Below are 111155 nucleotides of genomic sequence, written 5' to 3' on the forward strand. Positions count from 1 at the left end.
GTTACTTGTCCAAGGTCACCGTTACTTGTTCAAGGTCACCGGTGCCTGGTCGCGGTCACCAGATGCGGACGCGGTCCTCGGGGGACAGCCACATGCCGTCGGACGGCTTGATGGCGAAGGCTTCGTGGAAGGCGTCGATGTTGCGGACGACCGCGTTGCAGCGGAACTCCGGCGGGGAGTGCGGGTCGATCGCCAGGCGGCGGATGGCCTCCGCCTCACGCGCCTTGCTGGACCAGCCAAGCGCCCAGGCGAGGAAGAAGCGTTGCGAGCCGGTGAGGCCGTCGATCGGAGCAGGCTCCTCGCCACCACCCAGCGACAGCGTGTACGCGACGTAGGCGATCGACAGGCCGCCCAGGTCGCCGATGTTCTCACCCAGGGTGAGCTCGCCGTTGACCTTGTGGCCGGGCGCGTCCGTCGGCTCGAGCGCGTTGTACTGCGCGACCAGCTTCGCCGTGCGCTGCTCGAAGGCGGCCCGGTCGGCGTCGGTCCACCAGTCGACCAGGTTGCCGGCGCCGTCGTACTTCGAGCCCTGGTCGTCGAACCCGTGACCGATCTCGTGCCCGATCACCGCGCCGATCGAGCCGTAGTTCACCGCGTCGTCGGCGTCGATGTCGAAGAACGGCGGGTGCAGGATCGCGGCCGGGAAGACGATCTCGTTCATCCGCGGGTTGTAATACGCGTTCACCGTCTGCGGCGTCATCAGCCACTCGGTCCGGTCGATCGGCTGGCCGAGCTTGGCCAGGTCCCTTGCGGTCTCCACCGCGACCGAGCGGCGGACGTTGCCGACCAGGTCGTCGGCCTTGATCTCCAGGCCGCTGTAGTCCTTCCACTTGTCCGGGTAGCCGATCTTCGGCGTGAAGGACCCCAGCTTGTCCAGCGCCCGCTGCCGCGTCTCGGGGCTCATCCAGTCGAGCGCCTCGATCCGCTGCCGGTAGGCCTCGACCAGGTGACCGACCAGCTCGACCATCCGCGCCTTCGCGGCCGGCGGGAAGTGCTCGGCGACATACAGCTGGCCGACGGCCTCACCCAGTGCGGAGTCGACCACGCCTAGTCCGCGCTTCCACCGCTCGCGCAGCTCCGGCGCACCGGTCAGCGTCTTGCCATAGAACTCGAAGTTCTCGTCCACGAAGGCCTTGCTCAGCAGCGGCGCAGCCGCGTGCACGATGCGCCAGCTCAGCCACTCCTTCCACTGCTCGAGGTCGATCTCCTGCAGTGCCGCGGCGGCGGCCGTCAGATAGTCCGGCTGGCGCACAACCAGCTGCGCGAACGCCGACTCGGGCACACCGGCGTTGGACAGCCAGCCTGCCCAGTCGAACCCAGGGGTGAGCTCCTCGAGCCCGGCCCGGTCGACCTTGTTGTACGTCGCGGTGACGTCGCGGTTGCGCACGTTGTCCCAGTGCCCAGCGGCCAGCCGAGTCTCGAGCGCCATGATCCGCTCAGCTGCCCCCGCGGGATCGGGCAGTCCGGCCAGCTCCAGCATCCGGCCGAGGTGTGCGACGTACGCCGTCCTGATGTCGGCGAAGTTGTCCTCGCGGTAGTACGACTCGTCCGGCAGGCTGATGCCGCCCTGGCTGGTGTAGATGATGTACTCGTCGGACTTCTTCGCGTTGATGTCCGCGCCGTAGTAGAAGACACCGGGCACACCCTGCAGCTCGACCTTGCCGAGCGCGGCGACCAGGCCGTCGACGTCCTTGACCGAGGCCACCAGGTCGAGCTGGTCGGCGATCGGCTCGGCGCCGAGCCGCTCGATCGTCTCGGTGTCCATGAAGCTGTTGAACAGGTCGCCGATCTTGCGCGCCTCACTGCCGGCCGGTTGCGCCGCGGCCGCGGTCTTCTCGACGATCGCCCGGACGTCCCGCTCGGCGTCGTCCAGCAGCGCGTGGAAAGCGCCGTAGATCGCCTTGTCCGCGGGGATCTCGGTGCGGTCCAGCCATGGTCCGTTCGCATACCGGTACAGGTCGTCCTGCGGCCGGACCGTCGTGGACAGATCCGAGCTGTCGATCCCTGCTGTCATTCTTGCCCCGCTCCTTCGCTGCCGGCTCCGGCCTGAGCCACTCACAGTGACATTACCTGTTGCCCCGCAAGCGCTGGGAAAGTTATCAACAGCCTTGAACTGTTCAGCGCCGCCGCCCGTGTCCCTAGTGTTGAAGGAACGGTCTATCGACCAGGAGGACACTCCGCCATGTCACGTCCCCACCCCAGACACCTCGGCCGCGCGCTCGCCACCACTCTCGGCCTCCCACTTCTGATCCTCGGCAGCCTCACCGCCTCCGCGGTCACCGGCACGCCCGCTGCCACCACGGCCGTCAAACAGCAGACCTCCAGCACCTTCCTGGACGACGGCCTCTGCGACCACATCCACTTCGGCGTCAACCCCGCCAACGCGGTGGCCGAGGCAGCCGCGTCGCGAGCCGCTGCCACCTACCCCAAGCGCATCGACCTGCCCGCCGGCTTCCAGCCCGAGGGCATCGCGATCGACCACACCGGTACCGCGTACTTCGGCTCGCGCCTCGACGGCGACATCTACGCCGCCGGCCTGCGTACCGGCGAGGGCACCGTGATCGTCCAGGGCCCGGGAACCCCCTCCCTGGGCATGAAGCTCGACCAGCGCGGCCGTCTCTTCGTGGCCGGCGGGACCGGTGGCAACGGCCGGGTGATCGACACCCAGTCCGGCACCGTGCTGGCCGGCTACGCCTTCACCACCTCGGCGAACACCTTCGTCAACGACGTCATCCTGGGCAAGGACGCCGCCTGGTTCACCGACTCGCGTCAGCAGGCCATCTACAAGGTCCCGCTCGGCCGCAACGGCAAGCTGCCCAGCCAGGCGGCCGTGCAGACGATCCCGCTCAGCGGCGACTACGTGCACGATCCGGTCAACCTCAACGCCAACGGCATCTCGCTCACGCCGGACGGGCGCAACCTGATCATCGTGCAGTCCGCGACCGGCTTCCTGTTCCGGGTGGACCCGCGCACCGGCGTCACCCGGCGTATCGACCTCGGCACCACGGTTCTGACGGCCGGCGACGGACTACTGCGGTCGAACCACACCCTGTACGTCGCACAGAACCGGCTCAACAAGATCGCGGTGCTGGACCTCGACAGCTCCGGCAGCAAGGGCCGGCTGGTCGGGGAGATCACCAGCGCCGACTTCGACGTACCGACCACGATGGCCTTCTACGGCTCGCGGATCTACCTGCCGAACGCCCGGTTCAGTACTCCGCCGACCCCCACAACGGAGTACTGGGCGACAGCCGTCCAGCGCTGATCAGGAGACGGTGCGGAGGTCGCCCCGGGCAGCAGCCTTGAGGCGGCTTCCGCAGGACAGCCGGACGGAGTACGCGGCCGGGATAGAGAGCGGCTCGCCGGTCTGCGGATTGCGGCCGGTGCGGGGCGCGCGCATCACCCGCTCGATGCTCAGCAGGCCGGTCAGCGAGACCTTGTCCCCCTTGTGCACGGCCTCGGTGACGACGTCGCCCAGCGCGTCGAGCACCTTCTCGGCCTGGTTGCGCGGGATGCCCGCCTTCGTCGCCACGCCGGCGACCAGCTCGTTGCGGTTCACGGTTCTCCTCAGACTCGCGCCGCCGGATCGGCACACCGTACGCCGCTCCGGTCGGTCCTGAAAACCTTAACCGAAATGAATGTCGTTAGCGAGAGTGATCTCAGATTCTGGGGAAATCCCGCGCAAACCAGGTCCTAGAGACCGTCGCGATCGTGCCAATCGGACTGCCAGCGGGCGTCGATGGGAGCGTCCGCCAGTTGGTAGCGGATGTCGGTCGAGAGCCGCATCGTCGACGACACGTTGTCCAGCGCGGCGTGGACAGTGTGGGCCGTATGGATGACCACATCGCCGGCCTCGTAGTCGGCGACCAGCCAGCGAGAGTCGTACGACTCGGCCAGGCCAGGCAGGTCGGCAGTGATCGATGCCGCGGGCCGCTTGAGCGTTCCGGCCGCCTCCTCCCGTAGTACCCGGTGGTGGCTGCCCTCCAGGTAGGTGAGGCCGCCCAGAGAGACAGGGCAGTCGCCTAGCGGGATCCATGCGGACAGCACCTGGTCGGTGCCCTCGCGGAGGTAGACGAGGTCGTAGTGCGCCTGCGTCGCCGTACCGATGCCCGCCTCGCCAGGTGCGATGTGCCGGATGATCTTGCGCCGGTGCAGGAACGTCTCCCCACCCAGGAACCACTCGTACCACCCCCGCAACGCCGGCTGCGCGCAGAAAGCCCCGTACGCCGCCCCCGGCACCACCTCGCTGAACAGCACCCGCCGAAGCTCACCCCGCTCCACCTCAGCCGGTACGCCGCGACTGTCAGCCACCCCCGTCGCCTCGAAGTAGTAGCGCCGGAAGTCCAGCACCACAGCCGGATCGAGCAACCCACGCAGGAACAGATACCCATCCCGCGCCAGCCGCTTCCGCAACGCCTCCCGGTCTCCGCGCTCCCGCCGCGGCACCTCCGCCAGCACCCCAAGCCGCTCAGGCGGCAACACATACCCATTAGAAGTCAGCACCGCACCATTGCACCCGCGAGCGACCGCCCGCCGGAATGGACTGCAACGAGTACTTCTTGGACTCTTGTAGCCATGGACGATTGGTCGATCTACTTGACCCCAGGACAGATCGAGAGACAACTTGGACTCTTCTGTCTGGGCGTCGGCACCCAGCGCAACCCGCCGGGCCAACCTCCGGAGCGCGCCCTCGGCTGCCACGCCGCCGTCTTCCTCCACCAGGGCAGAGGCCACCTACTGCACGGCCCTGAACGCACACTCCACGCAGTAGAGGCCCCTGCGCTCCTCTGGCTCTTCCCCGGCGTACTGCACGGCTACCGCCCTGCCACCCAGTGGCGCCAGTCCTGGGTCCTCTTCAGCGGTACTGCGACCAACGCCCTCACCCACCTAGGTCACCTGACCCCAGACCGTCCCGTACGCCGGTACGCCGACCCCCGCCCAATCCAACGGTCCTTCGCCAAGCTGCTCCGAGTAGCCCAGACCAGCGAAGTACAAGCGACTGCAGCCCTCTACGACCTCATAGCAACCGCTGCCCAAGACGAACCAGGCAACGAGCTGGTGGCCCAACTCAGAGCCATCGCCTGCCGCCCACTGTCGATCCCGCAATACGCCGAAGCTCTAGGAGTGACCGTCGATGATCTGAGAGCCGCAACCCGGAGCGCGTCCGGTACTACGCCACAGGAGGTGATCTTGACCACCCGGATGAACCAGGCGAAGGCCCTGCTGGCCGAATCCGACCTCCCCGTCGCAGTGATCGCCCGTGAGGTCGGCTACGACGACCCCGCGTACTTCAGCCGGCTGTTCAGCGCCCGCGTCGGCCAAGCGCCGCGCACGTTCCGGCGGATTGGTTCGATCTCCGGCCCAAGATCATCCTTTTGATCGACGCTACGGCCCGGTCCGGTCTGAAAGTATTCGTCAAGACCGTTCTACCGGCTGACGCATGACAGCCCCGGATCCCGATAGCGTCGTGCCATGAGCCATTCCGAGTCCATCGACCCGCGCTATGTCAGCCGGCCGCCCGTGCGACCCAAGAAGCGGCGCAACTGGTTCGCCCGGATCATCGGACTGATCGTCCTGCTGTTCGTGCTGAGCCTGATCTGCATCCCGCTGCTCGCCTGGGGCAAGATCAACAAGGTCGATGTGATGCCGTCCGGTGAACGCCCGGCAGACACCTCCGGTACGACGTACCTGCTGGTCGGGTCGGACGGCCGCGAGGGATTGTCCCGGGCCGAGCGCGCCAAACTGCACACCGGCAACGCGGCCGGGCAGCGGACCGACTCGATCATGTTGCTGCACGTGCCGGAGTCCGGCCCGACCGCGCTGGTCAGCCTGCCGCGGGACAGCTACGTCCCGATCCCAGGCCACGGCAAGAACAAAATCAACGCCGCGTTCGCGTTCGGTGGCCCGAAGTTGCTGATCCAGACCGTCGAGGGTGTCACCGGCCTGCGCGTCGACCACTACGTCGAGATCGGTTTCGGCGGCTTCGCCTCGATCGTCGACGCGGTCGGCGGGATCAACATGTGCTTGCCCAAGGCAATCAAAGACGACAAGGCACACATCGACCTGCCGGCCGGCTGCCAGGACCTGAACGGCCCGAACGCGCTCGGCTACGTCCGGGCCCGGCACTTCGATCCGCTCGGCGACCTCGGCCGGGTCCAGCGGCAGCGCGAGATGATCGGCGCGATCGCCGGCAAGGCCGTCGGCCCGGGCACCTTCCTGAACCCGTTCCGCTTCTACAAGCTGAGCACCGCGGGCGCCGAGGCGCTCACCATCGACAGCGACATGGGCCCGCTCACCCTGCTCAAGTTCGCCCGCGGGATGAAGGCGGTCTCGGCCGGCGGTAGCGGCGTCACCCTCACCGTGCCGGTCTCGGACACCAACCTCAGCACCCCGAACGGCTCGGCCGTGAAGTGGGACAACAAGAAGGCGACCGCCCTCTTCAACGCCCTGAAGGAAGACAAGACCACTGGTCTCAAGAGCACCTAGTGCTCACACTGGTCCACTTGGTGGTGAGCCTGGGCATGCTCGTGATCGTGCCGCTCGGGCTCAGCCTCGTGAAGATCGATGGCGGTACTACCGTCCGTCGCTGGTGGCCGGTCGCGGCCGTGCCAGGGGTCATCTCCCTCTGGCTCGGCCGCGGTCCGCTGTCCATCACCCTGGCGAGCATCTACCTGGTCGGCACGCTAGTGCTCGCCTTACTGGCTGCCAACGACCTAATCAGCCGGAAACGCCTGCGGGCCAGGGAGATCGCCCTCTACACCGCACTGGCGACACCGGCGATCGCTGCACTCGCACTGGTCGCCGAGCGCTCGTCGTACGAGCTGTTCGGCTTCAGTCTCACAGTGCTCTCGCTGACGGTCGCCCACTTCCACTTCGCCGGCTTTGCCGCGGCTCTGGTCGCCTGTCTGGTCGTGGAGTCGACTAGTGCCAAGACGGCGACGGCTGCGGCGATCAGTGTCCCGCTGGGTACCGGGATTGTGTTGCTGGGGTTCTTCCTTGGCGACCCGGTCGAGCTGGCCGGGGCCGTAGTACTGACCGCAGGGATGTGGCTGGTCGGGTGGACGATGTGGCGAAGGTCGCGGGCGGCGGAGCGTAGTACCAAGGTGCTGCTGATCCTGTCGGCTGGGACTCTGATGGTGACGATGCTGCTGGCGCTCAGCTGGGCACTGGGGCATGTGGTGGCGACGCCGTACCTGCCATTGCGCTGGATGGTTGCTACACATGGGGTGGCGAACGCGCTCGGCTTCGCCTTGTGCGGACTGCTGGCCTGGCGCCGGCTGAAGGAGTGGGATGAAGCTCGACGACCTGCGTGACAAGCGGTTCAGCTACGACGTGGTCGGGTCGACAGCGCAGCCCGAGACCCCACCCGGCTACCACCGGCTCGAGTACCGCCACCGCATCGGCACCGGCGACGAGGTGTTCCGCCGGGCAGGCGAGGCGGTGATGACCTGGAAGGCCCACGCCGCGGCCGGCATCCACGTCATCGCCACGGACACTCCCCTGGTGATCGGTACGAACTCACTCGGCCGGCTGGGAGTCGGCTCTGTCGGCCTGCCCGTCCCTTGCCGAGTGGTGTGGGTCGTAGACGAGCCCGACCGCACCGGCTTCGCCTACGGCACTCTGCAAGGGCATCCGCAAGCAGGCGAGGAGTCCCTGGTCGTCACCCGCGAACCAGACGGCATCTACTACACAATCCTCGCCTACAGCCGCCCCGCCACCTGGTACAGCCGCCTGGGCGGCCCCATCACCCGAGCCGCCCAACTCCAAGTAGCCAAGCAGTACGCCAAGGCCGTGGAGCGCCTCGCCAACAAGCACTGAGTGGACTGGTGGACCGGTGGCGGATTGGATCTGCCGCCGGAGGCGACCAGTTCCCTAGGGTCGACTGCATGAGCAACGTGCGCGCAGCTACCGACGCCGACATCCCGGAACTGGTCGATGCCTATGCCTGGCTCTTCGCACCACCCGGTACGAAGCCGGCCGACTGGCATCCCGTCGTGGCGGCCGAGCGGCTGGAGCGGGCCATCGCCGGGCCGCGCAGCGGAGTACTGGTCGCGGTGGACGGTGAAACGATCGTCGGATTCGCGACGACGTACCTCGACCTGGAGTCGGTCCGATTCGGTCAGCGTTGCTGGGTCGAGGACCTGGCCGTCGACCCCGGCCATCGGTCCCAAGGCACCGGCGCGGCCCTGCTGACAGCTGCCCGCAGGTGGGCCAAAGACCACGGCGCTACGCACCTGGAGCTCGACTCGGGGACCGCCCGGACCGACGCGCACCGCTTCTACGACCGCCAGCACCCGACCAGCCACTCCCTCAACTTCGGCTGGCAGACCGCCTGACGGCAACGCAAAGGCCCCGCAAGAGCTCATACCTTTTGCGGGGCCGGGGATATTTTTACCGGGACAGATCGGCCAACGACCTGACCGACACGCGAACAATGGGTGACATCATGTCCGGGTGAGTCCCAAGGCATTGAATGATCTGGTGGCGGCCGACTGGGCCGAGGCGTTGGCTCCGGTCGAGGAGACCGTGTCGCGGATGGGTGAGTTCCTGCGCGGGGAGATCGCGGCCGGGCGGCCGTATCTGCCGGCCGGCGAGAACGTACTGCGCGCCTTCAACCAGCCACTGAACGATGTGAAGGTGCTGATCGTCGGCCAGGACCCCTACCCGACGCCCGGGCACCCGGTCGGGCTGAGCTTCTCGGTGGCACCGGATGTGCGCCCGATCCCGCGCAGCCTGCAGAACATCTACCGCGAACTGATGGCCGACGTCGGCGTACCGGCTCCCAGCAACGGGGATCTGACGCCGTGGGCCGAGCAGGGCGTGCTGATGCTCAACAGGGTGCTCACCGTGCAGCCGGGCAAGTCCGCCTCGCACAAGGGCAAGGGCTGGGAGGCCGTGACCGAGCAGGCCATCCACGCGCTCGTGAAGCGTGGCGGCCCGCTCGTGGCGATCCTGTGGGGCCGGGACGCGCAGACGCTCAAGCCGATGCTGGGCAGTACGCCGTACATCGAGAGCGCCCACCCGAGCCCGATGTCCGCCGACCGCGGCTTCTTCGGCTCCAAGCCGTTCAGCCGGGTCAACCAGCTGCTCGTCGAGCAGGGCGGCACCCCTATCGACTGGCGCCTTCCCTAGAGGTACCTGTCCAGCTGTGCCAGAGCTGGCTGTAGCGACCACCTACAGCCAGCAGTTCGTCATGCGCGCCTGACTCCGCTGACTTCCCGCAAAGCCAGCAGGGGCGCACCAGGGTCTAAAGCGGTAGAGGTACCAGTAGCGATCTCGAACGGCGACCTGAGCACCGAGACCAGCCGCTCGGCCGACGCACACGCCATGGCAAACACCTGCCCGCTGTACCCGAGCGCTCAGCAGCGTTGTGCTGCGCCCCGATCCCACGCAACGTCCGCAGTCCACCAACCAGGTCGGTCGCAAGCGCCGTGGTGTCGGCGACCGCTAGCGCAGTAGTACCGGCAAACCCGAGCGACACGGCACGTAGTACCAGGGAAGCCTTCTCTGCATCGGATGTGGCGATCAGCAGCGGCTCCAGCCGGCCGATCGCCCGGCGCATCAGCCGGCCTGCTGTGAACTCCACGGAAAGCCCTTCCCCCGCCTACTCCGCTGACAAGTAAGCCAACCCTGACTTGAGCCAGAAGCAACCCGTGACCGTCGATCGATTGACACCTGCCACAGCGCACCCGTACGGTCTGGCGGTAATAGGAAACTTTCCTAACAGTTGATCTCGACGAGCATCCAGCAGCGTGGTTCGGCGACGCGAGAGCGAAGGAAGGGCAGGGTTAGCACATGGCCAGCACACCCGGTACTCCCCGCCTGCTCCGCGCGATGAACGACCGCGCCGCCCTCGACCTGCTGCTCGCGCAGGGCCCGCTGTCGCGAACGACCCTCGGCAACCTCACCGGCCTGTCCAAGCCGACCGCCTCCCAGCTGCTCGCGCGGCTGGAGAGCGCCGGCCTGGTCCGGGCCAGTGGCACGAGCGCCGGCCGCCCGGGCCCCAACGCCCAGCTGTACGAGATCAACGGCGGCATCGCCTACGTCGCCGGCCTGGACGTCACCCCGACCCGGATTCGCTCCGCCGTCGCCGACCTGACCGGCAAGGTGGTCGGCCGCTACGAGCTGCCCACCCCTGGCCGCAGCGCCAAGGGCACGGTCGAGCGGGTGGTCAAGACCATCGACGGCGCGCTCGGCGAGGCCGGGCTGACCCGCGACCGCCTGCACCGCGTCTCGATCGGCACCCCCGGTGGTTTCGACCCGACGACCGGCCGCCTGCGGTACGCGACGCACCTCCCCGGCTGGCACGCGCCGCACCTGCTCGACGAGCTCGCCGCGGCGATCGCAGTACCGCTGGAGGTCGAGAACGACGTCAACCTGGCCGCGGTCGCCGAGCAGCAGGTCGGGCACGCGAACAGCAGCGACAACTTCGTCATGCTCTGGGGCGACGAGGGCATCGGTGCCGCGATAGTGATCGGGGGCCACCTCGTCCGCGGCGCGACCGGCGGTGCCGGTGAGGTCGCCTTCATGCCCCTGCCCGGCACACCGCTGGTCCGCAACGTCGGCCGCAACAACGCCGGTGGCTTCCAGGAACTCGCCGGTGGCGAACCCGTCCTCGAGCTGGCCCGCGCCAACGGCCTCAAGGCCCGTACGCCGGAAGCCGCCATCACCGTCGCCCTGCAGACACCCGGCGCCGGCGACACGGTCCTCAACGAGTTCGCGCATCGGCTGGCGGTCGGCCTGGCCGCGATCGTCTCAGTCGTCGACCCCGAACTGATCGTGCTCGCCGGTGGCGTCATCACCGCCGGCGGCGAGCGGCTGCGCGGCCTGATCCAGGATGAGCTGGCCGAGCTCGCCGTACCGCGGCCGCGGCTGCTGATGACCGCCATCAACACCGACCCGGTGCTGTCCGGCGCCCTCCAGTCCGCCCTGAGCTACACCCGCGACGCTGTCTTCGACACTGCCGGCACGACGACCGGAGGCAGTGCCGACTAGCGCCGAGACCACCGCCACACACATCCCCGGACCGGGAACACCCACCTGGCCCGGTGGATCCGTACACCCAAAATGCAGTTCGGCTCCACCCAGGATCAGGAGAAACGGAAAATGCGTCGAGTCCACAAAGCAGTGATCGCCGCGGCGGCGATCGCGCTGCTCGGTACCGCGTGCACCGGTACGTCGAGCGCCCCCAAGGCGAGCGACGACGCCACCAAGGACACCACGATCACCTTCTGGCACGGCTGGAGCGCGCCCAGCGAGGTGGCCGCGATCGCCGCGAACGTGAAGGCGTTCGAGACCGCCCACCCGAACATCCACGTGAAGGTCGTCGGCAACATCAACGACGACAAGATCAAGCAGGCGCTGCGCGCGGGCGGCCCGAACTCGCCGGACGTGGTCTCCTCGTTCACCACCGACAACGTCGGTACCTTCTGCGCCTCGAACGTGTTCGCGGACCTGAAGCCGTTCCTGGACAAGTCCGGCGTCGACCTGGACAAGACCTTCCCGAAGCCGCTGCAGGACTACACCCAGTTCGAGGGCAAGCGCTGCACGCTGCCGCTGCTGAACGACGCGTACGGCCTGTACTACAACAAGGACGCGTTCAAGGCGGCCGGGATCGCCGGCCCGCCGAAGACGCTGTCGGAGTTCGACGCGGACGCGAAGAAGCTGACCAAGGCGAAGGGTGACTCCTTCTCCCAGCTCGGCTTCATGCCGAACTTCCACGGCTTCGAGTCGACCACCACGCACTTCGCCGCGCAGTGGAACCCGACGTACTTCACCGCCGACGGCAAGTCGAACCTGGCGGCCGACCCGGCGTTCGGCAAGATGCTCACCTGGCAGTCCAACCTGGTCAAGGAGCTCGGCGGCTTCGCCAAGCTGGAGAAGTACCGGGCGACCTTCGGCGACGAGTTCGGCGCCAAGAACCCCTTCCACACCGGCCAGGTCGCGATGTCGATCGACGGTGAGTGGCGGCTCGGGATGGCCAAGGAAGCCGGCGTGAAGTTCGACATCGGCGTCGCGCCGTTCCCCGTCCCCGACGACCAGGCCGACACCTATGGCAAGGGCTACCTGTCCGGCACCATCATCGGGATCGCGAACACCAGCGAGAAGCAGAACGCAGCCTGGGAGCTGGTCAAGTACATGACCACCGACACCGACGCCGTGGTCAACTTCGCCAACGCCATCCACAACGTGCCGTCCACGCTGGACGCGCTCAAGTCGCCCAAGCTGGTGGCCGACGACAACTTCAAGGTCTTCCTCGAGATCGCCCAGCACGCGAAGAGCAGCACCACGCCGGCCAGCCCGAACGGTGGCGCCTACCAGCTCACCCTGCAGGACTTCGGCTACGCCTTCGAGGCCGGCAAGCAAACCGATCTGGCCGCTGGTCTGGCGAAGACCGACGCCCAGATCGACAAGGACATCGCGCAGGCGAAGTGATGGCGACCATCTCGGTAGGGCTCAGGGACAAGCGCCGTCGCGAGCGGCTGCGCAACCTCGCCTTCCTCTCCCCGTGGCTGATCGGGGTCAGCGTCTTCTTCCTGTACCCGCTGATCTCGACCGTCTACTTCAGCTTCATGAAGTACGACGGCTTCACCCCGCCGGTCTGGACCGGCCTGAAGAACTGGAAGTACGTCTTCACCGACTACCCGTTCTTCTGGCCGGCCCTGCGCAACACGCTCTGGCTGGTGATCGTGATGGTCACCCTGCGGGTCGTCTTCGGGCTCGGTATCGGCCTGCTGATCACCAAGGTCAAGACCGGCGCCGGGATCTTCCGGACTCTGTTCTACCTGCCGTACCTGGCGCCGCCGGTGGCCGCGACGATGGCGTTCGCGTTCCTGCTCAACCCGGGCACCGGACCGATCAACAACATCCTGGGCAAGATCGGGTTGCCGCAACCAGGGTGGTTCAACGATCCGGCCTGGTCGAAGCCGGCCCTGACCCTGCTGGCGATCTGGGGCATCGGCGACCTGATGGTCATCTTCATGGCCTCGCTGCTCGACGTGCCGATGGAGCAGTACGAGGCGGCCTCGCTGGACGGCGCCGGGGCGTGGAAGCGGTTCCGCCACGTCACGCTGCCGAACATCCAGCCGATCGTGCTGTTCGCGGTGATCACCGGCGTGATCCAGACCATGCAGTACTACACCCAGCCACTGATCGCCGGGAAAGTCGCGAGCGGGGTGATCGGTGGCTCGGGGCAACAGTTCGAACCGGGCTATCCGGAGAAGTCGACGCTGACGTTGCCGCAGCTGGTCTACAACCTGGGCTTCCAGCGGTTCGACACCGGTGGCGCCTCGGTGATCGCGCTGGTGCTGTTCGTGCTGGCGATGGTGTTCACGGCGTTCCTGATGCGCCGCGGCAGTGGCTTCCTGGCCACGGACGACTAGGAGGCCTGCATGAGTACATTGACGACATCCCGGGTTGACTCCCCGGCTTCCACTCCTGGGCTGACCACGGCGGGCCGCGAGGCCCGGCGTACCAGGTTCCTGAACTGGGTCGCGGTGCACACGCTGGCGATCGCGGCGGCGCTGTTCTTCGTGCTGCCGTTCGTGTTCGTCTTCCTGACCGCGCTGATGAGCGACCAGCAGGCGCTGACCCGCGACCTGTGGCCGGACTCGTGGCACTGGGAGAACCTGCGCACGGTGTGGGAGACCCCGGGCTTCCTGACCTGGTGGAAGAACACCCTCGTGTACGCCGTACTCGGCACAGTGCTCACCTTGGTGTCGAGCATCCCGGTCGCGTACGCCCTGGCCCGCTTCAAGTTCCGCGGCCGCAACCTGGCGATGATGCTGGTCATCTCGACGATGATGCTGCCGCCGCAGGTCGTGATCGTGCCGATGTACCTGTTCTGGGCCAAGCAACTGCACCTGTCCGGGACGCTGTGGCCGCTGATCATCCCGCTGGCCTTCACCGACGCGTTCTCGATCTTCTTGCTGCGGCAGTTCCTGCTGACGATTCCCAAGGAGTACGTGGACGCGGCCAAGGTGGACGGCTGCGGTGACTTCCGGGCGCTGGTCCGGGTCATCCTGCCGATGGCCAAGCCGGCCATCGCGGCGGTCGCGCTGTTCCAGTTCTTCTACTGCTGGAACGACTACTTCGGACCGCAGATCTACGCCTCCGAGAACCCGGCCGCCTGGACGCTGAGCTACGGCCTGGAATCCTTCAAGGGCGCCCACCACACCAACTGGAACCTCACCATGGCAGCGACCCTGCTGGTGATGGCGCCGGTGATCATCTTGTTCTTCTTCGCCCAAAAGGCCTTCATCGAAGGCGTCACACTCACAGGGGTCAAAGGTTGAAACTCACAGTCGTCGGTGGCGGATCCACCTACACGCCTGAACTCATCGACGGATTCGCCCGGCTGCGCGACTCGCTGCCGGTGTCGGAACTGGTCCTCGTCGACCCGGCGGCCGACCGGCTCGCGCTGGTCGGCGGGCTGGCCGAGCGGATCTTCGCGAAACAAGGGCATCCGGGCAAGATCGTCACCACGTCGAACCTGGACGAAGGGATCGAGGGGGCGGACGCCGTCCTGCTGCAGTTGCGCGTCGGCGGGCAGGCAGCGCGTGGTCAGGACGAGTCCTGGCCGCTCGAATGCGGTTGCGTCGGGCAGGAGACGACCGGCGCGGGCGGCCTCGCGAAGGCGCTGCGGACGGTTCCAGTCGTACTGGACATCGCCGAGCGGGTCCGGCGTACCAACCCGGACGCGTGGATCATCGACTTCACCAACCCGGTCGGGATCGTCACCCGGGCCCTGCTGTCCGAGGGCCACAAGGCCGTCGGGCTGTGCAACGTGGCGATCGGGTTCCAGCGGAAGTTCGCCGGGATGCTCGGGGTGAAGCCCGAAGAGGTCGCACTGGACCACGTCGGGCTGAATCACCTGACCTGGGAGCGCGGTGTCCGGGTCAATGGGGAGAACGTCCTGCCCAAGCTGCTCGCGGCCCACTCGGCCGAGCTGGCCGCGGAGATCAAGCTGCCGGCCGAGTTGCTGCTGTCGCTGGGAGTCGTACCGTCGTACTACCTGCGCTACTTCTACGCGCACGACGAGGTCGTCCGCGAGATGCTGGACAAGCCGTCGCGGGCGTCCGAGGTCGCGGCGATCGAGAAGGAACTGCTCGACCTGTATGCCGATCCCACGCTGGACGAGAAGCCTGCGCTGCTCGAGCAACGTGGTGGTGCCTACTACTCGGAAGCCGCTGTCGCCTTGGCGTCCTCGCTGCTGAACGACACTGGTGACATGCAGGTGGTCAACACGTTGAACAACGGCGCATTGCCGTTCCTCCCCGATGACGCGGTGATCGAGGTGCCTGCGACGGTAGGGGCATCCGGTACGACGCCGTTGCCGATCTCGCCCCTCGAGCCGTTGTACGCGGGGCTGGTCGCCAACGTCACGGCGTACGAGAATCTTGCTCTCGAAGCGGCTCTGAAGGGCGGTGCGGAGCGGGTGTTCAACGCACTGCTGGCGCATCCGCTGATCGGGCAGATCGAGTACGCAAACCAGCTCACCGACAAGCTGCTCGCGCACAACCGCGAGTACCTGCCGTGGGCGTGACCATGACTGACGGGGTTCGCCTGATGAGACCGCTGGTGCCTGGCGGCGTACTGGCCTTCGACGCGGGCAATAGCAAGACCGATGTGGCGCTGGTATCGGCGGACGGCACAGTCCTCGGTACTGCGCGCGGCGGCGGCTTCGAGCCGCACATCGTCGGGGCCTACGCCGCCGTGGAGGGCCTGGCCCCGCTGGTCGCCTCCGCGGCCGCGGAGGCCGGGCTGGCGGTCGGTGAGGTGCCGCTGGTCCAGCAGATCTCCGCGTGCCTGGCGAACGCGGACCTGCCGATCGAGGAGGAGCGCCTGGCCGAGGCGTTCGAGTCGTTCGGCTGGGCGACGTCGGTGCACGTCGCCAACGACACCTTCGCCTTGTTGCGGGCAGGCGTGGACGAGCCGCGCGGCGTCGCGGTCGTCTGCGGCGCCGGCATCAACTGCGCAGGACTGCTGCCTGACGGCCGTACCGCCCGCTTCGCCGCCGTAGGCAAGATCTCCGGCGACTGGGGCGGCGGCCAGCAACTGGCCGACGAGGCCTTCTGGGCGGCAGCCCGGGCGGACGACGGCCGAGGCCCTGCAACCTCCCTCACCACCGCTCTCCCCGCCCACTACGGCGTGGAGTCGATGCCGGCCCTGATCGAGGCCCTCCACCTCGGCGACATCCCGGTCTCCCGCCGCCTGGAAGCGACTCCTCTCCTCTTCCAGGTGGCGGCGTCCGGCGACGCCATAGCCCGCTCCATCGTCCAGCACCAGGCCGAAGAGGTCGTCTCCATGGCAGTGGTAGCCATGCGCCGCCTAGACCTCCTGGACGAGCCCACCGACGTAGTACTGGGCGGCGGCGTCCTGACAGCCGGCCACCCGTTGTTGATGGAGACAGTCGTCCGCCTACTAGCTGCGGCCGCTCCGAAGGCGGTCGCCCGAGTAGTAGACGTCCCACCCGTGGTCGGTGCCGCCCTACTGGGCTTGGACCACACAGGCGCGGCCCCCTCAGCCCACCTGACCCTCAGATCCGCCTACGCAACATCCCCTGCTGCGTAGGCGACCACAAGCGGCCCGGCCCCGACCCCGTTACGGGGCGGGGCCGCTTGTTTCACCTGACGTCCGCGGCATCTTCGAGAACCACCTCAAGATGCTCTTCATGGATCGGCAGCTTGGGGAGTCCCGCCGGCAGCACCGGCGCCAACGCAACCCACACTCTGCGAAGCGCCGCCCGATCGAACTCCTGCGGCGTCGACGTCGCCAGTAGCAGCACATCACCGCTGCCGAGCAGCCTCACCTCCGCGAAGGCTCCCGATGCCCGCAACCCCTTGACACCGCCGACTCGCTCGACCAGAACGGCCGGGCACAGCGTGATCCAGCTGTAGCCACGGATGTACTCCGAGCTCTGCGCGAGCGAGTCGAGATGGTTCCGCCCGATCGCCGAGTCGAAGGCCGTGGTGTGGTGGACATTGCCGTTCACCGCGACCTCGCCGTAGACGACCGTGACCGAACCGACGACCTCGGCCAGGAACGACATCCAGCGGTCACCGGCGTCCGTCCCCCAGGACGCTGCCGTACCCGCGGCGATCGTCAGCCTGAGCATTCCAGCCGTTCCGCCGTGCTCGTCAACCATCGAGATCGACGCCCACTCGTACTTCTCGAACGGTTCCCCAGGCTGTGGCAGCGGGTCCGGAGCCCCCGTCATCGTCAGCGTCAGCCCCACCGGCCGCTCCGCCAGCCCCGCCAGCCTCTTCTTCCACCCGGCCACCGAGAACTTCGACCTGGACATCCGCGCGGTAACCGGAGCCTGATCCACGAACCCACCGTGCACCACACCCTTCCCCAACTCCCCGAACAACTCAGGAAACAACTCCGCCCCACCCTCGAGCCACCCGCGCGCCACCGCCGCGAAATCCGCGTCGCCAGGCAGCGAACAGTTCACCTCGGCACGTACGGACGAGATTTCTCGTTCTCTCACCAACGCTCACCCCCAAAGATGCGTCACCGTACTGGATCTGGGCTTGTGTTGGATGTAATCATGATTACATGAATACACAGTCAGAGGGTGAGCGCGTTCGGGGCTGGCTTACGGGTCGGCTTCCGGCGGGGTGGTTCGAGGGTGAGCCTGAGGTGAGTATCGATCGCGACGAGATTCTCGTGGTCGGGAGGATCGCGGCGCCCGAGCAGGGTGACGGGGTCAGTGCGGCCGAGCGGTCGGCGGCTGAAGAGGGACGGATCAAGCAGTTCCGGGAGGACACCCGGGAGAAGCGGATCGAGATCGCCCGGGAGCTGGAGCACGCGACTCGGCGGAAGGTCGCCTGGGGCGTGCGGGCCGGGGAGACCCGGACCGTGTTCACGTCACTGTCGGCGCCGGTGATGACACGGCTGCGGCAGCCGGAGCGGCAGGTGCTCGACACGCTCGTCGACGCCGGTGTCGCCCGGTCGCGCAGTGACGCGCTCGGCTGGTGCGTGAAGCTCGTCGCGCAGCACAGCGAGAGCTGGCTCGGCGACCTGCGCGAGGCCATGGCCAAGGTGGAAGACGTCCGCCGGGCCGGACCGGACGCAACGTCGCCGGACAGCTCCGAGGACTAGAACCAACAGGCGGGTGTGATCGGATCACACCCGCCTGTTCTGGTACTGCGGTCAGCTGTGGCGCGGGGGTTCCGTGCTCCAGCCGTTGTCGCTGCCCGGCCAGTTGCCGTTGGACTGGGGAGCGCCGTGGTGAGCGGGCTCCTGGGTCGGGTACGTGGCAGTGCCGTTGCCACCGGCCGTTCCGTTGCCGGTCGTACCGTTCGAACCAGTCATACCGTTCGAACCGGCCGTGCCGTCGGCGGCGGGGCGGTTCATCGTGGTGCGGTCGAACAGGGTGTGGAGTGCCTGGCCGGCCATCTCGCGGCCGCCGAGGCCGAACGCGAGGCCGAGGGCCAGGGCGGCACCACCCAGCACGATGAGCAGCGTGTTGCCGGTCAGCTGGACGGCGATGCCCAGCTGGGTCAGGGCAGCGAAGGCGGCGTAGACCAGTACGGCGTACCGGCCGACCTTGGCCAGCGTCTCATTGCCGGTCGCACCGCGGATCACGGCCGCCAGGAAGTTCGCGAACAGCGCCGCCAGGCAGACGATCACGATCGCCGCGAAGATCCGCGGGATGTAGCCGAGCATGTCGGACATGAAGTTCGAGATCTCCGGTACGCCGAGCGCGGAGGCGAACATCGTGAAGCTGATCAGGAAGACGAACCAGAACACGACCTTGCCGAGCATCGTCGACGCGGTCAGCCCCGTGCCCGACCGCTGCAGGACGCCGGACACCCCGGCTCGTTCCATCCATTGGTCGAAGCCGACCTTGCCGAGCAGGGTCCCGACCAGCTTGCCGAGCACCTTGGCGACGAAGTAGCCGATCACCAGGATGACGATGCCGCCCAGCAGGTTCGGGATGAACCCGAGAAGCTTGCTGAAGGCATCTTCAAAAGGTTGGGTGAAGTCGATGGCCAGTGCTGACATCGGCGTTCCTTCCGGACTGGCCCGTACCGCCGCCACGCACCCGACCCGCGCGACTCCGGCTACGGGCGGGTTGCAGTTGGTGTCCAACCACCCGTGCCCGGCGCGACAGGGAGTAAACGGTCCTCACCTAAAGTAATGTGATTGCATAAGGCAAATGACCGATGTCGTGATCCGCCGCGCCACCGCCACCGACGTCCCCGGCATCGTCGCGATGCTCGCCGACGACGAGATCGGCGCCGGCCGGGAGACCCCCGCCGACCTGACGCCGTACCGGGCCGCCTTCACCGCGATCGACGCCGACCCGAACCAGTTCCTGGTCGTTGCCGAGCGCAACGGTGAGCTGATCGGCACGCTCCAGCTGACCGTCATCCCCGGCCTCTCCCGCCAGGGCGCCACCCGGGCGCTCGTCGAGGCCGTCCGGGTAGCCTCCTCGGCCCGCGGCCTAGGCCTCGGCACCACCCTGATGCAGTGGTCCATCGAAGAGGCCCGCGCCCGGGGCTGCGCCATCCTCCAGCTGACGTCCGACAAAGCCCGCGTCGACGCCCACCGCTTCTACCAGAACCTGGGCTTCGCCCAAACCCACGAAGGCTTCAAACTCCAGCTCAGCTGACCTTCGCGGACGGCGCGACGTAGGTGTTGCAGGTAGCCGGGTTGGCTGACTTGAAGCCGGGGCCGGACCACAGCCACTGGTTCTTCTTCGAGCCGTGGTCGCGGATCTTCTTGGGGTCGAACTCGTCGCCGCTGTTCTTCGTCTCGTACTCCCAGTACTTCAGGTCCTGACCGGTCAGGCCCAGGGTGACCTTGTTCGCGCCGAGGAAGTTCGCGCCGAGGCAGTTGGCCTGAAGCTCCTGACGGCGGCTCCACTCCAGCTTCTCCGCCTTGGTCTTGGCAAAGCCTTCGCGTGAGCTGGAGGCCGTCGACATCTCGGTCAGGTTCTGGACGTGATGACCGTACTCATGGGCCAGGGCGTCCATCATGTGCACGATGACCTGGTTGCCGTACGTCTTGTAGTCCTTGAGATCCTTCTCCCACTCCATCGTGATCAGCTCGTCGGTCGGGCAGTAGTTCGACGTGGTGGACTCGCCGGTGCAATTGGTCGTGTTGGTCTTCCCGGCGAGTACGAGCTTCGGTTGCCGGAACGGGTAGTTCGCCTTCAGGACCAGTGGCTCCCAGGTCTCGTGCAAGCAGGGAACCAGCCCCTGGTAGAAGCGCAGCACGTTGGCCTTGCTGGTCGGCTTGATCTTGGGCCGGGCGCACTTGACGGTGGGTAGCTTGCCGACCTTGTAGAGCAGGTTCTTCTGCAACCGGACCAGGTCCGGCACGGGTGGGATAGTCACCGTGACGGTTGGGTTGGGGGCTACTGACTGGGGGCCTTCGGAGGGCTTGATGGAGGGGTCGGCGAGGGGGTTGGTGACCTCGTTGCCGAAGCTGTCGATCTTGGCGTACGCCGCGATGGTGCCGCCGGCCACGATGACCAGGGCGAGGGCGGAGACCAGGCCGACGAAGCGCTGGGAGAACTGCCGGGCCGGCTTCCGGTACGGCGAATGGGTCGAGAACTCCTGCACGGCCGCCCGGGGCGACGTCGTCTTCCATCCGGCGTACCGCACCCGCCCGAGCTGCCGGGTCCCGCGCAACGCCCCCGTCGGCGCACCGAGCAGCGGCGCGGCCGGCGGACCGCTGTAGAAGCCCTGGTACTCCGGGTCGTCCGGCAGCGGAGCCGCCTTCTTCCGGGCAGGCTCCTGCGAAACGCTGATCGGCCGGGCCTCCCCCAGACCGAGACCGGTACCGGACCCGAGCTCCAGCTTGGACGTCGGAGCAACCGGGGAAACCTCACCCGTAGGCACGTCACTTCCGGGCAGGAAGTGACCCGGCTCCGGCACCCGCTCGTCGTCCGCCATCCATCTACCTCAGTCCGTCGGTGAACAGCTGACTTCGGCTGTCGCTGCAGCGAAAGTGTTGCAGGGCCCACAACCGGCCGCGCAAAGCCCCTCCGCGAGCAGACCCATCAGGACAGCACCAGGGTCGCCGCGAAGGCGCCACCGGCGACCAGGATCGTCGCACCGGCGACGACGGCGGCGACGATCGCCTTGGACCGCTTCCGCGGCGCGAACGCGACCGGATCCGGGTTGTACCGCGCCTTGAACGCGGCCGCCGCGCGATCACCGGGCGGCGGTGGGCCGAGCCTCGAGCCGGTCAACAACGGCCGGGCCGGCGGCGCCAGCGGCTCAGAGGGATCGCCGTACGCCGGTACAGGCGGTCGCCGGTACGTCGAAGTACTCGCCGGCTGGTCGCCCTGTGGAAGGAAATGTCCAGGCCTGGGGCCTGACTCCTCAGCCATGCTTACCCATTTCTCCCCGGTCCTGGACGCATGCCGGACCCATCGTCGCGGTGGCCGAACGAGACCCACCCCTGGCTCGAATCGCGGCACGATGCTACGTGCCGGGCGGTCCTTCGCTGTACTGGATTGCAGCTATTGACATCGCTTCGGGACCTGGGATGACTCTGCGTACTGGTAGGAGTACTGAATGAGCGTGCTGGAGAGTTTCGCGTTGGACGGCAAGCGGGCGCTGGTGACCGGCGGCAATCGCGGGCTCGGGCGGGCCTTCGCGCTGGCGCTGGCCGAGGCGGGCGCCGACGTGGCGATCGCCGCGCGCGACGCCGAGCGGAACGCGGCGGTGGTGGCGGAGCTCGAGGCGATCGGGCGGCGCGGGTTCGCAGTACAGGCCGATATCACCGTACGGGCCGACGTGACGCGGATGGTCGAGGAGGTGACGGCGGCGCTCGGCGGGATCGACGTACTGGTGAACAACGCCGGCATCGCGATCCACCGGCCGGCCCTGGAGGTCCCCGACGACGAGTGGCAGCAGGTGCTCGACCTCAACGTGACTGCGTTGTGGAACACCAGCACTGCCGTCGCACGCGGCATGATCGCCGCCGGCGGCGGGGTGATCGTCAACGTGGGCAGCATGTCCGCGCAGATCGTCAACCGGCCGCAGCACCAGGCGTCGTACAACGCCTCCAAAGCCGCCGTCCACCACCTCACCCGCAGCCTCGCCGCCGAGTGGGCTCCGCACAACATCCGCGTCAACGCCATCGCCCCCGGCTACGTCAAAACCGACATGGCCCCCGTCGACCGCCCCGAATTCCAGCAGAACTGGATCCTCGACGCCCCCCTCCAGCGCTACGCCACCCCCGCCGAGATCGCGCCCTCAGTCGTCTATCTGGCCTCCCCCGCCTCATCCTTCATGACCGGCTCAGTACTCCTGATAGACGGCGGCTACTCGGTCTACTAGGCGCGTCCGAAGGCGAGGAAGTGGAAGCTGGTGGACATCACGTTCGGGTCGTTCTCGACGAGGCGGGCCAGCAGGATTGCTGAGGGGAGAAGGGTCGGTACGTCGGCAGGCGCGGCGTGCTCGAGGGTCGCGGCGGCGGGTCCTTCTACGCCCAGTACCTCGGTCGCGTCGAAGCCAGCCTGGTCGAATTCGGCGCGGAGTTCGTCGGCGTGGTGGAAGTAGGCGTTGGTGAAGCCTGTCGGGTCGTCGTAGTTGCGCCCGGTGGTGAGCGCGACCTCGAACTCGGGGAGGGTGTCCTCGCTGAGCATCCCCTTGTTGCCGTACTCGAGCAGCCCGGCGTACCGACTGATGCCCGCGGCAACCACCAGCCCGCCCGGCCTGGTCACCCGTCGCGCCTCGGCCAGCGCTTGCGCCCGATCGGCCGCGTCGACCAGGTGATACAGCGGCCCGAACAGCAACGTCACGTCGACGCTGTCATCCGCCTGCTCCAACTTGCGCGCGTCACCGACCATCGCCGCAAACGTCCCGACCTCCGACGCCGTCGCAACATGCTCCGCCACCGGATCCACCAGCTTCACCACATACCCATCGGCCGCCAGCCACCGCGCATGCACACCGGTCGCGCCACCCACATCAAGAACCGTTGCCCCCGGCCCCGGCAGGTACCGGCGTATCAACTCCTGCGTCCGCAAGAACTCCAGCCGCCCGTGCCCCGACCGCACCAGCCTGTCATCCTCCACGTACCGCTCCGCATAGAACGCCCTGATCAACGGATCCAGTTCAACCATCGCCCCATCATCAACCCCACAAATCCCAAGCACACCCCATTTCCCCGGCCGTATCCTGCACCTCGGAAAAACTCTTGGGTGGTGATGTCGGATCGGTGAGCCGGGGTTCGTAGTACGAATGAGGGGCCGCCCGGAGGGGGCGCCCACCGGATTCGAGGAGCGCATCATGACCGCGATCTACACCTTCGACGTCTTCTCCACTCTCGATGGTTACGGCAACCACACCGGCGACTGGGGCGGCTACTGGGGCAAGCAGGGGCCGGAGTTCCTCGAGCACCGCTTCGGCCAGTACTCCGAGCAGCAGCGGCTGGTGTTCGGCGCCGCCACCTTCCGCGACAACATGGAGATGGCCGCGGCGTTCCCCGGAGCGTTCGAGGAACCCGGCTCCTGGATCACCCAGCTGAGGAACCTGCCGGCCACCGTGGTGTCGAACACGCTCGAAGGCCCCGTCGACTGGCCGGACGCGACCATCGCCAGTGGCGACGCCGTCGAGGTCATCACCCGCCTCAAGCAGGAATCCGACGTTCCCCTGCGGTCCCACGGCAGTCTGGCCCTGAACCGCGCCCTGCTCGCCGCCGGCCTGGTGAACCGCATCCAGGTGACCGTCATCCCGGTGATCACGGGCAAGACCGGAGCGACCCGGATCTTCGACGGCCTACCCGACTTCGACCTCACCCTGCTCGAAACCCGCACCCTGGACGGCAACCTCCAGGAACTCATCTACCAGCCCACCCTGCACTAGAGCGCTGACCTGGTGACCTCGTACACGCGATCGAGGAAGGCAACGGCCGGGTCGTAGGTGAAGGACCAGCGAGTCGGACCGGACCCGCCGAGGAAGGCCGCGACCGGTTGGCTGAGCGGTGGATAGGGAACGGCGCTGACCAACGGAACCGCCTCGGCCGGCAGGAACCAGCGAGCTTCCTGCACTGACCCGTCCGGATCATCGATGGCGAAGTCGCCATCCGGGACCTCAGCGCAGTAGTTGTACGCCGTACTACGAGACGCCCCGTCCCTGCTCTCCACCACCACCTCGGCCACCAGCCTCAACTGGTCGACCCGAACCCGCAACCCGGTCTCCTCGAGCAACTCCCGCACCGCCGCCTCAGCCGGCGTCTCACCCGGCTCGACAGCCCCGCTCGGCAACGACCACTGCTCGTCCACCCAGTCCTCGTACCGCTCGCGAACCAACACCACCCGCCCTTCCCAAAACGCCAGCACCCCCGCGTAATCAGTCACCCGCCACTTCCCCCTCAGCCGCCGCAGAATCGGTGGGCCGAGCCGTCCCGGCAGGATCGACAGGCGAAGCCGGGCCAGTGGGATCGATCGGCTCAGCCGGGCCGACCGGATCGACGGGTGGAGCCGGCGCTGCGGGGTCGGGGAGGGTGAGGGCGAACTCGGCTTCGTCGAACTCGTTGGTGCCGAGGTCGGTGAAGGCGGCTGAGCGGAGGGTGGCGAGGCCGGGCTCGTTGGCCGGGTCGACGGACGCGTGGATCTGGCGAGCACCCACGTCCGCGGCCAGCTGGACGACTTGGTCCAGCGTCTGGCGGCCGAGCCCTCGACCACGGTGCGCAGGACTCACGTAGTACGTGATCTCTGCTTCGTCATCGAGGACCTCCAGGTCGATGAACCCGATCGGGCCGCTCTCGTCGAACGTGATCCAGCCGTGCCGGCTCGGTGCCTGCAGCAACGGCGTCCAGCGCTCGACTGCATGACCGTAGAACCCGCCGAAGATCGCGCCGCCGACAGGATCCGCCGCCAGCCAGCGCTCGACCTGCCGCAGCCCGTCCTCGTCGATCGCCCGCACCCGCATCCAGCCACCTCCTCCGCGTGCCAGCACTCTGCCTGGGCCCACCGACAATTCGCAATCCCGTTCCGCCGACGGACCCGGGTTTCGTGTTCGAGCGGTACTGAGCAATGCTGTCGGTATGAGCTGGGCTATCTACGCGATGCGAGGACCAGGCGGCGTCCGCCGTCTCGACGACATTCCGGACGGCTACGCACCACCATCGGTCGGTACCACGGAGTCGGTACTCGACCAGGTCCGCGAACTCGCGCCCGGCGTCGACGCGAGTAACCGCTCCTGGCTGGTGCTGAAGAGCGACGACTACGACGTCGAGATGTCGATCGGCAAGAGCGTCGAGGTCCGCGACATCACCTTCTACCTCAACGACGGCCCCCGCTCGATCCCGCTGGTGATGGAGATCGCCGCCAAGCTCGGCGTCACCGCCTACGACACCGAATCCGGCGACTTCCTCACCGAAGAGTCCCGCCCACCCGTCCCACCGCCGCTGACCGAAGAAGAAATCAAAGCCAACAAGCCCAAATGGTGGAAATTCGGCCGCAGCTGACCGCACATCTGGCGTCTTTGAACACCAAACGGTGACCTCGGACATGAAATAACGTGTTCAAGGTCGCCGGGTGGTGTTCAAGGTCGCCGGGTGGTGGTGAGGGTGGCGATTTTGTTTATTCGGTGTTCTGGGTTGTTGAGGGCGTCGTGCCAGTAGTTGCCGGCGGCGTGGTCTTCGGGGGTGGCGCAGGTGGAAAGGGTGAGCATGGGGTGGGTGGGAGTGGCGCCGGGGTGGCCTGGGACTGGGGCGTTTTGCTGGGCTTTTTCGGCTGGTTTGCGGAAAGAGATGGTCATCGTCCGGGTGACTACGTAGTCGTAGGTGGTGCCGTCGGCGGTAACCAGGATGTGGGCGCCGGTTTTTAGTTCTGGTAGGCGCGCTAGAGGTTTGCCGTGGGCGGTTCGGTGGCCGGTGATGATGAAGTTGCCGATTTCGCCGGGGCCTACGCCGCCGGCCGGGCCGCGGGGCGAGGCGAAGAGGCCTCGGTCTTGGATGACGGTCCCGGGCTTGTCGTCGGCGGTACCGGTGTAGGGGATCACTCGCAAGGCCCGTACCCCGATGGATGGGATCGCGAGGGTCACGTTCGCGGCCGGCTTCACAGGAGGCGCCACGGGGGTAGTAGCAGTGGGCGAGGGCGTCGACGGCTTGGCTGAGGGCGTGGTCGGGCCCTCAGGGATCGAGCTTGATGGAGTGATGGTCGGCGGCGAGTTCGTAGTACGGGGTGGTGTGTCGGCGCAGCTGACGAGGGCGGCCGCGAGCAGTGCTGCAGCCGCCCATCGCCCGATCATCGTCGGAACGTAACCCGCCGTACCGAAAGTCAGCCGAAAAGCCGGACGGCCTAGACCGGCGCCTTCTCCTTCAGCACCGCCATGAACGCGCGCATCCAACCAGGATGATCCGGCCACGCGCGACCGCTCACCACAGTGCCGTCGACGACCGCGTCACCATCGACCCACTCGCCACCACCAGCCAATATGTCCGGTGCCAGCGCCGGGTACGCCGACGTCTTGCGTCCCTTCAACACCCCAGCCGCCGCGGCCACAAGCGGTCCGTGACACAGCTGCGCGACCGGCTTCGCCTCGCCGTAGAAGTGCTGCACGATCCGCAGGCAGTCCTCGTTGTTGCGGATGTACTCCGGCGCCCGCCCGCCCGGAATCACCAACGCCACATAGTCCGACGGATCGACATCCGCGAACGCCACGTCTGCCTGCCACGTATGCCCCAACTTCTCGGTATACGTATCGAAGCCATCCACGAAGTCGTGCACCACGAACTGCAGCTTCTTCGCCTCCGGCGCCGCCAGATGGACCTCGTAGCCCTCCTCCTGCAACCGCTGATAAGGGTAGAAGACCTCCAGCGTCTCCGCCGCGTCTCCAGTGATGATCAGTACCTTGGCCATCGCCACACCACCTCCCCAGCCAGCCTCCGCCGGGCACCCGCGCTGGTCAAGACCCGACGATCAGGACCCGACGGTCAACGTCGCCGGCCCGAGCCGGAGCGTCCCCGACCCCAGCGGCTCGCACCGCACCCCGCCATGCCCGCGCAATCCCTTGAAGGCCCCCGGCGCGACCATCACATCCATCCACGCGCACGGATTGGCCGGCCGATGCGCCTGAAACTCCACCGCCCCCAGCCCACTGTCCAAGCTGAACGCCCGCCCAGGCACCCGCTCCCCGGCCTCCGTACGCCGAACCGCCAGCTGATCGATCGGGTACCCCCGAATCACGATGTTCCGCCGAGTCAGCACCGGATCCGGCACCTCATCCAGCCCCAACTCGACCGCCAACGCGTCCAGCGCGGACGCATCGAAGACCGTCACCGCCGCGCGCCGATGCGCCGACTGGTTGAAGTACCGGTCTCCCACGATCCCCAGCCCGGCCCGCACCTCGATCTCACCCCGCGAAACCGGCTCCGGATCCACCCGCGCCCCATCCTCCGGCCGCCCCACATAGGCATGCACCGAAGACACCACCAGCCCGACAATCTCCACCGCGAAGGCATCAGCCACGCACCCAAGCTACTCAAAGGACGTACCGACCGACAGGACATAGTCCCCCGCGAGCCCGCTCGCCACGCTCAGAGAGGCGGCGGGCAGGCACTCCGAGGCGACTACGTCCTGTCGCTCCGTACACCGACTCAGCCGAACTTGCAGCCGCTCTGCCACTGGTGCGAGTCGTGGTCGTTGTCGTCGAGCTGGGCGTCGTACCACTCGCCGGGCTCGACGCACATGTTGTAGCGCCCGTAGTTGACGTCGTAGTACAGCCAGACGTGATCGAACCCGCCCGGAGTCCCGTTGTTGTACACGGTCTCGTCGTTGTCATGCATCCCGTCGTCGCCCCAGTTGCTGTCATTGCCGAACCACTGCGCGCGATACCCCTGCGCGTTGTCGTCAGCCCAGGCGCAGAAATACCCCGACGGGCAATCCCCCAGCGCCGCGGACGCCGGCACGACAGGCGCCGCGGTAGCAACCAGCGCCACCCCAACGAACGCAGCGGTCTTCCAGGTGAAGCGCATATGCCATTCCATTCTCTCAAAGGACAAATCAACGGTTGCCAAGAGCAACGTTCGCCCGCGGCACAGCATCCTGCTCGAGGCCGTTAAGCCCCACCAACTCACTCCAACGCTCAGCAGTCACCGCAGCCCGATACTCCGGCTCGACCTCCCGCAGCGTCCGCACCAGCGACGTCGACTGAGCACACATCGCCTCGGCGACTGTCGCCGAGACCTCAGCAGCCCGTACTACGGGAGCCGCCAACCCTTCATTGCGCGCAGCAACGACTTCCCGCAACTCACCCGGATCGTCGGCGTCATACCCACGCCCCTTGACGCATCCCGCCCACTCAGCCATCGCGGCCAGGTACCGAGGATCCCGGCGAACCCTGTCCTGCACCAGCAACCCAAGATTGTCGGTCAGCCGCCGAGCCTTGAACCACCGCGCCAAGTCCCCATAAAGCGTCCGCCGCGCCGAAGCGATACACCCCGTGGAGCTGGCCGACAGCCGCCGCCCCGGCCCCAACTCAACCGACAACTGACGCCCCGAACCGACCAGCGCCAACCGCCAAGCGTCCTGCTGTTCCCGAGACAGCCCGGCGAAGTACCGCCCGGCCGGATCCACCGCAGGCGCAACCGGCCCAGCGCCATAACCGTTGGCCCGCGCCCAGGCAACGTCATCCACAACGTACGGAAAGTCAGGTTGCCCGGATTCCGCAACCACCGGCTTCTCGAAGTACTTGAACCCCGCCGCAGCCATACAGTCGTGGATCAACCGCTCTTCAGCACTACGCAGCAAGACCCTCTCGGCAGCACTCACCGGCGGAGCAGCCGAGACGGTAGAGGCCGAACCCGACGACCCGACCACCATCGACAACCCACACGCCACCAACACCGCACCCCGCAGCATGACCTTCATCCCGCAGAACGTAGGCCACCCTCAACCCCACAAACGAACGCTTAGATGAGAACCGCCAATGACACCGCACAACAGATCCGCCCCAGGAGGCGTTTCACAGGTATGACCTTCGATCTCTGGGTGCGGGACGAGCGCGGGCGGCTGCTCGCCTTCGCCACCGTGCTCTGCGGCGGCCGGCACCTGGCCGAAGACGTCGTCCAGGAGGTGCTGGTCCGCGTACACCGCAAGTGGGAATCGATCAGCGCCCTGGACCACCCGGACAGCTACATCCGCAAGATGGTCGTCAACGAGTTCCTGTCCTGGCGCCGCAAATGGGCCCGGATCGAGCCGAGCGGACTGATCGACGTGGTCGGTTCGGTCCCCGATCCGGCCGGTCTGATCGCCGAGCGGATGGAGCTGCTGACCGAGCTGTGCGCCCTGCCCAAGCGGCAGCGCGCGGTCGTTGTACTGCGTTATCTGGTGGGCCAGAGCGACGCCCAGATCGCCGAAACCCTCGGCTGCACCGAAGGCACCGTGCGCGGCTACTCGTCCCGCGCGCTGGCCACCCTCAAGATCCAGCTCACCGCGGAGGTGGCCGACCATGCGCACTGAAGATTCCCTTCGCGAAGCCCTCGAGTTCTTCGAAGCCCAGGCCGCCCAACTAGAACCAGAACCACCCCGTACGCCGGTACGCCGGGTCCGCCGCGCAGTCGTCCTGGCCGCCGTCGCAGCAACAGCCGCCGCCGCGGTCCTCGTCCCAGCCGCACTCCACCGCGACGCCCCACACCCACCGGTGACGGAGACCCCCAAGCCGCCAGTCACATGGACTCACCAGCAGACGAACGTGGAGCCGGCGAGCGGGATTACCCGGGTCTACTTCGGATCGGATCGGTCGACCTGCTGGGTGTCCGAGCGCCCCGGCAACTACGACCCGGTCGCGATCGGCGCGCTCCGGAAGAAGACCATGATCGACGGCCACCCGGCCGACCTGATCCAGGTCACCACCACCACCGGTTCAGGACAGAAGCCGCACCTCATGATGGTGTTGAGCTATCGACCCGGCAGGTGGACGCGGCTGGATTGTTCGCAGCCTCCCGATGACCTTGACCAGGCCGAACGGCAGATCCTGAGCTTCGCCGACAGCGTCGATACCGGGCCGCAGCAACTCCGGGCGCCGATCGACTTCGTGGAGCTGCCACCCGGTACCCGAGTCCGTTCGATCAGCGCCGGCGCCGGCTACATCCAGCTCGAAATCGCCAGAAACCCGAACGATATGATCACCGCCACGCTCAACTGGCCGCCGCAGGCACGTGTCTACCCCGGCGACCAGCCGGTCCAGGTCAACGGACGTACCGGCTGGGTACGCGCTAGTGGAGTGTTGCGGATCCCGTTCGGAACCTACGATCTCGAAGTGCACGCCTCGATCCCCAGAGCCGACCAGACCGCCATCGCGCTGGCGATCGCCAAGGAGATCCGCACTGCCGACCCGAATGATCGATCGAGTTGGTTCCCGGCGGAGGTTGGGCTCAGCCCCAGGTGAGGGGGTCGAGTAGGAGGTAGAAGGCGAGGCGCTGGGCGTCGGGCTCGGGCAGGCCGTACGCCGCGAAGAATGCCGAAGCGTCGACCGACCACTCGTCGTGGAGCTGGGCGGGGATCAGGGACAGGTCGGTGTAGCGGTCGGCGACTCCGAGGCGGCCGACGTCGATCACCCCGGTCAGTTCCAGGGTCGAAGGGTCGAAGAGGAAGTTCGGGAGGCAGGCGTCGCCGTGGCAGACGACGAGGTCGCAGGCTGCCTTCGCGGCGATCTCGGGGGCTTCGGCATGGATGCGGGCCAGCAACTCGGCGGGTGGGACCGCCTGGACGTCCTCCCGCAAGAAGTCCGGGTTCACCGCGCCGCGGCGTACGACGTCCTCCGCCTGCGCGATCACGTCCGGAAGCGGCCGCAGAAATGGACAGGACTCCACCGGCAGCGAGTGCACAGCCCGCAGAGCATCCGCGAAGCCAGCCACCAACTTCTCCGACCACGGCAGTTCAACCGCAGCAACCCCTGGCACAGCCGAGGTCAGCAACGCAGCACCCCGAGAACCGTCAGCACCCCGAGCGCCCCCGGAGCCGTCGGCACCGCCAGCGCCTTCGGACCACTCGATCCAGTCGAGCACTCGAGCGCCGCGCACCGACGTACCGGCGAGCCATTCCACTCGATCTCGCTCGGCGATCAGCTCATCGACCCCGGCAACTCCGCAGCACTTGGCGAAGACGTCGCCTCGGCGGAACACCTCGGTCGCCGACTCCCCACCGCCGACCGGCTCCCATCCGTCCCCGGGCAACAAGGATGCGAACAGGCTCATCCCGCCATCCTCACACGCTCCGCAACCGGTTTCTGGTACTCCTGAACCCATGAGCTTCGAGCAGCTGTTCGCCGACGTCGCCCGGGTGATCGAGGGCGTCGGGGTGGTGATCATGACCGTCGGTCTGGTCTCCGTCCTGCTGCGCTACGCCTACGCGGCCGCCTCCGACCGCACCCGCACCGGCAGCTACGAACGCCTTCGGGTCAACATCGGCCGGGTGATTCTGCTCGGCCTGGAGATCCTGATCGTCGGCGACATCGTCCGGACGATCATCGTCGAGGCCTCGGTCCAGAGCGTGCTCGTGCTCGGCCTGATCGTGGTGATCCGTACCGTCCTCAGCTTCGCCCTGGAGGTCGAGATCAGCGGCCGCTGGCCCTGGCAACAGACCCCTCACACAACTCCTCCCCAGGCCGTTCAATCACCGGAGACCTTGGAGGAGAAATGAACAACCGGCACGCCATCGTCAGCACCCAGCTCGGCGACCTGACCCTCGCAGCCTCGGACGACGCAGTCACCGGCGTCTACTTCCCGCACCACTGGGTGAAGCCCGAGCGCGCCACCCTCGGCGACGAGGTCGACGCGACGACGGATCCCGTGCTCAACGAAGCAGCAACCCAACTGACCCAGTACCTGGCCGGCGACCGCGACGACTTCGACCTCAAGACAGAGCTCCGGGGCGGCGACGCCTTCCAGCAGAAGGTCTGGGCCCTGCTCGACGAGATCCCGCGCGGCACGACCACGACGTACGGCGAACTGGCCGGGCGACTCGGCGACAAACAACTCGCCCAACTCGTCGGCAAGGCCGTCGGCAGCAACCCGCTCTCGATCATCGTTCCGTGCCACCGCGTCGTCGGGAAGGACGGCAAGCTGACCGGGTACGCCGGCGGCCTCAAGCGCAAGCAGTTCCTGCTCGACCTCGAAGAGCCCGCCCTCGTCAAGGAGACGAGGCTGTTCTAGGCGGTCGATTCCCGCGGGATCAACTGCCACGGGAAGTCGTACACCTTGCCGTCCGCGCCCTCGCGGTCGGTGAGGCGGGCGACCATGATCCGGCACAGCGCGGCGTTGAACCCGACCGGCCCGACCGTCGACAGCGACGGATCGAGATGCTCGCCCTCCGGCGTGTTCCCGACCCCGATCACGGCCAGGTCCCCCGGTACGTCGATGCGCAACCGGTGCGCCGCCCGGATCGCCGCGATCGCCGCGAAGTCCGTCGTACAGTAGAGCGCCGTCGGCCGGTCGGGCCGGTTCAGCACCGACATCGCCGCCCGATAAGCCCCCTCCGGATGCGGCTCGTACGTCGCGACCAACTCGTCCAGCACCGGTACGCCGGCCGCCGCCATCGTCCGCAGATACGCGTCGTACCGAGGCCACCCGGCCAGCTTCGACGTCAGCGCCCCGATCCGCGTATGCCGCTCCAGCAGGTGCTCGACAGCCAGATGACACCGCGGCTCCGCCCCCGACCGGATGACGTCGAACCCCTGCGGCTCGAGCACCTCGCTGAAGACGACCATCTGCACGCCCTGCGCCGCGAACGCCTCGAGATCGGCCACCAGCGACGGGTCGTCCCGGACGTGATCGATGAAGATGACATCCGGCGTCCGATTCGCCAGTACCGTCCGCCAGTCGCCGTCCGCCACGATCAGCGCGGTCTTCCCGAGCGGCTGCACGGCGGCGCTGACATCCGCCGCCACCGCCTGCGCCCACGGATCGGCCAGCACGCTCAGCGAGAGCAGCACCAGATCCGACTTCCCGGTCCGGATCGCCCGGGCAGCGTCGTTGCGCCGGTACCCGAGCCGCGCGGCCGCCTCGCGCACCCGGTCCGCGGTGTTCTCCGAGATCGTCTGGCTGCGCGGGTGTCCCGAAAGCACGTACGACACCGTGGCGATCGAGACTCCCGCCGCGGCGGCAACGGTGCGCAGCGTCGGTTTGTCGGTCATCCCCGTGGCCATGAGAGCGATTCTCTCAGCCTTTGACCGCTCCGGTGATGACGCCCTTGTTGAAATGCCGCTGCAGGAACGGGTAGACCATCGCGATCGGCACCAGCGCGACCACGACGACCGCCATCTGCAAGGACTGCGGCTGCGGCAACGGCGTCACCCCGAGCTGGTCGGCCGACAGCGACTTGCCCTGCAGAACGTAGGTCCGCAGGATCACCTGGACCGGCCATTTGGAGGTGTCGTTGATGTAGAGCAGCGCGTTGAAGAAGGCGTTCCAGAAGCCGACCGCGTAGAACAGCCCGACCACCGCGATCACCGCCTTCGACAGCGGCATCACGATCCGGCGCAGGATGGTGAAGTCGCTCGCGCCGTCGATCCGCGCGCTCTCCAGGATCTCGGCCGGCACGTTCATGAAGAACGTCCGCATCACCACGAAGTTGAACGCGCCCAGCGCGCCCGGCAGGATCAGCGACCAGAGGCTGTCGATCAGCCCGAGTTGCTTGACGATCAGGAACATCGGGATGATGCCCGGCGCGAACAGCAGCGTGAACAGCACCAGCAGCAACACCGGGCGGCCGAACAGTACCGGCCGCGACGTCGCGTAGGCGAGCGCGATCGTGGTGAACAGCGCGATCGCCGTACCGATCACCGTGACGAACACGCTGACCCCGATCGCCCGCGCCATCAGCCCGCCGCTGAACAGCGTGTCGTACGCCTTGAAGGTCGGATGCGACGGCCACAGCACGTAGCCGCCGGCCTCGATGATGTCCTGGTCGCTGGCCAGCGAGGTCGAGATCACCACCATGATCGGCACGATGATCGCCAGCGCGAAGCCGCCGAGCACGACCGCCTTGATGGTCTGGTACGCCGGACTCGGGCGCTCCTTCCAGATCGGCCGTCTCATCCGTCACTCCGCTTCTGGAAGATGCCCGGCTCGCCGAGCCGGTGCGCGATCGTGTTCGCACCCCACAGCAGCAGCGCGCCGATCACGCCCTTGGCCAGTCCGGCTGCTGCCCCGCTACTCCAGTCGCCGCCGACCACGCCGGCGTAGTACGTGAAGGTGTCCAGTACTTCGGCCGCGCCCGGCCCGACCGAGTCGCGTTGCAGGATGAACTGCTCGAACCCGACGCTGAGGATGTCGCCGATGCGCAGGATCAGCAGCAGGACGATGACGGTACGCATCGACGGCAGGGTGATGTGCCAGAGCCGGCGCCAGCGCCCGGCTCCGTCCGCTGCGGCAGCCTCGTACAGGGAAACGTCCACCGCTGACAGTGCCGCGAGGAAGATGATCATCGCCCATCCGGCGTCCTTCCAGATCAGCTGGCCGACGACGAGCAGCGGGAAGGTGTCCGGGTTCGTCATGAACGGGATCGGGTCGAACCCGGCCTGCCGGAGCAGGTTGTTGACGAACCCGGCGCCGCCGAGCGACTGCTGGAAGAGCGTGATGACGAGGACCCAGGACAGGAAGTGCGGGAGGTACGCGATCGTCTGGAACGCGCGCCGGATCCTGTTGCTGACCAGGGAATCCACGATCAGCGCCATCGCCAGCGGGACGGGGAAGAACAGCACCAGCTGTACGGCCGCCAGGATGAGCGTGTTGCGCAGCGCGTCCCAGAAGTCGGGGTTGTCGTACAGGTTGAGGAAGTTCTGGATGCCGTTCCACTCGCTGTGCATGATGCCGAGGTAGGGCTGGAAGTCCTGGAACGCGACCACGTTGCCGAGCACCGGCACGTAGAAGAACACCAGGAGGAACAGCACGCCCGGCACCATCAGCACCAGCATCTGCCAGTCCCGCCTCAGCCGGACCGCGAACGGTAGCTCCGGCTCTTTGCGCCGGAGCTGTCTGGACCGGCTCAAGACTGTGTCACCGGTACGCCGGCGGGCAGCACGGCTTCGAACTCACCACGCATCTTGTCGCCGCCGCCGCTCTTCCAGCGCTTCAGCGCCCCGTCGTACGCGTCCATCTTCTGCCGGCCGGTGACGATGTCGACGATGGTGTCGCGGAACGCCGCCGTCAGCTTGGTGCCGACCTTGCTGCTGGTGTCGGAGTAGGTGCCGGCGGTCGGGTTGCGCATCGCGTACTTGAGCAGCTCCTGCTCGGTGGCGTGGATCTTCTTGGTGTCCTCGGGGAACGCCGGGTTGAAGATGACCGACTCCGGCGCGGTCATGATCTGCAGCGCGCTGACCAGGCCGGGGGCCTGCTGGTTGCCCGCCGCGTTCAGGACCGGGTTCTTCTTGGCGTCGAGGGTGTACTGCTGGCCCGCGGTACCGAAGTTCTTCTGCAGGTACTCCTTGGTGCCGAACGGCGCCGAGAGATAGTTGACCAGGGCAAGGAGTTCGCGGATGCGGCCCTCGTCGGCCTTCTTGAACGGGGTGAAGCCGACCGTGCCGTAGCCCATGTCGTAGATCGGCTTGGCCTTGCCGTCATGGCCGAACGGGATCATCGTGTCGACGAACAGCGTCGGGTCGGCCGCGCGGAAGTCGGCGGTCGCGCGCGGGCCGACGACGACCTGGGCGGCGATCTGGCCGTTGACCGTCTTCGGGGTCGCGTCGGCGAGGTTGAGGTCGGGGTAGAAGACCTTGGCTGCCCAGAGCTTCGCGGCGTACTCGACGGCGGCTTTGTAGTTGTCCGTCTCGTAGAGGTGGGTCAGCGAGCGGTCCTGGTTGACCCGCCAGCCGTTCGGGGCGCCGAACCATTCGCCGAACATGTGCAGCATGTTGACGATCGCCGGCTCCAGCGCGTAGTTCGTCCCCTTGGTGAGCTCCTTGCACTTGGCGAAGAACTCGTCCGCGGTCTTGCACTGCAGGCCGCCGACCTTCGCCCAGGTCTTCGGGTTGCCCATCATCACCTGGCCGAACGGGGTGGACGGGATCGGGGCGCCCCAGATCTTGCCGTTCACGACCGCGGTCCGCCAGGAGGCGGGCTTGAGCGCGGCGAGGTTCGGATACTCCAGTACGGCGTCGCCGGCGAGGTACTTCGTGAGGTCCTGGAACTTCGCCTCGAGCATCGGGCCGACGTTGGGGATGCCCTGGTTCGGTGGCAGCCACATGAGGTCGGGCAGGTCGTCGCCGGCCAGCAAGGTGGCGAACTTCTCCGGGTAGCCCGGGTCGGTACCGATGGTCAGCTTGAGATCGCCGCCGAGCGCCTGGTTGAGCGCCTGCCACATGGGGTTGCTCCCCATCGGAGGCGGCGGCGTCGCGAACGTCTCGGTCAGCGCGGTCACCGCCGACTTGAGCGGCTTCTGCTGGACGCTCGCGATCGCATTCTCGGGGAACTGCAGGAACCCCGGCTCAAGCCCCGACTCCGCCCCCGGCAACTCCGGCCGCAGCCCATCGAACGCCTTGTACGTCGGCAGCGTCAGCTCACCGGACGCCTTCGCTCCGCCACCCGTCGACCCACCATCACCACACCCGGCAAGCGTCGGCCCGAGCACCACGACACCGACCGCCGCACTACCCAGCCCGAGAAACCGCCGCCGCCCGAAGTTGCTCTCCATGTCGCCGCCTCACCTTTGCCCGTTTATGATCTGTCTCTGCACAAACCACTCACTAACGCTCACTTAAACGTTAACCGGGACCGTAAACCCGAGGCGCACCTCCCCGCAACCCCCAACTCACCAACAGCGCCAGTCACCGGCACTTTGTGCTCCGCCTGAGCAGCTCCTCAGCAGTAGAACGCTCGAGCGGAGCACAAAGTGGGCGGTTTACGGGGTGGCAATCGGACGGCAACGCGGGAGGTGGGTGGGGGCGGGAGAGTGAGGGTATGGAGCAGCTTCGGGCGAGAGTGAGTGCTGGGACTGCGTGTGAAGTTTGCGGGCGGATGCCTCATCCGGCCCGGTTGCGGCTGACCTTGGCCAAGTTGGCGGCGATCTTTCCGCTCGAGTTGGCCCTTCACGCGGTGATCGTGGCGGTTCATCCGCCGTACCTGGTGGCGGTCAGCTTGTTGGCGATCACGACGACGGCGTTGGCTATCTGGGTGATCGAGCCGTCGACCATGCGGTTGTTGCGGACGTGGTTGCATGCGCCTGGGCATCGGGTGCGGAGGCGGACCGAGGCTGGGTTGGAGCAGGCGCCGTCGCTGTGGCGGATCAGGGTGACGGTTGCTGATCGGGCTGGGGCGTTGGAGCAGCTGACCTTTGGGCTGGCTGAGTTGGGGGCCAACATTCTTGGGCTGCATGTGCACCCGGTGCTGGACGGCGTACGGGATGAGTTGGTGGTGTCCACACCCGATGGGGTCGGGCCGGATGAGCTGCTGGAGATCGTCCGGGCGGCGGGTGGGCGCGAGGTGCATGTGTGGCCGACGACGACGCTCGCGCTGGTCGACGGGCAGACGACGGCGTTGAGTTTGTCGGCGCAGGTTGTGGCGGATCCGGCTGAGCTGCCGCACGCGGTCGCCGAGCTGCTCGGCGCCCAGCTGGTCACCGACCCGAAGGCGTTTCAGGGCAAGCCGCTGCCGGCCGACGGCACGATCCTCAAGATCCCGTCGCCCTGGAGCGGCCTGTACGTGTTCACGCGCCCGGGTGAGCCGTTCACCCCAGCGGAGTCCGCCCGAGCGCATCGGCTTGCCGAGGTTGCCGAGACGGCCAGGACGCTCAGTCGCGGTTGGTGACCTCGAAGGCGACCACCGCGGCGGCGACGGCGACGTTCAGGGACTCGACGCCTGCATGCAGGGGGATCTGGAGGTCCTCGTCGGTCGCGACCGTGATGCCGTTGGTTTCGCCGCCGAGGACGAAGACGGCTCGGTCAGCCAGCTCTGCCTTGAAGAGCGACTGCTTCGAGCGGGCCGACAGGCCGTAGATCCGGTAGCCGGCCTCAACAAGCAGGTTGACGGCGGCCTTGGCGGTGGCGACGTTGACGATCGGCGCCTGGAAGGCGATCCCGGCCGAGGCTTTGATGACGAGCGGCCCGACATGCGGCGTACCAGCCCGCGGCAGAATCACGCCATCGAACCCCGCGCCGGTCGCAGTCCGCAGGATCATCCCGACATTGCCAGGGTTGGTGACCCCGTCCAGCAAGAACACCTTCGTCGGCCGCTTGCCCCGAGCGCGCACGAAGTCGGCCAGCGGCGTCATCCGGGGCGCGTCGACATCCGCCACCACGCCCTGATCGTGCTTGCCGTTCCCCGCCAGCCACTTCACCCGGGACGCGGTCGCCCGCTCCACCGGCGTACCGGTCCGGGACGCGGCGCGCAGGATCTCGTCCAGCGATCCGCCACCGGCGTTGTCCGCGACCACCACCTTCGCCACCGACAACGCGGGATCGTTCAGCGCCTCGAGCACCGGCTTACGCCCGAAGATGGTGATCCACTTGTCCCGGGGAGAGAGCTTCTCCCGCGCCTCCTGATCCACCGTCGTACCGTACCGCCGCCTCACTACCCGTGCGGCGGCCGGTCGCCGCGGAGCAGCGCCAGGCCGGTCACGCTGACGATCAGGAACCATCCGCCGACCACCCAGGTGAGCCCGGTCAGCCAGGCTGGGATGTCCTCGCCACCACCGGCGATGAAGCCCAGCAGCACGATCGAGGTCAGTAGGCCGAGCGCGGGTCCGGCATCTCGCCGCGCTCGGCTGAACCCGTACGCCGCGAGGCTCAGGCCGGTCAGCACGACGCCGACCCCGATGTAGAAGATCGTCGCGTACCCGTTCGGATCGCAGACCCCCGCACCGCAGTACGCCGCTCCCGAACGGTCAGCGACGATCGGCATCAGCACGGAGAACACCGCGACCACCACCGAGCTGATCCAGCTCAACCGCCAGACGAAGGTCCGCACGGCCGTCAGCCGAGGACCGGGCGCATGAAGCTGCGGTCGTACCGGATCACGCAGCCGGTCTCGTCGCGGAACTTGTCGGCCGCGACGAAGTCCGGATGGACGCCGAACAGGGTCCGGTACTGCTCGTAGGCGGCCAGGCTCGGAAAGCTGAACAACGCCATCGCCTTGTCACTCGCCCCCTCCGACGGCAGGAAGTACCCGTGATGCGTGCCGCCGTGCTCGTTCACCAGCGCGATCCATCGCCGGCCGAACTCCTCGAACGCCTCGAGCTTGGCCGGGTCGACGACATACTCCACGACACAGGTGATCATGGTGAGAAGCCTGCCACGGGTGGGGTCAGGCGTGTTTTGGCGCGCGCCAGATCAGCGTGTTGCGCAGGTCGGTGGACGGGCGTTCGACGCTGTTGTTGTGCTTCGGCCGGTCGGACCGGCCCCACGCGTCGTCACCGAGCCACGGCGGTACGCCGAACGGCAGATCGCGCGCCGGGATGCTCGCGTAGTCGGTCTCCAGGAACTTCGGCCCGTAGTTCGGTACGCCGGGATCGCCGTCCGGGTCAGGCGTGACGATCCCACGCAACTCGGTGACGGCCGCCCGCCAGCTGTCCAGCAGCACCTTCGGGCTCCGGCTGGACGGATGCGGCACCTCGAACACCGGCACGTCGGGCCTGTTCTCCCACAGCCGCACCGCCGTCTTCGCCTGTACTCCGAACGCCACGATCGCCTGGAGCTTCGGCCCGGTGATCAGCTCGAGCAGCTTGTTGCGCCACTGCAACTGATCGGGCTCGGACAGCAACGGGATCGCGCCCTGCGCGTGCGACGGCAGCAGCGCGAACGCATACGCGTTGACGAGCGTGTAGCTCGACGTCAGCCCGACCTTGCTCAGGAAGCCCTGCACCCGCTGGCCCGCGTCGCCGACCAGCGTGCGACCCGCGATCCGCTCGGTCGGCCCGGGATCGGACGCAATACCGAGCAGCCGCCCCGTACGATTCAGCCGGCCGCGATAGAAAACCGGCCCCCAGTCGTACCAGAACAACTTCCGGTACTCCGCGTAGCTCGGTAACTGCGCGAAATGCCGGGCCACCGCCATCGGCGGACCACCATCGAATTCGACCATCATCGCCACCCCCATGGACGCCCAATAGCCTACGCTCATGAAGAGCATCTGAACGGGTGCGGACCGGGGGAGGTCGAGCCGATGTTTGTCCTCAAAGGCAAGGTCGCGACATTGCGGCCGGATGGTGCAGTGTTCAACCGTGGCGCTGTGTATGTCGGCGACGACGGACTGATTGCGGCGGTGACGCCTGGGGACGCGATTCCGGCGGGGTTCGAGAATGCGCCGCGGATTACGTCGGGCGGGGTGATCTATCCCGGGCTGATCGATCTCCACAATCACCTGATGTACAACAGCCTGCCGCTGTGGACCGAGCCGAAGCGCAAAATCCCGTGGACCTCGCACAACCAGTGGGGCGGCGCGGCGTCGTACAGCGGGACCATCAGCCAGCCGGCGCGGTTGCTCGGAGCGGCGGCCGGCCGGGCGCTTCTCCGGTACGCCGAAACGCGGGCGATCGTCGGTGGTACGACGTCCATCCAGGGCAACCCGCGCGGCGCCGTACCGCCGGACAACGACCTGATCCGCAACATCGACTCCGAGAAGCTCGGGACGCACGAGGACTTCATCCGGGTCAGCACACTCGTTGCCGACAGCCCCGAAGCGCTCGAGTCCTATGTGGCGGCGGTCAAACTGGGCCGTGGCTTCATCGCGCATACTGCCGAGGGGACGGACCCCAAGCTCCGCAAGGAATTCCAGCTGCTCGACCAGGTCGGCGTCGTCAAACCGCAATTGGTCGCGATCCACGGCGCCGCGCTGACAGCCGACGATCTCGCGCAACTCCACGCCGGCAACTCGAGCCTGGTCTGGTCCCCGTTCTCCAACTACTGGCTGTACGGCGCAACCGCCGACGTCAAAACCGCCAAAGCCAAGGGTGTACGTCTCTGCCTAGGCTCCGACTGGGGCCCGTCCGGCACTCGCAACATCCTCTGGGAACTCAAGGTCGCCGACCTCTGGAACAAATCCCAGCCCACCCCCGTCTTCACCGACGAGGACCTGGTCCGCCTGGCGACTTCCAACCCCGGCCAGGCCCTCTCCGGTATCTGGCCGCACCCCCTGGGCCGCCTCGAGAAAGGCGCGCTGGCCGACCTGATCGTCACCACCCCCGGCACCGACGTCTACCGCAACCTGATCAACGCCACCGAAGCCAACCTCCGCCTGGTGGTAGTCGGCGGCCGCCCCCGCTACGGCGTACGCCCGCTGATGTCGGCCCTCACTTCTACTGCAACTCCTATAACCGTCGGCCGGCTAGCCCGCGCGATCGACTACGGCGACCAAGCAATCACTTGGAAGGGTGTCCTGGCCGACCTCGAGAAGGTCCGTAAGAACCCTGCTGTCGCAGCCCAACGCGCAGCCGACGCCTTCCACGCCCTAGCCACCGCAGGCATCTTCACCGCAGGCGAAACTGGGGCGTACACCCCAGGCGCGGGAGCGGGCGCGCTGGCAGGCGGCGTTGATGCGTTCGGGGTGGATGCATTTGGGGGCGTGGGTGGTGCTGGTGGCGCATTCGTGTTGTTGCCGGACATGCCGGCGCCTGAGCTTGACGTGGCGGACCGCATGCGGCGCGGCCCCGCCGCCGAGGCGCCGCAGGCGGTCGTCGTACCGCCGCCGGAGCCGTTGACCACCGGCCCCAGCTGGTTCGACGCCGTCGACGCCAACCCGTTCCACGGAGGCCTGCTCTCCGGCCTCCGCGACTACGCCTGACACCCGGCCCTCAGCCAGTGGGCTTGCTCGCCTTCCCATCCAGCCACAAGGTGTTCGACTCATCGCGGTGCACCCCGGTCGAGCCGACATGTTTGTCGCCGATCGTCGCGCCGTTCTTGATCACGTACACCAGCGCCATCGCATGCCCCCGCCCCAACCCGTAGTCGTCCTTCAGCCAGTCGCACACAGCCCCCGCCTTGGTCGACGGCCCCTCGAACCCCCGCCCCCGAGCCAACTCCACCAACTCCCGCGGAGTGAGCCCGGTCTTCTCCTCGATCTTGTCCAAGTACGCCTGAAACGACATCCCATTCACCTCTCACCAGGGCAACCCCACCGGCCACCACACCCCAGCGTCGAACTCCCTCCCCACAAATCGACACCGCTCCACAAACATTTCGCGGTGGAGGAAGATCAGCTCCTGCGAGCCAACCGGATCACCTGGCTTGCGTAGTCGCCGGTGAGGGTGAGTAGTAGGCCGTGCGACATCAGCGCCGCGCCCGACAGTTCGACGCCGCCGTCGACCCGGTAGACGGCGTCAGGCTCCAGGCCGCGCAGAGACAACGGTCGCGGGAGGCTGTCGAACTGTTGGGCTTCTTGGTAGGCCAGTACGACGGCCTCACCGCGATCCGCCGACACGTACTGCACAGCCGACAACGAACGACCCGGCACCCCCAACCGGTACTGCGTCCCATGCTGTACCAGCGGCCGGATGGCCTTGTACTGCGCGACAAGCTCCCGCGCCAGCTCCAACTCATCCGAACGCCAGGCAGCCAGGTCGCCACCGATCCCCAGCACGCCGGCCATCGCCACATGAAACCGATACTCCAGCGGCACCGAAACGCGCTTGTTGATGAAGGACGGCTGATCGGTCACCCAGCAAGCCATCGTCCGCGCCGGATACACCTGGCTGAACCCGTGCTGAATAGACCGCCGGTCCAAAGCATCCGTGTTGTCCGACACCCAGAACTGATCCGACCGCGCCATCATCCCGAAGTCGACCCGCCCACCCCCACCCGAGCAAGCCTCGAAAGCGACCTCCGGATGCTTCTCCCGCAACACATCGAGAATCGCATAAACAGCGGTCACATGATCGAACCAAAGCCGCCCCACCGACTCAGGCGACGACGGCCAGCCGGCATCGGCGAACGGCCGATTCATATCCCACTTCACGAACTGCAGATCATGCGCCGACAGCAACGAATCCAGCTCCTGCAGCACCCATTGCGCCACCTCCGGCCGCGCCAGGTTCAGCACCAACTGATTCCGCATCAACGCCGGCTCTCGCCCGTCGAACCGATACACCCACTCGGGATGCGCCCGATAAAGCTCCGAGTCCGGATTCACCATCTCCGGCTCCACCCACAACCCGAATCCCATTCCCAGCTCGTGCACCTCAGCAATCAACGGCTCCAGCCCCCGGGGAAACCGCTCCCGCGAAACCCACCAATCCCCCAGCCCAGCCGCATCCGAGGACCGCCCCCCGAACCATCCGTCATCCAGCACGAACAACTCGCACCCCAGCGAGGCCGCCTGCCGAGCCAACCGAAGCTGCCCAGCCTCCTCCACCGCAAACCCGGTCGCTTCCCAAGAGTTGAACAACACCGGCCGATCCTCACCAGCCCGCGGCAACACCTGCCCCAACGCATACGCATGCCACATCCGACTCACCCCGCCAAAGCCCGCCAAGCTGAACAACCCCGAACTAACCGGCGTCTCCAGTACCTCCCCCGCCGCCAACCGCCGCGGCCCAAACCCCTCATGCCCCCACCCGAACAAGACCTGCGCCGGCTCATCCAACTCACGCTGCGCCAGCAACCGCCAAGACCCACTCCAATGCAGCGCAGCGCTGTAAACCCCACCAAAGTCCTCGTTCGCCGACCCGTCATCAACAGCGAACCAAGGATTCGCGTGATGCGAAGTAGTCCCCCGCCGGCTCTCCAGCACGAACCGCCCATCGGCCAACTCGACCCGCCGGAGCAAGGTCTCCGCAGCCCACCGCCCGGTCAAATGCGAGAGCCGATGCCGCTCCCATTCCGGCATCACCCAAGCCGCCGAGTCGAACCGATGGACGTCCACCACCCCAGGCCCGTTACGCAACGAGGCCCACCGATCGATCACGTCCGTGTCCTCGTACACCCGGTAGTGCAAGCTCACGCTCACCTCGTACCGCCGTACGTCGAACAACAACTCCAGGTGGTGCTCGTCATGCACCACGTGCCCCGCCAACCTCCACTCCGTGCTCCGGACAGCCCCCGCAAACTCCAACGACAAGGCAGCCCGCCCAAACTGCAGCCGCCCCTCCAGCGGGTACTCCTCATGCCCGTTGGCCGCCGACCGAAAGCTCGGCCACTCACCGGCCAGCCGCGATGCCATCCCGCGAGCCAGCACGTCGACATCAGCCGACGAGATCCGTGGACCCCAATAGCAGTGCAGCGGAATGTCGTCGGCCCCGCAGTACGCCGCGTACGTAGTACCCGGCGTCTGCAGCACCAGCACCCCGTCGGTGAAGCTGACGCTCACTTGACCGCCCCCGCCGTGAGCCCTGCGACGAACTGCTTCTGCAGCGCGACGAAGAACAGCAACACCGGCAACGAGGCCAGGAAGGAGAACGCGTAGAGCGTGCCGAAGTTCGTCGAGTACTCCCCGACGGACCGGTAGACGCCGACTGTCACGGTGGTACCTGCTTCCGGGCCGAGGATGATCAGTGGACTGAGGAAGTCGTTCCAGACCCAGACGCCGAGGAAGATCAACACGCTGGCCGCGGCCGGCCGCAGCGTCGGGAAGACGACCTGCCAGAACAGCCGGAACCGGCTCGCGCCATCGATGCTCGCCGCCTCCTCCATCTCCACCGGTACGGTCCGGATGAAGCCGGCGAAGACGAACACCCCGAACGGCAGGTAGTACCCGACGTTGCTGCACACCACGCCCGCGACCGAATTCATCAACCCGGCAAAACCGAGCACCTGCGTGATCGGCTGCAGGATCACAGCCGGCGGAATCATCAACCCTGACAGCAACATCAGCATCGCCGGCTTCGTCCACCGCGCCTTCGACCGGACGAGATAGTGCGCCAGCATCGCCGAGAGCAGCGTCAGCAACAGCACCGAGAACACGGTGATCTGGATGCTGTTGAGCAGCGCAGACCAGTACAGCCCGTCCTCACGCCCGAGTACCGCGCCCAGGTTCGCGCCCGTCGGCGGCAAGGGCAGGCCGAGCGGCGACGACTGGATCTCGCCGGCGGGCTTGAGCATCCCGGTGATGAGCCGGTAGACCGGGAAGAAGAACACGGCGGCCAGGACGATCGCGCCGACTGGCCGCAACACCTCGAGGCGATCCCTCACAGCTGCACCTCACGACGCTGCAGCAACCGCAGCACGATCCCGCTCAACAGCACGATGATCGCCAGCATCACCGTCGCCTCGGCCGCGGCGAACCCGATCCGGTCGCCGCGGACGCCCTTCTCGATCACGTCGAAGGCGATCGACGCCGTCGTGTTGCGACCCGGGCCGCCGTTGGTCAGTACCAGGATGTGCTCGTAGACCTTGAAGCCGCTGATCAGCAGCATCACCGTGTTGATCGTCACCGCCGGCGCGATCATCGGCCATGTCACCGACCGGAACCGCCGCCACCAGCCGGCGCCGTCCACGGTCGCTGCTTCGTACAACTCCTTCGGTACTGCGTTCAGCCCGGCGAGGTAGACGACGACACAGAAGCCGAGCAACTGCCAGCACAGGATCCCGCCGATCGAGAACAGCGCCATCCCCGGATCCGCCAGCCACGGCCGGAGCAGGTTCTGCCACATGACGCTGACCACGATGCCGCTGAGGATGACCGGGGTGAAGAACACCGAGCGCAGCAACCGGTAGAGCAGCGTGTCGCGGTTGAGCAGCAGCGCGAGCGCCAGACCGAGTACGTTCGGCACGATCACGACGATCGCGGTGACGACGAAGGTGTTCTTCAGCACCAGCCAGAACTGGTCGTCCTGCGCCAGCCGGTGGAACTGGTCGAGCCCGACGAAGTGAGTCGCCGGAGCGAACCGGTTCCGGTCGGTGAAGCCGAGGACGACGGTCCAGACGATCGGTACCAGCACCAGGCCGGCGTACAGGAGCAGCCCGGGCAGGGCGAAGCCGGAGAACTCGCGAGCACGCCGCAGCATGGTCAGCCTCTCACTTGAGTGCGGCGTATTCCTTGTCGAGCTTGGTGATCACCGTGTGCGCGTCCGACTTGCCGGTCAGCAGCTCGACGGCGAGTTGCTGGACCGGCACGGTCAGATCGGCCGGCAACCCGTTGTCTCCCTGCTCGATCGAGAGTGCCGGGGTCACCGTCTTGTCCTTGACCGCCTGGTTGTAGATCGCCAGCGTCTGCTGGAACAGCGGTCCCATGTCGGCCGGCGGCTGGTAGCCGGCGACCGTGTGGAAGGTGCCGTCGGCCTTGGTGAAGGCGTCCGACGTCTCCTTGTCCTTGGTCCACTCGAGCGCGAACTTCTTCGCCAGCTCGACGTCGTCCGCCTTCGCGCTGACACTCAGCCCGCCACCGGTCAGCGTCGGTACCACCGCCTTGCCGTCGTCGGACGGCCAGGCGAACACCCCGACGGCGAACTTCGGCTTGTCGTTGTCGGCCGACGTCGCGAACCACGACCCCATCGGGTACATCGCCGCCGACCCGGTCCGGAAGGCCTTCTCGTGATCGGCGTACGACCGGCTGGTGCCCTTCGGATCCAGGTAGCCGAGCTCGGCCAGCTGCGCGACCTTGCCGGTCGCCTTCACGAACAGCGGATCGTCGAACGTCTTCGACCCGTCGGTGATCTCCTTCGAGAACCCCGGATCGCTCAGGTAGACATCGGTACCGACCGTGCCGACCCAGGTGTACATGCTGGCGAAGGTGTCCTGCCCGCCACCGCCGACGGCGATCGGGGTGATACCGGCCGCCTTCAGCTTGGCGCAGGCCGTGAGGAGTTCGGTCCACGTCTTCGGCGGTGCGGTGATACCGGCCTTCGTGAAGTCGGCCTTGTTGTAGTAGAGCAGCGACTGCGGCTGCGCGTTCGTCGGCAGCTGGTAGACCTTGCCCTTGATCGCTCCCGACTCGGGGCTGGCGAAGTCCTTCAGCTCATCCTTGCTGAAGTCCGCCAGCTGGCCGCCCTCGGCGAAGCCCTGCGGGTTGACCGCGAGCATGATGTCCGGCAGCTGGCCCGAGCTGGCGAGCTGTTTCGCGTACGTCGTCCGGTCGATGTTCGGCGTGACGAGCTTCTTGATCTTGACGCCCGGCACCTTCTGCGAGACCCGGGCGATCGCGGAGTCCCACAGCGCGGCCGGCAGGTTCGGCGTCTCGAAGGTGAGCATGGTCAGCTCGACGTCGCCGCCCGCCGCGCTCTCCTTCGCCTTGCCGCCACTCGTACAACCGGCGAGCGCTACTGTCAGAAGGGTCGCCACGGCGACCGCCTTGTTCCACCGTGCTGCCATGAGCGGACCTCCGGGCCAGCAGATACAATAAGCAAGTCAGTTAGCAATATCGACGCCGTGAGCATAAGGACGAGATCTCGGATGAGTCAAGACACCAGAGCGGGCGGACGGCTGGGCGACTCGTCGTTGCTGCGCAGACTCAACCTCTCCGCGGCCCTGAGCGCCTTCGTGAACGCGCCCAGCCTGACCCTGCGCGAGCTCCGGGTGGTGGTCGGCGTCTCCCGCCCGACCGCCGAGGACCTGCTCGCCGAGTTGCTCACCGAGGGACGCGTCGAGGAGACGGCACCACCTCGGACGGCGACCGGCCGCAGCGCCGGCCGTCCTGCTCGGCACTTCAGGTTCCGGGCGGAGTCCGGCTATGTCAGCGGCATCGACATCGGGGCCCACAAGGCGATGGCCGTCGTCACCGATCTACGCGGCAACACCCTGGCCAGCCGGCGAGTCGAGCTGGATCCGGATCTGGCCGCGACCGAGCGGCTGCAGGCGGCGATCGACACGACGAGGGCTTGCTGGACCGACGCCGAGCTGGAGCCCACCGCGATCACCGGCATCGGCTGCGGCATCACCGGAACGCTTCGGGCGGCCGAGGGCGTCTCCGACGTACGGGTCGGCCCGGTCGGATCGGGGCTGGCGCCGTACTCACTGCCTGGATTCACCGAGGTCGATGTCGCGAAGGCCTTGTCCGATGGGCTCGGCAAGCCCGTCGCGGTGGCCAACGACGTGAAGCTCGCCGCGCTGGCCGAGCACTGGAAGGGTGCGGCGCAGGAGCACCGGGACATCGTCTACATGTTCGCCGGACATCGCGCGGGCGCCGGCGTACTGATCGATGGGCAGGTCCACCAGGGCCGGCACGGCGCCGCCGGTGAAATAGGGGCCCTGCCGATGCTCGGCTGGGAGGCTGCGGTCGACCGGCTGCATGCCCGCGGAGCCGCGCTCGCTGCCGAAGCCGGAGCTTCCGCGGGCCGCGAAGGTGAGTTCGTGATCGCGTCAGCCGCCCTGCAGGATCCCGAGAGTCTGGCCGTGCTGATCGAGTTCGCCGAGGTACTGGCGCGCGGCGCGGCCGTCCTCGCACTGGCCGTCGACCCCGAGGTCGTCGTCCTGGGCGGCGGTATGTCCCGCGGCGGCGCGATCATCGCCGAGCCGTTCCGGCGCGAACTGGCCAAGCTGACCCTGGTCCCGCTCGAGGTGGTCACCTCGACGATGGGCGCCGACTCGGTCGCCCTCGGCGCGGCCCGGATGGCCCTCGACTCGGTCTTCACCGACCTGCTCACCGTCCCCGGCAGCTGACCGCAGAAATAGGCAGTCTATTTGTCATTATCAAGCCGACGGCGGCTGTGCAAGGCTTGGTCCTGCGAGTCACCGACGGAAGGATATTCAGGATGACGAACGACGCCGGGATCCGGCCCGAGGTCGCGCCTTCGGGGCCGGGCTGTGTCGAGTGCACCGACGGCGGCGGCTGGTGGTTCCACCTGCGCCGCTGCGCCGAGTGCGGGCACATCGGCTGCTGCGACAGCTCGCCCGAACAGCACGCCAGCGCGCATGCCGCCGAGACGGGCCACCCGATCATCCAGTCCTTCGAGCCGGGCGAGGACTGGTTCTGGAACTACACCACCGAGGAGATCGTCGAGGGCCCCGAGCTCGCGCCCCCGGTGAACCACCCGGTCGACCAGCCGGCGCCCGGCCCGCAGGGCGCAGTACCGGCCGACTGGGTGCAGCACATCCACCAGTAGGGAATGTCCACCCCCTGATCCCTGTTGCGAAGATCATGAAGGTTCGAAGGTCTCTACGTTCGCTCAAGTCGAAACCCGGCGCCCAGGTGGTCAAGCGCGGTAAGAGGGTCTACGTCATCAACCGCAAGAGCCCCCACCTCAAGGCTCGCCAAGGCTGATCCACTCTTTGATCCCCGGCATCTGCCGGGGATCAATGGTGTGCCCACCCGCGAACCCCCGCACCTCGACGTCAGCGTCTTTCAGCCTGAGATTGCCGGCGAGAGTCTGGGTCTGTCCGGCCGTCGCCATCGGGTCGCGGTCGCCGTTGACGATCAGCACCCGCTTGCCCTTCAGACTGTGGTCCGACGGCCCGGTATCCGCGAAGGGCACCATCGCGCCCATCAGTACCGCGCCAGCGAGCGACTCCGGATGGCGAAGGAGCAGGGCAGAGGCCATGTTGGCGCCGTTGGAGAAGCCGACAGCAAGCCAGGACCCCGCCGGTACGCCGTACGTCCCCTCCGACTCGGTCAGAAACTCGGCCAGCTCATCGGCCCGCGCCCGCAGGTCGTCCTCGTCGAAGACGCCCTCCTCGAAGCGCCGGAAGAAGCGCGGCATCCCGTGCTCCAGCACGGTCCCTCGCGGCGACAGCACCGGCGACGACGGCGACAGCTGAGCCCGCAACGGCAACAGTTGCTCCTCGTTGCCCCCGGTGGAGTGCAGGAGCAGTAACGGCGGCGTACCGGCCCCCGGCAGCCAGACGTGCGGCCGGTCACTCATCGATCGGAGCGGCCGGCAGCCGGAGCGCCGGCAGCGAGTTCTGGATCTGCTCGCGATTCGGCTCGAGCCACGGCGGCAGCTTGAGGTGCTGCCCCAGCTCCAGCAGCGGCTCGTCCACGGTGAAGCCGGGCTGATCGGTGGCGATCTCCAGCAACACCCCGCCCGGCTCGCGGAAGTAGATCGACGTGAAGTACTGCCGATCGAGGATCTCCGTCACGTGGATCCCGGCCTCCAGCAACTGCAGCCGCCACTGCGCCTGCGTCTCCTGATCCGGCGCCCGGAACGCGATGTGATGCACAGTCCCAGCCGCCTGGAACCCGCGAGACTCCTTGCTGGGCAGGACATCCACGGCAGTCCCCTGCTGGCCGCCACCCATCACCAGCCGCGTGCGGTCCGACGTGTTGTGCCCGTACTCCATCCCGAGCATCCCGGCCAGCATCTGCTCGGTCGGCTCCAGCTCGGCCTCGGTCATCGTCACCGAGTACAACCCTCGAACAGCACTGTCAGCCGGTACGGCGGCAGCCCCGTCCCACCCCGACCGCGTATCGCCGTCCGACGCGACCAGCTCGATCACCAACCCATCGGGGTCGCGGAACCGGAGTACCTCCTCGTCGGACCGCGCGACCGGGTCGTCCGCATCGACGCCGAGTTCCTTGAGCCGCTTCTGCCACCAGCCGAGCGCCTCCGGCGGAATGCTGAACGCCGTCGCCGTCGTCATCCCCGTGCCCTGCTGACCGGATTCGGCGCCGGGCCAGGCGAAGAACGTGAGCAGCGTGGAGGGGTTGCCGGACTCGTCCCCGTAGTACAGGTGGTACCGGTCGGGGGCGTCGAAGTTGACGGTCTGCTTCACCAGCCGCAGGCCGAGCACCGACGTGTAGAAATCGACGTTGCGTTGCGGATCCTCCGCGATGGCGGTTACGTGGTGCAAACCATGCGGTGCGAGTGCGGCAGACATCAGCTCATTCCTCTCCGTCCCGGGTTAGCTTGACCATATGCCTGACTATCCCGCGTCGATCGCCGAAACGGACCACATCGAGCCGGTACCACGCCGGATCCGGGCAATGCTCGGCTCCCAGGTCGTACTGGACACCACCCGAGCCGTTTACCTCTGGGAATGGCCCAACTACCCGCAGTACTACATCCCGCTCGCCGACGTCGCTCCCGGTGTCCTCGTCGACGAGGACCACCCACAGAAACTGAAGCGCGGTACTGCGAGACGCCACGCCCTCCAGGTCGGCGACATCCACCGCCCCGCCGCCGCCCGCGTCTACGGCGACGACGCGATGAGCGGGCTGACCGGCATGGTCCGCTTCGAGTGGGCATCCCTGGACGCGTGGTTCGAGGAGGACGAGCAGGTCTTCGTCCACCCCCGCAACCCGTACACCCGGGTCGACTCCCTGCGCTCGACCCGCCACGTACAGGTCTCGCTCGACGGCCTGGTGCTGGCCGACTCGTCGTCGACCGTGATGGTCTTCGAGACCGGCCTTCCGACCCGGTACTACTTCAATCGCACCGAGGTCGACTTCACCCACCTGGAATGGTCCGACACCGAAACCGCCTGCCCGTACAAAGGCAGGACCACCGGCTACTGGTCCGTCCGCTCCGGCGAGACCCTCCACCAGGACCTCGCCTGGACCTACGACTTCCCCACCCTCGCCCTGCAACCCATCGCCGGCCTGATCGCCTTCTACAACGAGAAGGTCGACCTCGCGATCGACGGCGTCCCGATCGAGCGCGTCGTCACGCACTTCTCCTAGTTCACGGCGGCGAAGAAGTCCGCAGCGGGGATGGTGAAGTTGAGCAAAGCGCCCTCCCGGTGGGTGGCCGCGGTCGGCCAGCGGCGGCGGACCATCCTCAGGACCCTGTCGTTCATGGCGCTGACCATGACGACGAACTGAGCCGCGCCTGAGGTGATGGCGTCGTGGGCGGCTTCGGTCAGCATCCGTACGCCGAGGCCGCGCCGCTGCTCCGGTTCCGCGACGATCAAGGCCAGCTCGGCCGTCGGGACGGTGGTGCCGTTGACCCACGCCCACATCGCGTGGCCGACCACCTCGCGGTCGCGCTCAGCGACCCAGGCCGCGCCGTTCGGGCAGACCAGTTGCTGCACCAGCGCCGGCCGCGGCGGCTTGCCGATCGCCGTCTGGAATCGCATGTACAGGCTGAAATCGGGCATGCCGTCGAGCATCCCCGACAGCGACTCCACGTCGGCGTCGCCGGCTCGCCGGAGTACGAGCTGATCCGCCTCGACCACCTGAGTCTGATTCACGGATTCAGCTTCCATCGGGTTGGCTGAGTCTGTCAAGTAGACGTAGCCTGGGTTTCATGAGCACTCAGGCGGCGGTACCGGAGGCCATGCACTGGTCGACCGAGAACTGCACGATCTCCCGCACGATGGAGATCCTCGGCGAGAAGTGGACGTTCCACGTCCTGCGGGAGGTGTTCGTCGGGGTCCGCCGGTTCGAGGACATCCGCGCCCGCGCCAACATCCCCCGCCAGGTCCTCACCGACCGGCTGACCGCCCTGATCGACCGCGGCCTGCTCCGCCGCGAGGCCTACCGCATCCCCGGCCAGCGCGAACGCTACGAATACCGCCTCACCCAGGCAGGCCTCGACCTCTACCCGGTGATGGTCGCCCTGGTCCAGTGGGGCGACCAGTACCTCCCCATGGAGGCCGGCCCACCCCTGCTCCCCGAACACCGCGGCTGCGGCGAAAAGGTGGAGGTAGTCCTCCGCTGCGAGGGCGGCCACACGCCAACTCCTCGCGAGGTCGCCTTCCGCCCAGGACCGGGCGCGACCCCACGAGAGGTCAGCTAACAGGAACGCGAGCCAACTCAGCAGTTGAGTCTCGGACGATCAAACGGGTCGCCAGCTCCACGTGGTGGGAATCCACCTTCTCGCCGGCGGCCAACTGCAGCGCAGTACGAAGCGCGACCGCGCCCATCTCGCGCAGCGGCTGCCGGATGGTCGTCAACTGCGGGGACGCGAGCCGCGCCACCTGTGTGTCATCGAACCCGATCACACTGAGGTCTTCAGGTACCCGCAGCCCACGAGCCCGAGCCGCCTCCATCACACCCAGCGCGGTCTCGTCGCTCCCGGCGAAGATCGCCGTCGGCGGCTCCGGCAGATCGAGCAGATCGGCCCCACCCGCCAGCCCGTCCTCGTACAGGAACTCGCGAAGCCACACATAGTCCTTCGGCACCGGGACCCCCGCCGCCTCCATCGCGCCCCGGAACCCGTTCAGCCGCGCCTGGTTGCAGCCCGAACTGGGCGGCCCACCCAGATAGGCGATCCGCCGATGCCCCAGCGACAACAGATGCTGCGTCGCCGCCATCCCACCCGCGAAGTTCGTCGAGCCCACACTCGTCACATCAGGCTGCGCGATGCTGATCGGATCGACGACCACCAACGGCAGCCGAGCCCGCGACAACGCCGCCAGGTCCGCGTCGGTCAGCTCGCAGGTGATCCCGATCGCCGCCCGCCGCCCGGTCGCCGTCAACTCCCGGATCCAGGGAGCCGCCCGCCCGCTACTCCGGTTCGCGTGCGGATGCGACCCCACGACGACGTCCACATCGGCCGCCTGGCCGGCCTCGACGACCCCCTGGATCACCTCGACCGAGTAGCTGTTGAGAAACCCCTGGTAGAACAACTCGACGGTGATCCGCTCGACCTGCTCCGGCCGGCGCCCGATGTACTCGTGCTCGCGGAGCAGCTCCTGCACCCGGGCACGCGTCGACTCGGACACATCGCTGCGCCCGTTGAGCACCTTGGAGACCGTCGCGACCGACACTCCAGCAGTGGCGGCGACGGTGGCCAGCGTGACCCGACCGCTCAAGCGTTCCTCCTCACCACAACAGGGGTGACCATCGTACGATCGTGGCCCACCACGCGCGTCTCACCAACGACCCGCACGGCAGCGCGGCACGGCAGATCGGCCGACGAGGTCCCCACCAGTACTTCGAGCTCGCCCGCCTCGACGATGCGGCGCAGATCTGCCCCACTGTAAGCCGTCCGGTCCGCGTCCACCTCGAACGCCACCTCCACCACCTCGCCCGGATCCAGCGACACCCGCGCGAACCCGGTCAGCAACTTCAACGGCCGAGCCACCTGCGCCACCACGTCATGCAAGTAGAGCTGCACCACTTCATCACCCCGCCGCGCGCCTGTGTTGCGCACCTTCACCGTCGCGACAAACGAGCCGTCCGTGGCGATCTCTTCCGCGCTGAGCTCCAACCCGGAGACCTCGAAGGTCGTGTACGACGAGCCGTACCCGAACGGATACAGCGGCACAGCCTCCAGCCCGCTGATGCCCGCGCTCTCCACACTCCCGAGCGCCGGCTGCAAGTACGTGCCCGGCTGTCCGCCCACATGCCGCGGAATCTGCACCGGCAACTTCCCGCCAGGCACCACCCGCCCGCTCAGCACCCCGGCGATCGCGGCCCCACCTTCCTGCCCAGGAAAGAACGCCTGCACCAACCCAGCAGCTCGCCCTGCGATCTCACCCAACGCGTAAGGCCGTCCAGACACGACCACCACGACTACCGGCGTACCGGTCTCGAGCAAGGCATCGACCAGCTCAGCCTGTACGCCGGGCAGCCGCAGATCCTCCGCATCGCACCCTTCACCAGACGATCCCTGCCCGAAGAGCCCGGACAGGTCCCCGACACAAGCGATCACCACGTCCGCCTCGCGCGCAGCCTCGACCGCCGCCGCGAACCCGGACCGATCGTCCCCGAGCACAGCGCTCCCCTGCTCGTAGACGCATCCGGTGATCTCGTTGCTCAAGGCATCGAAAAGCGTCGGCACCGAGATCCCCATCCCGCGCTCCGGATAGCGCGGCAACACGTGATTCGGGAACGCGTAACACCCCATGAACGTCCGCGGATCACCCGCGCACGGTCCGACCACCGCGACCCGCCGCGGCGCAAGGCGATCCAGCGGCAGCGCCGTACCTGCGTCGAGCAGAACCACCGACCGCTCGGCGATCTCCAACGCCAGCGCGCGATTCTCGGCCGAGTCGAAATCACAAGAACCAACCGAGCCCTCCGGTGTCCACGAAGGATCGAGCAGTCCCAACTGCACCTTCTGCAGCAGGACTCGACGAGCAGCCCGATCGATCAGCTCCTCCGAGAGCTCCCCCGATTCAACGCGCTCGATCAGCCCCGCGCCGAACCCGATCGTGTCCGGCAACTCGACATCGGTGCCCGCGGCAAGCGCCAGCGCCCCGGCGTCCTCAGGCGTCGCCGCCACCCGATGCATGCTGGCCAGGAACGGCACGGCCCAGTAGTCCGACACCACGGTCCCCGCGAAACCCCACTCGTCGCGCAACACCTGCGTGAACAGCCACGAGTCGGCTCCAGCCGGCAGGCCGTCCAGATCGGCGTACGAGGTCATCACCGAGCCGGCCTCGGCCGAGGCGAGCGCCATTTCGAAGGTCGGGAGGATGACGTCGAGCAGCTCCCGCCGCCCGATCGACACCGGCCCATGGTTGCGCCCGGCCCGCGAGGCGGAGTACCCGGCGAAGTGTTTCAGGGTCGCGATCACCCCGGAGCTCTGCAGCCCGCGCACATACGCCGATCCCAACATCCCTACCAGATAAGGGTCTTCGCCCAACGTCTCCTCGACCCGGCCCCACCGATAGTCGCGCACGACATCGAGCACCGGCGACAACCCTTGATGCACACCGGCCGCGGCCATGTCCCGCCCGATCGCCGCCGCCATCCGCTCCACCAGCGCGGGATCGAACGTCGCACCCCAAGCCAGCGCCGTCGGATAAACGGTCGCCCCATAGGTCGTGAACCCGGTCAAACACTCCTCATGCACCAACGCCGGTACGCCGAGCCGCGACCGGTCGAGCACCACGCGATGCTGGCGAAGCAGCTCCGCCTTGCCCTCGTAGACGGAGAGCGGAACGCTGCCCCAGACCCGGGTGAGGTGACCGAGGCCGTGCCGGCTCGCCTCCGCCAGCGGGACGGATCCGCCCGCGGTGAAGACGTCCTGCATCGGCGCGACGTTGAGCTGCTCTTCGGCCGGCTTCTCGGTCTCCGCCATGTCGTTGCCGACCCAGCGACTGCCGAGCTGACCGACCTTCTCCGCCAGCGTCATCGCCTGCAGCAACAACTCGGCCCGCTTCTCAGCCGGAAGACTGAGATCGCGCCACTCTCGGTTTTCGAAATGTTTCGACACTGCAGACCCGTTCATAACGCTTAATCTCACCCACAAATGCAGCGTATTCAAGGTCTTGACAGCAATACTCCCGAAATCTACGTTACGAAACATGACGACCTCACGGCGCAACTTCCTTCGCCTGACCGCCGGCAGCGCCGCGATAGCGGCCGGACTCTCGGCGTGCGGCACCTCCGGCCCCAAGAGCTCTGGCAGCTCCTCCGAAGCGGGCGCGACCGGTTCCGGCGCGACCTACTGGTTCCTCACCGGTCAGCCCCAGCAGGCGATCCGCGAGGCGCAGGTCAAACGGTTCAACGACGCGAACCCGGACACCAAGATCAAGACCACCGAGTTCCAGAACGACGCGTTCAAGCAGAAGATCAAGACCGCCATCGGGGCCGGCCAGGGCCCGACGCTGATCTGGGGCTGGGGCGGCGGCGGTTTGAAGGCGTATGTCGAAGCGGGCCAGGTCGAGGACCTGACCGACTGGCTCAACAAGGACCAGGCCGCGCTGAAGGAGTCGATCTTCCCGTCCGCCTTCACCGCGGCGACCGTCAACGGCAAGATCTACGCGGTACCTGGTGAGACCGTGACGCCGATCGTGCTGTTCTACGACAAGCGCGCCTTCGAGCGGATCGGCGCCGAGCCGCCGAAGTCGTGGCAGGACATCATGGCGCTGGTGCCCAAGTTCAACGAGAAGGGCATCGCGCCGTTCTCGCTCGGCGGGCAGTCGCGCTGGACCAACATGATGTGGCTGGAGTTCCTGTTCGACCGGATCGGCGGCGCCGAGGTCTTCCAGAACATCTTCGACGGCAAGGCCGACGGCTGGTCCGACCCGTCCGCGCTGAAGGCGCTGGAGGAGATGCAGAACCTGATCAAGGCGAACGGCTTCATCAAGGGCTTCTCGTCCATCACCGCCGACTCCAACGCCGACCAGGCCCTGCTCTACACCGGCAAGGCCGCGATGATGCTGCACGGCGCCTGGACCTACGGCGGCATGAAGGCCTCCGGCAAGGACTTCGTCACCGGCGGCCACCTCGGCTACATGAACTTCCCGCCGTACGAGGGTGGCAAGGGCGACCCGAGCGACACCGTCGGCAACCCGGGTCAGTACATGTCGATCTCGTCCAAGGCGAGCCAGGCCGACAAGGACATCGCGAAGAAGTTCATCGCCAACAACACCCTCGACGACGCCACCGTCGACGCCTGGGTGAAGTCCGGCAGCATCCCGGTCGTGAAGAGCGCGAAGGACAAGCTCTCCTCGATCACGGACAAGAACGACTCCGAGTGGCTCAACTTCGTCTACGACACCGCGGCGAACGCGAAGAACTTCGCCCAGTCCTGGGACCAGGCGCTCAGCCCGGCCGCGGCCGAGACGCTGCTCGACAACATCGCCAAGCTCTTCCAGCTGTCGATCTCGCCGCAGCAGTTCGCGGACAGCATGAACGGGGTGATCGGCAAGTGACGGCTGCCGCTCCGACCGACGCCTTGGTCGCCGGGCGGACGACCTCGCAGGCCGGCCGGAGCGGTTCGGTCGCGTGGATGGCCCTCCCCGCCCTCGCGATCTTCACGGTGTTCGGGGTCGTCCCACTGATCGGGGTGCTGCTGCTCAGCTTCGCCCAGTGGGACGGCCTCGGCGCCATCCATACCGCCGGGATCTCCAACTGGCGTTCGGTTCTGAGCGATCCGGCGCTACCGCACTCGCTGTTCGTGACGTTCGAGATCATGATCTTGTCCTGGGCGGTGCAGACGCCGATGAGCCTGTTGCTCGGCGTCTTCCTGGCCGGCCGCCAGCGCTACCGCGCCCTGCTCGCGGTCCTGTACTTCGTCCCGCTACTGCTCAGCTCGGCCGCGATCGCCATCACCTACAAGGCGTTGCTCGACCCGAACTTCGGCCTCGGCGCCGGCCTGCACCTCGACTTCCTCGCCCAGGACTGGCTGGGCAAGTCCAACCTCGCGATCGGCGTGGTGATCTTCGTCGTCTCCTGGCAGTTCATCCCGTTCCACTCGCTGATCTACCAAGGCGGCGTCCGGCAGATCCCGACCACCATGTACGAGGCCGCCTCGATCGACGGCGCGGGCCGGGTCCGGCAGTTCTTCTCCATCACGCTGCCCCAGCTCAAGTACACGATCATCACCTCGTCGACGCTGATGGTGGTCGGTTCGCTGACCTTCTTCGACCTGATCTTCGTGCTCACCGCGGGCGGCCCTGGTGATGCCACCCGGGTGCTCGCGCTGGACATGTACAAGCGCGGCTTCCAGGCGAACCTGATGGGGCCGGCCAGCGTGATCGCGGTGCTGCTCGTGCTGATCGGCCTCGCGCTCGCCCTGCTGCTGCGCAGACTCGGCGGCAGCACGACGGCCAGCCAGCAGGAAGGGGCGTGAGATGCGGTTGATCCGACGGAACTGGCTCGGCGGCGCTGCGGGCTGGCTGTGGCTGGTGATCGTGCTGATCCCGCTGTACTGGATCGTCGTCACCAGCTTCAAGGACCAGGCCGGCTTCTTCACCCAGAACCCGTTCGCGCTGCCGGCCGACCCGACCACCGAGAACTACAAGCTGGTGATCGAGTCCGACTTCCCGCGGTACTTCGTGAACAGCGTGATCGTCACGGCCGGCACGATCCTGCCCGCGGTCGCGATCGCCTTCATGGCGGCGTACGCGATCGTCCGGGGCGCCGGCAGCCGTTTCCTGGCCGGTGTCAACGGGCTGTTCCTGATGGGCCTGGCGATCCCGCTGCAGGCGACGATCATCCCGGTCTACCTGCTGATCATCAAGATGCATCTGTACGACAGCCTGCTGGCGATCATCCTGCCGTCGATCGCGTTCTCGATCCCGCTGTCGGTCCTGGTGCTTACGAACTTCATCCGCGACGTACCCAAGGAGCTGTTCGAGTCGATGCGGGTCGACGGCGCGACCGAGTGGGGCATGCTCCGCACCCTCGCGCTGCCGCTGACCCGGCCCGCGCTCGTGACGGTCAGCATCTACAACGGCCTCGGCGTCTGGAACGGCTTCCTGCTGCCGCTGATCCTGACCCAGAGCCCGGAGAAGCGCACCCTTCCACTCGCCCTGTGGACCTTCCAGGGCCAGTACTCCGTGAACGTCCCGGCCGTCCTCGCCTCGGTCGTCCTGACCACTCTGCCGATCGTCATCCTGTACGCCCTCGGCCGCCGCCAGCTGCTCAGCGGCCTGACCGCCGGCTTCAGCAGGTAATTGCATCAGGCACCGATCCAAAAGAACCGCCACCCGATCCGGGTGGCGGTTCTTTTTTGTTTCGTGACCGATCGGAGCCAACATTTTCACCCCTGCCGGACATCTATAGGGGTAGAGCCACCCGTCATCGGCTCGAAACCACAGCAGACCTTTCCGGGGCAACGCCCGCCCTCAATACCGGTCTAGACCTGAATTGTCAAGGCCCGAGAGCGCGATAAGTGAGGACGACATGTTGCCCGGACGGCAGCTCCATCTGCGACCCCTGCTTCGGCGGCAGTGGCTGCCGTTCCTGACGGCAGGGATCGTCGTGCTGGTGATCGCGCTGATGACGGTGATCATCTCGCCGCAGCGGTCCTTCACGCCGCGCGACGACGTGAAGGTCGGCACGAAGGCGATCCCGACCGCGACCCGGATCAGCACCCCGCCGAAGCCCGGCCAGGTGGCGCGGCCGCCTGCCGACAAGTACACCTGCCCGGGATTCAGCGGAGTCGAGACTCCCAACCCGTTGTCCGGGCTCTACCAGGACAAGTTCAAGTGGAGCGTCTATCCGGCGTACCAGGTGGGCAACGGCAAGGGCGACATCAACTGGCGTTCCAACCCGTACAACCAGCCCAGTTGGTACATGTGGCTGCACTCGCTGCGCTGGCTCGGCCAGGGCATCAAGGCCGCAGGCAAGGGTGACAAGGCGGCGATGGCGCGGGTGACGACGATCATCCACGACTGGGTGAACGACAACCCGTACGACTGGAAGGTCGATGTCGGCGCGCACGAGGCGACGATGCACCGCACCAACGTGCTGATCTGCACCCGGCAGGCCATCCTGTCCGGGCTCAAGGTGAAGACCTTGCCGGCGAGCTACGCCTGGCTGGACAAGGCTCTGCTGGACCACGCCCGGTTCATGGAGATCAACTTCGGCGGACCGGGTAACCACGGCACCGACGAGAGCATCGCGATGTTCGGGATCGGCTGCACGCTCAACCGCGAACCGTTGAAGGAGCTGGCCCAGCGCCGGCTGGCCCGGGCGATCACCGAGGCGATCGACGAGCAGGGGTCGACCAACGAGCAGTCAACGGGGTACGCGCAGTTCAACTACTCGCTCTGGGGACGGGCGGCGAAGGCCCTGAAAGAATGCGGCGCCGACCCGGGGTCCAACATCAACACGCGTCGCGCGGCGCTCGCGAGGTGGCTCGTGATGGCCACCGACTCGCTCGGCAAGCTCCACCAGCTCGGTGACTCCGAGGTGATCGACGCGCTGAAGATGCCCGGTCACCGGCCGGCCGAGCGGGTCGGGATCTACGACGCCGGCTACATCTTCGGGCACACCGGGTGGGGCGAGAAGCGGCCGCTCGCGCTCGAATCGACCTACAGCCTGAGGTTCGGGCCGGCGCCGACGTTGCACGGGCACGACGACCACATGTCGCTGACCTATACCTCGCACGGGCGGCAGATCCTGATCGACGGCGGGCACTCCGGGTACCAGCGGGACAAGTGGCGCGACTGGGTGCACAGCCAGGCCGCGCACAACGTGCTGACCAGCCCCGACATGGAAGGCCACCGGGTCGAGACCAAGCTCGTCCGGTCGGCGATCCAGCCGGCGTCGGAGTTCTACGAGCTCGCCGACGAGCCTGCGCCGGGGATGACGCGCAACCGCACGGTCCTGGTGCTCAAGGACCCCGACGTGATCGTCACGCTGGACCGCGCGACCGCCGGGAACGACCAATCCTTCAAGACCCTGTGGCACCTGGCCGAAGGGCAGCAGGTCAAGGTCACTTCGCCGACCACCGCGGTCGCCCAGAAGCCGGGCGACAAGGTCAAGACCGTCCTGCTGCAGATCCCTTATAACGTTGACCTTCCGGGCGACGCGATCACCGTCGAGCAGGGCGAGGACGACCCGGTCCAGGGCTGGCACTTCCCGAAGGCGACGCAGAAGCTGCCCGCTCCGGCGGTCGCCTTCCACCGCGACGGCCGGTCGGCGACGATCCTGTCGCTGATCGTCCCGGCCGGCTCGAAGGAGCAGGTCAGCTACACGACCCGCACGACGGGGTCGACGTACCTGATCGATCTGACCGTCGGCACGCTGCACACGACGATCGCAGTACAGGCCGACGGAACGTTGAGCCGGTTGAAGTGAACTTCCGGGGCGCGAGCGGCTTCTAATGTGACGAGGGCCACACGGGAGCTCTCGTGGAACCTGGGAGGGGATCCATCATGCGCACCAAGACCATCAGCCTGGCGGGGGCCGCAGTACTGACCTTCGCGCTCTGCTCCACCGTCACACCTGCCGACGCCGCCGCCACTTGCTCACTCAACCTCGGTTCGGTCACCACGGCCGGAGCCCAGACCGCCCGCACGATCACCGCCTCGACGCCCGTCTCCGTCGGCGCGGTGACCACCACGTCCGGTGTGTATCAGCCGGGCGCTGTCCAGCACATCAGCACCTTCCGGAACATCCCGACTGGGACCGGGGCCGCTAGGTCCGGTATGACGGTGCACGGAAACGCCTTGTACTCAACGGCGTACTCCACGCTCGCCAATGGTCAGGTCGACCCGGCGCATCCGGTGGCGGAGAGCCGGATCGGGGGCGGCTGGTCCGGGTTCCGCTGGATCGACGAATCGATCCACAACCCGGTGGACCCGCTCGAGCCCAGGCGGACCACGCTCTACGCCCAGGACACGAGCGGCTTCCTCAAGCGCTGGACACTGGACGAGACCGGCTGGCACGGTACCGGCGGCATCGGCGGTCTCAGCGCGGCCAAGTCGATGACGCTGATCGCCCGCGAGTTCAGCTACGACGTCTTCCTGCTCAACAACCGGGCGGGCCGGCTGATGACGGTGATGGTCTTCGGCACCTACCCGATGTCGACGTACGGCACCACCTTGCGCACCTCGACCTGGCAGGTCTTCGAGCAGTTGATCGCCGCACCGTGCGGGACCGGCACACTGATCCTCGGCATCGACCGCGACACCCGGTCGGCCACCCTCTACTCGATGGCCCACGTCAACGGCACCGCCACGGTGATCAGGAGCCTCGGCAAGGTCCCCGGCTCCTTCACCGACCCGCACTACTTCCGCTACACCCCGAGGAACGACACCCTACGAGGACAGTAGATCCTCGTCGGGCGTCGGCTGCGGGATCGACAGCGGACTGTCGTCGCCGGGACGGATGCCGATATCCGGGTTCTCCGTCCCGGGGTCGACCAGGTCCGGATTCTCGTTCGGGTCACTCCCCGGACCGACGGGGGTGATGGGCGGGATGGGGTCCGTGCTCATCGCAGTACCTCCTGATTGCAGTTGGTTGCCCCGGTACCCGCATACCGTCGGTACATGCCACAGGTACCGGGACTGGAAGAGTTGCAGCGGCGGCGGAGTGAGAAGTGGTTCGGGCACGGGGACGGGGTGATCGCGGCGACGGTCGCGGAGATGGACTTCGAGCTGGCCGAGCCGATCACCTCCGTACTGCTGGACGCGATCGCCCGCCACGACCTCGGCTACACCTCCGGAGCGCCGTCCTCACTCGGTACTGCGTTCGCCGGGTTCGCCCAGCGGCGACTGGACTGGACGGTCGACCCCGACCGGCTGACGCTTGTACCGGACGTGATGGTCGGCATCATCGAGCTCTGCCGGCTGATCGCTCCGGGCGGGTCGATCGGATTCGCCACCGCGACCTATCCGCCGTTCTTCCAGCAGCTCCCGGCGGCCGGCTTCTCGCTGGTCTCGATCCCGCTGCTCGCGGACGGCTCGTTCGACCTCGAAGCGCTCTCCACGCGGCTGCAAGACGGGTTGGACGTGCTGATCCTGCCGAACCCGCACAACCCCACCGGCCGGGTTCTCCCACGGTCGGAGCTCGCTCAGATCGCCGAGCTCTGCGCGCGGTACGGCGCCTGGGTGCTCGCCGACGAGATCCACGCTCCGCTGGTCCTGCCGGGCGCGAAACACCAACCCTGGCTCGAGGTCTCCGACGCGGCCCGGTCCTGCGGCATCTCGTTGACCTCGGCGTCGAAGGCCTTCAATCTGGCCGGCCTCAAGACCGCGTTCCTGGTGACCGCGTCGGACCGCGCGCAGGATCTCGTGGAGCGCCTCCCGTTCACCAACGACCAGGTCGGCATCCTCGGCGTACTCGCCGCCGAGGCCGCCTTCACCGACGGCGACGAGTGGCTCGACGACGTACTGCGCCAACTCGATCGCAACCGCGCGTTGATCAGCGACCGCCTCCCGGCAGGGATCACCTGGACGCCGCCCCAGGCCACTTATGTCGCCTGGCTCGACTGCGCCGGCGCCGGCCTCGGCGACGACCCGGCCGGCTTCTTCCTCGAGCACTCCAAGGTCGCCCTCAGCCCGGGGCGCAGCTACGACCCGGCCGCGACCAGCTTCGTCCGGCTGAACTTCGGGACCGGCGAGGAGCTGCTGACCGAGATGCTCAACCGCATGTCCGGCGCCATTCACTGAGGCTGTTGGCATAATTTTCGGCATGGAGTACTCCCCGGACGACGGAGCACGCGCGGCGGCGGACATGTTCGCTCGGCTCGCCGTCGAGTTGCATGATGCGCCTGGTGTCGAGGAGACGGTCGACGCCGTCGTCGAGTTCGCCCTGCAGGCGCTGAACCTCAGCCATGCCGGGGTGGTACTTGCAGGCCGGGGCGCTCCAGAGGTCGCCGCGGTCACCGATTCGATGGTCGCGGAGGTCTACAGCCTTCAGATAGACAGTGAGACCGGCCCGCTGATCAGCACCTTGCGGAACGGCACGCCGGTCATGATCCGCGACACCCATACCGACGACCGCTGGCCGAAATGGGCTGAGAAGGTCGCCAAGCTGGGGGTCCGCAGCGTGCTCGACGTCCCGCTGTCCACCGGCGACTCGACCCGCGCGACCGTCGGCGTACTAGGCCTGTACTCCGCTCAGCCCGACGCCTTCACCGCCGACGACGAGGCGATCGCGCACATCCTCGCCCGGCACGCCTCCGTCGCCGTCGCCTCGGCCCGCCACGAGGAAACGATGGCGCAGGCCGTCGACGCCCGGAAACTGGTCGGCCAGGCCATGGGCATCCTGATGGAACGCTTCGACGTCGACGGCGACCGCGCCTTCGCCATCCTCAAGCGCTACTCCCAAGACACCAACACCAAACTCCGCGACGTCGCCCAGCAACTCATCGACACCCGCAAGCTCCCGCACTGACTAGTACCGGGCCTCGAGCCGTGCCAGCTCGGCGCGGCCGTTCGCGCACTCGACCGACTCATCGGTGATCCGCGCGACGTCTTCCCACGGCAGGTACCAGACCTCGCCCAGCCTGCTGTGCACGATCGCCCGCAGCAACGCCGGTCCGACGTGCCGCTCGTATCCGAACAGCTGCGTGACCCGCCGCTCGACGACGATCAGGCCGTCCACCCTCAGCGCGGCCTGACTACCACCCGCGGGAAGCGGCCCGTCCTGAACCAGCCGGACATCGGCTACCCCACCGATCCGCTCGCCATGGCGGTCGACCACGCTCCGGCCGAGTAATTCATTCAGGCGCATCGCCGGCTCCAGGGATCTTGTCGATGACATGGCGCTCGACCCAGTCGTCGCCACGCGTGAGGTCCAACTCGCCGCGCACGATCCTGACCGCGGTACCGACCTCCATCACCTCGACCGCGGGAATCCGCACCCGCCCCGAGATCAACGCCGACACGACCGGCGGGCCGGCCTCGAGATCCAGCTCGACATCGTCGACCTTGCCCAGCAACTCCCCGGTCGCCTGGTCGATCAGCTGCCGATCCAGTAGGTGCAACTGCGCATGCAACACCTTGCCCGCCATGGGTCACCGCCCCGCTTTCGTGACGATCATCAGCGGAATCGCCGCGATCGATGCCACCAGCAACAAGCCGAGATAGATCAGCCCGAGGAAGTTCCGCACCCGGCCGTTGACCTCGTCGCGCATGTAGTCGGGATCGTTGGCGATGATCAGGATCGGCAGATAGGTCAGCGGCAGCGCCATCGCCGCGAACACCACGGAGTACTCCGTGACGAGGACCGGATCCACCATCGTCATCAGGGTCAGGATCGCCAGCAGCAAGCAGATGATCATCACCAGATGGAAACGCGACGCCTGCCGGGGCCGGACGAACTTGCCCCACTGCCAGCCGAAGTACTGCGCGATCGTGTATCCACACGACAGCGACGTCTCCAGCGCTGCCCCGAAGGTCGCCGCGAACACCCCGATCAGCACGATCGCCAGCCCGAGCTTGCCGAAGGCAACGGCCACCGGCAGGGTCACCTGGCCGAGCGTCTCCACGTGGATCCCGACCGGCAGATACAGCACCGCCGCGCACCCGGCGATCGCCAGCGACAGCAGCCCGCCGAGCGGGAAGCCGATGAAGACGTTCGACCGCTCGGTGGCCAGATCGCGCTTGGTCCATTTCTCCTCCACGCCACCGGAGGAGAAGAAGAACACCTCGTACGGCGTCATCGCCGCGCCGAACAGTGCGATCGCGTAGTACGCGTAGGTCGCCCAGGTCTCGTGGCCGATCGGGTGCGGATTCGTCGCCTGGTGTACCAGCTGACCCCAGTCCGGGCCGAGCTTCCAGAGCGCGACGGCGAAGATGATCAGCAGCAGCCCCATCAGCCCGAACACCGTCTCCAGCTTGGAGAACTTCACCCGCCAGATGACCAGCCAGACCGCGAACGCGGCGAGCGGCACCCAGAGCAGGTAGTTGACCCCGCTCGCCAGCTCGAAGGCCAGCGCGACGCCGCCGATCTCCGCGATCAGGGTCAGCAGGGTGACAAGGAACGACGCGACGAGCGTGACCAGCCCGGTACGCCGGCCGAGCCGTTCCCGGATCAGGTCGAACACCGGACGGCCGGACACCGCGACGACCCGGCCGGACATGTCGGCGTACAGGCAGATGCCGATCACGCCGAGGACCACGACCCAGCTGAGCCGCATCCCGAACCGCGCCCCGACCAGCGCGTTGGTGACCAGGTCACCGATGTCGACGAAGCCGCCGATCGCGGTCAGGATGCCGAGCGTGACGGCGAAGACCTTCTTCACTTCGCCGTCTCCCCCAGCTTGCGCAACCCCTCGGTGGTGCCGGCCAGCTCCTTCACCAGCTCGGCCACGCCGTCGACATCACCGTTGTCGAGTGCGATCCGCAGATCGGTGACGTTGCCCGCGGCATCGTCCAGCGTCTTGGACACCTCGTCATAGGTCTTGCGGGAGGCCCGGGTCGTGGGCTGCTGCTGGTCGAAAGTGCTGCTGGCCTTTCCCAGCGCCTCCTCGGCCTCGCTGACCAACTGGCCGGCCGGTTGCGACCAGAGCTTGTGATCGAGGAACGACTGACCGGCCAGTTCCGCGGTACCGGCCGCCGACGCCGCCTCGCGGGCCGCCCGGGCGCCTTCCGAGCGCAGCTGCCGGTCCGGGTCGCCACAACCGAGCGCGAACGCGATGACCAGGCAACCAATCCCGAACCACCCGATGACTCGCCGCATGCGCAATCAGTACCCACCGGTATGCGTGCAGATGAATGCGGCGGGGCACCGGGGAGGTACCGACGAGACCTTGGAGGCGTGACGTGAAGATCGGGTACTTCCTGTCCAGCGAGGAGTACACCCCGGCGCAGTTGATCGAACAGGCGCGGCTGGCCGAGGAGTCCGGCTTCGACGGCCTGTGGATCAGTGACCATTTCCATCCGTGGAACGACGAGCAGGGGCAGAGCGCGTTCGTGTGGTCGACGATCGGCGCGGTCTCACAGGTGTGCGAGCTGCCGGTGACGACGGCGGTCACCTGCCCGACCGTACGGATCCATCCCGCGGTCATCGCCCAGGCGGCGGCGACCAGCGCGGTACTGCTGAACGGACGCTTCCGGCTCGGCATCGGTACCGGCGAGGCGCTCAACGAGCACATCTTCGGCGACGCCTGGCCGACCGTCGACGTGCGGCTGGAGATGCTCGAGGAGGCTGTCGAGATCATCCGGCGGCTGTGGACCGAGGACGGCTTCGTCAATCATCACGGGAAGCACTACACGGTCGACACCGCGCGGATCTACACCCGGCCGGACTCACCCCTGCCGATCTACATGTCCGGGTTCGGGCCCGAGGCGACCGATGTCGCGGCGCGGATCGCCGATGGGTACATCACGACCAGTCCGGACAAGGAGTTGCTGGAGCGGTACCGCGCCAACGGCGGCGGGGACAAGCCGGCCCAGGCGGGCTTCAAGGTGAGCTATGCGCCGACGGTGGACGAGGGCGTCGAGCAGGCGCATCGGATCTGGCGGAATTCCGGGGTGCCGGGTGAGCTGGCCCAGGTTCTGCCGTCGCCGCGGCATTTCGAGCAGGCCAGCGAACTCGTCACCAAGGAGCAGACGGCCAAGTCGGTGGCGGCCGGCCCGAAGGCGGACGATCATCTCGAGGCGTTCAAGCCGTACGTCGAGGCCGGCTTCGACGAGATCTACGTGGCGAACATGGGCCCGCACTCCATCGACATGATGAAGCTGTACCGCGACGAGGTCCTGCCCGAACTGCGCCGCTCAGGAAAGTAGCCCGGCCGCCTTGCGGAGGTCGTCGACGAAGAGGGCGAAGTCGCGGCGGTACTCCTCGGAACGTACGACAGCGGACGGGTGGACCGTCGCCATCGCGGCGGTCCCGTCCGCCAACTCGACCGCCTCACCCCGGCGCTCGGTCACCTTGAATCCGCTGCCCAGCAACGCCCGGGCGGCAACCGCACCGAGCACGACCACCAGCTCCGGCTTGACGATCTGCAACTCGCGCGTCAGCCAGGGCGCGCAGGCCGTGATGTGCCCGGCGGCCGGTGTCTTGTGGATCCGCCGCTTTCCTTTGCGCTCGAACCGGAAATGCTTCACCGCATTGGTGAGATAGACGGCGTCCCGCTCGATCCCGGCCGCCGCCAGCGCCTTGTCGAGCAACCGCCCGGCCGGCCCGACGAACACCTGGCCTTCCTTGTCCTCGACATCGCCCGGCTGCTCGCCGACGAGCATCATCCGGGCCTTCGCGGGCCCGTCGCCTGGGACGACCTGCTCCGCGTCCTCCCACAGATCGCAGCCGCGGCAGTCCTTCAGCCCAGCAGCCAGCTTGGGCAGCCCGCCGCGCGCAGGCACCCACTCCTCCGCTCCGGCGAACTTCTCCACGGGTCTGCTCCTATCGACGCTTCCTGATCAGCGTATGCGTCCCGTCGCACAGCGGCTTCAAGGCCGACTTCCCGCAGCGGCACAACGCGATGGTGCCGCGGCCGGGGTCGATCAGCTCGCCGTTCTCGTCGCGGAGCTCGAAGTTGCCCCTGACAATCAACGGTCCGTCCTCGTACGCCTGGATCTCGGCGGTATCAAAGTTATGCACGGGGTACCGGTACCCAGCGTCACACCGAAGGAGAACCCCTGATGCGCCTACCCCCACCCCGCGGACCGCTCAGCAACTGGCTGATCGTCGGTTTGCGTGACCGCTCGCTCACTGCGGCCCCGCCGATCGGCGAGGACGGCCGGCCCTGGGCGGACGAGGATCTGCAACTGGCGCTGTGGTGCTGCTACGAACTCCACTACCGGGGTTTCGACGAGGTCGATCCGGAAGCGGAGTGGAACCCGCACGTACTCGGCTTCCGCGCCAAGCTCGAGCATTGCTGGTCCGGCTGGCTGCAGGCCACGTACTGGCGCCCAGTCGACGGCAAGCCTTCGCAGCTGTTGCGAGAGCTGATCGACAACGACGACGGCCCGTCGCTGGCCGGGTACCTCCAGCGCCACGCCGGGCTCGAGGAGTTCCGGGAGTTCGTCCTGAACCGGTCGATCTACCAACTCAAGGAGGCCGACCCGCACAGCTTCGGCATCCCCCGCCTCGACGGCCCCGCAAAGGCCGCCCTGGTGGAGATCCAGGCCGACGAGTACGGCGGCGGCCGCCCCGACCGGATGCACGCCGAACTCTTCCGTACGACGATGCGCTGGCTGGACCTCGACGACACCTACGGCCGCTACGTCCCCGACGTACCAGCCGTCACCCTCGCCCTGTCGAACCTCATGTCCTACTTCGCCCTCCACCGTCGCTGGACCGGTGCGCTGCTCGGCCACCTGGCCGCCCTGGAGATGACCTCAACCCTCCCCAACCGCCGGTACGCCGCCGGCGCAACCCGCCTGGGCGCCGACTCTGCTGCCGCCCGGTACTTCACCGAGCACATCGAGGCCGACGCGGTCCACGAACAGATCGCCGCCCACGACCTGTGCGACAGCTACGCCTCGGACCACCCCGACGCCATCCCCGACATCCTCTTCGGCGCCACCTGCTGCCTGGCCCTCGACAACCTCTTCGCCCATCAGCTCCTGGACCGCTGGCAGACCGCTGCTTCGAAGGTGGCGAGCTGACATGTTCGACGGTTTCCAACTCGACCGGGTCACCGTCGGCGAAGTGACCCTCCGGGTCCGCCACGGCGGGTCGGGACCCGCCGTGGTCTTGCTCCACGGGCATCCGCGGACGCACACCACGTGGTACCAGGTCGCTCCTGCCCTGGCCGCTGATTTCACCGTGGTCTGCCCCGATCTGCGCGGCTACGGCCAGTCGGACAAGCCGGCCGCGGACGACGCGCATACGCAGTACTCGAAGAGGGCGATGGCGGGTGACGTCGTACAGCTGATGACTTCACTCGGCCACGACCGCTTCGCCGTCGTCGGGCACGATCGCGGTTCGAACGTCGCGTACCGGACCGCGCTCGACCACCCCGACCGGGTCAGCAAGCTGGTCGTGATGGACGGCGTACCGGTGGTCGAGGCGCTGGAGCGGTGCACGGACAAGTTCGCCGCGATGTGGTGGCACTGGTGGTTCTTCGCCCAGACCGCCAAGCCGGCCGAGCGGGTCATCTGCGCCGATCCAGAGACCTGGTACAACGCCTGGACGTCGAACGGCCCCGACGTACTCGGCCCCGAGAACCATGCCGACTTCCTCGCCGCCATCCGCAACCCGGCCACCGTGCACGCGATGGTCGAGGACTATCGCGCCGGCCTCGGCATCGATCGCCAGGCCGACGAGAAGGACCGCGCGGACGGCCGCCAGATCACCTGCCCCACGATGATGCTCTGGTCGGAACGCGACGACATGGAAGAGATCTACGCCAACCCACTCGAGGTCTGGCACCCGTGGTGCCCGCAGATCGTCGGCCACGGCATCGACTCGACCCACCACATCGCAGAAAACGCGCCCCTAGAGCTGGTCCGGAGCCTCCGAGGCTTCCTGCGCTAACGGCTTCCTGCGCCAGCGGCCTCCTGGGCTAGCGGCCTCCTACGGCCTTCTCCAGCTGGGCCTTCGTCATCTTCGAGCGGCCCTTGATGTTCTTGTGCTTGGCCTCGTTGTAGAGCTGTTCTTTGGTACGTCCCTGAGACCCGCTGTGCGACCGCAGCCCACCGCGCCGGCTCGACGAGATGTCGTCGGTCGACGTGCGGCTCTTCTGCTTCGCCTCGCCGGAGCGGGCACGCTCCTTGTTGACCGTGCGCGCGGCGATCTCCTCGGCGGTGTCCTCACTGCGACCACGCTTCTTCAGCCCGGCCTTGATGTGCTCGTACTGCCGCTCACGCTTCTTGCTCGACCCTGCGGGCATGGTGGTTCTCCTCTCATTTTGCAGCCCCGGTACCCAGCAACCGAGCCACCGAACGCTCCAGCTGTGTCCGCACCACAGCCCGGTTGAGGTTGTCCGACCCCGCCAGGCTGATCGCCCGGGCGATGGTCCGCCCTTCCTCGTACTGCGCGATCACCCGCGGATCGACGTACGACGCCCGGGCCACCGCCGGGGTATTGCCCAGATGCCCCGAGACCTCGCTGAGCATCTGCTTGACCGCAGCCGTCTTGGCCTTCTTGGTGTCGGGCGGTTCGGCCTGCGCCAGCGCGACGGCCGCATGGACGGTCGCCGTCCAGGTCCGCAGATCCTTGACCGTGTAGTCGTCGCCGACCAGCTCCTGGAAGCGCCCGTTGATCTGGTCGGCATCGAGATCGTGCCAGCCGTCGCGGTCCCGATAGACCAGCAGATGCGGGCTCTCGTGCCGGCTGCGCTTGAGCGCGGTGACCGCCGTGACTAGCTTGGCGTCCTCGAGCTCCAGCGTCCGCCGGATCCCGCCCTTGGCCGTGAAGTCGAAGACCAGCAGCCCTTTGCGGACTCGGACGTCGTCGCGCAGGAGGGTCGCCGCACCACGGCTGCCGTACTCCTCGGCGTACTGGGTGTTGCCCGTCCGGAACACCCCATGGTCGAGCATCCGCAGCGCCACCGCGAGCACGCGCTGCTGCGTGAGCCCCTGCGAACACAGATCGCGGTCGACCGCTCGGCGGAATGCGGGCAGGCGGCGCGCCAGGCGGCGTACCCGCTCGTACTTGTCCGCGTCCTGCGCCGTCCGCCACTCGTCGTGGTACAGGTACTGCCGCCGGCCGGCCTCGTCGTTGCCGACGGCCTGGATGTGCCCGTTGGGGTGCGGGCTGATCCAGACGTCCTGCCAGGCAGGCGGGATCGCGAGCGCTTTGATCCGCTCGATCGCCTCGGCATCGCGGATCACGTTGCCCTCGGCATCGAGATAACTGAACCCGGTACCACGCTTGCGCCGCGTGAACCCGGGCCGGTCGACGTTGACTCTTCTCAGCCGCACGCCGTCCTGTACCCAGGACTATTCGAGCTCCGCCGCGACGTTGGCGCCGGCCAGCAACTTCGCGACCGCCGGATTGGGCGTCGCCACCACGAGCTTGCGCCCCTTGGCGCGGAACCGCGCCTGCGCGTCCCGGAGGATCTGCGCCAGCAACTCAGCCCCGTTGACCGGAATATCGAGCCGGAGCCGCAAGGCCCCTGCCCGCCATTCGGACGCCTCGACCAGCAACCGGCGCAACGCCATCGCGACCGGAACGTCCATCATCCCGGCCACGGCAACCACCGCGCCCCCGCCATCGACCACGGACAAGTCGATCCGGGCCGCCCGGTCTCCACTCATACGCCTCCCCCAGGGCCGTGCCATCAACCCACCCTCCCCGCTGCCTTCTTCATCGTCAACTGAAGGCGCGGCGGTACGCGTTGGGCGTAGTCCGCACCACCCTGTGGATAACTCCAGGATCCCCAGTCCCGCGAAGGGTGCGTTTCGTTCCTCTTCTATCCAGAAGGCCGACCGCCATGGCAGGGTCTCTCCATGACAAAAGTGAGCAACGCTCATGTTGTCGTCACCGGCGGCTCCAGCGGGATCGGCCTGGCGACGGCCCGGCTGCTGGCTTCCCGCGGTGCCTCGGTCTCCCTGATCGCCCGCGGCGCCGACCGCCTGGAGTCGGCTGCGGCGTCGTTGCGCTCATCCGGCGCGCTAGTCCGTACTGCGGCCGTCGACGTCTCGGACCAGGCCGCCCTGACCGCGGCTCTCGCCGGCTTCGTTGCTGAGGCGGGCCCGTGTGATGTGCTGATCACCGCCGCTGGCCTGGCCCGCCCCGGCCCCTTCCTCGACCTGTCCGATGAGGTGTTCCGGCAGATGATCGAGGTCGACTACTTCGGCACGCTCTACGCCATCCGCGCCGTGGCGCCGTCGATGGTCTCGCGTCGGAGCGGCTCGATCGTGGCGATCAGCTCCAGTACGGCGCTACTCGGGTTCTACGGCTATTCGGCGTACGCGCCGGCGAAGTTCGCCGTACGGGGCCTGATGGAGGTCGTCCGCAGCGAACTGAAGCCCGCCGGAATCCACGTCGCCTGCGTCTTCCCGCCCGACGTCGACACACCGCAACTGGCCGAGGAAAACCTCTACAAACCCGCGGAGACCGCCGCCATCTCCGGCGCGATCAAACCCATCACCGCCGACCAGGTCGCCACCGACATTGTCCGCGCGATCGACCGCCGTCGCTTCGCCGTCTATTCCGATCCCGGCATAGCCACCCTGTCCGGCCTGGGCCCGCTCTTCGCCCCGCTCGTCCGCCGCTTCATCGACCGCCGCGTGCGCGCTACTCTGCGGTAATCATTGGGAGGGAAACACTGATGGTGGAGCTCAAACTGCGCAGCCGCTGGGGAGCAATCGTCGCCTTCGCCCTGGTAGGCGCGGCCACCCAACTCGTCTGGCTCAACTTCGCCGGCGTCACCACGGTCGCCGCCACCCGCTACAACGTCTCCGAAAACGCCATCGGCTGGCTGGCCCAAGTCTTCCCGCTCTTGTACGTGGTACTGGCAATCCCCGCCGGCCTGATCCTCGACAAATGGTTCCGCAGCGGCCTGATCGCCGGCGCCGTCCTAACCGCCCTCGGCGCCCTACTACGACTCGGCGACACCTACAACTGGCTCCTCGCGGGCCAACTCCTAGCCTCCATCGCCCAGCCCTTGGTCCTGAACGCGGTCACCGGCATCACCGGCCGCTACCTCTCCGAAAAAGACCGCCCCACCGGCATAGCCGCGGGAACCGCCAGCATCTTCGCCGGCATGGTCATAGCCTTCGCCCTCTCAGCCATCCTGGCCGACAGCAACGACCTCCCCACCATGCTCTGGCTAACGGCAATCTTCTCCGTAATCGCCGCCGCCTGGCTCATCATCGCCCTCCGCAAACCAGGCGAACACAAACCAGAACACCACCGCCCAGACCGCAACGCCCTGAAGATCGCCTGGTCCGACCCCCTAATCCGCCGCCTCTGCCTCTTGGCGATCTTCCCCTTCGGCGTCTTCGTAGCCATGACCACCTTCACCCAAGCCCTACTAGAACCCGCAGGCGTAACCGCCGGCACCGCCTCCACAATCCTCCTAGTCAACGTAGTAGCCGGAGTAATCGGCAGCGCCATAGTCCCAGTCCTGGTAGTCCGCCACCACGCCGAAGCCGCCCTCCTAGTAGCCAGCCTCTCCATAACCGCCCTAGCCTGCGCCGCCCTGGCCCTATGGCCCGGCGCCGTCCTGGCCTTCATAGCCATCACCCTGATCGGCTTCCTACTACTCCCCGCCCTACCCATCGTCCTAGAACTGGTAGAACGCCGAACCGGCGAAGCCGAAGGCACCGCAGCGGGCCTGATCTGGATGTCCGGCAACCTAGGCGGCCTGATCGTCGCCACCATCGTCGGCCTACTGGTAGACCACCCCCTAGCCGCCTTCCTGGTAATGGCCGCCGTAGCCCTAACCGCAATCCCAGGCGCCCAATCCCTCCGCCGCCCCATAGCCACCCTCAACACCCCAACCCCCATGACCCCACCCACCACCCCAATCGCCCCACCCACCTAACCAATCCCCCACCCGCACCACCCCCACCCCACCATCCACTACGATGGCCACGCACTCCCGTGCACCCGCCGACGTGGCGCAACTGGCAGCGCACCGCTCTTGTAAAGCGGTGGTTAGGGGTTCGAGTCCCCTCGTCGGCTCTCTGAACTGGGGCCGTACTCCGTGCGGAGTACGGCGAAGTGTCTGCTGTGGCCGGACGTTTCAGACCTGTCGGGTTGACAGCGTGGTTGCCATGACTTCTCAGCTACGGGCGCCCGGCCACTCCGGTGCCGATACCCGACCGAAAAGATCACGGGGCAAGACCGTGCTGCCGTGGTTCATGCTGGCTGTGTGGATCGGGCTGCTGGTTGGCGGCTTCTCGCTTGCCGGCAAGCTCGACTCGGTGACTCGCGATGGCCAGGCCGACTACCTGCCGGCAAGCGCCCAGTCGACCAAGGTGCTCCAGGCCGAAGCCAGGCTGCCCGGCGGTGAGAACGGCCTGCTCGTGGTCGTGTACGAACGACCCGGCGGCCTTCGACCAGGCGACCGGGAGGCGGTCGTACGCGGTCACGCCGAGCTGGCGAAGCGATTCGGCAGCGACACCGGCGCATCGCCCCAGATCATCGACTCCGCCGACGGCACAGCCCTGATGTACACGCTGCCGCTCGACCGGAAGGCGATCGACGAGGAGGCTCGTGCCACCGCCGAGGCGCGTGACCTTCTTGCCGGCCGGCCGAACGGCCTGAATGCCTATGTCACCGGTCCGACCGCGCTAGGGGCCGACATGGACGAGGTCTTCGATTCCGTCGACGCTACGTTGATGCTCGCTACCGCCGTAGTGGTGGCGATCCTGCTGATCCTGACGTACCGCAGCCCGCTGCTGTGGCTGGTCCCGCTCACGGCGGTCGGGGTCGCGGCGATCATGTCGATGGGTGTTGTCTACGCACTCACCCAGATCTTCGACTTCACCGTGACGAGCATGAGCTCGGCGTTGCTGATCGTCCTGGTCTTCGGCGCGGGCACCGACTACGCCTTGCTGGTCGTGTCTCGCTACCGCGAGGAGCTGCACAACCACGAGCGGCCGATCGACGCGATGCTGGCAGCGCTGCGTGGGGCCGGCCCGGCGATCCTCGCCTCGGCGGCGACGGTGGTAGCCGGCTTGTTGTGCCTGCTGGCGGCGGATCTCAACAGCACCAGCGGTCTCGGCCCGGTGGGTGCGGCTGGCATCGGGTCCACGCTGCTCGTCATGTTGACGCTTTTCCCGGCCCTGCTGGTGGTGCTTGGGCGCCGGGTCTTCTGGCCGTTCGTGCCGCGGCTCGGGGTGGAAGCACACGCATCTGGTACTCGGTGGGGTCGGCTCGGCGAGCTGGTTGCGCGCCGCCGCGTGGTCAGCTGGGCGGTGCCGCTGGTCATCTTGGGCGGTCTCGCGCTGGGCACAGTGGGAGCCACCGGGTCGCTTCCGCAGCTGGACCAGTTCGCCCGTTCGACGCCGGAGTCGGTGACCGGGGCGAAGCTGATCGAGGTGCGCTACCCCGACCAGAGCGGTCAGCCGCTCACCGTGATGAGCCGGCCGGACCAGAGCCGCGAGGTCCTGGCCGCCGTCAAAACGACACCGGGGGTTGCCGAAGCCGAGATCGGCCGGACCAGTGATGACTGGGTGGAGATCTCCGCGCTCCCGGTCGACTCGCCGGAAAGCGCGGGTGAGACGGCAACGATCAAGCGGCTGCGGGAGCACGTACGCGAGGTCGCCGGCGAGGCCGCGCTGGTCGGTGGGCCGAGTGCCGAGAAGCTTGACGAGGCCGAGACCAACAAGAGCGACCGCAATCTGGTGATGCCGCTGATCCTGCTGGTGGTGCTCACCATCCTCGGGCTGCTGCTGCGGGCGATCGTGGCTCCGCTGGTACTGGTCGCCACCGTCGTGGTGTCGTTCTTCGGAGCCCTCGGACTGTGCAACCTGGTGTTCGACCACGTGCTCGGTTTCGCCGGGTTGGAGTCGTCGGTGCCCCTGATCGGGTTCCTTTTCCTGGTCGCACTCGGGGTCGACTACAACATCTTCTTGATGACCCGGGTCCGTGAGGAGGCCGCCCGGCACGGCACTGTCGAGGGCACGAAACGTGGCCTCGCGGTGACCGGTGGCGTGATCACCTCGGCCGGCGTCGTGCTCGCGGCGACGTTCGCGGTGCTCGCCACGCTGCCGCTCGTCATGCTCGTCGAGATTGGGATACTGGTCGCCGTCGGCGTGCTCATCGACACCTTGCTGGTGCGGTCCATCGTGGTTCCCGCACTGACGATGTCGCTGGGTTCGCGGATCTGGTGGCCCAGCAAGCTCTGGCGCATGGGATAGGACTGTGTCGATGACCCTGTCGATGACACTGGGTGAACGATGACGGCGCTCCGTCCGTCAGTAGCCGATCGGCTGCTGACGGCGGCGGTGTTCGTGCTCGGCGTCGTCGTCGCTCTGACGATCCACGCGGTCGATTTCGACGGCGAGCGAAGCGTGGATCTGTGGGCGATCGCCCTCCTGGGCGCGATGTCGGCGCCGTTGCTGGCCCGCCGGCGCCGGCCGATCCTCGTAGTCCTCGCGGTCCTCGTCGTGTCGACGCCGTACCACATCCTCGACTATCCCCACGAGGCCACGATGCCGGCCTCACTGGTGGCGGCGTTCACGGCGGCGCGCCACAGCGCGCCACCGCGGCGGGCCACCGCCGTCCTGCTGGCGGTGGCCGCGGTGACCGTGCCGGTCCTCGCCGACGAGGCGTCGGGGGCACCTGACGATGCTCTCCTCGGCGTCGGCTGGCTGTTCATGGCCTTCTTCGCCGGGCTGGCGGTCCGCTTCCATGAAAACTGGAAGGCCGCCGTCACCGCGCGGGCCGAGCAGGAACGTGCCGACGAGGTCGAGCGGCGGGTCGCCGAGGAGCGGGTCCTGATCGCTGCAGAGCTGCACGACGTCCTGGCTCACGGCCTCGCGGTCGCGAACGTCCAGGCGTCCGTCGCCGCGCACTTGATCGACCAGCTGCCGGGGCGCGGGGATGCGTCGCTGCAGGAGCTGTCCAGCACGCTGCACAGCCTGTCGGACACGAGCGGGGCCACACTCCGCGAGCTGCGTGCCGTTCTGGACCTGCTGCATGGTGGCGATGCCGAGCCAACCGCGCCGGCGCCCCACCTCGGCGAGCTGCATCGTCTCGTGGAGATGGCCGAGGCGGCCGATGTCCGGGTCGACGTGGAAGCTGACGGGCTCCCGGGCGAGTTACCGTCGACGGTGTCCGTCGTGGCCTATCGGATCATCCAGGAGTCGCTCACCAATGTCATCCGGCACTCGAAGGCCAGGCACGCGACCGTCCGACTCGCCCAGAACGGCCACCGGCTGCGGATCGCGGTCGTCGATCACGGGCCCGCGCGAGCGAGCTCGACCGTGACACCGGCCGGCTTCGGGATCGCCGGGATGACAGGGCGAGCACAGGCCGTCGGCGGCGAACTGTCCGCCGGCCCGGGCGAGTCCGGAGGGTTCGAAGTACGGGCCAGCCTGCCGCTGCCGGAGATCTGGCGGGTGCCCTCGTGATCCGGGTCCTGCTCGCCGACGACCAGACCCTGGTGCGCGGCGCGTTCGCGCTGCTGGTCAATTCCGCTGACGACATGGAGGTCGTCGGAGAGGCCGGCACCGGAGACGAGGCGGTGACACTGACCCGGGACCTGCGCCCCGACGTCGTCTTGATGGACATCAGGATGCCGAGCACCGACGGCATCGAGGCGACCCGGCAAATCACCGCCGGCGACCGATCGAGCAGCAGCAAGGTGCTGATCCTGACCACGTTCGAGACCGACACCAACGTACTGCGCGGCCTTCGCGCGGGGGCGTGTGGTTTCCTGCCCAAGGACACCCGTCCGGACGCGCTGCTGGACGCCATCCGCACCGTCGCGGCTGGGGAAGCGCTGCTCTCGCCCGGCGCGACCAGGGCGGTCATCACCCGCGCGCTGAGTCGCCCGGACGCCCCTGCGCCTGAGCGGTTGGCCAGCCTGACGGCGCGCGAACACGAGGTGCTTCGCCTGGTCGCCGCCGGCCGAAGCAACCGGGAGATCGCGGACGAGTTGGTGGTCAGCCCGCTGACCGCCAAGACTCACGTGGCCCGCATCCTGGCGAAGCTGGGCGCCCGCGACCGGGTCCATCTCGTGATCGCCGCGTACGAAGCCGGGCTCCCCTAGGCTGGGCCGGTGCGGCGGACTGCCAGGCCGTCGATCTGGTAGACCTTGCCGGCTGTTCTGGTGGGCAGGAGCACCGATCCGGTCAGGAAGGTCGACAGGACCGGCAGCGGCACGACTTCCTGGTACACGAGTGACGGGTTGCTGAGATCGACGATGCCGACCTCTTCTATTTGGGGGTTTCGTCGGTTGTGAGGGTGTGCCAGAGGTCGAAGGCCAGGGCGGCTGCGCCGGGGGCGTCGCCGGATTCGATCAGGGTGATCAGGTCGTTGTGGCGGGCGACCGAGGATTGGCCGTCGGCTTTGAAGCGGGTTCGTTCGGCTCGGCGGATCAGGGGGTCGAAGCGTTCGAGGGTTGCTTCGAGGGCTCGGTTGCCCAGGGCGGTGACGGGGATTCTGTGGAGGTCCTCGTCGGCGGTGAGGGCGGCGTCGGCGTCGCCTGATGCGACGGCCGTGGCGAAGCGGTCGTTGGCGTCTCGCATTCGCTGGATGTCTTCAGGGTTGAGGTGACCGGCTACGCCTCGTACGGCCAGTTCGTGCATCGCGGCGACGACGTCTCTCGCGTCGCTCACGGCCTGGACGTCGATGGTGCTGACTGTGGTGGACCGGCCGGGTAGCGCGACTACCAGGCCGCTCTCGCCGAGGCGTAGGAGCGCTTCGCGGACCGGGGTGCGGCTGACACCCAGCCATTCGGCGAGGTCGCCGTCCTTGAGTTGCTCCCCTGGGGCGAACGTTCCGTCGACGATCGCGTCGCGGAGGCGCCGGTAGACGTCGTCGCGCAGGAGGGTTCGGTCGACGGCTGGACCGCCCGAAGGAATCGGCATTGCAACATATTGCACGCACAATCCGTCACGCCGTGAATCCTCGGCGGCTCTTGCGCTGGTCGATACGCACCAATATATTGCATATCGGAGACGCGATCGCCGTCTCCGGACCAGCGATCCGCTCGGGCACTCCCGGGGCGGGAAGGAGAGGACCGGCTCATGAGCACCGACCAGGAGATCAAGAACGTCGTACTGGTGCACGGCGCGTTCGCCGACGGCTCGGGATGGCGTGGCGTGTACGACAACCTGACAGCGCGCGGCTACCGGGTGACGATCGTGCAGAACCCGCTGACCTCGCTGGAGGACGACGTCGAGGCGACCACCCGGGTCCTGGATCGGCAGGACGGCCCCACGATCCTCGTCGGCCACTCCTGGGGCGGCACGGTCATCACCGAAGCCGGTGCGCACGCGGCCGTGGCGGGGCTGGTCTACGTCTCCGCACTAGCGCCCGACGCCGGCGAGACCACCAGCCAGCAGTACGAGGGATTCGCGGCGACGCCGGAGTTCGTCATCGACGTCGTCGACGGGTACGGGTTCCTCAACCACGAGAAGTTCCAGGCCGGTTTCGCCCACGACGTCAGCGACGTGGACGCAGCCTTCCTACGTGACACGCAGGTCCCGATCAACATATCCGCCTTCGGCGCACCGGTGAAGAACGCGGCCTGGCGGGACAAGCCCAGCTGGGCCGTCATCGCCACGGAGGACAAGGCGTTCGACCAGGCGATGCTGCAGCACATGGCGAAGCGGGCCGGCGCCACCATCACCAACGTGTCCGCCAGTCACGCCGGCTTCATCACGCAGGCAGGCGTCGTCGCCGACGTCATCGACGCTGCCGCCAAGGGTGCTACGCGCACCAGCCACTGAACCGTCTTCGAGGCCGGGATCGCGCGCGCCGGTCCCGTTCTCCGGAAGGACACCATGCCGATCACGCCGTTCCAGGTGGCGCTCTGGATCGAGCTCCTGGCCGCCGGACTCGGCGGTCTCCAAGGAGCGCTCTTCGCCGCGGGCGCCAGGTCTCGCCGCATCGACGTACTCGGTGTCATCGCGATCGGACTCGCCGTCTCGCTCGGCGGGAGTCTGCTCCGCGACCTCGTTCTCAACCAGCCGCCGGTCGTTGTCTGGAGCAACTGGTACCTGATCGTCGCGGCCGCCTCGGCGATCCTCGGCATGGTGCTGCAACCCGTGTTCGCGCGAGCGGACTGGCTGATCACCGTCCTCGACGCCGTCGTGATGGGACTGTTCGGCGCGATCGGGGCCTCGAAGGCACTGTCCCTCGGCGTAGGCGTGGCCGGAGCCCTGGTGGTCGGCGTGATCGGAGCGATCGGCGGCGGAATGCTGCGCGACGTCATGCTGGGCCAGCCGTTCTCCTTCCTGCACGTGAGCACCCTGTACGCCGTAGCCGCGGGCGCGGGTACCGGAGCACTGGTACTACTCGCCAAACTCGGCAGCCCCATCCCGATCGCGGGCGTCGTCTGCGTCGCGGTGGCCACGCTCATCCGCCTGGCCGCCGTCCACTTCGACTGGACCTTCCCCGAACAGTTCACAATCCCCCTGAAGCCGAAGGGCGACTGAAGGACGTGCTGGCCGTGAAAATTCATTAGTATGAATCTCTTGACCTAGAGGATGACTGGGCACACACTCATCCGACAAGTCCTCAGTGAACCGCCCCACGCTGAAGGAGATTGTCGATGTTCAGTCGCCTCGCCCTGCCCTTTTTGCTCCTCCTCGGAGCGCCGGCCCTGCACGCCGCAGCAGCCACCACCGGTACGACGTACTACGTGGACCCGGCCGTCGGCTCATCCAGCAACACCGGTACCTCCGCCAGCCCGTGGCGGACGCTCGAGGAGGTCTTCGCTTCCGGCAAGACCTTCGCTGCCGGCGACATCATCTACCTCCGCAACGGCAACCACGGCAGCCCCGTGATCCGCGGTGGCGTCTCCTCGGGCGTGCGCACCATCAAGGCCGCGCCCGGGCAGACCCCGACCATGAAGACCTTGCGTTTCCAGAGCGGCGCGAACCATTGGACCGTGGACGGAGTACTGGTGTCACCCCAGGAGGCCGACGGCTCCTTCACGACCGGCAATCTGGTCCAGGTCGACAGCGGCGCCACCGACAACGTCGTCCAGAACTCCTCGATCCGCGCCGCGAGCGACTCCTCGGCGCAGACCTGGTCCAACGATCAGTGGGTGCAGCGGAGCGGTACCGGCATATTGGTTGCTGGTAGCAACAACCAGCTGATCGGCAATCACGTCCGCAATGTACGCAACGGCATCATGCTCGAGCGGACATCCACCGCCGGCGCCGGCGCGACCGGAGCCGTTGTGCGAGGCAATGATGTCCAGAACTTCTGGGAGGACGCGTACCGCTGCAAGGTCAGCGGTTGCCTGATCGAGAGCAACACCGCGGTCAACAGCTATGCGGTCGTACCGGCCGGCATGGAGGCCGATCCCCCACACCGCGACATGTTCCAGAGCTATCGCGGCGACGGCAGCTTCACGCCGGTGACCAACGTCATCATCCGCGGCAACGTCTTCATCAGCCGCCAGGGCACGCGGTATCCGAACATCCCGTTCCAGTACGACGGGAAGTACACGATCCAGGGCATCAGCGCGTTCGACGGCCCGTACGACAACTGGACCATCGAGAACAACGTAGTACTGGTCGAGGTCGGTCTCGCGATGGGGCTGTACGGCATGGACAACAGCCGAATCGTCAACAACACAGTCGTTCCCAACCCCTTGGGCACCGACAGCGAGATCCGCCTGACCAACCAGAAGGACGGCACCCCGTCCGACCACAACGTGGTCCGCAACAACCTCGCCCACCACTTCAACACCGGCGCGGCCACCAACACCCAACACAGCAACAACATCGAGGTCGGTACGGCGTACACCACCTACTTCGCCAACTACCCCGCCCTGGACGTCCACCTAAAACCCGGCAGCCCCGCCATCGACGCCGGCACCCCCACCGACGCCCCCACCACCGACGCCTCCGGCAACCCCCGCACCATCCCGTACGACGTCGGCGCCTACGAGTTCTGAGCCTTGAGCACCCACAGCACGGAGGCCTGTACACGAGCAACGGCGAGGCCCGGCAGGAGTTCGACCACCATCTCAGCGGCAAGACCACGCCACACCTCGACCGACTTCGGCTTTCGTCCGCCAACCTGGCGGTCGATGTCCCGTCAGCTGTCCACTGTGGCGTCTCGCTCAACGACGTCGGGGTCGACAAGACAGTCCCTCGGCGCGGTCGGGCAGAGCCGGAGCGTGCGTGGGATGGAAGGCGGGCTAGGGGGTTAGGACGGATTGGAAGATGCCGAAGTTGCCGGTCATCCAGGTGGCGGTGAGTTTGAGGGTGGAGATTCGCCAGCCGGAAGCCGTGCGGACGAACTTGTTGGTGTAGTGGCCGTAGACGGTTTGGTCGGGGCTGCCGGTGGAGTTGGGGAGGTGGTGGCGGGCTCGGACGTACGCGACGACCGTGGCGTGGTCGTCGTCTTCGAAGGTGATGACCACGTTGGTGATCATGTGCTGCGTGGCTTGGAAGGACTCCATGCGAGGGGCGGTGGCCTTGACCCAGTCGTCGGCGGAGAGGCGGACCACCGGTTGGCCGAAGCCTTCACTGAAGTCGACTTCTACCTCGTCGGTGAAGCAGGAGCGGAAGAGGTCCCAGTCGCGGGAGTCGGTGCCGGTGGCGTAGCGGAGTTGGACGTCGGCGATTTCGGCGCGGTCGAGCAGGTACCGCAGAGATGATTCAGTTGACGTTGTCATCTAAGCAGCTTAGCAGTTCAGATGACAACGTCAACACGGCGGCTTCAGGACGACAGGGCGGCGTCCAGGATTTCCAGGCCCAGGGAGAGTTCTTCTTCGGTGGCGGTGAGGGGTGGGGCGATACGGAAGACCCCGCCCATGCCGGGGAGTTGGACGATGTTCATGTGGAGGCCCAGTTCGAGGCAGCGGCGGGTGACGGCGGCGCCTAGTTGGTCGGCATCGGCGCCGCCTAGTTCCACGCCTAGTAAGAGGCCGCGTCCGCGGATGTCGGCGATGGCTGGGTGGCGGTCAGCCAGTTCCAACAGGCCCGACCGGAGGAAGGTACCGAGCTTGGCGGCTTGTTCGTCCAAGTGGTCTCGGGTGAGGACATCCAGGACGGTGTTGCCGACGGCGGCGACCAGCGGGTCGGAGACGTGGGTGGTGAAGAAGAGGTAGCCGCGGTCGTGGGCGGCCGCCTCGATCTCCGGGCTGGTGATGACGGCGGCGATCGGGAGGCCGGCACCGAGGGTCTTGGACAGGGTGAGGATGTCCGGTACTACGCCGTCGCGCTCGAAGGCGTACCAGTCCCCCGTCCGGCAGAGCCCGGTCTGCGCCTCGTCGAGGATCAGCAGCATGCCCCGCTCGCGGCATTTCTGCTGCAACGCGGCGAGATACCCGACAGGTAGATCGAGAACACCCCCGGAGCTCAGGATCGGCTCGACGATGCAGGCGGCGAGACTGCCGACGGACTGCGCGTCAATCAGCTCGAAGCCGAAGTCCAGCTGGCGTTGCCAGTCGAGCGACCCATCAGCAGCCAAGAAGTCCGGCCGATAAGTATTAGGCGCCGGGATGGCGAAGTTGCCAGGCGATGAAGGCCCGTACCCCTTACGCCCAGCGCTGTACGTCGCATTGGCCGCCGCCTGCGTCATCCCGTGCCACGACCGCGCGAACGAGACGATCTCATGCTTGCCGGTGACCAGCTTGGCCATTCGGATCGCGGCCTCGTTCGACTCCGCGCCGGTGCTGAGCAGCAGTACCTTCGACAGCGGCTCGGGCAGCGACTCCGCCAGCCGCCGCGCCAGCTCGACCACCGGCCGGCTCAGCATCCCGCTGAACAGATGGTCGAGCGTCCCGATCTGCCGCCGGACGGTGTCGACGATGTCCGGGTGCGAATGCCCGAGAATCGCGCTCATCTGCCCGGAGGTGAAGTCGAGGATCCGGCGCCCGTCCTCGGTGAACAGGAAGCTGCCGGCCGCATGGTCGATCAGATCCGGGCTGAACGCGCCAGGCCCCATGTAGCGCACAAGATGATCCATACCCACGACGCTAGGAGCCGGGAAACCATCGCGTCCAGCACACGTTCCCGCACTTGCTGTTCACAAAAACCGCACAACAATGGCCGGTATGACGCTCAACCCCTGGCGGCTCCGGCTGCTCAACCGGCTGGAGACCCACGGCACGATCCGCGCCGTCGCCACGGCTCTCGACCTGAGCCCGTCGAGCGTCTCCCAGCAACTCGCACTGCTCGAGACCGAGACCCACACCAAGCTCCTGGAGCGGACCGGCCGCCGCGTCCGCCTCACCCCGGCCGGCCTGATCCTGGCCCGCCGGGCGCAGGCGATCCTCGATCACATGGACGCCGTCGAGGCCGAACTGCGCAGCTTCGGCACCGAACCGGCCGGCCTGGTCCGCCTCGGCGCCTTCCAGAGCGCGATCCACACCCTCGCCATGCCCGCCGTCAGCCGACTGGCCAAAAGCTACCCACATCTAGAGATCCAGGTGCTCGAACTCGAACCCCACGAGAGCCTGGCCGCACTCAGAAGCGGCGATGTCGACCTGATCGTCACCACGACGGACTTCGTCGAGACGCCACTCGGCCCGGACCTCGATCTCCTCCCCCTGACCACCGACCTGATCGTGCTCGTACTCCCGCCGGATCACCCGACAGCAGGCCGCGGTCCGGCCGACCTCTCCGCGTACGCCGACGAGCCCTGGGCCTTCGACCGCCCCCAGTCGTACATGGCCAACCTCACGACCCGCCTCTGCCGCCAGGCCGGGTTCGAGCCGAGGGTCGTCGGCCGATTCAGCAACTACTCGACCTTGCTCAGGCATGTCGAGGCCGGGCTGTCCGTCGCGATGCTGCCGAGCCTGGCCGTGGATCCGCGGTATCGGGTCGCCACCCGGCGTCTCGTCGTACCGGTGACGCGGGCGATCACCGCCGTCGTACGCCGGGGTGCGCCGCCGCGGCCGGCGGTGCTCACCGTGCTGGCCGCGCTGCGGCAATTAGAACAAACCACTGTGCATGAGGTCTGATGATTTCTTTCATTCTTTGATTAATGGGTCAATGATTTCTGTGTTCTGCGTCACTGTGATTTTGTATACCACCAGGTGGCGCGCTGAGACGCCGCCCGGGGCCGCCGGAATTCGGTGATACTCGGGGCTATGGAACTGGGGGAGCATTATCGGTGCGCGTACTGATTGCAGGGGTGGACCAGGGTTTCGTGGCCGCCACCGCTCGTGAACTCCGCCGATTGTCGATGGCGGTCGACGTCTGTCACGACGGCGGCGGCGCGCTCGAACGCATCGGGCTGCACGACTACGACGTTGTAGTCCTCGACGCCGAACTGCCGTCCGTTCCCGCCGACGAGTTGGTCCGCAAGGTGGTCGCGTCCGGCGAAGGGCCGCGACTGCTCCTGCTGACCCGTTCGACCGAGCCGTCCGACCGGGTCGAAGGGCTCGCGATCGGCGCGGATGACGTGCTGAGCTGGCCGTTCGCGACGATCGAGCTCGTCGCCAGGATCCAGGCGCTCGGCCGCCGGTCGGTACGCGCGCTTCCGCCGGTACGACGATGGCAGGGCATCGTGCTCGACCTGCCCAGGCACCAGGCCAGCCGGGAGGGCCGCTTCCTTCAGTTGTCGCCGAAGGAGTTCGCCGTCCTGGACGTGCTGATGCGGGCCGCGGGGGTCGTGGTCAGCGCCGAGGAGCTGCTCGAGAAGGCCTGGGACGAGAATGCCGATCCGTTCACGAATGCCGTCCGCGTCACGATGATGACACTGCGCCGAAAACTCGGCCCGCCCGGTCTGATCGAGACCGTTCCCGGCGTCGGATATCGATTGCGCTAATGCGGACCGGAGCTCGAACCTTCCGCCCCCGGAGGTCGATCCCCGGCCCGCTCACGTAGCGACGTCACTACTCCTCAGATTCAACCCGATCACGCCTATTGCGGGCATCAAGGATTTCCCTTACGCCACCCTTATCCCCGCCCTGAGCCGAAATCGCGACGGCGTTGGCGGTGATGATCGCGGCGACCGCCAGCCACTCGACCAGGCCGAGGGTCTGGTGGAGAACGATCCAGCCGACGAGTACGGCGAGCAGCGGGTTGGTGCTCATGAAGAGGCCGTAGAAGGCGGTGGGGATCCGGCGGAGGGCGAGCAGGTCGACCAGGAACGGGACGGCTGAGGAGAGGACTCCGGCTGCGACTGCGTAGGCGACGTACCGGAGTGATGGCTGGTGGTGGAGGAAGATCCAGACGCCGATGGGGAGGTACACCAGGGCGGAGACTGTGGAGGCGGCCGCGGCGCCCTGGGCTGAGGGCAGCCGAGTGCCGAGCGTGCGGTTGAGGAGGATGTACGCCGCCCAGCAGGCCGCGGCGACCAGGCCGCAGGCTATGCCCAAGTAGTCGGTGGTCGGCTGGGGTCGCATGAGTACAGCTACTGCGACACCGGCGATCAGCGCGCAGCCGAGATCGACCTTGCGGCGGGACGCGGTCAGTGCGACCGCCAACGGACCGAGGAACTCCAGGGTGACCGCTAGGCCGAGGCCGATTCGGTCGATCGCCGTGTACAGGGTGAGATTCATGACCGCGTAGACGGCGGCGAGGGCCAGTACGGGCAGCCACTCGCGGTGAGTGAAGGCGCGGAAGCGGGGGCGGGTGATGCCGACCAGCAGGACGGCCGCCACCCATTGGCGCACCGCGACCACGCCGGCCGGTCCCAGCGCGGGGAAGGCGAGTGAGCCGGTGGCCGCGCCCACCTGGTTGGACAGGGCGCTGCCCAGCATCATCGCGATCCCGCCCATCCATGGTCGCGCGGCGGCGGCGGGCAGGGTGGCTGCTGGCGGAGCTTCCACGGTCATACCGGCAGGATGTGCCTGCGATAGCAATACGCAAAATGCATGAACTGGCGATCTATACGATCGGCGTATGGATGTGGAGCTGCGGCAGTTGCGCGTACTGGTCGCGATCGTCGACGCGGGAAGCTTCACCGACGCGGCACTGGATCTCGGCGTCTCGCAAGCGGCGGTCTCGAGGACGTTGGCGGCGCTCGAACAGAGCCTGAAGGTGCGGCTGCTCCACCGCACCAGCCGCACGATCGCGCTCACCCCGACCGGCGCGCAGCTCGTACCAAGGGCCCGAAGACTGCTGGCGGAGATGGACGAACTAGTCCGCGAGGCGACCTCAGGTCACGCCCGCCTCCGCGTCGGCCATGCCTGGTCGGCACTCGGCCGCCACACCGCGACCTTCCAGCGACGCTGGGCCGAGCTCCACCCCGACGTCGATCTCCTGCTGGTCCGCACCAACACCCCGAGTGGCGGCCTGGCGGAAGGCGTCTGCGACCTCGCGGTCGTCCGCACTCCACCCGACGAGAAGCATTTCGCCGTCACCGAGGTCGGGCTGGAGCGCCGCGTCATCGTGATGGCCGCCGACGATCCGTGGGCCCGGCGCCGCTCGATCAAGCTCGACGAGGTCCGCACCCGCACAGTCATGTCCGACCGCAGAACCGGTACTACGACAGCCGACCTCTGGCCACTCGGCGACCAACCGGAGTTGGAGGACACCGCCGACGTGGACGACTGGCTCGCGCGGATCGCGGCCGGCGGCGTCGTGGGCATCACCCCGGAAAGCACCGCCACGCAGTACGGGCGGGCAGGAGTCGTCTTCCGGCCGCTGAAGGACGCGCCGCCCGTCGCCGTACGGGTGATCTGGCCGCGGCACGACCCGCACCCGGCGACCCAGGACGCGGTCGCGCTGATCGCCGAGCTCTATCGGGGCTAGCCGACCTGCTTGACCGACGCGGCGTGCCGTTTGGCCAGGTCGTGGTAGATCGTCGCGTTGTGGTCGACGAAGAGCTTGGCGGTGCCCTCGAGCGGAATGATCTTCTTCGCCGGGCTGCCGAGCGCGACGGACTCGCCGGGGATGACCATGCCCGGGGTGACGGTCGCGCCGGCGGCGACCAGCGTGCGGGCGCCGACGACGGCCCCGTCGAGAACGATCGCGCCGTTGCCGATCAGGGCCTGCTCGCCGATCGTGCAGTCGTGGACCAGGCACTGGTGGCCGATCGTCACGTTCTTGCCGATCTCGCAGATCCCGGTGTTGTTGTGCAGCACCGAGTTGTCCTGGATGTTGGCGCCCTCGCGGATGATGATCTGCCCGAGGTCGGCGCGGATCACCACGCCGTACCAGATCGACGCGTCCTTCTCGACGATCACGTTGCCGACCAGGGTGGCGGTCGGCGCGATCCAGGCTTCCGGGTGCACGGTCGGGCTGACGCCCTCAAAGGAATACAGCGGCATGACCAGCAGACTAGGCGACCGCGCGAACCTTCTTCACCAGTACCGCGCCCACGAGCGTCACGACCGAGGCCAGCGTGTAGAGGACCGGGTAGCCGCCCAGGAGTTTGACGATCGGGGCGGCGATGGCCGGGGCGACCACCTGGGGCAGGCTGTTGGCGATGTTGATGACGCCGAGGTCCTTGGCGCGGTCGCGGGCGTTCGGCAGTACTTCGGTGAGCAGGGCGAAGTCGACGGACAGGTAGACGCCGAATCCGACGCCGATGATGATGGCGCCGATGAGCGCCGCGGCCCAGGTCGGCCAGATCGCGAGCACCATGCCGCCGGCCGCCATCACGATCCCGGACCAGGTGACGAAGATCTTCCGGCGGCCGATCCGGTCCGACCAACTGCCGAACCAGACGGCGGTGAGGACGACGCAGAGGCTGTAGACGGCGGTGAGGACCAGTACGCCGGTGTCGGGGTCGGCGTAATGGACGGCGTCCTGGAGGTAGTACAGGAGGTAGAGCGTGCCAAGTCCGTTGCCGAGGTTGAGCAGGAAGCGGGTCAGCCAGGCCCAGCCGAAGTCCGGGTACTTCCGGGGGCTGACCCAGAAGCTCTTCGCAAACTCCCGCCAGACCAGCCGCTCCTTCACCGGCAACCGCTGATCACCGCCACCTGCGAGGTATGGCACCACCGAGAGCAGGAGGAACACCGCGCAGGCGACATACCCGACGCCGATACCGCCGACGATCGTCGCCAAAGCCACGCCGACCAACGCACCCACCGTCTGAGCCAGCGCAACCCACCCACCGACAACCCCGCGCTGAACCTTCGGCACCCGATCCGGCACGGCGGCAGTAATCGCTGCCAGCAACGCGTTACAAGACGCCTGTACCAGACACCAACCAACCAGCATCACCGCAACCGCACTGGCGCCCGCCAAGACGAGCAGCCCCGCCGCGCCACCCAATGCCCCACCCAGCACCCACGGCACCCGCCTGCCGAACCTCGAACCAGTTCGATCCGAGAACGCGCCGGCCAACGGATTGGCAACCACCGAAACAGCTGCGCCTACCCCGGTCACCAACCCGAAGACGAACTCCTTGTTGCTCCCAGCAATCACATCGGACTGCTTGGCCAACAACACCTGGATAGGCCCGAGGAACGCTGCAAAGACGCCGACATTGGCGAGAACGACGGCGGCCGTCCATCGTCCCCGAACACGAGCCAGTGGCTCGGCAAGTGCGGCAACCGCCTCGCCGGCGGCTGGTGGCTGGTGGGTCATGGGCGGTGCTTGGCGATCAGGTCGCGGTACCAGTTGTACGAGGCTTTGGGGGTGCGTTCCAGAGTTTTGTAGTCGACGTGGATGAGGCCGAAGCGTTGGGAGTAGCCGGCGGCCCATTCGAAGTTGTCGAGGAGGGACCACTGGAAGTAGCCGCGGACGTCTACGCCGTCGTCGATCGCCGACTTCAACGACCTCAGGTAGCTGTCCAGGTAGGCGATTCGGCGTTGGTCGTCGACGACTCCGCCGACCACCCCGTCGTTGATGGCGCAGCCGTTCTCGGTGATGTAGATGGGCGGGAGGCGGTCCCCGTACCGGTCCCGAAGAGTGCGGAGGATCTCGCCGAAGGCGTCGGGGACGATCGGCCAGCCGAAGTCTGTCTTTTCGACGCCTTCGATGGTGCGCGGCTCGAACGGCAGGCCCGCGGGGATCGGGATGCCGTCGGTGGCGGCGGTGTCCGGGTTTCCGGTCGGGGCGCCGACGCGGGCCGGCGCGTAGTGGTTCAGGCCGAACCAGTCGATCGGCGTCGAGATGATCTCCAGATCCTCGGCCACCGGCCCCGGCATCCCGTCGCCGATCCCGTTCGGGTACTCCCCCAGCAGGATCGGGTCGACGAACATCCAGTTGATCAGGTTGTCGTACAGCCCGGCCGCCTCGACATCCTCAGCACTCGAGCTGGCCGGCCAGGTCGGCGAGTGGCTCGACGCGATCCCGATGTTCGACGCACCACCGGCCCGCAGCGCCTGTACTGCGCGCCCATGCGCCAGCAGTTGATGATGCGCCACCGGCAACGCCTCGAACCCGAGCTGCTTACCCGGCGCATGCCCGCCCACGGCGTACCCGATCAGCGTCAGCACCATCGGCTCGTTGATCGTCATCCACAACGGCACCCGGTCCGAGAACCGCTCGGCCAGGATCTTCGCGTAGTCGGCGAACCGATATGTGATGTCCCGGTTCAGCCAGCCGCCCGCATCCTCCAGCTCCTGCGGCGTATCCCAATGAAACAAGGTCGGAGCAGGCTTGATCCCGGCCTCGAGCAACGAGTCGATCAGCCGGTCGTAGAAGTCCAGCCCGTGCCCGTTCGCCAGCCCCTTGCCCGTCGGCTGCACCCGCGGCCAGGAGAACGAGAACCGATAGACATCGACCCCCAGCTCCTTCATCAGCGCGACGTCCTCGGCGTACCGGTGGTAGTGGTCGCACGCCACCTCCCCGGTATCACCGTCCTTGATCCGCCCCGGCTCGGCGCAGAAGGTGTCCCAGGTCGAGCGCCCGCGACCGCCCTCGGTCACCGCCCCCTCGATCTGGTACGCCGAAGTCGACACGCCCCACAAGAAATCGGGGCCGAAGGCAAGCGGCTCAGCTGTCATTGGCACCATCCCTGTTGTAGTCCACCGGCCGGACGATGACGGCCGTCCCGTAGGCCGCCACCTCGCTCATCGTCTGGGCGATCTCGTTGCAGTCGAACCGCATCGCCAGGATCGCGTTGGCGCCCATCTGATGCGCCATCTGGCACATCCGCATCACCGCGACGTGCCGCGACTCGGCCAGCATCTGGGTGTACTCCGGAACCTCACCGCCACCCAGCGACCGGAAGCTGGCGGTGAAGTTCGACCCGAAGTCGCGGCTCCGCACGGTCAGCCCGAACACCTCGCCGAACACCATGTCCGCCCGGTAGCCGGGCAGATCGTTCATGGTCGAGACGAGCACGGGATACGGCGAACCCTGCGGAGCCACGTGCGGCGGGGGAATGTATTGAGTCATGCCGTCATCATTGCCTGAAAACCTGCAGCTCATAAAGCGAGTACCCGTACGACGTCGCCCGGCGAGTCCCCGTCATCCGCACGTACCGCGCCGTCACCGGACTGAACCGCGCCACGTCCTCGCCACCGTTCCCAGAAGCAGTCGCATAGACCTGCTGCCAGTTCACGTTGTCGCGAGAAACCTCGATCTTGTACGCCGACCCGTACGCCGCTTCCCACTGCAGCACGACCCGGCCGACCGGCTGGTCGGTCCCGAGATCCACCTTCAACCATTGCGGATCCGACCAGTCGCTCGCCCACCGAGTCCCCAGCGCACCGTCGACGGCATTGGCCGGCGGCGAGTAGTAGATCCCACGCTCGAAGCTGCTGGCAGTAGCGGTCTTCCCCACCGCCTGGTTGCTGACGTCATCTCCACGCCGCGCGGGGAACTCGATCACCTGCTGATAGGTCGGCCGGTTGACCCAAGCCATCCGGTCCTGCGTGATGCCGCCCATCGGCTGATGCACGATCTGATCCGCACAGAACTGGTCCCCTGCGGCACAGTCCCCCGTCGCCGGGTACGTCGTGGCCGCCGGCACCTTCGTTGCCGCCAGCAAGGAATCCGACAGCACCGACCGGCAGGCGGCCAGCGACCCGCCACCGCAGAACGTCACCGGCTGGGCCGTCTTCACCTGATCGCCGAGCACCTTGCGCAGATCCCGCTGAACGAAACCCCACCACCCGTTCTGGAAGGCGGAACCCTGCGCACTCGGCCGCTCGTCGATCTTCTGGGTGTGCACGAGCGCGTTGTAGAGGTCCGGCCCGAGCCCCTGGAACTCCGCCGGCACCAGAATCGGCCACCAGGCATCAAGGATCCGGATCGCCTCAGCATGGTCATACGTCTTCGACGCTTCGTTGGGCGTCTTCCGATGCGCACCGGCGGCCTTCCAAGCCTCCAGCTTCGCCACTGCGTCGGCCACCGCCGGATCCGTGATCGGCGCGCTCTTCAGCACCCTGAGCAGATACGGCAGCACCTGATCGCCCCGCAGGTCGACCGTCGCCGCGTCCTCCATCGCCTCGACCAACTTGCCCCGGGTGAACTTCTGCCCGGACCCGATCACGGCCTTGATCCGGTCATCGAGCGGCTGACTCCGGTACACGGAGTTGTAGCCGAAGTTCCCGTCGGAGGCCGAGAAGCCGGGTGCCTGCTTGTTGTTCCAGCTCGTCAGGTAGTCCTGGTTGACCACCTGCGGATGCTGAGCAGCCGGCGTGTACGTCGCCCGGTTGGTGTCCGGATTCCAGCCCTGCCACTCGTACGAGCTCCAGGTCGGCAGGCTCGGGTCGGCACCGGCCGCGCGGACCGGGTTGTCGCCGGAGTTGAAGTACGCGATGTCGGTCTTGTCCGTGTAGAACCAGTTGAACGTGTAGCCGATGTTCGCGGCCGCCTTCTTGAAGTCCGCCGACGAGTGGATCTGGTCCGGGTCGTTGAGCAACATGAACCCGAGCGCCGACCCCGCCTCGTTCCCGTACGTCGACCGGTTGCTGGTGAACAGGACCGGCTTGCCCGCCACAGTCCCCCGATGCGTGACGATCCCGTACTTCGTCCGCTGCGCGACCAGCGTGTACGACCCGGCCGGCTCCGACGAGCCCAGACTCGAGTACCACGCGTTGTGCCGTTCGAGCTTCTCGATCGGCGTGCACTGACCCCGGAACATGTACGCCGTCGAGGTCTTGCTCGGAGTCGAACCATCGAGCTCGCACAGCGGTACGGCGTACGTGTCCGTGATGTCCTGGCCGGCCGACGTAGCACTCCACGAGTAGTCAGCGCCGCGGCCGATCAGCGTGTAGAAGTTGATGCCGGCGAAGGCGACGCCACGCGAGCTGATGCCGGGGCCTTGGAGCTCCTGGCGCATCAGGAGTTGCGGGGCGAAGTACGAGGTCTGCGGGCCGTAGACGGCGACCGGGTTGCCGCTCTGGGTGTACTGGCCGGAGACCATCAGCGCGTTCGACATGCCCTTCGGGCCGAAGCCCTCGGGGAACACGCCACCGTCGAAGATGCCCTTCAACGCTTGCTTGCCCTGTGCCTTGTTGGGCGGCTTCACCCCGGTGCTGCTCTTGGGCGTCAACGCCTTGGACGCCGCCGAGCCGGTCTGATCGACGACCTCCGGCTCCGGTGTCACCGACCCACGATCGGGCATCGCGCGCCCGGCCGGGTTCGCGCCGACAACCCCATAGGGGAAGGTGGTTCCGTTGTGCACGGTCGTGTTCGCCTCGGGGTCGTTCTGCGACCGGAAGGACTCCCAGACCTTGGTGCCCTGGGCAACGCCGTACTTCGCTTGTGCCTCCAGCAACGCCAGCGCCGACGCCATCTCGCCGCCACCACCGGTCCCGAAGATGCCGGCCACGACGGCGGCCGTGGCGACCACGTCGGTCACCTTCCACGGCTGCGGCGTCGGCAGTCCGAGCGCGACGTACTCACCCGGATACGCGATCCCGACCGTGTTGATGTAGTAGTTGACGCCGTCCACCCAGGCCTGGATGTCCTTCTGCATCTTGAGCCCGTCGGCGCCGTACAGATCGTCGGCGTCGTCGAACTGCTTCTGCAGATCGGCCTCGTTGTACGGCGCGGTCCGCCAGAACTCCTGCTCGAACGCCCGGTTCGCCGCCGCTCCACCCGCGAACGGGGTCAGCTGGCCGCGGCCGAGGTGGCGGAAGACATCCATCACGAAGAGCCGGTCCTGCGCACCGGCGTACCCGGCGCCGAACATCGTGCCCTCACGAGTGGTGCCGGTGATGTGCGGGATGCCGCGGGACTTGTCGCGCACGATCGTGACATCGGCCCGCGGTTTGAAGGTGGACGCGACGTCACCAGGCGCCACGCCGAAGGAGGAGTCGTCGTAGTACGGGTCCAGGCCGTCGTCGGTGATGCCCTGGGAGTTCCAGACCAGTCGCTCGTAGGGTTTGACGGTGTCGCTGAAGTGCGGTGGTCGGGTCCCGAAACCCTTGAAAAGAAGGAGATCCGTGAAGGTCGCGTTGCCGTTCTGTCCCGGCGGGACGATGTCGGCGCACTGGCCGGCGCAGTAGTCGACCGGTGCGGCGGCGGCCGCGGCGGCTGGTTTCGCCTGACTGGTACTGGTCAGGCCTGCGGCGAGTACTGCGCTGACGGCGAGCGCGGCGGTCGTCATACGAGCAACACGGGTGAGCGGAGTGGGGCGGGGGCGCGTCACTGGTCCTCCCTGGGGTGGTCGTCAAAAACTGAGAATGACTCACCAGTAGCATCAGGTCAAGAGTCTTGGACACTTGACCTACTCCACGTACCGTGAGTGCGGTCGAGAGGAGAACGATGGCCCGGGTAGCAGCGCAAGAGCGACGCGCCGACCTCGTGCAGGCGGCGATCAAGGTTGCTACGCGCGAGGGTCTGGCCGCGACCACAACCCGCCGGATCGCGCAGGAGCTCGGCATCTCGGTCGGCATCGTGCACTACTGCTTCCGCTCGAAGGAGGAGCTGCTGCACGAGGTGATCCGGGTGATCGCGGAGGCCCAGGTGGTCGCTGCGCGCGCTGCGATCGTGCCGGGCGGAGACGTGGCGAGCAGCGTGCGGAACGCGTTCTTCGGCTTCTGGCAGTTGGTCGAGGCGACGCCGCAGGCACAGCTGCTGACCTATGAGCTGACGACCTGGGCATTGCGCAACGCGGAGACCGAGCCGTTGGCGAAGGAGCAACGCGCGAGCCAGCTGGCCGGGATCGAGGCGATCCTCGCCGACATCTCGGCGGCAACCGGCTGCGAGTGGAAGGTGCCTGCCGAGCAGCTCGCCCGGATGACGCTGGCCATCACGGATGGCGTGACGCTCGGCTGGCTCGCGGACCGGGACACGGCGTCCGCAGTACAGACTCTCGAGGCGTTTGCCGATCAGCTGCTGAAGCTGGCCGTTTAGGAGACGGCCGCCGGCTTGGCCGTGAAGGTGTTGCAGGCGGCCGGGTCGGCAGCGTCGAAGCCGGCCCGGGACCAGCGGCTGTGGTTGGTCTTGTTGCCGTGCGTGCGCTTCGGGTTCCACTCGTCGCCGCGGTTGCGGACGGTCCATTTCCACTTCAGCAGCCAGGAACCGTGGGCGGGGAAGTACTGCTTGTCGGCACCCAGGTAGACGCCGCTCAGGCAGGACGCCTGCAGTTCGCGCCGGCGACTCTCGAGCAGCTGCATCGAGGTGCTGCCGAGGACCGTTTCGCGGTTGTGCGACGCCTGCAGGATTCCGGTCATCGCCTGCACGTGATGCCCGTACTCATGGGCGATCAGGAAGGCCATCGTCGTCCGGGTCCACAGCGGGTCGTACGTCGTCTGGTTCTTCAGGTCGTAGTCGGCGCTCATGTAGATCGTGCCGTCGCAGTAGACGGCGGTGCTGGTCAGATCGCAGAAGGTGTTGGCCGAGCGACCTGAGTAGACGACGAGTTTGGGCGCCCAGAAGTTGTAACCCGCCTCGCGGATCGCCGGCGCCCAGGCCTTGTTGAGGCAGCCGAGGAACTGGGTGTAGTACTGCTTGATCTTGGCCGGCGACGTCGCTCTGACCGTCGGCTCCTTGCACCTCGACGCCGGGATCCGGCCGATCTTGTACAGCTTGTTCTGCAGGACGATGGCGTTGTCCTGATTCGGCGGCGGCGAGGCAGTCGGCCCGGTCGGCTCAGCAGTCTCCGGTACGCCGGAAGGCGCGGCCGGCGCCATCGGCGTACGGACCGTCGACAGGACCCGGCCCGGCTGGTCGTCGCCGTCCCCGGACATCCGCACCGCCGTCACCCCGGCTGCCGCGACAAGGCCCAGTGCGGCACAGACCAGTACCGTGTTCCCCCACCGGTTCTCCCCCATCGCAACACCATAGCGTCCGCACTCCGCTGGTGCGGTCGCAACTTTTAGTGACGAACCCATGGCAGATCGATGCTGACAGCCACTATGGTGATCTGCACCATGGGCACACATGAGCGGCATCGGTTGACCGAGGTCATCAACGCCAGGGGAACTTTCACACCGCTCGGGGTCTCCCGCAGCTCGGCCGGCGTGGCCGCCGCCGTCGCGGAGGCACTTCCCGAGTTCTTCGTGATGGACGAGCTCGCCGACCGGGCCAGCGAGGCTCTCGCCCACGCGACCGGCGCCCAGGCCGGAGCCGTCACCCACTGCACGTCGGCCGCGATCACTCTGTGCGTCGCGGCCGCGATGGCCGGGACGGATCCGGAGCGGATCGCCGCGCTGCCCGATACGAGCGACATGCACAACCGCGTCGTACTGCCGGCCGGGCACGTGGTCAGCTACGGCCAGTCGATCACGCAGGCTGTGCGCTTGGCGGGTGCCGTCGTCACGGTCGCAGGCGACGAAAACCGTTGCAGCATTGACGATCTGGACGATGAGCTCGCCGGCGAAGACATCGCCTGTCTGCTTCTCGTGTCGTCCCGGCTCGTCACCGGTGAGCCGATCGATCTGACTGCCGCGGTACGCGCTGCGCATCGTCGCGGCGTACCCGCGATCATCGACGGCGCGGCGCAGTTCCCGCGGACTGCGGATCTGCTCGCGACGGGGGCGGACGCCGTGCTGATCAGTGCGCAGAAGTATCTGGCTGCGCCGACAGCCGGTCTGGTGGTGGGCACGCATCGGCTGGTGCGGGCGGTTCGCGCGCAGGAGAAAGGGATCGGGCGCGCGATGAAGCCGACGAAGGAGGCGACGGTCGGGGTGCTCGCGGCGCTGGAGGAGTGGCACGCGATGGATCGGGCCAAGTGGGAGGCCGATCAGGCGGCCAAGGTGCTCGCGTTCGTGACCGCGGCCAACGAGCTGCCTGGGTTGGCTGCGGAAGTACTGGCTGATCCCACCGGTTTGCCCTTGTCGCGCGTGCTTCTGACCGTATCCGGGGGAATCGATGCCACAACGCTGGCCGCCGAACTCGAGCACGGGACACCGGCGATCTACGTCAATACCGCGCAGAGCCTGGAGGGACAGCTCATCCTGGAGCTGGTCCCGCTCGACTCCGACGAGCTGGAGATCATCCTGACCCGGCTGGCAATGGAGCTGCAGGCAACGGAAAAGGCGGACTAGGCAACCAAAAACCCCGGCGACCTTTCGGCCACCGGGGTTTTGCTGGTTCTAGCTCAGCGCTGGAAAGAGCGACCGCTGCCGGAGCGCTCCGGACGACGGCTTCCGCCACCGCTGCCGCCGCGACCCTGGTAACCGCCACCGCCACCACCGAAGCGCTTGCCACCCTTGTTGAAGCCACCGCTTCCGCGGGTCGGCTTCGGGGCGGGCAGCTTGACCGGGTAGCCCGACGGCTTGGTGCCACCGGTCAGCTCGGTCATCAGGCCGTCACCCGGACGGGCGCGGACCGGCTCGGCCGAGACGCCGGCCGACTCGGCCATCCGCATCATGCCCCGACGCTGGTGCGGCAGGAGCAGCGTGACGACCGCGCCCTTGCCACCGGCGCGCGCCGTACGACCGGCGCGGTGCAGGTAGTCCTTGTGCTCGGCCGGCGGGTCAGCCTGGACGACCAGGCCGACGTCGTCGACGTGGATACCGCGGGCGGCGACATCCGTTGCCACCAGCACCGGTACCGAACCGTCCTTGAACTGGTCCAGGGTGCGGTTGCGCGCGCCCTGGGTCAGGCCGCCGTGCAGCGCCGCGGCCATCACGCCACGGTCGCGCAGCTGGGTGGCGACGCGGTCGGCGCCCAGCTTGGTGCGGACGAAGACGATGGTGCGGCCGTCGCGGCTGGCCAGCTCGGCCGTCAGCGACTGCTTGTGACCCGGCTCGATGACGAGCAGGTGGTGCTCCATCGTGGAGACCGTGGCCTGGCCGGACTCGGTCGAGTGCGTGACCGGGTCCTTCAGGTAGGTCTTCACGATCTTGTCCACGTCGTTGTCCAGCGTCGCCGAGAACAGCAGCCGCTGTCCTTCCTTCGGCGTCATGTCCAGCAGCGTGGTGACGGCCGGCATGAAGCCCATGTCGCACATGTGGTCGGCCTCGTCGAGGACCGCGACCTCCACCGCACCGAGGTCGGCAGCGCCCTGCTCACACAGGTCGATCAGCCGGCCGGGGGTGGCGATCAGCAGGTCGACGCCGCGACGCAGCGACTCGATCTGCTTCGGGTAGGGCAGACCGCCCGCGATCAGCTTGATCGTCACGCCCATCACGTGGGCGAGCGGCTCGAGCGCGTCGTGCACCTGCATGGCGAGCTCGCGGGTCGGCACCAGCACCATGCCGCGCGGACGGCGCGACTCGGTGTGGCCGCCCGCCAAACGCATCAGCGTCGGCAGGCCGAACCCGAGGGTCTTGCCGGAGCCGGTCTGACCGCGGCCGAGCACGTCCTTGCCGGCCATCGCGTCCGGGATGGTCGCTTCCTGGATCGGGAACGGCTGGTCGATGCCGTCCTTGGCCAGCCGCTGGACGAGCCGCGGCGCCAGGCCGAGGGCCGCGAAGCCATTGCCCTCGGCAACCTCGCCGAGGTCCTCCATCGGGTCGAACTTGCGCTCCGGCCGGTCGTAGGCCCGGTCCTTGCGGTCGTAGCTGCGGGCCGGACGCTCGCGGTCGAAACCACGGTTGTCCCGCTCACCACGGTCGAACGTGCGCGCCGGACGGTCGTCACGGTTGAAGCTCCGCGCGGGACGCTCGTCGTTGCTGCGCGCCGGACGGTCGTCCCGGTTGAACGTGCGGGCCGGACGGTCGTCGGTGCGCGCCGGACGGTCGCGGTCGAAACCACGGCTGTCCCGGTCGCCACTGCGGAAGGCCGGCTTGTCGGAAGAGCCCTGGTAGCTGCTCTTCGGGTACGACGAGGTCGGCTGGGTGCTCTTCGGGTAGGAAGAACGGCTGTCGGTGCTCCGGTTCGGGGTGCGCTCGGCGGCGCGGTAGCCCTTCACCGGGGCGTCACGACGCTCGCCGCGGCTGCCGCGGTCGGAGTACTGCGAGGGGCCGCCGCGACGCTCGGGAGCGGGGGCGACCTTCTCGACCCGGGCTGAGCTGCGCTCGGTGCCGGGGGTGGTGGGTGCGTCCAGCTCAGCGGCCATCCGCTCGCCGTACGACTGGGTCTGGAACTTCTTGTGCCTCGGCTTCTTGGCGCCATCGGCGGGTACGAACTGGTCCTGGTCGTGCTGGGACACGCAATCTCTCTCTCAACGTCACGGACTGATGCCGGATCGGACCCGCACGCGAGCGCCGGCCAAAATCATTTGGCCGGACTGAACCGTGCTGGGCAGGAGATAGGCATCGACCTGCGGGTGCTATCGCGGATTGCACCCATGTCGCCGGTGGTCCATCAGCGGGATGCTGAAACCGACGGGTCGGAGCGCCTGGGAAATGCTCTGGTGACGCGACTCGCGCACCGACGCCTCTAAGCATACCCGAAATCAGCTCAGCCCTTGACCACGGCCGGTGACCGCCGGCTTCGGGCGACGAGGGCAACGACCACCGCGACGGCGGCGACGGAGATCAGTGGGACGAAAACGGGGGCCATGTCCTTCGACAGGCTGGGTGCGCGATCGGGTCCGATCGCCCACAGGACCAGGGGAATCGCGTAGACGACGGCGAGCAGAGCTGCCCAGGGGCGGAGCGATCGCAGGGCTGTATTACGCAGCGCGCCGGCGAGCACGAGCGCGACGGGGACGATGGCGAGCATCGAGAACTGGCCGATCACCAGGACGGGGACGGCGGCGGCGGAGATCAGGACGGACTTCGGCGTACGGGCGGTGGTCATGGCTGCTCCCTGGGTTAACCTGCGTAACCTTACAGCCGTAACCTTACGGGTTGAGTAAACGAGTGTAAAGTGATCGACATGACTTCGAAGGGGCGCGAGCGGAACAAGCGCGGCGAGGGGGCTCAGCTGCGGGAGGAGATCGTCAGCGCGGCGACGCGGCTGCTGGACGGCGGTACGGAGCAGAGCGTGACGTTGCGCGCGGTGGCCCGGGAGGCGGGGATCACGGCGCCGTCGATCTACTCGCACTTCGCGGATCGGGAGTCGATTCTGCTGGCGGTCGCGCAGGACGGGTTCGCGGAGCTGGAACGGTTGCTGCGGGAGGCTTCGGCCGGCTCGGACGATCACGCATCGGCCGGTTCGGGCGCTACGGGCGCCAGGTTGAGTGATCCGGTTGAGCGGTTACGGGCGGTCTGCGCGGCGTACTTGGATTTTGCCGTGCGGTTGCCGGGGCGGTACCGGATCTTGTTCGGGGCTGCTTGGGACGCGCCGGGGTCGATCGAGCGGGTGCCGGGGTTGGCTGCGGAGGTCGACGGGCTGGGGATGGGGGCTTTCGGCGTACTGGCCGAGGCCGTTGCCGATTGCGCAGCTGCCGGCCGGTCGGCCAGTAAGGATGCGAGGGCGGATGCGGCCGCTCTTTGGGTTGGGTTGCATGGTTTCGCGCAGCTGCAGACGGCGGCGTCGTTGTTTCCCTGGCCTGACGGGCTGTTGGCGACCATCGTCGATCGGCTGGCACTGTTGCAGGACTGAGGCTCAAGCGTCCTTCAGCTCTTGTGTGGGCGATCTACTGTGAAGGTATGGCGGAGGAGACCATTCCCAGCAAGGACCACTGGCTGTCGATCGGCGAGATCGCCCATCGTTCGGGTGTCGCCGCGTCGGCCTTGCGGTTCTACGAGGACCAGGGGCTGATCGCCTCCCGACGGACCGCCGGGAACCAGCGGCAGTACTTGCGCAGTACGTTGCGGCGGATCGCTTTCGTCCAGGCCGCGCAACGGGTCGGCCTGGCGCTGGCCGAGATCAAGTCCGCACTGGATTCGTTGCCTGACGACCGTACTCCGACCCGCGCCGACTGGAGCCGGCTGTCGAAGTCCTGGCGCAGCCGGCTGGACGACCGGATCGCCGAGCTCGAGCGGCTCCGCGACGACCTCGACGGATGCATCGGCTGTGGCTGCCTGAGCCTGCAGCGCTGCAACCTCTACAACAAGGCCGACCGGCTGGCCGAGCGTGGACCGGGCGCCCGCATTCTGAACGTCGGCATACCCGGCGAGTTATGACAGTCATACCGCCGGCCCCGGCGAACGAGGGTTAACCCCTTCCTTTCTCCCGTTCTGGTGTGGAATTCCGCCGGACTTGGCAAGCTGCCGATCTGTAGCGATCAGTAATCCGCCGGTCGCTTTCCGCCACAGATCACGGAGTGAGGCCCTCCCATGTCGCATCGCCGTATCCTGACCTCCCTGGCCGGGCTGGCCGCAGCCGCCCTCGCCGTCCCTGCCTACGCCGCTGCTGCACCAGCCCCAGAGCCGGCCCAGGCAAGCCACGTCTCGACGTACACCGGATCACCCCAGGACCAGGCCGCCACCAAGGCCTTCTACGACGCGGTGATGAAGTCAGTGAAGGCCAAGCAGGCCAAGTCCGGCAACAAGCTCGCCGCCGTCACCGTCACCTACGCGGTCGACGCCCCGACCTTCGCCTCCCAGATCGCCTCCAGCACCTCGATCTGGAACTCCTCGGTCAGCAACGTCACCCTGGTCGAAGGCAGCAACTACGACTTCTACTACACCGAGGGCAACGACCCCCGCGGCTCCTACGCCTCAACAGACGGCCACGGCAGCGGCTACGTCTTCCTGGACTACGCCCAGGCCCAGCAGTACGACCCCCTGAGAATCACCGCCCACGAAACCGGCCACGTCCTAGGCCTCCCCGACCACTACTCCGGCCCCTGCAGCGAGTTGATGTCCGGCGGCGGCCCCGGCCCTTCATGCACCAACCCCAACCCCGACGCCAACGAACGAGCCCAGGTCAACTCCCTCTGGGCCAACGGCCTAACCACCCTCAACTCAAAAGCCGCCTTCCACACCTCCAAGTGACCTAACTCCCCCAAGCCTCCGGCTCGGACCCGCCCGGCAGGGGACGGCTCCGAGCCGGAGTCCTTTATAAGCAAGGGAATTCAGCTCCTTCAGCGATTTGCACCGTCCGCTCACGGAGCGTAGTATCGAACACATGTTCGAGAGTGATGTGGTCGCGTGGGACACAGCGGAGACGCTGGCCGCTTCCGCGCGGGCCCAGGCCGACGAACACGAAGCCGGCATCCAGCGCCTCCTGCTCGCCACCCACTACGCCGACCTGCACCCCGACCCGGCGATGATCCCGGCCGACCAGTCCTGCCCCGGCGCCGAACGCGCCCTGCACCCCGGCGGTCCCGGCTGTCCCGGGATCGCCGAGTTCGCCGTGGCCGAGTACGGCGTCGTCCTGGGCCTCTCGATCGAGACCGCCGCGAAGACCCTCGGCCAAGCCCTCGCCCTGCGCCACCGCCTCCCGCTGATCTGGGACCGCGTCCTGGCCCGCGAAGCCATCCCCTGGCGCGCCCGCGAAGCCGCCACCGCCTCGATGCACCTATCGGTCGACGCCGCCGCCATCGTCGACACCCGCGTCGCCCCCATCATCAACACCGTCGGCCCGATCCAGCTCCGCAACATCATCAAAGCCGCCCTCTGGGAAGCCGACCCCGAGACCGCCAAAGCCGCCGCCGAACAGAAAGCCCGCGAACGCGGCGTCTACATCGGCCGCTCCGACGACCACGGCACCACCACCATCGTCGTCAAAGCCGACACCGGCTCGGTCATCTTCTTCGACGCCACCATCGACCAGATGGCTGACGCCCTCAACACCCTCGAAGGCCCCGCCCCACGCCAAACCCAGCGAGCCCGCGCCTTCAGCATCATGGCCGACCCCTCCCTGTCCCACCTCTTCCTCCAGGTAGCCCAGTACCTCGCCACCCACCAGCCCACCACCACCCCAGAACCTGCGGAGAGCACAACCAACCCCGCCGACGCACCCACCTCCACATCAGACACTGCAGGCTGCTCCACCCTGGACACCATGCGCGCCGAGGAATCTGCGGCCTCTGCGCCCGCTCGGCCCACCGGCGCCTGTCCTGCGGCGTCGTCCACCGGCGCTACCGACTTGGGACCCTCGGATCTGTCCGCAAGCATCCACAACCCCTCGGACCGACTACACGGACAGGCAGTCTCAGAACTCGCCTCGACTACCCGCACAGAGCCGGCCGAAGCCATGCCGGTCGAGATGCCATGCCAGGCCGAGGAACCCTGCTGGCTCGACGAGCCCGCCATGAACACCGAACCTGACGGGAACCGGCTACGCCGACCCCGCGTGGAACCACTCGACCCCACCATGGCCGACACCCTCACCACCGCCATGGATGCTGCCGCACGCGACAACCTCGCCGCCAAACTCTTCGCCCTCAAAACCGCCGCCCACAAAGCCGGAATCCCCGCGACCAGACCCGGCAAGATCAAGCTGTATGTCCACCTGACCGACGAGACCCTGCTCGCCGGTCAGGGAACCATGCGCATCGAGCGTTTCGGGCCCGTCTACGCGAAGCTCGCCGAACTCGTCGGCTATGACCGGGTCCTGGTCCAGCCGGTCATCGATCTCAACGAGGGCTACAACGTCAACGCCTACGAGATCCCAGGCTGGATGCGCGAGCGGGTCAAGCTCACCTACCCGGTCGAACAGTTTCCGTACGGGCCGGGCGAGACCACCAACCGGACCGACCTCGACCACGTCATCCCCTACGACCCCAACGGACCCGCAGGCCAGACCAGCACCACCAACCTGCGACCGCTCCGCCGACGCAGCCACCGAATCAAGACCTTCGCCGGCTGGACCGAACACACCAACGGCAACGCCACCGCATGGACCACCCGCCACGGCTACCGATTCCGCGTAGACCACAACGGTACCCACCCCATCCACGACGACGGATAACACCGTCGACATCGCGGGCAACCACAGAGAGAGCATCCATCCCGTTCTCGTCCTGCGAGGATGGAGGCGCCTCGTCGTCATCCGGTGGCGACGACGGGGCGAAGGTGCTCATTGGCGTGGAACTCATCATCCGCCGGCGAGTTGCCGCCGCGCTTAATCGTGCTCTCGCGGCTCAACCCGATGGATCTCTCGACGCGACAAGATCTCTTGTTCCTCGCCCCCACCGCTGCCGACAGCAAGCTCGATCGCAGAGTCTCAGCACGGCGCGTTGTTGCTACCCACCGCTGACCGGAAGCGCGGCACCGCCTAGACCAGTCACGGGGCCGGGCGCACCGTCTCTTCTGTTCTTGTGCTTCTCGTCTTGTTCTTACTGCCGCGCGCTTGCTCTGGCCGTGGTTCGTAGGCTCGCGAGCTCACCCGTAGGTCTCTGCGCGACGGCGCGTTCTGCGTTCCCTTTTCACCGCTGAGCGGCGGCGCGGCACTCCGGCCGATCACAGGTCGGGTGGCGCACTATTCGGTCTTGTCCTTCGCTCTTACCCCTGTGCGGGGTGGTGGGGGCCGGTGGTGTTGCGGACTACGAGTTCTGGGCGGAAGAGGAATTCTGTGTGGGGGGTGGTGTGGCCGCGGACTTCTTCCAGGAGGGCTTGTACTGCGGCTAGGCCCATTGCCTGGACGGGTTGGCGGACTGTGGTCATGGGTGGGTCGGTGAACTCCATCATGGGGGCGTCGTCGTAGCCGACTACTGAGATGTCGGTGGGGACGGAGAGGCCGCGTTGGCGGGCGGCTCGGATTGTGCCCAGGGCCATCATGTCGGAGCCGCAGACGATGGCGCTGACACCGGCGTCCAGGAGGCGTTGGGCTGCGGCTTGGCCGCCTTCTACGCCGAACATGCTGAGTTGGACCAGGTCGGAGAGGTCGTCATCGGTCAAGCCCAGTTGGGCTTTCATGGCGGTGCGGTAGCCGGCCAGTTTGCGTTGGACGACGATGAAGCGTTCGGGGCCGGACGCGAAGCCGATCCGTCGGTGGCCTAGGGCAACCAAGTGGGAGACAGCGAGTTCCATTGCGGCGTGCTCGTCGGAGGAGACGAAGGGGGCCTCGACGCCGGGGAGCCAGCCGTTGACGAAGACGACCGGCAAGTTGCGGTCGACCAGGGACTGGTAGCGGGCGTGGTCGGCGCCGGTGTCGGCGTGCAGGCCGGAGACGAAGATGATGCCGGAGACGCCGCGTTCGAGCAGCATCTCGACGTACTCCTCCTCGGTCGCGCCCGATGGGGACTGCGTGCACAGGACCGGGGTGTAGCCGCGCTGGGACAGCGCCGACTCGATCACCTGGGCGAAGGCGGGGAAGATCGGGTTGATCAGTTCCGGCATCACCAGCCCGATCAGGCCGGCCGAGCGGCGGCGCAGCCGGGTCGGGCGTTCGAAGCCCAGAACGTCGAGCGCGGTCAGTACCGCCTGTCTGGTCTCTTCCGCGACGCCCGGTTTGCCGTTCAGGACCCGGGACACCGTCGCCTCGCTGACGCCGGCCTTGACCGCGATGTCCGCCAGCCTCGCTCTACTGCTCACGGCGGCACCTTACCCACCGGTCACTGAACTTGCAGCAAGATGTTGCAAGAAATTGCAGACCAGACCTGCGCAGAAGTGTCCACCACGTGAACAAACCGGACACGTCACACGCCGTACACCTTGTCAGGAGCTGTCGCTCAGGTGAGGATGGGCCCACCCCCGCCTGGGGGCCTTTACTCGGATCGTCCGGCACGTTCCTGCCGGTGAAGGAAGGTACACAGTCATGGCTACTGTCTCGTTCAAGGCGGCGACCCGGGTCTACCCCGGTTCTGAGACGCCCGCCGTCGACAAGCTCAACCTCGAGATCGAGGACGGCGAGTTCATGGTCCTCGTCGGCCCGTCCGGTTGTGGCAAGTCCACCTCGCTGCGGATGCTCGCGGGCCTCGAAGAGGTCAACGAGGGTTCCATCTACATCGGCGACCGCGATGTCACCCACCGCCCGCCGAAAGAGCGGGACATCGCGATGGTGTTCCAGAACTACGCCCTGTACCCGCACATGTCGGTCGCGGACAACATGGGCTTCGCGCTGAAGATGCAGGGTGTCTCCAAGGAGGACCGCGCCAAGCGGGTCCAGGAGGCCGCCAAGCTGCTCGGCCTCGAGGAGTACCTGGACCGCAAGCCGAAGGCCCTGTCCGGTGGACAGCGTCAGCGCGTCGCCATGGGTCGCGCCATCGTGCGTAACCCGCAGGTCTTCCTGATGGACGAGCCGCTGTCGAACCTCGACGCCAAGCTGCGGGTCCAGACCCGTACCCAGATCGCCGAGCTGCAGCAGCGTCTCGGCGTCACCACCGTCTACGTCACCCACGACCAGGTCGAGGCCATGACGATGGGCGACCGGGTCGCGGTGCTCAAGGACGGTCTGCTCCAGCAGGTCGACACCCCGCTGAACCTGTACGACAACCCGAAGAACCTGTTCGTGGCCGGCTTCATCGGCTCGCCCGCGATGAACCTGCTGACCGCCGACCTGGTCGACGGCGGCGCCAAGCTCGGCGACTACACCATCCCGGTCTCCCGCGACATCCTGGCCAAGGCCGGCAGCGACAAGACCGTGTCGATCGGCGTCCGTCCGGAGGCCTTCAAGGTCTCCGACACCGGCCTGCCGGTGAAGGTGGCCGTGATCGAGGAGCTCGGCGCTGACGCGTTCCTCTACGGCACCGCCGAGCACGACGGCAACCACCAGCAGATCGTGGCCAAGATCGGCGCCCGGATGAACGTCGAGAAGGGCTCGCTGATCCACCTCGAGGCGCAGACCGACAAGCTGCACCTGTTCTCGGCTTCGACCGAAGAGCGTCTGACTGCCTGATCCACTGGAACGCGGGCCCTGGGTTGTCTACCCAGGGCCCGTTTTTCAATCCCGGTCGAGCCGTACTTCGTCGGTATGGCTGTGCAGCTTGTACGTCGCTGTGCTCGCCCCACCCAGGATGACCCCCGGCGGCGTCAGGTTGCTCTCCTTGACCAGGTAATGCGGCCGCTGCTTGGTCTCGTAATAGATCCGCCCGATGTACTCGCCGATCACCCCGAGCATCACCATCTGCAGGCCGCCGAGCCCGGTGATCGCGGCGATCAGCGTGACGTACCCCGGCATCTCCACGCCCTGCGTTGCCGCCACCACGATCACCCAGATCGCATAGAGCACCGCGACGGTCGTGAGCAGCATGCCGACGTAGATCGCGGCCCGCAGCGGCTTGTTGTTGAACGACAGCAACCCGTCCAGCCCGTACTCGAACAGCTTGCGGAACGACCAACGGCTGCGCCCACCGCCCTCGCGCTGGACGTTCTCGTACTCGAAGATGATCGAGTCGAACCCGATCCAGGCGAACAGCCCCTTGGAGAACCGGTTGTTCTCCTCCAGCTTCAGCAGCCCGTCGACCGCGCGCCGCGAGATCAGCCGGAAGTCGCCGACACCGTCCATCAGCTCGACATCGGCCCAGCGATTGATCAGCCAGTAATACGTCCGGGCGAGCAGCGTCCGGGTCGCGGGGTCGCCGGCCCTGGTCCGGCGCGCGATCACCTGGTCGAAACCCTTGGTGTGCAGTTCGAGCATCCGGCCGATCAGCTCCGGCGGGTGCTGCAGATCCGCGTCCATCAGGATCACCGCGTCGCCGCCGGCGTGCCGCAGACCGGCCAGCATGGCGGCCTCCTTGCCGAAGTTCCGGCTGAAGGACAGGTACCGGACGGCCGGGTCGGCGCGGGCGATCTCGATCACCGCGTCGAGCGTGCCGTCCTTGCTGCCGTCGTCGACGTAGATGATCTCGTAGGGTTCGTGGGTCCCGGTCAGCTCCCGGCTGACCGCCTCGTGGAACCGGGCGATCACGTCGGCTTCGTTGAAACAGGGAACCACCAGCGTCAACCGCATTGCACTCCAGGAGAGATCCAACGACCTGGCCAGGAGTGTAGCCTGGCGCGCGGTAGAGGGGAGCGCGATGCCGAAGGCAAGAATCCCGGCGCCCGAGGCGTGGGTCGCGGGAGCGGTGGCCGCTGTCGGCTTCATGGTGGCCGGGATGTTCCGCGGCACGTTCCCCTTCGGGCAGGCCTCACGCAGTACGAACGACCTCGGCGTGCAGTACATCCCGTTCTTCGCGCACCTGTGGGATGTCCTGACGGGCAACGCCCAGGGCGACCTGTTGTTCAACTGGCAGAGCGGATTCGGGGTCGGGTTCCTCGCCGACTTCGGGGTCGATCTCGGCAGTCCGCTGTCGCTGCTGGTGGTGCTGTTCCCGCGCGATGACATCGATCTCGCCGTCTTCGTGATCACCACGCTGAAGCTTGCATTGGCGGCCGCTGCAATGGCGGCGTTGCTACGGCGGATGAAGCCTGGACCGTGGTGGCTCGCGGCGGTGCTCGGCGCGTCGTACGGGCTGTGTGGGTGGGCGATCGACGACGCGGCGTACGTGCCGATGTGGCTCGACGGGCTGATCGCGCTGCCGATGCTGTGTCTGGTCGGCGAGTGGTCGCTGCAGCGCAAGCACCGGATCCTGAGCGTGCTCGTGGTCGGCGTGTTCTGGGTGTCCAACTTCTACACCGCTTACATGGCGACGATCGCGGCCAGCCTGATCCTGATCGTTCGGGTCCTGACCAGCGAGCTCGCCTGGGCCGACCGGCTGCGCGGCCTGCTGCGGCACGCGCTCACGATGATTCTCGGCCTGGCCCTGTCGACGCCAGTCCTGATCCCCGTCTTCAAGACCAACGCGCTCGCGGCGCCGTCGCCGTCCGGCCATTTCGTCCCGGTCTCACTGGAGAGCTTCTTCTCACGCCTCCTGCCACTGACCGAAGGCGTCTCCCGCAGTGCCGGCCTGTACGTCGGTACTGCGGCCCTGCTGCTCGCCGCGACCCTCCCGTTCAACGGATCCGTCCGAGCCGTCACGCGGATCGCCTGGACCCTGCTGGCGGTCCTCGTCGGCGCCTCGTTCCTGTGGAAGCCGACCCACGACATGTGGCACGGCTTCGACACCCCGAACGGCAGCCAGTACCGCGAAGGCTTCGTGCTCTGCGCGATCCTCGTCATCGCCGCCTGGCTGTCCGTCGCCGACCGCACGCCGAGCTGGATCGCGCTGCTCGGCGGCACGGCACTCGTCGTCACCCTCGCGATCTGCACGCAGCACAGTCCCCTGCTCACCAACGGCAGCATCATCGTGCTGAGCTGCTCGGGCGGCCTCCTACTCGCCGTTCTGCTGGCGATCCGGTACTTCGGGCAGGCACGGCTGGTCGCGATCGTCGGCGCCGTGCTGGTCATCGGCGCAATGGGCGTCGAGCTGGCCTGGACGGCGATCGTGGTCGATCACGAGCGCAACAAGGTGCTCACCGCCTCCGCGGAACCGTGGGGCGCGCAGCAGAGCGACCTGGCCGACAAGGTGCGCGAGGCGGGCGACTGGCCGAAGTACCGGACTGATCCCGGCACGTCGCTGACGCCGAACGACCCGGTGCTGCTGGGTGGCCAGGGACCCGGCTACTACAGCAGCCTGCTGCCCGCGAGTCTGAACCACACGCTGACCAACCTCGGCTTCGGCTGGCAGGGGTACGGGCGGGCATCGCTCGAGCTCGACAACCCGGTCACGGACGCGATCTTCTCCATCGGCGCGCGCCTCGAGGACGGGACCATCAAGCGCGCCGAGGTGCCGCCGCTCGTCCGGGTTCAGCCGAAGCCGGCTGACGGCGCCCCTGAGCCGGATAGCGTCTTCGCTTATCAGGAAAGACTTTCGGGCGCTCAGGTGTACGACGTACCGAAGTATCGCGGGCGCCGGATCGAGCCCGGACTGGTCACCTTGACGGCCTCGTGCCCGGTCGGCTCGACCGTGTACCTGAGCCTGCCGCGCACCGGTGGGCAGGCGCGGATCGGCGCCGACAGCGAGTGGCGGAACCTGATCGCCACCAAGCGACCGGGCAGCAACACGAGCAGCGCGGTGCTCGAGGTGGGTAAGACGCCGGCGAGCGGGGTCGCGGTCATCGAGCTCAAGATTCTCGTCTCGCCGTACGCGCTCCCGGTGAGCGGGGCGATCGGCTGCCTCGACGAGGCCAAGCTGACGAAGGCTGTCGCCGCGCTACGAGCCGCTGGGGCCACGGACGTGAAGACCGGCGGCCATTCGATCGACGCGACGCTGAAGCCCGGGAGTACAGGGCTTGCGGTGGTCGCGGTGCCGCGGACGGACGGCTGGCGTTGCTCGGTCGATGGCGGCAAGGCGCAGGACGCGGGCGAGTTCGGCGGGCTGATCGCCGTGCAGCTGCCAGGACCGAGCCAGAAGATCCACTGTGGCTTCCGGCCGCCAGGCCTCGAGCTCGGCCTGGCGGCCGCCGGTGGATCCATCTTGATCACCGGTGGTCTTGCGCTGTTCTCGCTGCTACGCCGCAGGCGGCAGACAGCTAGTTGACGTCGCGACGGCGGAAGACCAGCGCCCCGATCGCGATGATGACGACGGCACCGATGCTCAGGTACCAGGCACCGTGCTCGAAGGACAGATGCTTCTCGACCGAGTTGCAGTTGTAGCTGCCGTCCTGGCCGGTGGCGCATTTCTCCACGTAGTACGTCGTCCCGTGCAGCACGAAGGCGTCGAAGTTGAGCCGGATCAACCACGGCTGCACCTGGGTCAGGAACCCACCGAACACACCTTCGACCAGTACTACGTACGCCATCACGACCCCGATCGCAGCCGCCGTATGCCGCAGCAACAGCCCGACGGCACCACCGATCGCCGCCCCGATCGCCGTCATCAGCACGACCCGCCCCGACGTCTCGGCCAGGTTGCCCCAGACCTTGCCCGTCGTACCGGCCGTGATGCCAAGCTTGTCGATGATCAGGTACGTCCCGAACACCAGGATCGCGGTGATCACCACCGCCACCGGGGCGAGCCCGATCCCGGCGCCGGCCAGCTTGCTGGCGTAGACGCGC

Annotated in this window: 118 protein-coding genes and 1 tRNA gene (1 of these 119 cut by a window edge); 59 read left to right on the forward strand and 60 right to left on the reverse strand. The window is 67.4% G+C overall.

Going from position 1 to position 111155, the window contains the following annotated elements; translation table 11 throughout:
• Window positions 1-55 precede the first annotated feature (55 nt).
• Complete coding sequence (locus tag ABD116_RS15085; protein ID WP_343969277.1) at window positions 56-2014, reverse strand: M13 family metallopeptidase; 1959 nt, start codon at window positions 2012-2014, stop codon at window positions 56-58.
• A 168-nt stretch (window positions 2015-2182) separates the two neighbouring features.
• On the opposite strand from ABD116_RS15085, the gene ABD116_RS15090 reads away from it, so the two are divergent.
• A complete protein-coding gene (locus tag ABD116_RS15090; protein WP_343969280.1) occupies window positions 2183-3265 on the forward strand; it encodes an SMP-30/gluconolactonase/LRE family protein in 1083 nt (360 codons plus the stop codon).
• Here the strand turns inward: ABD116_RS15090 and ABD116_RS15095 are convergent, their stop codons facing one another.
• Both ABD116_RS15095 and ABD116_RS15100 read right to left on the reverse strand, forming a co-directional pair.
• Window positions 3266-3559: an HU family DNA-binding protein gene (locus ABD116_RS15095; protein ID WP_343969282.1), complete on the reverse strand. Its 294-nt coding sequence runs from the start codon at window positions 3557-3559 to the stop codon at window positions 3266-3268.
• A 134-nt stretch (window positions 3560-3693) separates the two neighbouring features.
• Complete coding sequence (locus ABD116_RS15100; RefSeq protein WP_343969285.1) at window positions 3694-4503, reverse strand: phytanoyl-CoA dioxygenase family protein; 810 nt, start codon at window positions 4501-4503, stop codon at window positions 3694-3696.
• A 72-nt stretch (window positions 4504-4575) separates the two neighbouring features.
• Here ABD116_RS15100 and ABD116_RS15105 point away from each other — a divergent pair, with 72 nt between their 5' ends.
• The 12 genes from ABD116_RS15105 to ABD116_RS15160 all read left to right on the forward strand — a co-directional run bounded on the left by ABD116_RS15105 (window position 4576) and on the right by ABD116_RS15160 (window position 16572).
• Complete coding sequence (locus ABD116_RS15105) at window positions 4576-5379, forward strand: helix-turn-helix transcriptional regulator (protein ID WP_343969288.1); 804 nt, start codon at window positions 4576-4578, stop codon at window positions 5377-5379.
• 93 nt (window positions 5380-5472) lie between these two features.
• On the forward strand, window positions 5473-6486 hold the full coding sequence (locus tag ABD116_RS15110; protein ID WP_343969291.1) for an LCP family protein: 1014 nt from the start codon (window positions 5473-5475) through the stop codon (window positions 6484-6486).
• Window positions 6486-7313 carry a YndJ family protein gene (locus tag ABD116_RS15115; RefSeq protein WP_343969293.1) on the forward strand — a complete coding sequence of 276 codons (828 nt, stop codon included), beginning with the start codon at window positions 6486-6488 and terminating at the stop codon, window positions 7311-7313. Before ABD116_RS15110 ends, ABD116_RS15115 begins: the two co-directional genes overlap by 1 nt.
• Window positions 7291-7818, forward strand: coding sequence for a DUF1990 domain-containing protein (locus ABD116_RS15120; RefSeq protein ID WP_343969296.1), 528 nt, complete (start codon window positions 7291-7293; stop codon window positions 7816-7818). Before ABD116_RS15115 ends, ABD116_RS15120 begins: the two co-directional genes overlap by 23 nt.
• Before the next feature lie 68 nt (window positions 7819-7886).
• Window positions 7887-8336, forward strand: coding sequence for a GNAT family N-acetyltransferase (locus ABD116_RS15125; protein WP_343969299.1), 450 nt, complete (start codon window positions 7887-7889; stop codon window positions 8334-8336).
• 118 nt (window positions 8337-8454) lie between these two features.
• The gene (locus tag ABD116_RS15130; RefSeq protein ID WP_343969302.1) at window positions 8455-9132 is read left to right on the forward strand and encodes a uracil-DNA glycosylase; all 678 of its coding nucleotides are present in this window, start codon (window positions 8455-8457) and stop codon (window positions 9130-9132) included.
• 663 nt (window positions 9133-9795) lie between these two features.
• Window positions 9796-10995, forward strand: coding sequence for an ROK family transcriptional regulator (locus ABD116_RS15135; RefSeq protein WP_343969305.1), 1200 nt, complete (start codon window positions 9796-9798; stop codon window positions 10993-10995).
• Window positions 10996-11106: 111 nt separating this feature from the next.
• The gene (locus ABD116_RS15140) at window positions 11107-12435 is read left to right on the forward strand and encodes an ABC transporter substrate-binding protein (RefSeq protein ID WP_343969309.1); all 1329 of its coding nucleotides are present in this window, start codon (window positions 11107-11109) and stop codon (window positions 12433-12435) included.
• Complete coding sequence (locus ABD116_RS15145) at window positions 12435-13382, forward strand: carbohydrate ABC transporter permease (protein WP_343969313.1); 948 nt, start codon at window positions 12435-12437, stop codon at window positions 13380-13382. The genes ABD116_RS15140 and ABD116_RS15145 overlap by 1 nt, the downstream gene beginning before the upstream one ends.
• A gap of 9 nt (window positions 13383-13391) precedes the next feature.
• Window positions 13392-14294 carry a carbohydrate ABC transporter permease gene (locus tag ABD116_RS15150; RefSeq protein WP_343969316.1) on the forward strand — a complete coding sequence of 301 codons (903 nt, stop codon included), beginning with the start codon at window positions 13392-13394 and terminating at the stop codon, window positions 14292-14294.
• A complete protein-coding gene (locus ABD116_RS15155; protein ID WP_343969319.1) occupies window positions 14291-15544 on the forward strand; it encodes a 6-phospho-beta-glucosidase in 1254 nt (417 codons plus the stop codon). The genes ABD116_RS15150 and ABD116_RS15155 overlap by 4 nt, the downstream gene beginning before the upstream one ends.
• Before the next feature lie 23 nt (window positions 15545-15567).
• Window positions 15568-16572 (forward strand): N-acetylglucosamine kinase, encoded by a 1005-nt coding sequence (locus ABD116_RS15160; RefSeq protein ID WP_343969322.1) that lies wholly within the window; start codon window positions 15568-15570, stop codon window positions 16570-16572.
• 52 nt (window positions 16573-16624) lie between these two features.
• On the opposite strand, the gene ABD116_RS15165 is transcribed toward ABD116_RS15160, so the two are convergent.
• On the reverse strand, window positions 16625-17491 hold the full coding sequence (locus tag ABD116_RS15165) for a hypothetical protein (RefSeq protein ID WP_343969325.1): 867 nt from the start codon (window positions 17489-17491) through the stop codon (window positions 16625-16627).
• Between the two features lie 152 nt (window positions 17492-17643).
• Here ABD116_RS15165 and ABD116_RS15170 point away from each other — a divergent pair, with 152 nt between their 5' ends.
• Window positions 17644-18105 (forward strand): hypothetical protein, encoded by a 462-nt coding sequence (locus tag ABD116_RS15170; protein WP_343969328.1) that lies wholly within the window; start codon window positions 17644-17646, stop codon window positions 18103-18105.
• Window positions 18106-18156: 51 nt separating this feature from the next.
• On the opposite strand, the gene ABD116_RS15175 is transcribed toward ABD116_RS15170, so the two are convergent.
• Window positions 18157-19011, reverse strand: coding sequence for a mechanosensitive ion channel family protein (locus tag ABD116_RS15175; RefSeq protein ID WP_343969330.1), 855 nt, complete (start codon window positions 19009-19011; stop codon window positions 18157-18159).
• 154 nt (window positions 19012-19165) lie between these two features.
• On the opposite strand from ABD116_RS15175, the gene ABD116_RS15180 reads away from it, so the two are divergent.
• Window positions 19166-19621 (forward strand): GNAT family N-acetyltransferase, encoded by a 456-nt coding sequence (locus ABD116_RS15180; protein WP_343969333.1) that lies wholly within the window; start codon window positions 19166-19168, stop codon window positions 19619-19621.
• Here ABD116_RS15180 and ABD116_RS15185 read toward each other — a convergent pair.
• Together ABD116_RS15185 and ABD116_RS15190 are read right to left on the reverse strand one after the other, a co-directional pair.
• Window positions 19614-20909 (reverse strand): neutral zinc metallopeptidase, encoded by a 1296-nt coding sequence (locus ABD116_RS15185; protein WP_343969336.1) that lies wholly within the window; start codon window positions 20907-20909, stop codon window positions 19614-19616. The two genes, ABD116_RS15180 and ABD116_RS15185, sit on opposite strands and share 8 nt — an antisense overlap.
• Window positions 20910-21016: 107 nt before the next feature.
• Complete coding sequence (locus ABD116_RS15190) at window positions 21017-21349, reverse strand: hypothetical protein (RefSeq protein WP_343969339.1); 333 nt, start codon at window positions 21347-21349, stop codon at window positions 21017-21019.
• A 187-nt stretch (window positions 21350-21536) separates the two neighbouring features.
• Between ABD116_RS15190 and ABD116_RS15195 the strand changes: the two genes are divergently transcribed.
• Window positions 21537-22304: an SDR family NAD(P)-dependent oxidoreductase gene (locus ABD116_RS15195; RefSeq protein WP_343969341.1), complete on the forward strand. Its 768-nt coding sequence runs from the start codon at window positions 21537-21539 to the stop codon at window positions 22302-22304.
• Here the strand turns inward: ABD116_RS15195 and ABD116_RS15200 are convergent.
• The gene (locus ABD116_RS15200) at window positions 22301-23092 is read right to left on the reverse strand and encodes a class I SAM-dependent methyltransferase (protein WP_343969343.1); all 792 of its coding nucleotides are present in this window, start codon (window positions 23090-23092) and stop codon (window positions 22301-22303) included. The genes ABD116_RS15195 and ABD116_RS15200 overlap by 4 nt on opposite strands.
• A 166-nt stretch (window positions 23093-23258) precedes the next feature.
• On the opposite strand from ABD116_RS15200, the gene ABD116_RS15205 reads away from it, so the two are divergent.
• Complete coding sequence (locus ABD116_RS15205; protein ID WP_343969345.1) at window positions 23259-23834, forward strand: dihydrofolate reductase family protein; 576 nt, start codon at window positions 23259-23261, stop codon at window positions 23832-23834.
• Here ABD116_RS15205 and ABD116_RS15210 read toward each other — a convergent pair.
• Window positions 23831-24328, reverse strand: a complete 498-nt coding sequence (locus ABD116_RS15210; protein WP_343969348.1) for an NUDIX hydrolase — start codon at window positions 24326-24328, stop codon at window positions 23831-23833. The genes ABD116_RS15205 and ABD116_RS15210 overlap by 4 nt on opposite strands.
• Window positions 24321-24902, reverse strand: coding sequence for a GNAT family N-acetyltransferase (locus ABD116_RS15215; protein ID WP_343969351.1), 582 nt, complete (start codon window positions 24900-24902; stop codon window positions 24321-24323). Before ABD116_RS15215 ends, ABD116_RS15210 begins: the two co-directional genes overlap by 8 nt.
• A gap of 115 nt (window positions 24903-25017) precedes the next feature.
• Here ABD116_RS15215 and ABD116_RS15220 point away from each other — a divergent pair, with 115 nt between their 5' ends.
• Window positions 25018-25440, forward strand: coding sequence for a hypothetical protein (locus ABD116_RS15220; protein ID WP_343969354.1), 423 nt, complete (start codon window positions 25018-25020; stop codon window positions 25438-25440).
• 77 nt (window positions 25441-25517) lie between these two features.
• On the opposite strand, the gene ABD116_RS15225 is transcribed toward ABD116_RS15220, so the two are convergent.
• From ABD116_RS15225 to ABD116_RS15245, 5 genes are all read right to left on the reverse strand, one after another.
• Window positions 25518-26225: a class E sortase gene (locus tag ABD116_RS15225; protein ID WP_343969356.1), complete on the reverse strand. Its 708-nt coding sequence runs from the start codon at window positions 26223-26225 to the stop codon at window positions 25518-25520.
• Window positions 26226-26275: 50 nt separating this feature from the next.
• Entirely contained in the window at window positions 26276-26836 is a 561-nt protein-coding gene (locus ABD116_RS15230; RefSeq protein WP_343969359.1) for a DJ-1/PfpI family protein, read from the reverse strand.
• A gap of 60 nt (window positions 26837-26896) precedes the next feature.
• The gene (locus ABD116_RS15235) at window positions 26897-27445 is read right to left on the reverse strand and encodes a molybdenum cofactor biosysynthesis protein (RefSeq protein ID WP_343969362.1); all 549 of its coding nucleotides are present in this window, start codon (window positions 27443-27445) and stop codon (window positions 26897-26899) included.
• 128 nt (window positions 27446-27573) lie between these two features.
• Window positions 27574-27951, reverse strand: a complete 378-nt coding sequence (locus tag ABD116_RS15240) for a peptidase inhibitor family I36 protein (RefSeq protein WP_343969365.1) — start codon at window positions 27949-27951, stop codon at window positions 27574-27576.
• A 28-nt stretch (window positions 27952-27979) separates the two neighbouring features.
• Window positions 27980-28846 (reverse strand): hypothetical protein, encoded by an 867-nt coding sequence (locus ABD116_RS15245; RefSeq protein ID WP_343969368.1) that lies wholly within the window; start codon window positions 28844-28846, stop codon window positions 27980-27982.
• Window positions 28847-28948: 102 nt separating this feature from the next.
• Here ABD116_RS15245 and ABD116_RS15250 point away from each other — a divergent pair, with 102 nt between their 5' ends.
• Entirely contained in the window at window positions 28949-29437 is a 489-nt protein-coding gene (locus ABD116_RS15250; RefSeq protein WP_343969371.1) for a SigE family RNA polymerase sigma factor, read from the forward strand.
• On the forward strand, window positions 29427-30365 hold the full coding sequence (locus tag ABD116_RS15255; protein WP_343969374.1) for a hypothetical protein: 939 nt from the start codon (window positions 29427-29429) through the stop codon (window positions 30363-30365). The genes ABD116_RS15250 and ABD116_RS15255 overlap by 11 nt, the downstream gene beginning before the upstream one ends.
• Here ABD116_RS15255 and ABD116_RS15260 read toward each other — a convergent pair.
• Complete coding sequence (locus ABD116_RS15260; protein ID WP_343969377.1) at window positions 30352-31173, reverse strand: phosphotransferase; 822 nt, start codon at window positions 31171-31173, stop codon at window positions 30352-30354. The two genes, ABD116_RS15255 and ABD116_RS15260, sit on opposite strands and share 14 nt — an antisense overlap.
• A 49-nt stretch (window positions 31174-31222) precedes the next feature.
• Here ABD116_RS15260 and ABD116_RS15265 point away from each other — a divergent pair, with 49 nt between their 5' ends.
• Window positions 31223-31618, forward strand: a complete 396-nt coding sequence (locus ABD116_RS15265) for a DUF1622 domain-containing protein (RefSeq protein ID WP_343969380.1) — start codon at window positions 31223-31225, stop codon at window positions 31616-31618.
• Complete coding sequence (locus ABD116_RS15270) at window positions 31615-32130, forward strand: methylated-DNA--[protein]-cysteine S-methyltransferase (RefSeq protein WP_343969383.1); 516 nt, start codon at window positions 31615-31617, stop codon at window positions 32128-32130. The genes ABD116_RS15265 and ABD116_RS15270 overlap by 4 nt, the downstream gene beginning before the upstream one ends.
• On the opposite strand, the gene ABD116_RS15275 is transcribed toward ABD116_RS15270, so the two are convergent.
• The 4 genes from ABD116_RS15275 to ABD116_RS15290 are packed head-to-tail and all read right to left on the reverse strand — an operon-like array spanning window position 32127 to window position 36607.
• Window positions 32127-33122: a LacI family DNA-binding transcriptional regulator gene (locus tag ABD116_RS15275; protein WP_343969386.1), complete on the reverse strand. Its 996-nt coding sequence runs from the start codon at window positions 33120-33122 to the stop codon at window positions 32127-32129. The genes ABD116_RS15270 and ABD116_RS15275 overlap by 4 nt on opposite strands.
• 13 nt (window positions 33123-33135) lie before the next feature.
• On the reverse strand, window positions 33136-34014 hold the full coding sequence (locus tag ABD116_RS15280; protein WP_343969389.1) for a carbohydrate ABC transporter permease: 879 nt from the start codon (window positions 34012-34014) through the stop codon (window positions 33136-33138).
• Window positions 34011-34967 (reverse strand): ABC transporter permease, encoded by a 957-nt coding sequence (locus tag ABD116_RS15285; RefSeq protein WP_343969392.1) that lies wholly within the window; start codon window positions 34965-34967, stop codon window positions 34011-34013. The genes ABD116_RS15280 and ABD116_RS15285 overlap by 4 nt, the downstream gene beginning before the upstream one ends.
• Entirely contained in the window at window positions 34964-36607 is a 1644-nt protein-coding gene (locus ABD116_RS15290) for a type 2 periplasmic-binding domain-containing protein (protein ID WP_343969395.1), read from the reverse strand. The genes ABD116_RS15285 and ABD116_RS15290 overlap by 4 nt, the downstream gene beginning before the upstream one ends.
• 323 nt (window positions 36608-36930) lie before the next feature.
• Between ABD116_RS15290 and ABD116_RS15295 the strand changes: the two genes are divergently transcribed.
• Window positions 36931-37719, forward strand: a complete 789-nt coding sequence (locus tag ABD116_RS15295) for an ACT domain-containing protein (protein ID WP_343969398.1) — start codon at window positions 36931-36933, stop codon at window positions 37717-37719.
• Here ABD116_RS15295 and ABD116_RS15300 read toward each other — a convergent pair.
• Genes ABD116_RS15300 through ABD116_RS15315 form a run of 4 tightly spaced genes read right to left on the reverse strand, consistent with a single transcriptional unit; the run spans window position 37703 to window position 40029 of the window.
• The gene (locus ABD116_RS15300; RefSeq protein ID WP_343969401.1) at window positions 37703-38458 is read right to left on the reverse strand and encodes a TrmH family RNA methyltransferase; all 756 of its coding nucleotides are present in this window, start codon (window positions 38456-38458) and stop codon (window positions 37703-37705) included. The genes ABD116_RS15295 and ABD116_RS15300 overlap by 17 nt on opposite strands.
• 23 nt (window positions 38459-38481) lie before the next feature.
• Complete coding sequence (locus ABD116_RS15305; RefSeq protein WP_343969404.1) at window positions 38482-38877, reverse strand: hypothetical protein; 396 nt, start codon at window positions 38875-38877, stop codon at window positions 38482-38484.
• A gap of 5 nt (window positions 38878-38882) precedes the next feature.
• Window positions 38883-39188, reverse strand: a complete 306-nt coding sequence (locus ABD116_RS15310; protein WP_343969407.1) for an NIPSNAP family protein — start codon at window positions 39186-39188, stop codon at window positions 38883-38885.
• 25 nt (window positions 39189-39213) lie between these two features.
• Entirely contained in the window at window positions 39214-40029 is an 816-nt protein-coding gene (locus ABD116_RS15315) for a uracil-DNA glycosylase family protein (protein ID WP_343969409.1), read from the reverse strand.
• 42 nt (window positions 40030-40071) lie between these two features.
• Between ABD116_RS15315 and ABD116_RS15320 the strand changes: the two genes are divergently transcribed.
• On the forward strand, window positions 40072-41688 hold the full coding sequence (locus ABD116_RS15320; RefSeq protein WP_343969411.1) for an amidohydrolase family protein: 1617 nt from the start codon (window positions 40072-40074) through the stop codon (window positions 41686-41688).
• 10 nt (window positions 41689-41698) lie between these two features.
• Here ABD116_RS15320 and ABD116_RS15325 read toward each other — a convergent pair whose 3' ends face one another.
• The 5 genes from ABD116_RS15325 to ABD116_RS15345 form a co-directional block, all read right to left on the reverse strand.
• Window positions 41699-41992, reverse strand: a complete 294-nt coding sequence (locus ABD116_RS15325; RefSeq protein ID WP_343969413.1) for a DUF4287 domain-containing protein — start codon at window positions 41990-41992, stop codon at window positions 41699-41701.
• Between the two features lie 107 nt (window positions 41993-42099).
• Window positions 42100-44208, reverse strand: coding sequence for an alpha-galactosidase (locus ABD116_RS15330; protein WP_343969416.1), 2109 nt, complete (start codon window positions 44206-44208; stop codon window positions 42100-42102).
• On the reverse strand, window positions 44205-45029 hold the full coding sequence (locus tag ABD116_RS15335) for a carbohydrate ABC transporter permease (RefSeq protein ID WP_343969419.1): 825 nt from the start codon (window positions 45027-45029) through the stop codon (window positions 44205-44207). The genes ABD116_RS15330 and ABD116_RS15335 overlap by 4 nt, the downstream gene beginning before the upstream one ends.
• Window positions 45026-45844, reverse strand: a complete 819-nt coding sequence (locus ABD116_RS15340) for a carbohydrate ABC transporter permease (RefSeq protein WP_343969421.1) — start codon at window positions 45842-45844, stop codon at window positions 45026-45028. Before ABD116_RS15340 ends, ABD116_RS15335 begins: the two co-directional genes overlap by 4 nt.
• Window positions 45845-45854: 10 nt before the next feature.
• Complete coding sequence (locus ABD116_RS15345; RefSeq protein WP_343969424.1) at window positions 45855-47147, reverse strand: ABC transporter substrate-binding protein; 1293 nt, start codon at window positions 47145-47147, stop codon at window positions 45855-45857.
• Between the two features lie 81 nt (window positions 47148-47228).
• Here ABD116_RS15345 and ABD116_RS15350 point away from each other — a divergent pair, with 81 nt between their 5' ends.
• From ABD116_RS15350 to ABD116_RS15360, 3 genes are all read left to right on the forward strand, one after another.
• Window positions 47229-48434 carry an ROK family protein gene (locus ABD116_RS15350; RefSeq protein WP_343969427.1) on the forward strand — a complete coding sequence of 402 codons (1206 nt, stop codon included), beginning with the start codon at window positions 47229-47231 and terminating at the stop codon, window positions 48432-48434.
• Between the two features lie 92 nt (window positions 48435-48526).
• Window positions 48527-48877 (forward strand): UBP-type zinc finger domain-containing protein, encoded by a 351-nt coding sequence (locus tag ABD116_RS15355; RefSeq protein WP_343969430.1) that lies wholly within the window; start codon window positions 48527-48529, stop codon window positions 48875-48877.
• 35 nt (window positions 48878-48912) lie between these two features.
• Complete coding sequence (locus tag ABD116_RS15360; RefSeq protein ID WP_343969433.1) at window positions 48913-49035, forward strand: ribosomal protein bL36; 123 nt, start codon at window positions 48913-48915, stop codon at window positions 49033-49035.
• Here ABD116_RS15360 and ABD116_RS15365 read toward each other — a convergent pair.
• Together ABD116_RS15365 and ABD116_RS15370 are read right to left on the reverse strand one after the other, a co-directional pair.
• Entirely contained in the window at window positions 49016-49633 is a 618-nt protein-coding gene (locus tag ABD116_RS15365; RefSeq protein ID WP_343969436.1) for an alpha/beta hydrolase, read from the reverse strand. The genes ABD116_RS15360 and ABD116_RS15365 overlap by 20 nt on opposite strands.
• Entirely contained in the window at window positions 49626-50588 is a 963-nt protein-coding gene (locus ABD116_RS15370; protein WP_343969439.1) for a ring-cleaving dioxygenase, read from the reverse strand. The genes ABD116_RS15365 and ABD116_RS15370 overlap by 8 nt, the downstream gene beginning before the upstream one ends.
• A gap of 37 nt (window positions 50589-50625) precedes the next feature.
• Here ABD116_RS15370 and ABD116_RS15375 point away from each other — a divergent pair, with 37 nt between their 5' ends.
• Window positions 50626-51390, forward strand: coding sequence for a DUF427 domain-containing protein (locus ABD116_RS15375; RefSeq protein ID WP_343969442.1), 765 nt, complete (start codon window positions 50626-50628; stop codon window positions 51388-51390).
• Here ABD116_RS15375 and ABD116_RS15380 read toward each other — a convergent pair.
• Window positions 51387-51899, reverse strand: a complete 513-nt coding sequence (locus ABD116_RS15380) for a GNAT family N-acetyltransferase (protein ID WP_343969445.1) — start codon at window positions 51897-51899, stop codon at window positions 51387-51389. The genes ABD116_RS15375 and ABD116_RS15380 overlap by 4 nt on opposite strands.
• A 56-nt stretch (window positions 51900-51955) precedes the next feature.
• On the opposite strand from ABD116_RS15380, the gene ABD116_RS15385 reads away from it, so the two are divergent.
• Window positions 51956-52447: a winged helix-turn-helix transcriptional regulator gene (locus tag ABD116_RS15385; RefSeq protein WP_343969448.1), complete on the forward strand. Its 492-nt coding sequence runs from the start codon at window positions 51956-51958 to the stop codon at window positions 52445-52447.
• On the opposite strand, the gene ABD116_RS15390 is transcribed toward ABD116_RS15385, so the two are convergent.
• Both ABD116_RS15390 and ABD116_RS15395 read right to left on the reverse strand, forming a co-directional pair.
• Window positions 52440-53465: a LacI family DNA-binding transcriptional regulator gene (locus tag ABD116_RS15390; RefSeq protein WP_343969451.1), complete on the reverse strand. Its 1026-nt coding sequence runs from the start codon at window positions 53463-53465 to the stop codon at window positions 52440-52442. The two genes, ABD116_RS15385 and ABD116_RS15390, sit on opposite strands and share 8 nt — an antisense overlap.
• Complete coding sequence (locus tag ABD116_RS15395; protein ID WP_343969454.1) at window positions 53462-55831, reverse strand: glycoside hydrolase family 3 N-terminal domain-containing protein; 2370 nt, start codon at window positions 55829-55831, stop codon at window positions 53462-53464. Before ABD116_RS15395 ends, ABD116_RS15390 begins: the two co-directional genes overlap by 4 nt.
• A gap of 76 nt (window positions 55832-55907) precedes the next feature.
• Between ABD116_RS15395 and ABD116_RS15400 the strand changes: the two genes are divergently transcribed.
• The 5 genes from ABD116_RS15400 to ABD116_RS15420 all read left to right on the forward strand — a co-directional run bounded on the left by ABD116_RS15400 (window position 55908) and on the right by ABD116_RS15420 (window position 62114).
• Complete coding sequence (locus ABD116_RS15400; protein WP_343969457.1) at window positions 55908-57260, forward strand: extracellular solute-binding protein; 1353 nt, start codon at window positions 55908-55910, stop codon at window positions 57258-57260.
• On the forward strand, window positions 57257-58180 hold the full coding sequence (locus tag ABD116_RS15405) for a carbohydrate ABC transporter permease (RefSeq protein ID WP_343969460.1): 924 nt from the start codon (window positions 57257-57259) through the stop codon (window positions 58178-58180). Before ABD116_RS15400 ends, ABD116_RS15405 begins: the two co-directional genes overlap by 4 nt.
• Before the next feature lies 1 nt (window position 58181).
• On the forward strand, window positions 58182-59006 hold the full coding sequence (locus tag ABD116_RS15410; protein ID WP_343969463.1) for a carbohydrate ABC transporter permease: 825 nt from the start codon (window positions 58182-58184) through the stop codon (window positions 59004-59006).
• A 229-nt stretch (window positions 59007-59235) separates the two neighbouring features.
• Window positions 59236-61137 carry a heparinase II/III domain-containing protein gene (locus ABD116_RS15415; protein ID WP_343969466.1) on the forward strand — a complete coding sequence of 634 codons (1902 nt, stop codon included), beginning with the start codon at window positions 59236-59238 and terminating at the stop codon, window positions 61135-61137.
• A 77-nt stretch (window positions 61138-61214) separates the two neighbouring features.
• Complete coding sequence (locus ABD116_RS15420; protein ID WP_343969469.1) at window positions 61215-62114, forward strand: hypothetical protein; 900 nt, start codon at window positions 61215-61217, stop codon at window positions 62112-62114.
• On the opposite strand, the gene ABD116_RS15425 is transcribed toward ABD116_RS15420, so the two are convergent.
• Window positions 62100-62276 carry a hypothetical protein gene (locus ABD116_RS15425; protein WP_343969472.1) on the reverse strand — a complete coding sequence of 59 codons (177 nt, stop codon included), beginning with the start codon at window positions 62274-62276 and terminating at the stop codon, window positions 62100-62102. The genes ABD116_RS15420 and ABD116_RS15425 overlap by 15 nt on opposite strands.
• Before the next feature lie 54 nt (window positions 62277-62330).
• Between ABD116_RS15425 and ABD116_RS15430 the strand changes: the two genes are divergently transcribed.
• Both ABD116_RS15430 and ABD116_RS15435 read left to right on the forward strand, forming a co-directional pair.
• A complete protein-coding gene (locus tag ABD116_RS15430; RefSeq protein ID WP_343969475.1) occupies window positions 62331-63452 on the forward strand; it encodes a MalY/PatB family protein in 1122 nt (373 codons plus the stop codon).
• 22 nt (window positions 63453-63474) lie between these two features.
• Entirely contained in the window at window positions 63475-64179 is a 705-nt protein-coding gene (locus ABD116_RS15435) for a GAF and ANTAR domain-containing protein (RefSeq protein ID WP_343969478.1), read from the forward strand.
• Here the strand turns inward: ABD116_RS15435 and ABD116_RS15440 are convergent, their stop codons facing one another.
• The 4 genes from ABD116_RS15440 to ABD116_RS15455 are packed head-to-tail and all read right to left on the reverse strand — an operon-like array spanning window position 64180 to window position 66468.
• A complete protein-coding gene (locus tag ABD116_RS15440) occupies window positions 64180-64518 on the reverse strand; it encodes a hypothetical protein (RefSeq protein ID WP_343969481.1) in 339 nt (112 codons plus the stop codon).
• A complete protein-coding gene (locus ABD116_RS15445) occupies window positions 64505-64798 on the reverse strand; it encodes a hypothetical protein (RefSeq protein ID WP_343969484.1) in 294 nt (97 codons plus the stop codon). The genes ABD116_RS15440 and ABD116_RS15445 overlap by 14 nt, the downstream gene beginning before the upstream one ends.
• 3 nt (window positions 64799-64801) lie before the next feature.
• Window positions 64802-66031, reverse strand: coding sequence for an NRAMP family divalent metal transporter (locus ABD116_RS15450; RefSeq protein ID WP_343969487.1), 1230 nt, complete (start codon window positions 66029-66031; stop codon window positions 64802-64804).
• Complete coding sequence (locus tag ABD116_RS15455) at window positions 66028-66468, reverse strand: hypothetical protein (protein WP_343969490.1); 441 nt, start codon at window positions 66466-66468, stop codon at window positions 66028-66030. The genes ABD116_RS15450 and ABD116_RS15455 overlap by 4 nt, the downstream gene beginning before the upstream one ends.
• 83 nt (window positions 66469-66551) lie before the next feature.
• Between ABD116_RS15455 and ABD116_RS15460 the strand changes: the two genes are divergently transcribed.
• Window positions 66552-67517 carry a TIGR03557 family F420-dependent LLM class oxidoreductase gene (locus ABD116_RS15460; RefSeq protein ID WP_343969493.1) on the forward strand — a complete coding sequence of 322 codons (966 nt, stop codon included), beginning with the start codon at window positions 66552-66554 and terminating at the stop codon, window positions 67515-67517.
• Here the strand turns inward: ABD116_RS15460 and ABD116_RS15465 are convergent.
• The gene (locus ABD116_RS15465; protein ID WP_343969496.1) at window positions 67506-68123 is read right to left on the reverse strand and encodes a UdgX family uracil-DNA binding protein; all 618 of its coding nucleotides are present in this window, start codon (window positions 68121-68123) and stop codon (window positions 67506-67508) included. The two genes, ABD116_RS15460 and ABD116_RS15465, sit on opposite strands and share 12 nt — an antisense overlap.
• Window positions 68124-68133: 10 nt before the next feature.
• A complete protein-coding gene (locus tag ABD116_RS15470) occupies window positions 68134-68331 on the reverse strand; it encodes a CDGSH iron-sulfur domain-containing protein (protein ID WP_343969499.1) in 198 nt (65 codons plus the stop codon).
• 41 nt (window positions 68332-68372) lie between these two features.
• Between ABD116_RS15470 and ABD116_RS15475 the strand changes: the two genes are divergently transcribed.
• Entirely contained in the window at window positions 68373-69341 is a 969-nt protein-coding gene (locus ABD116_RS15475; RefSeq protein ID WP_343969502.1) for an iron-containing redox enzyme family protein, read from the forward strand.
• A 1-nt stretch (window position 69342) separates the two neighbouring features.
• The gene (locus tag ABD116_RS15480) at window positions 69343-70212 is read left to right on the forward strand and encodes an alpha/beta fold hydrolase (protein WP_343969505.1); all 870 of its coding nucleotides are present in this window, start codon (window positions 69343-69345) and stop codon (window positions 70210-70212) included.
• A 28-nt stretch (window positions 70213-70240) separates the two neighbouring features.
• Here the strand turns inward: ABD116_RS15480 and ABD116_RS15485 are convergent, their stop codons facing one another.
• From ABD116_RS15485 to ABD116_RS15495, 3 genes are read right to left on the reverse strand one after another with little or no spacing between them, the layout of a single operon-like run.
• The gene (locus tag ABD116_RS15485) at window positions 70241-70567 is read right to left on the reverse strand and encodes a plasmid stabilization protein (protein ID WP_343969508.1); all 327 of its coding nucleotides are present in this window, start codon (window positions 70565-70567) and stop codon (window positions 70241-70243) included.
• A 13-nt stretch (window positions 70568-70580) separates the two neighbouring features.
• On the reverse strand, window positions 70581-71600 hold the full coding sequence (locus ABD116_RS15490) for a DNA topoisomerase IB (RefSeq protein ID WP_343969510.1): 1020 nt from the start codon (window positions 71598-71600) through the stop codon (window positions 70581-70583).
• Between the two features lie 18 nt (window positions 71601-71618).
• Window positions 71619-71936 (reverse strand): hypothetical protein, encoded by a 318-nt coding sequence (locus ABD116_RS15495; RefSeq protein ID WP_343969513.1) that lies wholly within the window; start codon window positions 71934-71936, stop codon window positions 71619-71621.
• 192 nt (window positions 71937-72128) lie between these two features.
• Between ABD116_RS15495 and ABD116_RS15500 the strand changes: the two genes are divergently transcribed.
• The 6 genes from ABD116_RS15500 to ABD116_RS15525 all read left to right on the forward strand — a co-directional run bounded on the left by ABD116_RS15500 (window position 72129) and on the right by ABD116_RS15525 (window position 78349).
• Entirely contained in the window at window positions 72129-72932 is an 804-nt protein-coding gene (locus ABD116_RS15500) for an SDR family oxidoreductase (RefSeq protein WP_343969516.1), read from the forward strand.
• Window positions 72933-72952: 20 nt separating this feature from the next.
• Window positions 72953-74170 carry an MFS transporter gene (locus ABD116_RS15505; RefSeq protein ID WP_343969519.1) on the forward strand — a complete coding sequence of 406 codons (1218 nt, stop codon included), beginning with the start codon at window positions 72953-72955 and terminating at the stop codon, window positions 74168-74170.
• Window positions 74171-74237: 67 nt separating this feature from the next.
• Window positions 74238-74310 (forward strand) — tRNA-Thr (locus ABD116_RS15510).
• Window positions 74311-74402: 92 nt separating this feature from the next.
• Entirely contained in the window at window positions 74403-76493 is a 2091-nt protein-coding gene (locus ABD116_RS15515; protein ID WP_343969522.1) for an MMPL family transporter, read from the forward strand.
• Window positions 76494-76532: 39 nt separating this feature from the next.
• Window positions 76533-77708, forward strand: coding sequence for a sensor histidine kinase (locus tag ABD116_RS15520; protein ID WP_343969525.1), 1176 nt, complete (start codon window positions 76533-76535; stop codon window positions 77706-77708).
• Window positions 77705-78349 (forward strand): response regulator, encoded by a 645-nt coding sequence (locus tag ABD116_RS15525; protein WP_343969528.1) that lies wholly within the window; start codon window positions 77705-77707, stop codon window positions 78347-78349. Before ABD116_RS15520 ends, ABD116_RS15525 begins: the two co-directional genes overlap by 4 nt.
• Here ABD116_RS15525 and ABD116_RS15530 read toward each other — a convergent pair.
• Together ABD116_RS15530 and ABD116_RS15535 are read right to left on the reverse strand one after the other, a co-directional pair.
• Window positions 78346-78477, reverse strand: coding sequence for a hypothetical protein (locus ABD116_RS15530; RefSeq protein WP_343969531.1), 132 nt, complete (start codon window positions 78475-78477; stop codon window positions 78346-78348). The two genes, ABD116_RS15525 and ABD116_RS15530, sit on opposite strands and share 4 nt — an antisense overlap.
• Window positions 78478-78515: 38 nt before the next feature.
• Entirely contained in the window at window positions 78516-79169 is a 654-nt protein-coding gene (locus tag ABD116_RS15535) for a GntR family transcriptional regulator (protein WP_343969534.1), read from the reverse strand.
• A 159-nt stretch (window positions 79170-79328) separates the two neighbouring features.
• Between ABD116_RS15535 and ABD116_RS15540 the strand changes: the two genes are divergently transcribed.
• The 3 genes from ABD116_RS15540 to ABD116_RS15550 all read left to right on the forward strand — a co-directional run bounded on the left by ABD116_RS15540 (window position 79329) and on the right by ABD116_RS15550 (window position 82213).
• Window positions 79329-80033: an alpha/beta hydrolase gene (locus ABD116_RS15540; protein WP_343969537.1), complete on the forward strand. Its 705-nt coding sequence runs from the start codon at window positions 79329-79331 to the stop codon at window positions 80031-80033.
• A 54-nt stretch (window positions 80034-80087) separates the two neighbouring features.
• Window positions 80088-80741 carry a trimeric intracellular cation channel family protein gene (locus tag ABD116_RS15545; RefSeq protein WP_343969540.1) on the forward strand — a complete coding sequence of 218 codons (654 nt, stop codon included), beginning with the start codon at window positions 80088-80090 and terminating at the stop codon, window positions 80739-80741.
• A gap of 116 nt (window positions 80742-80857) precedes the next feature.
• Entirely contained in the window at window positions 80858-82213 is a 1356-nt protein-coding gene (locus tag ABD116_RS15550; protein WP_343969543.1) for a choice-of-anchor Q domain-containing protein, read from the forward strand.
• A 246-nt stretch (window positions 82214-82459) separates the two neighbouring features.
• Here ABD116_RS15550 and ABD116_RS15555 read toward each other — a convergent pair whose 3' ends face one another.
• Both ABD116_RS15555 and ABD116_RS15560 read right to left on the reverse strand, forming a co-directional pair.
• Window positions 82460-82939, reverse strand: coding sequence for a nuclear transport factor 2 family protein (locus tag ABD116_RS15555; protein WP_343969546.1), 480 nt, complete (start codon window positions 82937-82939; stop codon window positions 82460-82462).
• A 44-nt stretch (window positions 82940-82983) separates the two neighbouring features.
• On the reverse strand, window positions 82984-84234 hold the full coding sequence (locus tag ABD116_RS15560) for an aspartate aminotransferase family protein (RefSeq protein WP_343969549.1): 1251 nt from the start codon (window positions 84232-84234) through the stop codon (window positions 82984-82986).
• A gap of 88 nt (window positions 84235-84322) precedes the next feature.
• Here ABD116_RS15560 and ABD116_RS15565 point away from each other — a divergent pair, with 88 nt between their 5' ends.
• Complete coding sequence (locus ABD116_RS15565) at window positions 84323-85231, forward strand: LysR family transcriptional regulator (protein ID WP_343969552.1); 909 nt, start codon at window positions 84323-84325, stop codon at window positions 85229-85231.
• 152 nt (window positions 85232-85383) lie between these two features.
• Window positions 85384-86040, forward strand: coding sequence for a response regulator transcription factor (locus tag ABD116_RS15570; RefSeq protein WP_343969555.1), 657 nt, complete (start codon window positions 85384-85386; stop codon window positions 86038-86040).
• 67 nt (window positions 86041-86107) lie between these two features.
• Here the strand turns inward: ABD116_RS15570 and ABD116_RS15575 are convergent, their stop codons facing one another.
• Entirely contained in the window at window positions 86108-87052 is a 945-nt protein-coding gene (locus ABD116_RS15575) for an EamA family transporter (RefSeq protein WP_343969557.1), read from the reverse strand.
• 67 nt (window positions 87053-87119) lie between these two features.
• Here ABD116_RS15575 and ABD116_RS15580 point away from each other — a divergent pair, with 67 nt between their 5' ends.
• A complete protein-coding gene (locus ABD116_RS15580) occupies window positions 87120-87971 on the forward strand; it encodes a LysR family transcriptional regulator (RefSeq protein WP_343969560.1) in 852 nt (283 codons plus the stop codon).
• Here ABD116_RS15580 and ABD116_RS15585 read toward each other — a convergent pair.
• From ABD116_RS15585 to ABD116_RS15605, 5 genes are read right to left on the reverse strand one after another with little or no spacing between them, the layout of a single operon-like run.
• Entirely contained in the window at window positions 87968-88489 is a 522-nt protein-coding gene (locus ABD116_RS15585) for a gamma carbonic anhydrase family protein (RefSeq protein WP_343969563.1), read from the reverse strand. The two genes, ABD116_RS15580 and ABD116_RS15585, sit on opposite strands and share 4 nt — an antisense overlap.
• Before the next feature lie 10 nt (window positions 88490-88499).
• Complete coding sequence (locus ABD116_RS15590) at window positions 88500-89753, reverse strand: MFS transporter (protein WP_343969566.1); 1254 nt, start codon at window positions 89751-89753, stop codon at window positions 88500-88502.
• Window positions 89750-91117 carry a GH1 family beta-glucosidase gene (locus ABD116_RS15595; RefSeq protein ID WP_343969569.1) on the reverse strand — a complete coding sequence of 456 codons (1368 nt, stop codon included), beginning with the start codon at window positions 91115-91117 and terminating at the stop codon, window positions 89750-89752. Before ABD116_RS15595 ends, ABD116_RS15590 begins: the two co-directional genes overlap by 4 nt.
• The gene (locus ABD116_RS15600; protein WP_343969572.1) at window positions 91107-91511 is read right to left on the reverse strand and encodes a YbjQ family protein; all 405 of its coding nucleotides are present in this window, start codon (window positions 91509-91511) and stop codon (window positions 91107-91109) included. The genes ABD116_RS15595 and ABD116_RS15600 overlap by 11 nt, the downstream gene beginning before the upstream one ends.
• A 7-nt stretch (window positions 91512-91518) precedes the next feature.
• Complete coding sequence (locus ABD116_RS15605) at window positions 91519-94716, reverse strand: penicillin acylase family protein (RefSeq protein ID WP_343969575.1); 3198 nt, start codon at window positions 94714-94716, stop codon at window positions 91519-91521.
• A 116-nt stretch (window positions 94717-94832) separates the two neighbouring features.
• On the opposite strand from ABD116_RS15605, the gene ABD116_RS15610 reads away from it, so the two are divergent.
• A complete protein-coding gene (locus ABD116_RS15610) occupies window positions 94833-95423 on the forward strand; it encodes a TetR/AcrR family transcriptional regulator (RefSeq protein ID WP_343969578.1) in 591 nt (196 codons plus the stop codon).
• Here the strand turns inward: ABD116_RS15610 and ABD116_RS15615 are convergent.
• Complete coding sequence (locus tag ABD116_RS15615) at window positions 95420-96343, reverse strand: neutral zinc metallopeptidase (RefSeq protein ID WP_343969581.1); 924 nt, start codon at window positions 96341-96343, stop codon at window positions 95420-95422. The two genes, ABD116_RS15610 and ABD116_RS15615, sit on opposite strands and share 4 nt — an antisense overlap.
• 99 nt (window positions 96344-96442) lie before the next feature.
• Between ABD116_RS15615 and ABD116_RS15620 the strand changes: the two genes are divergently transcribed.
• Window positions 96443-97558 (forward strand): aminotransferase class V-fold PLP-dependent enzyme, encoded by a 1116-nt coding sequence (locus tag ABD116_RS15620; RefSeq protein WP_343969584.1) that lies wholly within the window; start codon window positions 96443-96445, stop codon window positions 97556-97558.
• 53 nt (window positions 97559-97611) lie between these two features.
• On the opposite strand, the gene ABD116_RS15625 is transcribed toward ABD116_RS15620, so the two are convergent.
• Entirely contained in the window at window positions 97612-99609 is a 1998-nt protein-coding gene (locus tag ABD116_RS15625) for a DEAD/DEAH box helicase (protein ID WP_343969587.1), read from the reverse strand.
• 251 nt (window positions 99610-99860) lie between these two features.
• A complete protein-coding gene (locus ABD116_RS15630; protein WP_343969590.1) occupies window positions 99861-100202 on the reverse strand; it encodes a hypothetical protein in 342 nt (113 codons plus the stop codon).
• A 78-nt stretch (window positions 100203-100280) separates the two neighbouring features.
• Between ABD116_RS15630 and ABD116_RS15635 the strand changes: the two genes are divergently transcribed.
• From ABD116_RS15635 to ABD116_RS15650, 4 genes are all read left to right on the forward strand, one after another.
• Window positions 100281-100949, forward strand: a complete 669-nt coding sequence (locus tag ABD116_RS15635; protein WP_343969593.1) for a TetR/AcrR family transcriptional regulator — start codon at window positions 100281-100283, stop codon at window positions 100947-100949.
• Window positions 100950-100996: 47 nt separating this feature from the next.
• A complete protein-coding gene (gene soxR, locus ABD116_RS15640) occupies window positions 100997-101473 on the forward strand; it encodes a redox-sensitive transcriptional activator SoxR (RefSeq protein ID WP_343969596.1) in 477 nt (158 codons plus the stop codon).
• 153 nt (window positions 101474-101626) lie between these two features.
• The gene (gene snpA, locus ABD116_RS15645; protein WP_343969599.1) at window positions 101627-102286 is read left to right on the forward strand and encodes a snapalysin; all 660 of its coding nucleotides are present in this window, start codon (window positions 101627-101629) and stop codon (window positions 102284-102286) included.
• 133 nt (window positions 102287-102419) lie between these two features.
• Entirely contained in the window at window positions 102420-104207 is a 1788-nt protein-coding gene (locus ABD116_RS15650) for an HNH endonuclease signature motif containing protein (protein ID WP_343969602.1), read from the forward strand.
• A gap of 533 nt (window positions 104208-104740) precedes the next feature.
• Here ABD116_RS15650 and ABD116_RS15655 read toward each other — a convergent pair.
• Window positions 104741-105772, reverse strand: coding sequence for a LacI family DNA-binding transcriptional regulator (locus ABD116_RS15655; protein ID WP_343969605.1), 1032 nt, complete (start codon window positions 105770-105772; stop codon window positions 104741-104743).
• A gap of 223 nt (window positions 105773-105995) precedes the next feature.
• On the opposite strand from ABD116_RS15655, the gene ABD116_RS15660 reads away from it, so the two are divergent.
• A complete protein-coding gene (locus ABD116_RS15660) occupies window positions 105996-107075 on the forward strand; it encodes an ABC transporter ATP-binding protein (RefSeq protein ID WP_343969608.1) in 1080 nt (359 codons plus the stop codon).
• A gap of 45 nt (window positions 107076-107120) precedes the next feature.
• Here ABD116_RS15660 and ABD116_RS15665 read toward each other — a convergent pair whose 3' ends face one another.
• Window positions 107121-108128 (reverse strand): glycosyltransferase family 2 protein, encoded by a 1008-nt coding sequence (locus ABD116_RS15665; RefSeq protein ID WP_343969611.1) that lies wholly within the window; start codon window positions 108126-108128, stop codon window positions 107121-107123.
• A 67-nt stretch (window positions 108129-108195) separates the two neighbouring features.
• Here ABD116_RS15665 and ABD116_RS15670 point away from each other — a divergent pair, with 67 nt between their 5' ends.
• Window positions 108196-110637, forward strand: coding sequence for a YfhO family protein (locus ABD116_RS15670; protein WP_343969614.1), 2442 nt, complete (start codon window positions 108196-108198; stop codon window positions 110635-110637).
• Here the strand turns inward: ABD116_RS15670 and ABD116_RS15675 are convergent.
• Window positions 110630-111155, reverse strand: partial view of an ABC transporter permease subunit gene (locus ABD116_RS15675; protein WP_343969617.1) — the 3' portion only. Its footprint extends 461 nt past the window's final position; 526 of the gene's 987 nt are visible here — the last part of the coding sequence; its start codon lies off the right edge, out of view; it ends in the stop codon at window positions 110630-110632. The genes ABD116_RS15670 and ABD116_RS15675 overlap by 8 nt on opposite strands.

The sequence above is a fragment of the Kribbella koreensis genome (genome assembly GCF_039525325.1).
Lineage (GTDB): Bacteria > Actinomycetota > Actinomycetes > Propionibacteriales > Kribbellaceae > Kribbella > Kribbella koreensis.

What these genes read in the sequence shown, in the direction of transcription:
- ABD116_RS15275 (WP_343969386.1), bottom strand. Translation starts at nt 33,122, where the DNA reads ATGGCCACGGGGATGACCGACAAACCGACGCTGCGCACCGTTGCCGCC.
- ABD116_RS15370 (WP_343969439.1), bottom strand. Translation starts at nt 50,588, where the DNA reads ATGTCTGCCGCACTCGCACCGCATGGTTTGCACCACGTAACCGCCATC.
- ABD116_RS15085 (WP_343969277.1), bottom strand. Translation starts at nt 2,014, where the DNA reads ATGACAGCAGGGATCGACAGCTCGGATCTGTCCACGACGGTCCGGCCG.
- ABD116_RS15535 (WP_343969534.1), bottom strand. Translation starts at nt 79,169, where the DNA reads ATGCCGATTCCTTCGGGCGGTCCAGCCGTCGACCGAACCCTCCTGCGC.
- ABD116_RS15415 (WP_343969466.1), top strand. Translation starts at nt 59,236, where the DNA reads ATGTTGCCCGGACGGCAGCTCCATCTGCGACCCCTGCTTCGGCGGCAG.
- ABD116_RS15445 (WP_343969484.1), bottom strand. Translation starts at nt 64,798, where the DNA reads ATGGCGGGCAAGGTGTTGCATGCGCAGTTGCACCTACTGGATCGGCAG.
- ABD116_RS15205 (WP_343969345.1), top strand. Translation starts at nt 23,259, where the DNA reads ATGACCGCGATCTACACCTTCGACGTCTTCTCCACTCTCGATGGTTAC.
- ABD116_RS15255 (WP_343969374.1), top strand. Translation starts at nt 29,427, where the DNA reads ATGCGCACTGAAGATTCCCTTCGCGAAGCCCTCGAGTTCTTCGAAGCC.
- ABD116_RS15610 (WP_343969578.1), top strand. Translation starts at nt 94,833, where the DNA reads ATGGCCCGGGTAGCAGCGCAAGAGCGACGCGCCGACCTCGTGCAGGCG.
- ABD116_RS15495 (WP_343969513.1), bottom strand. Translation starts at nt 71,936, where the DNA reads ATGAGTGGAGACCGGGCGGCCCGGATCGACTTGTCCGTGGTCGATGGC.
- ABD116_RS15360 (WP_343969433.1), top strand. Translation starts at nt 48,913, where the DNA reads ATGAAGGTTCGAAGGTCTCTACGTTCGCTCAAGTCGAAACCCGGCGCC.
- ABD116_RS15455 (WP_343969490.1), bottom strand. Translation starts at nt 66,468, where the DNA reads ATGCGGCGAGTCATCGGGTGGTTCGGGATTGGTTGCCTGGTCATCGCG.
- ABD116_RS15245 (WP_343969368.1), bottom strand. Translation starts at nt 28,846, where the DNA reads ATGAAGGTCATGCTGCGGGGTGCGGTGTTGGTGGCGTGTGGGTTGTCG.
- ABD116_RS15670 (WP_343969614.1), top strand. Translation starts at nt 108,196, where the DNA reads ATGCCGAAGGCAAGAATCCCGGCGCCCGAGGCGTGGGTCGCGGGAGCG.
- ABD116_RS15375 (WP_343969442.1), top strand. Translation starts at nt 50,626, where the DNA reads ATGCCTGACTATCCCGCGTCGATCGCCGAAACGGACCACATCGAGCCG.
- ABD116_RS15475 (WP_343969502.1), top strand. Translation starts at nt 68,373, where the DNA reads ATGCGCCTACCCCCACCCCGCGGACCGCTCAGCAACTGGCTGATCGTC.
- ABD116_RS15520 (WP_343969525.1), top strand. Translation starts at nt 76,533, where the DNA reads ATGACGGCGCTCCGTCCGTCAGTAGCCGATCGGCTGCTGACGGCGGCG.
- ABD116_RS15345 (WP_343969424.1), bottom strand. Translation starts at nt 47,147, where the DNA reads ATGGCAGCACGGTGGAACAAGGCGGTCGCCGTGGCGACCCTTCTGACA.
- ABD116_RS15220 (WP_343969354.1), top strand. Translation starts at nt 25,018, where the DNA reads ATGAGCTGGGCTATCTACGCGATGCGAGGACCAGGCGGCGTCCGCCGT.
- ABD116_RS15665 (WP_343969611.1), bottom strand. Translation starts at nt 108,128, where the DNA reads ATGCGGTTGACGCTGGTGGTTCCCTGTTTCAACGAAGCCGACGTGATC.
- ABD116_RS15270 (WP_343969383.1), top strand. Translation starts at nt 31,615, where the DNA reads ATGAACAACCGGCACGCCATCGTCAGCACCCAGCTCGGCGACCTGACC.
- ABD116_RS15145 (WP_343969313.1), top strand. Translation starts at nt 12,435, where the DNA reads ATGGCGACCATCTCGGTAGGGCTCAGGGACAAGCGCCGTCGCGAGCGG.
- ABD116_RS15615 (WP_343969581.1), bottom strand. Translation starts at nt 96,343, where the DNA reads ATGGGGGAGAACCGGTGGGGGAACACGGTACTGGTCTGTGCCGCACTG.
- ABD116_RS15550 (WP_343969543.1), top strand. Translation starts at nt 80,858, where the DNA reads ATGTTCAGTCGCCTCGCCCTGCCCTTTTTGCTCCTCCTCGGAGCGCCG.
- ABD116_RS15435 (WP_343969478.1), top strand. Translation starts at nt 63,475, where the DNA reads ATGGAGTACTCCCCGGACGACGGAGCACGCGCGGCGGCGGACATGTTC.
- ABD116_RS15650 (WP_343969602.1), top strand. Translation starts at nt 102,420, where the DNA reads ATGTTCGAGAGTGATGTGGTCGCGTGGGACACAGCGGAGACGCTGGCC.
- ABD116_RS15560 (WP_343969549.1), bottom strand. Translation starts at nt 84,234, where the DNA reads ATGGATCATCTTGTGCGCTACATGGGGCCTGGCGCGTTCAGCCCGGAT.
- ABD116_RS15590 (WP_343969566.1), bottom strand. Translation starts at nt 89,753, where the DNA reads ATGACCCACCAGCCACCAGCCGCCGGCGAGGCGGTTGCCGCACTTGCC.
- ABD116_RS15325 (WP_343969413.1), bottom strand. Translation starts at nt 41,992, where the DNA reads ATGTCGTTTCAGGCGTACTTGGACAAGATCGAGGAGAAGACCGGGCTC.
- ABD116_RS15505 (WP_343969519.1), top strand. Translation starts at nt 72,953, where the DNA reads ATGGTGGAGCTCAAACTGCGCAGCCGCTGGGGAGCAATCGTCGCCTTC.
- ABD116_RS15160 (WP_343969322.1), top strand. Translation starts at nt 15,568, where the DNA reads ATGAGACCGCTGGTGCCTGGCGGCGTACTGGCCTTCGACGCGGGCAAT.
- ABD116_RS15425 (WP_343969472.1), bottom strand. Translation starts at nt 62,276, where the DNA reads ATGAGCACGGACCCCATCCCGCCCATCACCCCCGTCGGTCCGGGGAGT.
- ABD116_RS15580 (WP_343969560.1), top strand. Translation starts at nt 87,120, where the DNA reads ATGGATGTGGAGCTGCGGCAGTTGCGCGTACTGGTCGCGATCGTCGAC.
- ABD116_RS15515 (WP_343969522.1), top strand. Translation starts at nt 74,403, where the DNA reads ATGACTTCTCAGCTACGGGCGCCCGGCCACTCCGGTGCCGATACCCGA.
- soxR (WP_343969596.1), top strand. Translation starts at nt 100,997, where the DNA reads ATGGCGGAGGAGACCATTCCCAGCAAGGACCACTGGCTGTCGATCGGC.
- ABD116_RS15120 (WP_343969296.1), top strand. Translation starts at nt 7,291, where the DNA reads ATGAAGCTCGACGACCTGCGTGACAAGCGGTTCAGCTACGACGTGGTC.
- ABD116_RS15190 (WP_343969339.1), bottom strand. Translation starts at nt 21,349, where the DNA reads ATGGCTGAGGAGTCAGGCCCCAGGCCTGGACATTTCCTTCCACAGGGC.
- ABD116_RS15365 (WP_343969436.1), bottom strand. Translation starts at nt 49,633, where the DNA reads ATGAGTGACCGGCCGCACGTCTGGCTGCCGGGGGCCGGTACGCCGCCG.
- ABD116_RS15295 (WP_343969398.1), top strand. Translation starts at nt 36,931, where the DNA reads ATGCCTCATCCGGCCCGGTTGCGGCTGACCTTGGCCAAGTTGGCGGCG.
- ABD116_RS15385 (WP_343969448.1), top strand. Translation starts at nt 51,956, where the DNA reads ATGAGCACTCAGGCGGCGGTACCGGAGGCCATGCACTGGTCGACCGAG.
- ABD116_RS15175 (WP_343969330.1), bottom strand. Translation starts at nt 19,011, where the DNA reads ATGTCAGCACTGGCCATCGACTTCACCCAACCTTTTGAAGATGCCTTC.
- ABD116_RS15090 (WP_343969280.1), top strand. Translation starts at nt 2,183, where the DNA reads ATGTCACGTCCCCACCCCAGACACCTCGGCCGCGCGCTCGCCACCACT.
- ABD116_RS15660 (WP_343969608.1), top strand. Translation starts at nt 105,996, where the DNA reads ATGGCTACTGTCTCGTTCAAGGCGGCGACCCGGGTCTACCCCGGTTCT.
- ABD116_RS15540 (WP_343969537.1), top strand. Translation starts at nt 79,329, where the DNA reads ATGAGCACCGACCAGGAGATCAAGAACGTCGTACTGGTGCACGGCGCG.
- ABD116_RS15620 (WP_343969584.1), top strand. Translation starts at nt 96,443, where the DNA reads ATGGGCACACATGAGCGGCATCGGTTGACCGAGGTCATCAACGCCAGG.
- ABD116_RS15215 (WP_343969351.1), bottom strand. Translation starts at nt 24,902, where the DNA reads ATGCGGGTGCGGGCGATCGACGAGGACGGGCTGCGGCAGGTCGAGCGC.
- ABD116_RS15290 (WP_343969395.1), bottom strand. Translation starts at nt 36,607, where the DNA reads ATGGAGAGCAACTTCGGGCGGCGGCGGTTTCTCGGGCTGGGTAGTGCG.
- ABD116_RS15420 (WP_343969469.1), top strand. Translation starts at nt 61,215, where the DNA reads ATGCGCACCAAGACCATCAGCCTGGCGGGGGCCGCAGTACTGACCTTC.
- ABD116_RS15125 (WP_343969299.1), top strand. Translation starts at nt 7,887, where the DNA reads ATGAGCAACGTGCGCGCAGCTACCGACGCCGACATCCCGGAACTGGTC.
- ABD116_RS15140 (WP_343969309.1), top strand. Translation starts at nt 11,107, where the DNA reads ATGCGTCGAGTCCACAAAGCAGTGATCGCCGCGGCGGCGATCGCGCTG.
- ABD116_RS15150 (WP_343969316.1), top strand. Translation starts at nt 13,392, where the DNA reads ATGAGTACATTGACGACATCCCGGGTTGACTCCCCGGCTTCCACTCCT.
- ABD116_RS15555 (WP_343969546.1), bottom strand. Translation starts at nt 82,939, where the DNA reads ATGACAACGTCAACTGAATCATCTCTGCGGTACCTGCTCGACCGCGCC.
- ABD116_RS15440 (WP_343969481.1), bottom strand. Translation starts at nt 64,518, where the DNA reads ATGCGCCTGAATGAATTACTCGGCCGGAGCGTGGTCGACCGCCATGGC.
- ABD116_RS15180 (WP_343969333.1), top strand. Translation starts at nt 19,166, where the DNA reads ATGACCGATGTCGTGATCCGCCGCGCCACCGCCACCGACGTCCCCGGC.
- ABD116_RS15135 (WP_343969305.1), top strand. Translation starts at nt 9,796, where the DNA reads ATGGCCAGCACACCCGGTACTCCCCGCCTGCTCCGCGCGATGAACGAC.
- ABD116_RS15600 (WP_343969572.1), bottom strand. Translation starts at nt 91,511, where the DNA reads ATGACTCAATACATTCCCCCGCCGCACGTGGCTCCGCAGGGTTCGCCG.
- ABD116_RS15200 (WP_343969343.1), bottom strand. Translation starts at nt 23,092, where the DNA reads ATGGTTGAACTGGATCCGTTGATCAGGGCGTTCTATGCGGAGCGGTAC.
- ABD116_RS15240 (WP_343969365.1), bottom strand. Translation starts at nt 27,951, where the DNA reads ATGCGCTTCACCTGGAAGACCGCTGCGTTCGTTGGGGTGGCGCTGGTT.
- ABD116_RS15105 (WP_343969288.1), top strand. Translation starts at nt 4,576, where the DNA reads ATGGACGATTGGTCGATCTACTTGACCCCAGGACAGATCGAGAGACAA.
- ABD116_RS15315 (WP_343969409.1), bottom strand. Translation starts at nt 40,029, where the DNA reads ATGAGCGTAGGCTATTGGGCGTCCATGGGGGTGGCGATGATGGTCGAA.
- snpA (WP_343969599.1), top strand. Translation starts at nt 101,627, where the DNA reads ATGTCGCATCGCCGTATCCTGACCTCCCTGGCCGGGCTGGCCGCAGCC.
- ABD116_RS15110 (WP_343969291.1), top strand. Translation starts at nt 5,473, where the DNA reads ATGAGCCATTCCGAGTCCATCGACCCGCGCTATGTCAGCCGGCCGCCC.
- ABD116_RS15630 (WP_343969590.1), bottom strand. Translation starts at nt 100,202, where the DNA reads ATGACCACCGCCCGTACGCCGAAGTCCGTCCTGATCTCCGCCGCCGCC.
- ABD116_RS15410 (WP_343969463.1), top strand. Translation starts at nt 58,182, where the DNA reads ATGCGGTTGATCCGACGGAACTGGCTCGGCGGCGCTGCGGGCTGGCTG.
- ABD116_RS15265 (WP_343969380.1), top strand. Translation starts at nt 31,223, where the DNA reads ATGAGCTTCGAGCAGCTGTTCGCCGACGTCGCCCGGGTGATCGAGGGC.
- ABD116_RS15350 (WP_343969427.1), top strand. Translation starts at nt 47,229, where the DNA reads ATGAGTCAAGACACCAGAGCGGGCGGACGGCTGGGCGACTCGTCGTTG.
- ABD116_RS15635 (WP_343969593.1), top strand. Translation starts at nt 100,281, where the DNA reads ATGACTTCGAAGGGGCGCGAGCGGAACAAGCGCGGCGAGGGGGCTCAG.
- ABD116_RS15485 (WP_343969508.1), bottom strand. Translation starts at nt 70,567, where the DNA reads ATGCCCGCAGGGTCGAGCAAGAAGCGTGAGCGGCAGTACGAGCACATC.
- ABD116_RS15565 (WP_343969552.1), top strand. Translation starts at nt 84,323, where the DNA reads ATGACGCTCAACCCCTGGCGGCTCCGGCTGCTCAACCGGCTGGAGACC.
- ABD116_RS15280 (WP_343969389.1), bottom strand. Translation starts at nt 34,014, where the DNA reads ATGAGACGGCCGATCTGGAAGGAGCGCCCGAGTCCGGCGTACCAGACC.
- ABD116_RS15430 (WP_343969475.1), top strand. Translation starts at nt 62,331, where the DNA reads ATGCCACAGGTACCGGGACTGGAAGAGTTGCAGCGGCGGCGGAGTGAG.
- ABD116_RS15595 (WP_343969569.1), bottom strand. Translation starts at nt 91,117, where the DNA reads ATGACAGCTGAGCCGCTTGCCTTCGGCCCCGATTTCTTGTGGGGCGTG.
- ABD116_RS15225 (WP_343969356.1), bottom strand. Translation starts at nt 26,225, where the DNA reads ATGATCGGGCGATGGGCGGCTGCAGCACTGCTCGCGGCCGCCCTCGTC.
- ABD116_RS15545 (WP_343969540.1), top strand. Translation starts at nt 80,088, where the DNA reads ATGCCGATCACGCCGTTCCAGGTGGCGCTCTGGATCGAGCTCCTGGCC.
- ABD116_RS15400 (WP_343969457.1), top strand. Translation starts at nt 55,908, where the DNA reads ATGACGACCTCACGGCGCAACTTCCTTCGCCTGACCGCCGGCAGCGCC.
- ABD116_RS15230 (WP_343969359.1), bottom strand. Translation starts at nt 26,836, where the DNA reads ATGGCCAAGGTACTGATCATCACTGGAGACGCGGCGGAGACGCTGGAG.
- ABD116_RS15480 (WP_343969505.1), top strand. Translation starts at nt 69,343, where the DNA reads ATGTTCGACGGTTTCCAACTCGACCGGGTCACCGTCGGCGAAGTGACC.
- ABD116_RS15355 (WP_343969430.1), top strand. Translation starts at nt 48,527, where the DNA reads ATGACGAACGACGCCGGGATCCGGCCCGAGGTCGCGCCTTCGGGGCCG.
- ABD116_RS15585 (WP_343969563.1), bottom strand. Translation starts at nt 88,489, where the DNA reads ATGCCGCTGTATTCCTTTGAGGGCGTCAGCCCGACCGTGCACCCGGAA.
- ABD116_RS15500 (WP_343969516.1), top strand. Translation starts at nt 72,129, where the DNA reads ATGACAAAAGTGAGCAACGCTCATGTTGTCGTCACCGGCGGCTCCAGC.
- ABD116_RS15575 (WP_343969557.1), bottom strand. Translation starts at nt 87,052, where the DNA reads ATGACCGTGGAAGCTCCGCCAGCAGCCACCCTGCCCGCCGCCGCCGCG.
- ABD116_RS15195 (WP_343969341.1), top strand. Translation starts at nt 21,537, where the DNA reads ATGAGCGTGCTGGAGAGTTTCGCGTTGGACGGCAAGCGGGCGCTGGTG.
- ABD116_RS15260 (WP_343969377.1), bottom strand. Translation starts at nt 31,173, where the DNA reads ATGAGCCTGTTCGCATCCTTGTTGCCCGGGGACGGATGGGAGCCGGTC.
- ABD116_RS15320 (WP_343969411.1), top strand. Translation starts at nt 40,072, where the DNA reads ATGTTTGTCCTCAAAGGCAAGGTCGCGACATTGCGGCCGGATGGTGCA.
- ABD116_RS15395 (WP_343969454.1), bottom strand. Translation starts at nt 55,831, where the DNA reads ATGAACGGGTCTGCAGTGTCGAAACATTTCGAAAACCGAGAGTGGCGC.
- ABD116_RS15250 (WP_343969371.1), top strand. Translation starts at nt 28,949, where the DNA reads ATGACCTTCGATCTCTGGGTGCGGGACGAGCGCGGGCGGCTGCTCGCC.
- ABD116_RS15340 (WP_343969421.1), bottom strand. Translation starts at nt 45,844, where the DNA reads ATGCTGCGGCGTGCTCGCGAGTTCTCCGGCTTCGCCCTGCCCGGGCTG.
- ABD116_RS15310 (WP_343969407.1), bottom strand. Translation starts at nt 39,188, where the DNA reads ATGATCACCTGTGTCGTGGAGTATGTCGTCGACCCGGCCAAGCTCGAG.
- ABD116_RS15185 (WP_343969336.1), bottom strand. Translation starts at nt 20,909, where the DNA reads ATGGCGGACGACGAGCGGGTGCCGGAGCCGGGTCACTTCCTGCCCGGA.